Raw genomic sequence first — 115,343 nt, 5'->3', positions numbered from 1 at the left:
ACGTCGCGGCCCGCTTCGACAGCGACGGGGTGCTCATCCTGTCCGAGTTCGCCGGTGCCGCCGACGAACTGAAGCAGGCCGTCATCGTCAACCCGCACGACATCGGCGCGCTGAAGGACAGCATCGAGCGCGCGATCGAGATGCCGCGCCGCGAGCGCTCGACACGCATGCGTGCGCTCCGGAAGCGGGTCCGCGACAACGACGTGGCTCGCTGGTCGCGCTCGTTCCTCGAGGCGCTCGACCGGCACGCTCCGCGGAACGCCCAGCTCGACCCGTCCGCCGTCGACCCGGCGGACCGACACCGTGAGGCGCAGACCGACAACATGTCGATCTTCGACCAGGACGCCCAGTCCGCCAGGGCTGCCGAGGACACCCGGGAGGCACGTGATGACTGAGACCACCACCGACCAGACCGCCATCGACACGGCACTCGAGACGCTCGCGGCTGCGCCGCGACTCATCGTCGCCCTCGACTTCGACGGCACGCTCGCGCCGTTCGCCGACGAGCCGTCGCAGGTCGGCGCCCTGCCGGGCTCGTGGGCAGCGGTCCTGACCCTGCACCGCGCGAAGGACACCGAGGTCGTGCTCGTCTCCGGTCGCCCGCTCGGCAGCCTCGCGGCCGTGTCGCACGCACCGCAGGACATGGCGCTGGTCGGGTCCCACGGCGTCGAGTGGCGCGTGGACGGCCACGACGAGGCCGCCCTGACCGACGACGAGGTCGCCCGGGTCGCCCGGATCGGAGCGGCGCTCGACGAGGTCGGCGCGCGGTACCCGGGCGTCGTCATCGAGCACAAGCCTGCCGGCCACGGCGTGCACACCCGTCGGGTGAGCGCCGAGGTCGCCGCGCAGGCGAACGCCGACGCGAGCCGTGCGGCGCACGAGGCCGACGCCGACGTGCTCGAGCGCGGCGGCAAGGACATCGTCGAGTTCGCCGTCCGGCACGTCACGAAGGGCGACGCGATCGCCCGGCTACGCGAGCTCCACGGCGCCGACGCGGTGTTCTTCGCCGGTGACGACGTCACCGACGAGGACGGCTTCCGTGTGCTCGGGGACGGCGACGTCGGTGTGAAGGTGGGTCCGGGGGAGACCCGTGCCGGGTACCGCATCGCGGACCCGGCGGCCCTGACCGGCGTCCTGAAGCAGCTCGCTCGCCTTCGTGCGACGCGCTGACCAGGGTGATCCGGGCCTCCCAGTCGGGCTCCGGAACATGCGAACGCATGTTGTTGTCCAACTGGTATCCCAAAGCGTCCTAGACTCGCTCCATGCCTGATATCGACGTCAAGCCGCGCAGCCGGGTCGTCACCGACGGGATCGAAGCAACCACCTCGCGTGGCATGCTGCGGGCCGTCGGTATGGGAGACGAGGACTGGAGCAAGCCGCAGATCGGCATCGCGTCCTCGTGGAACGAGATCACGCCCTGCAACCTCTCGCTCGACCGCCTCGCGCAGGGCGCCAAGGAAGGCGTCCACTCCGGCGGTGGCTACCCGCTGCAGTTCGGCACCATCTCGGTCTCGGACGGCATCTCGATGGGCCACGAGGGGATGCACTTCTCGCTCGTCTCGCGCGAGGTCATCGCCGACAGCGTCGAGACCGTCGTCAACGCCGAGCGCCTCGACGGCACCGTCCTGCTCGCCGGCTGCGACAAGTCCCTGCCGGGCATGCTCATGGCCGCCGCGCGCCTCGACCTGGCGAGCGTGTTCCTGTACGCGGGTTCGGTCATGCCGGGCTACGTGAAGCAGGCCGACGGCACGATGAAGGAAGTCACGATCATCGACTCCTTCGAGGGCGTCGGTGCCTGCAAGGCCGGCACCATGTCCGAGGAAGAGCTGAAGAAGATCGAGTGCGCCATCGTCCCGGGCGAGGGTGCCTGCGGTGGCATGTACACGGCCAACACCATGGCGAGCGTGGCCGAGGCCCTCGGCATGTCGCTGCCGGGCTCCGCCGCCCCGCCGAGCGCCGACCGCCGCCGTGACTACTACGCGCACCGCTCCGGCGAGGCCGTGGTGAACATGCTCGAGCACGGGATCACCGCCCGCCAGATCCTGACGAAGGAAGCCTTCGAGAACGCGATCGCCGTGGCGATGGCGCTCGGCGGCTCCACCAACGTCATCCTGCACCTGCTCGCCATCGCCTACGAGGCCGAGGTCGAGCTGTCGCTGGACGACTTCAACCGCATCGGCTCGAAGGTCCCGCACCTGGCCGACATGAAGCCCTTCGGCAAGTACGTCATGGTCGACGTGGACCGCAACGGCGGCATCCCGGTGATCATGAAGGCGCTGCTCGACGCCGGCCTGCTGCACGGCGACTGCCTCACCGTCACGGGCAGGACCGTCGCCGAGAACCTGGCCGAGATCGACCCGCCGGCGCTCGACGGCGAGGTCTTCCGCACGCTCGACAACCCGATCCACGAGACCGGCGGCCTGACCGTCCTGCAGGGGACCTTCGCCCCCGAGGGTGCCGTGGTGAAGACCGCGGGCTTCGACGCCGAGGTGTTCGAGGGCCCCGCGCGGGTGTTCGACCGCGAGCGTGCCGCGATGGACGCCCTCACCGAGGGGAAGATCCAGAAGGGCGACGTCGTCGTCATCCGCTACGAGGGCCCCAAGGGCGGCCCGGGCATGCGCGAGATGCTCGCCATCACCGCAGCCATCAAGGGCGCGGGCCTCGGCAAGGATGTACTACTCTTGACCGACGGACGATTCTCAGGCGGCACAACCGGCCTGTGCATCGGCCACATCGCACCCGAGGCAGTGGACGCAGGTCCAGTTGCCTTCGTGCGCGATGGCGACCGCATCCGTGTCGACATCGCGGCTCGCTCGCTCGACCTACTGGTCGACCCGACCGAGCTGGAGGCCCGCCGTGACGGCTGGGCCCCGCTGCCCCCGCGCTACACCCGCGGAGTCCTCGCGAAGTACGCCAAGCTCGTGAAGTCCGCCGCCCAGGGCGCGGTCACGGGCTAGCGTTCGACACACGCACCATCGCCACCTCTCCAGGCAAGGACCACCTCATGCCCACGGAAGCAACTCCGCTGTCCGCGGCCGCCGGTGCACGCCGGTCGCCGGAGATCCTGACCGGCTCGGGAGCCGTCCTCCGGACGCTCGAGCACCTCGGGATCACCGACGTCTTCGGCCTGCCGGGCGGTGCCATCATCCCGTTCTACGACGAGCTCATGGCGTCGAAGACGATCCGCCACATCCTCGTCCGGCACGAGCAGGGCGCCGGCCACGCCGCCGAGGGCTACGCCTCGTCGTCCGGCAAGGTCGGCGTCGCCATCGCGACGTCCGGCCCCGGTGCGACGAACCTCGTCACGGCCATCGCCGACGCCTACATGGACTCGGTGCCCTTCATCGCGATCACCGGCCAGGTGTTCTCGACGCTGATGGGGACCGACGCGTTCCAGGAAGCCGACATCGTGGGCATCACGATGCCGATCACGAAGCACTCGTTCCTGGTCACCGACCCGGCCGACGTGCCGGCGACCCTGGCCGCGGCGCACCTCATCGCGACGACCGGTCGGCCCGGCCCCGTGCTGGTCGACATCACGAAGGACGCCCAGCAGAAGTCGGCGCCCTACGTCTGGCCGCCCAAGATCGACCTGCCCGGCTACCGACCGGTCACCAAGGCGCACGGCAAGCAGATCACCGCGGCCGCGCAGCTCCTGGCCGAGGCCGAGCGTCCGGTGCTCTACGTGGGCGGTGGCGTGATCCGCTCCCGCGCGACCGCCGAGCTGCTCCGCTTCGCCGAGGCGACGGGTGCGCCCGTCGTGACGACGCTGATGGCGCGCGGTGCCTTCCCGGACTCGCACCCCCAGCACCTCGGCATGCCCGGCATGCACGGCACCGTCCCGGCGGTGCTCGGTCTGCAGGACAGCGACCTCATCATCGCGCTCGGCGCCCGCTTCGACGACCGCGTGACGGGCAAGGCCGACGAGTTCGCGCCGAACGCCAAGGTCGTGCACGTCGACATCGACCCGGCCGAGATCTCGAAGATCCGCTTCGCCGACGTCCCGATCGTGGGCGATGCCCGCGAGGTCCTGGTCGACCTGCTCGACGCGTGGGGCGGCATCGCCGTCGACGACCGCGCCTCGACGGCCGACTGGTGGACGAAGCTCCGCCAGCTCAAGGTCGACTTCCCGCTCGGGTACGCCGAGCCGACCGACGGCCTGCTCGCCCCGCAGGCCATCATCAAGCGCATCGGTGAGCTCTCCGGTCCCGAGGCCGTCTACGCCTCGGGTGTCGGGCAGCACCAGATGTGGTCGGCGCAGTTCATCAAGTACGAACGCCCGAACGCCTGGCTGAACTCCGGCGGCGCGGGCACGATGGGCTACTCCGTCCCCGCGGCGATGGGCGCGAAGGTCGCCCAGCCGGACCGCGTGGTCTGGGCGATCGACGGCGACGGCTGCTTCCAGATGACGAACCAGGAACTCGCGACCTGCGTCATCAACGACATCCCGATCAAGGTCGCGATCATCAACAACTCGTCGCTCGGCATGGTGCGGCAGTGGCAGACGCTGTTCTACGACGGCCGCCACTCGTTCACCGACCTCGAGACCGGCCACGACTCGCGCCGCGTGCCCGACTTCGTGAAGTTGGCGGACGCGTACGGTGCCCTCGGCATCCGCGTCGAGAAGGCCGACGAGGTCGACGCCGCCATCCAGCTCGCTCTCGAGACGAACGACCGCCCCGTGGTGATCGACTTCGTCGTGAGCCGTGACTCGATGGTCTGGCCGATGGTCCCGCAGGGAGTCAGCAACTCGTCCATCGAGTACGCCCAGGCCCTCGCACCCACCTGGGACGACGAGGACGCCGACATGACGGGGGAAACCGCATGAGCCACGTCCTGTCCCTCCTCGTCGAGGACAAGCCCGGTCTGCTGACCCGCGTCGCGGGCCTGTTCGCCCGCCGCGGGTTCAACATCGAGTCGCTCGCCGTCGGCAACACCGAGGTCGACGGCCTCAGCCGGATCACCGTCGTCGTCGACGTCGAGGACCTCCCGCTCGAGCAGGTGACGAAGCAGCTCAACAAGCTCGTCAACGTCATCAAGATCGTCGAACTGGACTTCTCGCAGTCCGTCCAGCGCGAGCACATGCTCGTGAAGGTCCGCGTCGACAACCAGACGCGGTCGGCCGTGCTCGAGGCAGTGAACCTGTTCCGCGCACAGGTCGTCGACGTCGCGAACGACTCGCTCATCGTCGAGGTGACCGGAGACCCCGGCAAGATCCAGGCGATCCTCCGCGTCCTCGAGCCCTACGGCATCAAGGAGCTCGCCCGTGCGGGACTCCTCGGCATGGGCCGCGGACCGAAGAGCATCACCGACCGGGTGCGCTGACCAGCGGTCCGCCACCCCCACAATCCACCAGAACCAAGGAGACACACCCTCGTGACTGACATCGTGTACGACGCCGACGCCGACCTGACGCTCATCCAGGGCAAGAAGGTCGCCGTCATCGGGTACGGCTCGCAGGGCCACGCCCACGCCCTCAACCTCCGTGACTCGGGTGTCGAGGTCAAGATCGGCCTCAAGGAGGGCTCGAAGAGCCGCCAGAAGGCCGAAGAGGCCGGCTTCGAGGTCCTCACCCCGGCCGACGTCACCGCCTGGGCCGACGTCGTCGTCATCCTCGCGCCCGACCAGGTCCAGCGCATCGTCTACGCCGATGACATCCGTCCGAACCTCAAGCCGGGCGCCACGCTCGTCTTCGGCCACGGCTTCAACATCCGCTTCGGCTACATCGAGGCGCCCGAGGGCGTCGACGTGTCGCTCGTCGCCCCGAAGGGCCCGGGTCACACCGTCCGTCGCGAGTACGAGGCCGGCCGTGGCGTCCCCGTGATCGTCGCCGTCGAGGTCGACGCGTCGGGTTCCGCCTGGGACCTCGCCTGGTCGTACTCGAAGGCCATCGGTGGTCTGCGCTCCGGCGGCATCAAGACGACCTTCACCGAGGAGACCGAGACCGACCTGTTCGGCGAGCAGGCCGTCCTGTGCGGTGGCACCTCGCAGCTGATCCAGTACGGCTTCGAGACCCTGGTCGAGGCGGGCTACCAGCCGCAGATCGCGTACTTCGAGGTCCTGCACGAGCTCAAGCTGATCGTCGACCTGATCTGGGAGGGCGGCCTCACCAAGCAGCGCTGGTCGATCTCCGACACCGCCGAGTTCGGTGACTACGTCTCCGGCCCGCGCGTGATCTCGCCCGACGTCAAGGAGAACATGAAGGCGGTGCTCGCGGACATCCAGAACGGTGCCTTCGCGAAGCGCTTCATCGACGACCAGGACGCCGGCGCACCCGAGTTCAAGGCGCTCCGCGCCAAGGGCGAGGGCCACCCGATCGAGGCGACCGGCCGCGAGCTCCGCGCGCTCTTCGCGTGGAAGCAGAACGACGGCGACTACGTGGACGGCTCGGCAGCGCGGTAGTCTTCCGAGGAACACTCGATGACGAGGCGGCGGTGCAGCCCTTGCACCGCCGCCTCGCGACGTGACCCGAACGTTATGCAACAGCTCTTCTCCAGCCCCGACGCCGTTCACCGGCGTCCCGTCGGCGTGCGCCCGGACGATGCGCGACAGCCGTCGTCCGCGGTCCGCACGAGCGGTCAGGGGCGGACCGACCAGCATGGGATGATCATCGGATGGCGGTGACGAAACGAGCGGTCCACATCGGCGCCGGCAAGATCGGGCGCGGGTTCGTGGGCCAGTTCCTCGTGGCGAGCGGCTACGAGCTCACCTTCGTCGACGTCGACGACCGTGTGGTGTCCGCGTTGAACGAAGCCGGACGCTTCGTGGTGCACGAGGTCGGCGAGATGCCGGTCGAGCACCTCGTCTACGGCTTCCGGGCGCTCAGCAGCAAGACCGACCGCGACCGCGTGATCCAGGCGATCGCCGAGGCGGACGTCGTGACGACCGCCGTCGGTGCCCGGACGCTCCCGCTCGTCGCACCGCTCATCGCCGAGGGACTCGCGGCACGTCCGCTCGAGCGCGGCGACGTCACGATCGTGGCGTGCGAGAACGCGTTCAACGCCACCGACTCCCTGCACGCGAGCATCCGGCGTGCGCCGGTGCTCGAGGACCGCGACATCGCCGCGGTCTTCGCGAACTGCGCCATCGACCGCATCGTCCCCGACCAGTCCGGCGTGCTCGGGCAGTCCGGCGGCCTCGACGTCGTGCTCGAGCCCTTCTACGAGTGGGTCATCGAGCGCACGCCGTTCCTCGGCTCCGACGCCGAACCCCCGACGATCGAGGGCGTCACCTGGGTCGACGACCTGCAGCCCTTCGTCGAACGCAAGCTCTACACCGTGAACACCGCGCACGCGACGGCCGCCTACCACGGTTACGTCCGGGGCATCCGGCTCATCCGCGAAGCCCTCGAGGACGACGCCGTCCGTGCCGAGGTCGACGGCGTGCTCGCCGAGACCACCGCGCTGCTCGTCGCGAAGCACGGCTTCGACCCGGAGGAGCACGCACGGTACGTCGCGGCGAACCTGTCTCGCATCGCGAACCCGCACCTCCCCGACACCACCGTGCGCGTCGGACGGAACCCGCTCCGCAAGCTCGGCCGGCGTGAGCGCTTCGTCGGTCCCGCCGCGCAGCTCGCCGAACGCGGGTTGCCGGTCGAGCACCTGCTCGGCGCCGTCCGCGTCGCGCTCGCGTTCGACGACGAGAACGACCCGGAGTCGATCGAGCTGCACGCGCTGCTCCGTTCCGGCGCGACGGCGCATGCGCTCACCGAGATCCTCACCGGCCTGATGGAGAGCCACCCGCTCTTCCCCGCCGTGCGCGAGGTCGTCGCCGAGGTGCTCGCGACGCAGCCCGCCGACGCCTGAACGCGCGTCCCACCGGGAACCCGTGGTCTCCCCGTGCGCCGGTCCCTCGTAGGATCGAGGCATGAACACGGCAGCATCCCCACCCGACGGGTCGGTCGACCCGGACGTGACGAACGCCGTCGACCACGACGACGAGGCGCTCAGCTGGGGTGACGCCGACGACGCCACCCACGTCGACGCCGCGCACAACCCGGTCGCCGTCAAGGACCGTGGCGACCGCGACCCCGAGGCACCGGAGACCTCCGGCGCCCTCGTCGGGTTCGGCGTGTTCGGTGGGCTCTACCTGCTCTACACGGTCGCCTGGCTGCTGACGGCGTCGACCTCGTACGTCTCGGGTGTCGACACCGTCCTGACGGTCTTCGTCGAGGTGCTCCGGTTCCTCGCCATCCTGGCGCCGGCGCTGTGGTTCACGGTGGTGCTGTGGGCCGCCCGCGGCAGCCGGACCCGGACACGACTGCTCTGGATGCTGCTCGGAGCCGTGGTGCTGTTCCCGTGGCCGTTCCTGCTGACGCGGAGCTTCGGGTGACCGCCGCGACGCCGATCGGCCGCCGGTCGCGCGGTCCGGTCGTCGGCCGCATCGCGGTCTGGCTCGTGTTCGCCGTGCTGTTCGCCTACATGACGGTGCAGGCGGTGGGGAACCTCACGCAGATCTCGCAGCGGGTGGACGAGTTCAACGCGTTCCTCGCGACCACCTCCGGTGGCGAGTCGCTGCAGGCGAGCACGCCCTGGCTGTGGCTGGTCCTGGACATCCTGATCGCCCCGGTCGCCTTCGTGGTCGCCCTGGTGATCACGCGTCGTGCGCGGCTCGCGGTCACCCTCGCCGTGTTCGTCCTCGCCTTCGCGGCGGCCGGCGCCCTCTGGCTCGACCTGCAGCTGTTCGTGCCGAGCCTGCTGCAGTTCTAGGCGCGCGCGGTCGTAACGGGCCGCGCACGTCGATAGCATGGTGGGATACCAACCGTCTCTCGTGAGGAAACAGCAGCTGTGTCGAAGCCGGTCGTCCTGATCGCCGAAGAACTCTCGCCCGCCACGGTCGACGCCCTCGGGCCCGACTTCGAGATCCGGAACGTGGACGGCACCGACCGCCCCGCGCTCCTGTCGGCCCTCGCCGACGCGGATGCCGTGCTGGTGCGTTCCGCCACCAAGGTCGATGCCGAGGCGATCGCCGCGGCCCCGAACCTCAAGGTCGTCGCCCGTGCCGGTGTCGGCCTGGACAACGTCGACATCAAGGCGGCGACCACCGCCGGTGTCATGGTGGTGAACGCGCCGACGTCGAACATCATCTCCGCCGCCGAGCTCACCGTCGGGCACATCCTGTCGCTCGCCCGCCACATCCCGGCCGCGCACGCGTCGCTGGCCGCCGGTGCGTGGAAGCGCTCGTCGTACACCGGCGTCGAGCTCTACGAGAAGACCGTCGGCATCATCGGTCTCGGCCGCATCGGCGCGCTCATCACGCAGCGCCTGCAGGCCTTCGGCGTCCAGGTGATCGCGTACGACCCCTACGTCACGACGGCCCGCGCCCAGCAGCTCGGGGTCGAGCTCGTCTCGCTCGACGACCTGCTGCAGCGCGCCGACTTCGTCACGATCCACATGCCGCGAACGCCCGAGACCCTCGGCATGATCTCGGACGACCAGTTCGCGCTCATGAAGCCGACGGCGTTCGTCGTGAACGTCGCCCGCGGCGGCCTGATCGACGAGGACGCCCTGCACCGCGCACTGACCGCGAACACCATCGCGGGTGCCGGCCTCGACGTCTTCGTGTCGGAGCCCCCGAAGGACTCCCCGCTCGTCTCGCTGCCCAACGTCGTCGTCACGCCGCACCTGGGTGCCTCGACGGACGAAGCGCAGGAGAAGGCCGGCGTCTCGGTCGCCAAGTCGGTGCGTCTCGCCCTCGGCGGCGAGCTCGTTCCGGACGCGGTCAACGTCGCCGGCGGCGTCATCGACCCGTACGTCCGCCCCGGCATCCCGCTCGTCGAGAAGCTCGGCCAGGTCTTCACGGCCCTCGCCACGTCGCCGGTCACGAGCATCGACGTCGAGGTCCACGGCGAGCTCGCCGAGTACGACGTCAGCGTGCTCAAGCTCGCGGCGCTCAAGGGCGTCTTTACCGACGTCGTCAGCGACCAGGTCTCCTACGTCAACGCCCCGCTCATCGCGGAGCAGCGCGGTGTCACCGTGCGGCTCATCACCGAGACCGACAGCCCCGAGTACCGCAACGTGCTCACGATCCGCGGCGCCCAGTCCGACGGCCCCGCGATCAGCGTCTCCGGCACGCTCACCGGCCCCAAGCAGGTCGAGAAGCTCGTCGAGATCAACGGCCACGACGTCGAGGTCCCGCTCGACCGGCACCACGTCGTCATGGAGTACGTCGACCGCCCGGGCATCGTCGCGGTCTACGGCAAGGAGTTCGGCGAGGCCGGCATCAACATCGCTGCGATGCAGATCTCGCGCGAAGCCGCCGGCGGACAGGCGCTCAGCGTCCTCACCGTCGACTCGCCGGTGCCCGCCGAGATCCTCGAGCACGTCGGCCGGGCGATCGACGCCTCCTCGCTCCGCGAGATCGACATCACGCTCTGATGGCCGTCCGGACGCTCCAGCTCGCGGTGATCCGCGGGGACGGCATCGGACCAGAGGTGGTCGACGAGGCCCTCAAGGTCCTGCACGCCGTGACCCCGGACGACCTCGTCATCGAGGAGACCCCGTTCTCCCTCGGTGCGACGCGCTACCTCGAGACCGGTGACATCCTCACCGAGGACGACATGTCCGCCATCGCCTCGCACGACGCGATCCTGCTCGGAGCGGTCGGCGGGGATCCCCGCGACCCCCGGCTCGCCGGCGGGATCATCGAGCGTGGGCTCCTGCTGAAGCTGCGCTTCGCGTTCGACCACTACGTCAACCTGCGACCGACCAAGGTCCACGACGCCGTCACGACGCCGCTCGCCGACCCGGGCGCGGTGGACTTCGTCGTCGTGCGCGAGGGCACCGAGGGGCCGTACGTCGGCAACGGCGGCGCCATCCGCACGGGCACGCCGCAGGAGATCGCGACCGAGGTCTCGCTGAACACCGCGTTCGGTGTCGAGCGGGTCGTCCGCTACGCCTTCGACCTGGCGAACCGTCGGGCACGGAAGCACCTCACGCTCGTGCACAAGAGCAACGTCCTGGTGCACGCCGGGGCCCTGTGGCAGCGCACGGTCGCGGCCGTCGGGGCGGAGTTCCCGGACGTCACGGTGGACTACCAGCACGTCGATGCGGTCACCATCCACATGGTGCGGGATCCTGCTAGGTTCGACGTCATCGTCACCGACAACCTCTTCGGCGACATCATCACCGACCTGGCCGGCGCGATCAGCGGCGGCATCGGTCTGGCGGCCTCGGGCAACATCAACCCGGACGGCACCTTCCCCAGCATGTTCGAGCCGGTCCACGGCTCCGCGCCGGACATCGCGGGTCAGCAGAAGGCCGATCCCACGGCCGCCATCCTCTCCGTCGCACTGCTGCTCGACCACATCGGTCGCAGCGACCTCGCGACGGCGGTGACGCGGGCCGTCGAGGCGGACCTGGCAGACCGGGGCACCACGCAGCGTCGCACGGCCGAGATCGGCGACGCCATCGCCGCCGCGGCCACGGCACGCACCACCACCGCCTGAGAAGGAGCCCTCCCCATGAGCACCGACACCGCCTTCGGACTCGAGTTCGCCACCACCCCGTCGGCGGACCGCCGCGCCGCCGCCGAGCGCGAGGAGATCCTCGCCGACCCGGGCTTCGGCAAGCACTTCACGGACCACATGGCCACCGTCGAGTGGACGCTCGACGGTGGTTGGCACGGTGCCTCGGTCCACCCCTACGGCCCGCTCTCGCTCGACCCCAGCGCCAGCGTGCTGCACTACGCGCAGGAGATCTTCGAGGGGCTCAAGGCGTACCGGCACGCGGACGGGTCGGTGTGGTCCTTCCGCCCGGACGCCAACGCCCGTCGGTTCCAGCGGTCGGCCCGTCGGCTGGCGCTGCCGGAACTGCCGGTCGAGGCCTTCGTCGAGTCGATCCGGCAGCTCGTGCAGACCGACGTCGACTGGGTGCCGTCCGCACCCGAGACGAGCCTGTACCTCCGGCCGTTCATGATCGCGACCGAGTCGTTCCTGGGGGTGCGTGCGGCGCAGGCGGTGGGGTACCACTGCATCGCGAGCCCGGCCGGGGCGTACTTCACCTCGGGCCCGAAGCCGGTCTCGATCTGGCTGTCGACCCAGTACGCCCGCGCCGGCAAGGGCGGGACCGGTGCCGCCAAGACCGGTGGCAACTACGCGTCGTCGCTGCTGCCCCAGCAGGAGGCGTACGAGCACGGGTGCCAGCAGGTCATGTTCCTCGACTCGGTCGAGGGCAAGTACCTCGAAGAGCTCGGTGGCATGAACGTCGTGCTCGTGAAGTCCGACGGCACGCTCGTCACGCCGGACTCCGACTCCATCCTCGAGGGCATCACGCGCGACTCGATCCTGCAGTTGGCAGAGGACCGCGGGCTCACGGTCGAGAAGCGTCGCGTGACCCTCGACGAATGGCGTGACGGTGTGGCCGACGGCTCCATCACCGAGGCGTTCGCCTGCGGGACGGCCGCCGTCGTGACCCCGATCGCGGAGCTCCGCGGCGAGGGCTTCACGATCGGTTCGCCGACCGAGGGCGCCGGGGAACTCACGATGTCCCTGCGCGACGAGCTCACCGACATCCAGTACGGCCGTCGTCCCGACCCGCACGGGTGGATGACGAAGCTGACCGACGCGTCCTGATCGACGCTCGGGCGTGGGTAGGGTCGAACGGTGAAGATCGCACGGTTCAGCAGCAAGGGTGAAGACCCCCGGTACGGCATCCTCGACGAGCGGCACCTGGTGGTGCTCGCCGGAGACCCGATGTACCAGGGGTTCGAGACCACGGGGGAGCGCGTCGCACTCGCCGACGCCAAGCTCCTCGCCCCCGTCATCCCGCGGTCGAAGGTCATCGGGGTGGGGCTCAACTACCTCGAGCACGCCTCGGAGATGGACGAGCGCGCCGGCGACGACCCGGTGGTGTTCCTCAAGCCGAACACCTCGGTGATCGGTCCCGACGAACCCATCCGTCTGCCGGCGGACATCGGACGCGTCGACCACGAGGGCGAACTCGCCATCGTGATCGGATCGCTCGCCAAGAACGTCCGGCGCGAGGACTTCGCGAGCGTCGTGCTCGGGTACACGATCGCCAACGACGTGACCGCCCGCGACCTGCAGGCCCGCGACGGCCAGTGGACCCGTTCGAAGGGGTTCGACACCTTCTGCCCGCTCGGCCCCGTGATCGAGACCGAGATCGACCCGTCGGACATCCGCATCGAGACCCGCGTGGACGGCGACCTGCGCCAGGCGGGTTCGACGAACGAGATGGTCCACGACATCCCCTCGCTGGTCGAGTTCGTGTCGTCGATCTGGACCCTGCTGCCCGGCGACGTCATCCTGACCGGCACCCCGGCCGGCGTCGGCCAGATCCGCGACGGCGAGGTGGTCGAGGTCACGATCTCGGGCATCGGCACGCTCAAGAACCCGGTGATCGCGCGCCACTGACCCGGCTCGTCACCACGACGGCCCGTTCCCCCTCGGGGGAGCGGGCCGTTCCGCGTTCGGGGCCGTTCCGCGCGACACGCCCGGGATGCAGCCTGGCTTGGCGCAGCCGTTCGTCCCTGCGTAAAGTAATCACTCGTTGCCACGGCGGCGGAGAACGGAACGGCTGAGACGGTCACTGGGTTTACCCGGGGATCTTGTCCGCCACGGTTCTTCCCCGGGTAGCGGATTCACCAGCCTCTCTGGCGGAGCATCTTCGGGTGTCGAGCGGGGGAGTGCGTCTGGTCCTTGAGAACTCAACAGCGTGCACATTGTCAATGCCAATTTATTGATTGACCTCGTGCCTGGCCTTCCTTCGGGTTGGTCGGGTTTGAGACAATTCCTTTTGGATTGAAGATTGTCAGTAGACAGTCAACAGTCAGAATCAACTCGGTCTGATGCCTTTCGGGGTGTTGGGTCTGTATTTTTTTACGGAGAGTTTGATCCTGGCTCAGGACGAACGCTGGCGGCGTGCTTAACACATGCAAGTCGAACGATGATGCCCAGCTTGCTGGGTGGATTAGTGGCGAACGGGTGAGTAACACGTGAGTAACCTGCCCCTGACTCTGGGATAAGCGTTGGAAACGACGTCTAATACTGGATATGATCACTGGCCGCATGGTCTGGTGGTGGAAAGATTTTTTGGTTGGGGATGGACTCGCGGCCTATCAGCTTGTTGGTGAGGTAATGGCTCACCAAGGCGACGACGGGTAGCCGGCCTGAGAGGGTGACCGGCCACACTGGGACTGAGACACGGCCCAGACTCCTACGGGAGGCAGCAGTGGGGAATATTGCACAATGGGCGAAAGCCTGATGCAGCAACGCCGCGTGAGGGATGACGGCCTTCGGGTTGTAAACCTCTTTTAGTAGGGAAGAAGCGAAAGTGACGGTACCTGCAGAAAAAGCACCGGCTAACTACGTGCCAGCAGCCGCGGTAATACGTAGGGTGCAAGCGTTGTCCGGAATTATTGGGCGTAAAGAGCTCGTAGGCGGTTTGTCGCGTCTGCTGTGAAATCCCGAGGCTCAACCTCGGGCTTGCAGTGGGTACGGGCAGACTAGAGTGCGGTAGGGGAGATTGGAATTCCTGGTGTAGCGGTGGAATGCGCAGATATCAGGAGGAACACCGATGGCGAAGGCAGATCTCTGGGCCGTAACTGACGCTGAGGAGCGAAAGCATGGGGAGCGAACAGGATTAGATACCCTGGTAGTCCATGCCGTAAACGTTGGGCGCTAGATGTAGGGACCTTTCCACGGTTTCTGTGTCGTAGCTAACGCATTAAGCGCCCCGCCTGGGGAGTACGGCCGCAAGGCTAAAACTCAAAGGAATTGACGGGGGCCCGCACAAGCGGCGGAGCATGCGGATTAATTCGATGCAACGCGAAGAACCTTACCAAGGCTTGACATACACCGGAAACGGCCAGAGATGGTCGCCCCCTTGTGGTCGGTGTACAGGTGGTGCATGGTTGTCGTCAGCTCGTGTCGTGAGATGTTGGGTTAAGTCCCGCAACGAGCGCAACCCTCGTTCTATGTTGCCAGCGGGTTATGCCGGGGACTCATAGGAGACTGCCGGGGTCAACTCGGAGGAAGGTGGGGATGACGTCAAATCATCATGCCCCTTATGTCTTGGGCTTCACGCATGCTACAATGGCCGGTACAAAGGGCTGCGATACCGTAAGGTGGAGCGAATCCCAAAAAGCCGGTCTCAGTTCGGATTGAGGTCTGCAACTCGACCTCATGAAGTCGGAGTCGCTAGTAATCGCAGATCAGCAACGCTGCGGTGAATACGTTCCCGGGCCTTGTACACACCGCCCGTCAAGTCATGAAAGTCGGTAACACCCGAAGCCGGTGGCCTAACCCTTGTGGAAGGAGCCGTCGAAGGTGGGATCGGTGATTAGGACTAAGTCGTAACAAGGTAGCCGTACCGGAAGGTGCGGCTGGATCACCTCCTTTCTAAGGAGCATCTGGCCTCGTGTGCCCTTCGGGGTGGGCGTGGTCCAGGCGCCGAGTAACCCGAACGTGGTTGCCGGTAGCTCATGGGTGGAACATTGACAGTGCAGTTGGGAGTGATGCTTCCGACCTCAGTACGCTCTGCTTGCAGGGTTGGGACGGGTCGGGGTGGAGTTGCCTGCTGGTGCACGTTGTTGGGTCCTGAGGGACCAGGCTTCCTGCTGACATGAGAGTGTCTGGTGGGGGTTGGGCCTACGGGTCCTTCGTTGGGCCGCATGAAGCACTGTCATTGGACGGTGGGGAGTGTGGTGCCGATCGTATGTTGAGAACTACACAGTGGACGCGAGCATCTTTGATTCGCGTCATCCAATCGACCGGGCACTTTTGGTGTTCGTGTTGTGGGTGATGACGGATCGCAATTTTAATCTTTGTGGTCAAGTTTCTAAGAGCAAACGGTGGATGCCTTGGCATCTGGAGCCGAAGAAGGACGTAGAAATCTGCGATAAGCCTCGGGGAGCTGATAATCGAGCCCTGATCCGAGGATTTCCGAATGGGGAAACCCCGCTGGGCGCTTTTGTGACCTGGTGACTCCCGCCTGAATATATAGGGCGGGTAGAGGGAACGTGGGGAAGTGAAACATCTCAGTACCCACAGGAAGAGAAAACAACATGTGATTCCGTGAGTAGTGGCGAGCGAAAGCGGATGAGGCTAAACCGATCATGTGTGATAGCCGGCGGGCGTTGCATGGTCGGGGTTGTGGGACACGTCACTCAGTTCTGCCGGACTGGGGCGGTTACAGCGCATCATAGTCGAACCGGTTTGAAAGCCGGGCCGTAGTGGGTGCCAGCCCCGTAGACGAAATGGTGTTATGGCCGGATGTGTATCCCAAGTAGCACGGGGCCCGAGAAATCCCGTGTGAATCTGTCAGGACCACCTGATAAGCCTAAATACTCCCAGATGACCGATAGCGGACAAGTACCGTGAGGGAAAGGTGAAAAGTACCCCGGGAGGGGAGTGAAATAGTACCTGAAACCGTTTGCTTACAAACCGTCGGAGCCTCCTTAGTAGGGGTGACGGCGTGCCTTTTGAAGAATGAGCCTGCGAGTTAGTGATATGTGGCGAGGTTAACCCGTGTGGGGCAGCCGTAGCGAAAGCGAGTCTGAATAGGGCGTTTGAGTCGCATGTTCTAGACCCGAAGCGAAGTGATCTATCCATGGCCAGGTTGAAGCGACGGTAAGACGTCGTGGAGGACCGAACCCACTTCAGTTGAAAATGGAGGGGATGAGCTGTGGATAGGGGTGAAAGGCCAATCAAACTTCGTGATAGCTGGTTCTCTCCGAAATGCATTTAGGTGCAGCGTTGCGTGTTTCTCGCCGGAGGTAGAGCTACTGGATGGCCGATGGGCCTCAACAGGTTACTGACGTCAGCCAAACTCCGAATGCCGGTGAGTGAGAGCGCAGCAGTGAGACGGTGGGGGATAAGCTTCATCGTCGAGAGGGAAACAACCCAGACTACCAACTAAGGTCCCTAAGCGTGTGCTAAGTGGGAAAGGATGTGGAGTTGCATAGACAACCAGGAGGTTGGCTTAGAAGCAGCCACCCTTGAAAGAGTGCGTAATAGCTCACTGGTCAAGTGATTCCGCGCCGACAATGTAACGGGGCTCAAGCACACCACCGAAGTTGTAGATTTCGCACACTAGACAAGCCTTCGTGGTTCAGTCGTGCGGAGTGGTAGGAGAGCGTCGTGTGGCGAGTGAAGCGGCGGAGTGATCCAGCCGTGGACGCTACACGAGTGAGAATGCAGGCATGAGTAGCGAAAGACGGGTGAGAAACCCGTCCTCCGAAAGACCAAGGGTTCCAGGGCCAGGTTAATCCGCCCTGGGTAAGTCGGGACCTAAGGCGAGGCCGACAGGCGTAGTCGATGGACAACGGGTTGATATTCCCGTACCGGCGAACAACCGCCCAAGCTAATCCAGTGGTGCTAAGAGTCCTAACCCGGACGTCCGGATCCCTTCGGGGTGATGGTGGCCGGTCTAACGCTCGACCCCATGCTGGTGCGGTTAGCGTATGAACAGGTGTGACGCAGGAAGGTAGCTGAGCCAGGCGATGGTATCCGTAAGGTGAACCTGGTGTAAGGATGTAGGGCTGACGATAGGCAAATCCGTCGTCTGTGTGCCTGAGATCCGACGCGTACCCGTAAGGGGAAATCAGTGATCCTATGCTGCCGAGAAAAGCATCGACGCGAGGTTGCAGCCGCCCGTACCCGAAACCGACTCAGGTGGTCAGGTAGAGAATACCAAGGAGATCGAGAGAATCGTGGTTAAGGAACTCGGCAAAATGCCCCCGTAACTTCGGGAGAAGGGGGGCCGGACACGTGACCGGATTTACTCCGTGAGCGTTGAAGGCCGCAGAGACCAGTGGGAAGCGACTGTTTACTAAAAACACAGGTCCGTGCGAAGTCGCAAGACGATGTATACGGACTGACGCCTGCCCGGTGCTGGAAGGTTAAGAGGAAGGGTTAGCCTTTGGGCGAAGCTCTGAATTTAAGCCCCAGTAAACGGCGGTGGTAACTATAACCATCCTAAGGTAGCGAAATTCCTTGTCGGGTAAGTTCCGACCTGCACGAATGGCGTAACGACTTCCCAGCTGTCTCAACCGCGAACTCGGCGAAATTGCACTACGAGTAAAGATGCTCGTTACGCGCAGCAGGACGGAAAGACCCCGTGACCTTTACTACAGTTTGGTATTGGTGTTCGGTGTGGCTTGTGTAGGATAGGTGGGAGACTGTGAAGCGGGCACGCTAGTGTTCGTGGAGTCATTGTTGAAATACCACTCTGGTCACTCTGGATGTCTAACGTAGGACCCTGATCGGGTTCATGGACAGTGCCTGATGGGTAGTTTAACTGGGGCGGTTGCCTCCCAAAGAGTAACGGAGGCGCCCAAAGGTTCCCTCAACCTGGTTGGCAATCAGGTGGCGAGTGTAAGTGCACAAGGGAGCTTGACTGTGAGACTGACAGGTCGAGCAGGGACGAAAGTCGGGACTAGTGATCCGGCAGTGGCTTGTGGAAGCGCTGTCGCTCAACGGATAAAAGGTACCTCGGGGATAACAGGCTGATCTTGCCCAAGAGTCCATATCGACGGCATGGTTTGGCACCTCGATGTCGGCTCGTCGCATCCTGGGGCTGGAGTAGGTCCCAAGGGTTGGGCTGTTCGCCCATTAAAGCGGTACGCGAGCTGGGTTTAGAACGTCGTGAGACAGTTCGGTCCCTATCCGCTGCGCGCGTTGGAAATTTGAGAAGATCTATCCCTAGTACGAGAGGACCGGGATGGACGAACCTCTGGTGTGTCAGTTGTTCTGCCAAGGGCACCGCTGATTAGCTACGTTCGGACCGGATAACCGCTGAAAGCATCTAAGCGGGAAGCCGTCTTCGAGATGAGATTTCCATGCACCTTGAGTGTGAGAGGCTCCCAGCAGACTACTGGGTTGATAGGCCGGATGTGGAAGCGGGGACTAACGACCCGTGGAGCTGACCGGTACTAATAAGCCGAAGACTTGATAACACACTGATTTCCGTGCACCTGGTGCACGGGCTCGCGTCCACTTTGTGGTTCCCGACAGACGATCGGGAATCAAACTGAATAAATAGCTCAGCTACAGCTGGGACATGTTTGAGACCGTGGTTCATGGTCGACAGTGTTCCGGTGGTCATAGCGAGAGGGAAACGCCCGGTCACATTCCGAACCCGGAAGCTAAGCCTCTCAGCGCCGATGGTACTGCAAGGGGGACCTTGTGGGAGAGTAGGACGCCGCCGGACTTAACGTAGCAACACCAGGGAACCCCTGACCCATAAGGTCAGGGGTTTTCTGCGTTCACGGGTCGCTCGAGCAGGGCGTGACGGTAGCATTGGCGGGTCATGACTGCGCCATTCACCACTGCTTCCGGGTCCGAGATCCGCGTCCGTTTCTGCCCGAGCCCGACGGGGACCCCGCACGTGGGGCTCATCCGCACGGCGCTCTTCAACTGGGCGTACGCACGCCACACCGGCGGCAAGCTCGTGTTCCGCATCGAGGACACCGACCCCGCGCGGGACAGCGAAGAGTCCTACGCGCAGATCCTCGACGGCCTGCGCTGGCTCCGGCTGGACTGGGACGAGGGCGTCGACGCCGGCGGTGAGCACGGACCGTACCGGCAGTCGGAGCGGACCGCGATCTACGACGACGTCATCGCGAAGCTCAAGGCGTCCGGGCACATCTACGAGTCCTTCGTCACGCCCGAGGAGATGGAGGCCCGCAACAAGGCCGCCGGGCGCGATCCGAAGCAGGGTTACGACAACCACGAGCGGGACCTGTCCGACGACGAGCGTCAGGCGTTCCGCGACCAGGGCCGCGAGCCGGCGCTGCGACTCCGGGTCCCGGACCGTGACCTGAGCTTCGACGACCTCGTCCGTGGCGAGATCACCTTCAAGCAGGGGACGTTCCCGGACTTCGTGGTCGTCCGGCCGAACGGCAAGCCGCTGTACACGTTCACGAACCCGGTGGACGACGCCCTGATGGGCATCACGCACGTCCTGCGCGGCGAGGACCTGCTGTCGTCGACCCCGCGGCAGATCGCCCTGTACGAGGCGCTGTACGAGATCGGGCTCGCACCGGCGATCCCGGTGTTCGGCCACCTGCCGTACGTCATGGGCGAGGGCAACAAGAAGCTCTCGAAGCGCGACCCCGAGGCGAACCTGTTCCACCACCGCGACGCCGGCATGATCCCCGAGGGGCTCGTCAACTACCTGGCGCTGCTCGGGTGGTCGATCGGTGCCGACCGCGACGTCTTCTCGATCGACGAGATGGTGGCGGCGTTCGACGTCACCGACGTCAACCCGAACCCGGCGCGCTTCGACCACAAGAAGGCCGAGGCGATCAACGGCGACCACATCCGGTTGCTCGAGCCGTCGGACTTCCGCTCCCGGCTCCTGCCGTACCTGACCGACCTCGTGGCCGACCCGCCGACCGCGGAGCAGACCGAGGTCCTGACGAAGGCGGCGCCGCTCGTCCAGGAGCGCATGCAGCTGCTCGGTGAGGCCCCGGCGATGCTCGGGTTCCTGTTCACCGCCGACGCCGACCTGGTGGTCGAGGACGACGCACTGGCATCGCTCAAGGGCGACACCGGCGCCGTGCTCACGGCCGGCATCGCGGCGCTCGAGCAGCTCGACGACTGGCGGACCGAGGCGATCGAGGGTGCCCTCCGCACGGCGCTCATCGACGACCTCGGGCTGAAGCCCCGGGTCGCCTTCGGTCCGCTGCGCGTGGGGGTGTCCGGACGCCGGATCAGCCCGCCGCTCTTCGAGTCGATGGAGATCCTCGGCAAGGAGTCCACCCTGACGCGGCTCCGCGCCCTCGCGGCCCGCTGAGCGGCGAACCATGAGCACCGCGGGAAGCGCTGCAGGACCCTCGGACGCGCCGAGTACCCCGGTCGTCCACGACGTCGCGGTCATCGGCGCCGGGCCGGCCGGCTTGAGCGCTGCGCTCAACCTGGTGCGGGCGAAGCGCACGGTGCTCCTCGTCGACGCCAACCGGCCACGCAACGCCGCGACCCTGCGGTCGCACGGCTTCCTGACGCGGGACGGGATATCCCCGCTCGAGCTCCGGAAGCTCGGTCGCGCCGAGGTCGAGGAGTACCCCGAGGCGACGATCGTGCAGGCCGTGGTCGACCTGGTGGCCCCCGACGCCGACGGCTGGCGGCTGCACGGGACCTGGCGCGGTGCGGAGGTGGACGCGCGGGCGCGGACCGTCGTCGTCGCCACGGGACTGCGCGAGGAGTTCCCGGCACTGCCGATGCTCCGTGCGTTCTACGGCACCGCGGTGCACAGCTGCGTCGAGTGCGATGCGTACGAGAAGGCGGGGGAGCCGCTCGCGTTCATCTGCGAGACCGACGACGTCGTGGACCGGGCACTGCTCATCGCGGCTTGGGCCGACGACCTCATCGTCTACACGAACGGTGTCGCGCCGCTCGACGACGCGGGACGAGCCCGGCTGGCGCGTGCCGGTGTCGCGGTCGACGAGCGGGTGATCGAGGACCTCGAGGGCGACCGGACCGGCATGACCGGGGTCCGGCTCGTCGACGGTCACGTGGAGCCGCGGACGGGCGGGTTCGTCCGACCGACGTGGCACGCCGACCTCGACTGGCTGCGCACCGACACGCCCGGCGCGCCGACCGCCCCGGAGCGCGATGCCCACGGACTCCTCGTCGTCGACCGGGTCGGCCGGACGACGGTTCCCGGCCTGTACGCCGTGGGGGACGTGACCCCTCCCGGGCCGGAGCAGCTCATCGTCGCCGCCGGGCACGGTGCCACGACGGCCGCGGCAGTGCACCGAGACCTCGTGGGTGGTCTCGTGGACCTCCGGGATGCTGTACAGTAGTTGATCGTGCCCCGGACAACGGGGACAGAAGGCCAGCAGGTCTTTTGGGGTATGGTGTAATTGGCAACACAGCGGTTTCTGGTACCGTCGTTCTTGGTTCGAGTCCAGGTACCCCAGCACTCGAAGAACAGCCCCCGGGATCCCCGGGGGCTGTTCTCGTCTCCGGATTCGTGCGCCGCCATCGCCTCCATCGGAGATCCACAGGCTCCGGACTGCGCATTCCGAGGTTGCGCGGAACCGCACGATGCTCCGCGCCCGCCCGGGCCGCCCCGGGCCCTGGACCGTCCCCGTACGGGGGCCGAGCACGCTGGCGGAGGTGCACCGGGCCTCCAGGTCGGGTTGCGTGACCCCGCACCCCGCGCGACACGGCTCGTGGGCCGTACCGCGTCGGACGTACCGTCGCAGGACCGGCGCGGGACCCGCGGCGGCCCGCCGACGAGCATCCGAGGTGTCATCGTGACCTCCGCCGACCCGCTGACGACAACCGAGCACTGGACCCACCGAGCCGCGATCCCGCTGGCCGACGACCACTCCGTGCTGGACCGCTGGGACCGTGTGGTCGCGCTCCACGGCGACGCCGCTGCGCTCGCAGGTGACGGCCGTCCCTACACGTTCACCGAGGCGGACCGGGCGGCGCGCGACCTCGCGTCGGCGCTCGGGGCCGAGCTCCGACCCGACGACCACAGTGGTGCGGGTGTCGGCGCCGTGGCCGGTGGCGCGTCGAAGCCGGTCGGCGTCATGGCCGGCCAGACCACCGAGGCCGTCGTCGCGATCCTGGCGCTCGTCCGCGCGGGGCGCACCGTGGTGGTGCTCGACGAGCACTTGCCAGCGGTCCGCCTCGGGCACGTCGCGCAGCTCGCCGGGGTCGACGAGATCGTGGCGGACGCCGCGCGCGCCGACCTGGCGGCGACCGTCGTCGCCGACCGGGACGGCCGGGTGCACGCACTCGACGAGCTGCTCGAACGCCGCGGCGAGACAGCGGGCAGCGAGACTGCCGGCGGCGAGACAGCGGGCAGCGTGACAACCGGCGGCGAGACCGCGGGCAGCGAAACGGAGACGCACACACCGGCCGACGCGCCCGGCGCCCGTCCGGGCGGCCACGACGCGTTCGCGATCGTGTTCACCTCCGGCTCGACGGGCATGCCGAAGGGCGTCGTCCTGACGCACCGGCAGCAGCTCGCGAACGCCGAGCAAGACGCCGTCGCCCTCGGCACCGGACCCGGTGACCGCCTCGGCGTGGTCCTGCCGCTGTCGTTCGCCGCCGGGCTGCTGTTCTCGTTCGACACCCTGCTGAGCGGCGGCAGCGTCGTGCTCCTCGAACCCCGCGAGCTCGGGGTCGAACGCCTGCTCGCACGGTTCGCCGACAACGGTGTGAACGTCCTCGTCTGCACCCCGCACCTGCTGCGCTCGATCGTCGGCTCGCAGACGGCTCCCGGGGCGCAGGCGTCCGGGGCGGGCCCCGCGCTCGGCGGCCTCCGCTTCCTGATGACCACCGGCGAGGCGGTGACCGGTGCCGACATCGCCGCCGCCCGACCGCACCTCGACCCGACGACGCTGCTGCTGAACGCCTTCGGGTCGAGCGAGACCGGCTGCGTGGCGTACTGCCCCGTGGAGCCCGGTACCCCGGTGCCCGAGGGCGTCGTTCCCGCGGGGTGGCCGCTGCCCGGCAAACAGGTGCTCGTGCTGCGCGAGGACGGCAGCCCCGCCGACCCGGGGGAGACCGGCGAACTCGTCATCGTCTCCCAGGGCCTGACCGCCGGGTACTGGGGTGCCCCGGAGAAGACCGCCGAGCGCGCCGGACGCACCGACGACGGCACGCCGACCTGGCACCAGGGCGACCTCGCCCGGATCGAGCCCGACGGCCGGCTCGTGCTGCTCGGACGCTCCGACGACGCCGTCAAGGTCCGCGGGTACCTCGTGGAACCGAGCGAGGTCGAGGCGGCGCTCCGCGCGATCCCCGAGGTGCACGACGCCGTCGTCACCGCGCAGGTCGACCCGCCCGCCGTCACCCGTCTCGTCGCGTACGTCGTCGGCCGTCCGGGCCAGCGCACGCCCGCGCCCGCGGCCCTGCGCCTGGCCCTGCGGGACCGCCTGCCGGAGTACATGGTGCCGGCGTCGATCGTGCCGATGACCGAGCTGCCGCGGAACGAACGCGGCAAGGTCGACCGGGCCGAGCTGCCGGGTGCACCGAGCATCGAGACCGAGATGGTCGAGGGCGAGTACGACCAGTGGGAGCTCGTGGTCGGGCAGATCTGGGCCGAGGTGCTGGGCCTGCGCGGCGTCCACCTCGACGAGGACTTCTCGGCCCTCGGCGGCGACTCGTTGTCGGCGGAGGAGATGCTCGCGCTCGTGCAGAGCCGTCTCGGCATCGACCTGCGCTCGTCGGACGTCCTGCAGCACCCCACGCTCCGGGCGTTCGCCCGCCGGGTGCGGAGCGGCACGACGGCGCTGCCGAGCCACCCCGACGTCGTCAAGGTGTCCGGCGCGCGCGAGTCCGGCCGTCCGCCGGTGTTCTGCTTCGCCGGCGGTGGAGCGCTCGCCCTGACGTTCCTGCCGTTGTCCCGCTACCTGCCCGAGCACGACGTGTACGCGTTCCAGCAGCACGGCCTCGAGCGTCGGGGCATGCCGGACTGGAGCATCCAGGCCGGCGCCCGCCGGTACGTCGCCCTGATGCGCATCGTGCAGCCACGCGGACCGTACCTGCTGGTCGGCCACTCGCTCGGCGGGCTGATCGCGCTCGAGATCGCCCGGCTGCTCACCGAGAGCGGCGAGCAGGTCGAGCACGTCGCGTTGCTGGACACCTACCTGCCGCGGACCGGGGCCGAGGGGGTCCGGCAGCAGTTCGGGCGGCTCGAGCCCCGCGAACACCGCAACCCCGCCGTCCGTGTCGTCAGCCAGCGCCTCACCGGGGCCGTCCGACGGGTCATGCCGTCCGGCATGTCGTGGGGCGAGCACGTCGCGAAGCGCGCGCGGGCCTACAGCGCTGGTGTGCTGCGGCACGGCGGGCAGAAGGACTTCGACGCCTTCTTCGACCAGGCCGAGCTCGTCACCCGGCGGCACCACCCGACGCCGTTCCACGGACGGGCGACGTACGTACTCGCCGATGCGAACCCGGACGCGACCGGCTGGTCCGCGCTGCTGCGCGGGCGGACCGAGACCGTGCGGATCGCGGCCGAGCACAGCTCGCTGCTGCGGGAACCGCACGTGGCCGACCTCGCGACGGCGCTGCGTGCGGCGTTCGCGACCGAGGGCGCGGCCCGGAACTGAGCCGGGTGACGGACGGGAGGCGCGGTGCCAGCTGGCACACCTCCCTCGCAGGCTCGGTCGGCGCGTCCCGCGCAACGTCCCGCGCAACGCCCCGCGCAACGCCCCGCGCAACGCTTCGCGTTGCCGCTCTGCGGGGCGCGCCCGTCCGCCTGCCCCTGCGTCCACGGTACGTGGCCGGCACGCGGTGTTGCGGGTTTCCGTATCCGCAGCCGAGTGTCCGCAATGGACCGCACCGCGCATTGACCGCCTGCCAGCCCGCGACGATGGTTGGACACGCGGGGGAGAGTACCCACTCACCTGCGAAGCCGGCGGCGTCGTACCCGCGTCCCGCTGCTCGACCGACGACGGTCACCGTCGTCGATGCGTCATCCGAGGACGCGCCGCTCGTCACACGAGCCACAACCCGACAGCAACCCTGACCCGACAGGACCGCGCCCATGCCCGCACGTACCGTTCGCCCTGCAGACCCGAGGGTCTCCGTCGTCATCCCGGCGCGGAACGAGGCCCGAAACCTCGAGATCATCCTGCCGAAGCTCCCGCCGGTGTACGAGGTGATCCTGGTCGACGGCAACTCCGTCGACGACACCATCGCCACCGCGCAGCGTGTGATGCCCGACATCCGCGTCGTGCACCAGACCCGCAAGGGCAAGGGCAACGCCCTCGCCTGCGGGTTCGAGGCCGTCACCGGCGACGTCGTCGTCATGTTCGACGCCGACTGCTCCGCCGACCCGGACGAGATCCCGCGCTTCGTGCAGGCGCTCGTCGAGGGCGCCGACGTCGCGAAGGGCACCCGCTACTCGCTCGGCGGCGGCAGCGACGACATCACGATCGTCCGCAACATGGGCAACCGTGGCCTGAACATGCTCTGCAACATCATCCTCGGCACCCGCTACAGCGACCTCTGCTACGGCTACAACGCCTTCTGGGCGGACGTCCTGCCGGAGATCGGCCTGCTGTCCTCCGAGCTGCCGAAGCCGTCCGACGGCTCGATGCTCTGGGGCGACGGGTTCGAGATCGAGACCGTGCTCACCTGCCGCTGGTCGGCCGCCGAGCTCGCGATCACCGAGGTCCCCAGCCACGAGAAGCTCCGCGTGCACGGCTCGAGCAACCTGAACGCCGTGACCGACGGCATCCGGGTGCTGAAGTCGATCATGCACGAGCGTCGTCGCGCAGCGATCGGCCGTTCCGAGGTCCGTCGCGCCGCGATGAGCGTCGTGCCGCCGGCCGAGCAGCTGGCCGCCGCACCGCACGCCGCCGCACCGCACGCCGCCGCACCGCACGTCGCGTCGGCCGCAGCGCACGCCTCGGTCCACGCCGCCGGGCACGCCCCGCACGGCGCCCCCGTCGCCGCCGTGGCCAGCCTCGAGGAGGAAGTCGCGTGACGACCGTCGCGGTCGTCATCTGCGCCTACACCCAGCAGCGCTGGGGCGACCTGCAGGACAGCGTCGAGTCCGCCAAGCGCCAGCCCGAGGCCCCCGAGGTCGTCGTCGTGATCGACCACGAACCCGAGCTCCTCGCCCGCGCCGCGGCGCGCTGGCCCGAGCTCCGCGTCGTCCCGAACACCGAGGACCGCGGCCTGTCCGGCGCCCGCAACACGGGCGTCGCCCTCACCGACGCCGACGTCGTCGCGTTCCTGGACGACGACGCGACGGCCGACCCGGACTGGCTCGGCCACATGCTCACCGCCCTCGAGGACCCGGACGTCGTCGGCGTCGGCGGCCGGGCCACACCGTCCTGGCCCACCGCCACCGGTGCCGGCCCGTACGCCGACGAGCTCCTCTGGATCGTCGGCTGCTCCTACCGCGGCCTGCCCGAGACCCCCGGCGACGTGCGCAACGTCATCGGCTCGAGCATGGCGTTCCGCCGTGACGCGATCATGCTCGCCGGCGGGTTCCGCTCCGGCATCGGCCGCGTCGGCAACCAGCCGCTCGGCTGCGAGGAGACCGAACTCTGCATCCGCATCGCCCAGGCCCGTCCGGGTGCGCGCATCCGCCACGAACCGCGCTCGAACGTCTCGCACCGGGTCTCCCCGGACCGCGTGACGATGCGCTACCTGCGCCGGCGCAGCTACTACGAGGGCATCTCGAAGGCCGTCCTGAGCCGACGCGTCGGCACGGGTGACTCGCTCGCCAGCGAGTCGACGTACCTGACGAAGGTCATCCCCGGAGCGGTGCTGCGCGAACTGCGCCACATCGGTCGTGGCGGTGCCCTGCGTGCCTTCGCGATCGTGCTCTCCGTCGCGTCGACCGTCACGGGCTACGCCGTCGGGCGTGTCCTCGGTGGCGTCGTCGTCCGCACCCCGGCACCCGTCCCGGTCGCACAACCAGTGGGCACGCGGTGACCCGCGCGACCCTGGCGATGGTCATCTCGCCGATCGTGACCGGGCCGCTGTCCCCGACGTGGGACGGCGCCCTGTGGGTCGGCGAGGTGGACCGCGCCGACGTGCACGCGTCCAGCCACCGCGACGTGGTCGCACTCGAGGGCGCCGCGGGCTACCGGCGCGCTCGACTGCTCGTCCGCGACCACGGCGAGCCGCTCGGCTTCGTCGAGGCGGACATCACCGAGCGTCGCCGCATCGGCGGGACGATCGACGTCCGCACCCTCCAGCGCGCGATCCGGCCGATGCCGGTGCCCGAGCGTCGGCCGGCAGCAGGTCTGGTGCTGCCGTCCGTCACCGTGGTGCTCTGCACGGACGGGGCCGCTGGCACCACCATGCGGTCGGTGCTCGCCAACGAGTACCCCGACTTCGACGTCGTGGTCGTCTCGCACGGCGCCGACGACAGCGGCACCGCGACGGTCGAGATCGGCGGTCGGCACGTCACCACGATCGCCGCGCCGACCGGTGGCCTCGCGGCCGCCCGCAACGCCGGACTCCTCGCCGCGAGCGGCGAGGTCGTCGCGTTCGTCGCCGAGGGCGCCGTCGTGGACGGCGACTGGGTCGCCGCGTTGGCCGCCGCGTTCGCCGCGGACCCCGACGTCGCCTGCGTCACCGGGCTCGTCCCCAGCGCCGAACTGCGCACCCCCGCGCAGCGCTGGCACGACGACCGCACCGCGGCCGGCCGAACCGTTCGCCGTCGGGTGTTCCGCCTCGACGACACCGACGACGCGCCCCCGCACCACCCCTTCGCCGCCGCTGCCTACGGCACCGGTGACAACCTCGCCGTGCACCGCGCGACCGCGCTCCGGATCGGCGGCTTCGACACCGCCTTCGGACCGGGCACACGCGTCGGTGCCGGCGACGACCTCGACCTCTTCACACGACTGCTGTTCGCCGGATCCGCGATCGCCGTCGAACCGGCCGCCATCGCGTGGCAGCGATCGGCGGACGACGTCGCGTCGCTCCGCGCCGCTGCAGCCGCGCACGGCCACGGACTCGGAGCCTGGATGACCAAGAACGCCATCGACCGCGAGTCGCTCACCGCATCGGTGGACGCAGCGCCCGAGGCGCTCAGCGCCTTCGCACGACTCGGCCTCGAGCAGGGCGACCGTGCGACGGACATCGCCGGCGACCAGACCGGTGACGCGGATCGCGTGCCCGACGCGGTCGACGCCGAGTTCGCCGCCACCCAGCGGCGGCTGCGCGGGGTCGAGCAGCGCTCGGTCCTGACGGCGCCGTTCCTGGCGCTCGTCGAACGCCTGCGTGGCGGCGGCACGATCGACCGCAACGACCGTGGTCGCCACGAGCTCCGGCACGGCCTGGCCTCGGCCGGTCCCGCCCGCCCGCTCGCGGTGGACGCGATGAGCCCGATCGCACGACTCACCGCAGCGGCGATCGTCGTCCTGACACTCCTCGTCGCCGGGGTCGCCGCGATCGCCGGGCTCCCGGTGCTGCGGGGGAGCGCGATCGGCGTGTACCTGTTCGCGCTGCTCGGCGTCGCACCCCTCCTGCTCGTCCGCCCGATGCCGCTGGCACGCTTCAGCGTCTTCGCGGTCACGGCATCGCTCGTCGGCACGATCGGCATCGGCTACACGATGGCGACGTTCCAGCTCTGGAACCCGACGGTGCCGTTCGTCGGGGTCGTCGTGCTCACCGCCGTCGCCCTCGCGATCGCCGTGCCGCGTGACGTCGCCGAACTGCAGCGCGCCCGCCTCGAGCCGGCCGCCGAGGGCGCCACGGCCCGTCGCTGGACCACCACCAACACCGTCACCGCCGGCTCGGTCGTCGGGCTGCTCGTCATCGTCGTCGTCGCGCTCACGCACATCGGCGACCCGGTGCCGGACGGGCTGTTCGGGTCGCTCGGCCCGGGCCTGGTCATCGGACTGGCGATCGTCGTCGCCGCTGCCGTCGTCGCCCTGGTGCGCGGTCGCGGACTCGCGATCCCGGTCGTCGTGCTCGGCGGGTCGATCCAGCTCGCACAGGCCATCACCTACGGCATGCCCACCGTGATGGCGGCCGCCCGCCACATCGGCGTGCTCGAGTACATCCGCCGCTGGGGTTCGACGAACCCGGCCGCCGACATCTTCCAGACGTGGTCCGGCCTGTTCGCCGGCGGCGCCTGGGTCGCGGACGTCGGCGGGATCGACAACGCGATGACCATCGCCGCGTGGGTCCCCGTCCTGCTGGCCTTCAGCACGACGATCGCCGTCGGGGTCCTGGCCGCCAACTGGCTGCCGGGCAACCGTCGCCCCTGGATCGCCGCGTTCCTGACCGCGATGACCGGCTCGCTCAACACGACGTACTTCTCGCCGCAGTCGGTGGGCATCCTGATGTCCCTGGTGATCCTCGTGCTGGCCGTCGGCCCGCTGCGACGCACCGCGGTGACCGCCGTCGACGGCGTCCGCTCGACGATCCTGCGGGCCCGCCGCGTCGGCCTGTCGCGGATCATCGCCATCACGCTGATCGGCATCGTGCTGGTCGTCACCCACCAGATCTCGCCGTACCTGACGGTCGCCGCACTCGTGACGCTCATCGTGTTCCGACTGCTCCGCCCCTGGTGGCTCCCCGTCGTGGTGCTCGTCCCCGCCGTCGGCTTCGCCCTGCTGAACGACGACATCCTCGGCAAGTTCCTGTCCCTGGGAGCCGTCGGCAAGGTGCTCGACAACGTGCAGCCGCCGTCGCACGACATGACGGTCCTGCCGAAGCCGCTCGTCACACGGCTCGCGTTCGACATCCCCGCGGCAGCCCTCGTGGTCCTCGGCCTCGTCGCCGTGATCACCGTGCTGATGCGCCGCGACCGCGTGCACTGGGGACTGCTGGCCACGGCGGCGAGCCCGATCTCGCTGCTCGTCGCGACGAACTACGGCCAGGAGGGCATCTTCCGCGTCGTGCTGTTCGCGACACCGTGGATCGCGATCCTGGCGGCGGGGCTCCCGATGCCCAGCGGCCGGCTGGCTCCCGTCGGTCGACTCGTCACCCGTGCGGTGCGACCCACGGCGGTCAAGGTCGTCATCGCTGCGGTCGCGGTCGCCGCGATGGTCGGGATCGGCGCGTTCGGTCAGACCGCCCTCGACTGGAACCGCGTCCCGACGCGCAGCCAGTCGGCGGCGACGCAGTTCTACGACGCGACCGCGCCGAAGGGCTCCATGATGCTGCTGACCGGTTCGGCGAACGCCGTCCCGAGCAACACCGGCGCACGCTACTTCGACGTCGGGGCGCTGTCCCGTGAGGTCCTCGGGGCGTACCCGGAGCCGGAGGGCTACGACGCCGAGGCCGACGTGTCCACGATGACCCGCCAGCTCGTCCTGGACTGGCCGGCGACGAAGTACTACGCACTGGTCGCCGAGCCCTTCGGCGCCTACGACGAGCGGTACGGGTACCAGACCGACGCCGACTACCAGGAGCTCGCGGCCGCGATGGCCGACTCGCCCTACTGGCAGCGCGTCTTCGGATCCGGCACCACCGCCGTCTACGAACTGACCCCGGCAGGACTCGCACATGCCACGAACTGAACACCGCACGACCCGGGCCCCCCGGCGGACGTGGCGCACGCGCGCCGCGTCCGCCGCGGCGGTCCTGGGGGTCCTTGCGGTCGTCGCCGTCATCGCCGGACCCGGCGGTGCGATGTCCGCCGACGCACGAGGCCGGAAGACACCGCCGCCGAGCGCCCCGACCAGCACGCCCACGCCCACGCCCACGCCCACGCCGAGCAGCACACCGACGGGTGGCACGGCCGCCGCGAACGCCGACTGCAGCGCCGGTCGGGTCCTCACGATGGTGGCGCACGCCGACGACGACCTGCTGTTCTCCGGTACCGAGCTCCGCGCCGACATCGACGCCGCCAAGTGCGTCCGCTCGGTCATCGTCACCGCCGGTGACGCCGGCAAGCCCGCCTGGTACTGGCAGGCCCGTGAGAACGGGTTGATGGCGTCGTACGCGTCGATCGCCGGTGTCTCCTCGAACTGGACAGCCGGGCAGATCTCGGTCGCCGGCCACACGCTCCGCACGGCGACCCTGGCGACGGCCCCGCGGCTCAGCCTGGTGTTCCTCGAGCTGCCGGACGGCAACATCGACGGCTCCGGCTTCGCGGCCACGGGCGGCGAGAGCCTGGAGAAGCTCTACGAGGGCCAGATCAGCACGATCCACACCGTCACCGGGGCAGCCCAACCGACCTCCTTCTCGCTGACCGACCTCCGCGCGACGTTCTCCGGGCTCGTCACCGGGTACGCGCCGACCGAGATCCACACGCTCGACCACGGCGGCACGTACGGCGACGGCGACCACAGCGACCACCACACCGTCGCGTACCTCGCCGACCAGGCGCAGTCCGCGTACACGGCGACGCACACGTTCACGGGCTACCTCGGGTACCCGATCGCGGACCGCCCGTCGAACCTGAGTTCCGCGCAGACGGCCGCGAAGGCCGCCGCCTTCTTCGCGTACGCCGCGTACGACGGTGAGACCTGCGGTTCCACCTCCGCCTGCGCGTCGCGCCCGGAGGGCTCCTGGCTGAGCCGGCAGTACGCCGTCGGCTCGTCGGCCCAGCCCCCGACGGACCCGCCGACCTCGCAGGGCACCGACGTCACCGCCGGCGCGACCGTCACCGCGAGCGCGGAGAACCCGGCCGACGGCCAGACCGCCGTGAAGGCCGTCGACGGCGTCGTGAGCGGCTACCCGGACGCCCCGACGGCCGAGTGGGCGGCGCCCGGTGGCCGGGCGGGCACGTGGATCCAGCTGAACTGGTCCGCCGGCACGACCCTGCACGAGATCGACCTGGCCGACCGGCCGAACAGCGACGACCAGGTGACCGGCGGCACGCTGACGTTCTCCGACGGCACCAGCGTCGCCGTCCCGTCGCTCGACAACGGGGGAGTCGTGCAGCGCGTCGCGTTCAGCGCCCGACAGGTCACCTGGGTGCGGTTCACGGTCGGTTCCGTGAGCGGCACGACCAGGAACGTCGGCCTCGCCGAGATCCGGGCGTTCCGGCCGGCGGACACCACGCCGACGCCGACGCCGACGCCGACACCGACACCGACGCCCACGCCCACGCCGACGCCGACCCCCACCCCGACGCCGACGCTGTCGGACGTCACCGGTTCGGCCACCCCGACCGCCGCGTGGGACGACCAGTCCACCGGGCAGACCGTCGCGAAGGCCGTCGACGGCGTCGTGTCGGGCTACCCCGACAACCCGACGGCCGAGTGGGTCGCCCCGTGGGGCCGGACGGGGGTGTGGATCCAGCTGGACTGGGCCGCCTCGCAGCACCTCGGTCGGATCGTCCTGCACGACCGCCCGAACAGCTCGGACCAGGTCACCAGCGGCACCCTGACGTTCTCGGACGGCAGCCAGGTCGCGGTCGGCACCCTGCCGAACGGCGGCGACGCCCTGACGGTCGACTTCACCCCGCGTGACGTCACCTGGGTGCGGTTCACGGTGACGGGCGTCTCGAACAGTACGGGCAACGTGGGACTCTCCGAGATCCGCGCGTGGACGACCGGGTGACCGACGAGCAGGGTGACGGCCAGGAGGCCCGCCCCACGTGGTCGGAACACGTCGCCGACGACGCGGCATCCGCCCACGGCGCCCCACCGGCACACGGTCGTGGCCTGTCCCGGCACCGGCCGCCGCGGCGCCCCGGCACCCGCCGGACCGCGCTCGCGGCCGGCGCCCTGCTCGTGGCTGCCGGCATCGTCGCCGGCACCACGACCGCGACCACCACGGCGAACGGTGACGACGTGACCCGCGACGACCCGAGCGGCGTCTCGATGCCGAGCTCCGAGCCCGAGGGGTGGACCCGGGTGTTCGGCGAGGACTTCGCCGACGCCGCCACGAACCGGACCTTCGAGTCCCGGTACTCGGACCGGTTCGTCGCCTACCACGGGTTCGCCGACACCGCGGGCACAGGGCGCTACCAGGCGTCGACCCTGTCGACGCACGACGGCGTGCTCGACGTGCGTCTGCGCACCACGCGCGCCGGGGTGCCGCTGGCGGGCGGTGTCGTGCCGCTCGTCGACGGCGAGTGGGGCGGGCAGACCGCCGGCCGGTACAGCATCCGGATGCGCAGCGACGAGGTCGACGGGTACGGCGTCGCCGTGCTGCTCTGGAGCGACGAGAACCTGTGGTCGGACGGTGAGATCGACTTCCCCGAGGGAGCGCTCGGCGCGCCAGCGTGGCTCAACGTGCACTGCCTGGCCGACCCCGCCGAGAAGTGCATCCACCAGCAGACCGAGGCGTCGCTGAAGGACTGGCACACCTACACGATCGAGTGGACCGCCGACCGGATGTCGTTCCTGGTCGACGACGAGGTCGTCGGCACCACGACGGAGAACATCCCGACCGCTCGGATGCACCTGGTGGTGCAGGCCGGGTCGAACGCCGGGAACCCGCCGGCGGACGCCGCCGGGTCGCTCCTCATCGACTGGATGACGATCGACGTGCCGGCGGACGGTGCCGAGCCGAGCGCGTCGCTGCCGGACGACACCGCGACGACGGTCCCGAACGACTGAGCGGTGCCGACGTCGTCGTCGGCTCAGTCGTCGTGGGTCGTCAGTGCTCCGCGTGCGCCTCGAGCGCCCGGAGCAGCGCCGCGACGTGCCGCTCCCGGCCGTACCGGTCCCGCACCCAGGCGCGGCACCGGTCCGCCAGACCGGGTTCCGTCTCGGCCGCGTGCAGCGCCTCGAGGACCTTGTCGGCCAGCGCGGCGGTCTCGGTGGGGTCGACGGTGAACCGCGTCCACTCCCCGCTGAGGATCTCGGCGGTGCCGCCCGACGCGGCCGCGACGACGGGGCGTCCGGTGGACATCGCCTCGACGACCACGCGGCCGAACCCCTCGGGCTCGACGGAGGGTGCCACCACGACGTCGGCGGCGTGCAGCAGGGGGACGACGTCGTCGCGCTCGGGCACCACGACCACGGACCCCTCGGGCAGCGTGGCGATCGCGCGGTGCACGGCGGGGGCGTCCTGTGGGTACAGCGCACCCGCCAGGACGAGCACCGGAGCCGGGGCGGGCGGTGTTCCGGGCCCCACGAGGACGCGGGCCGACGCGTGGAAGCGACCCCACGCCTCCAGGAGGGCCAGGACGCCCTTCGACCGCGTGAGCCGTCCGTAGTAGAGCACCACGGGGCGGTCCTGGTCGAGGCCGAGCGCAGCGCGTGCTCGGCGCGTGCTGCCCGGCGTGGCGGCGGGGAACGCCGCGGTGTCGACGCCGTTCGGGACCACGTCGACGCGGTCCGGCGGGGCACCGACGGCGGTCCAGGCACGGGCCATCGCCGCCGAGACCGCGAGGTACCGGGTCCGGCCGCCGGCGAACGGGCCGAGCCGACGGTAGTTCGGGGCGTGGTGCAGGTGCACGGCCAGGGGGACGCCGGACACGAAGGACACGACGCGGCCCCACGGCAGGAACTCCGGACGGTTCAGCCACAGGACGTCCGGGCGCGACCGGCGGAGGCGCAGGCCCTCACGGACGAAGCGGAACACGTCCGCCGGGGCGGTCCGGATGCCGAAGCGGTAGTCACGGGCGTGGCGCAGTCGGACACCGAGCCGGTCGAACACCGCACGGCCCTCGTCCGGGTCGCCGTCCGGACCGGCGCGGTGCCACACCTCGACGCCGTGGCCGGCCGCGACGAGCTCGCCGACGTCCTCGACGACGCAGCGTTCGACACCGCCGGTGATGGCGAGTCCGTTGGTGGCGACGACGACACGCAGCGGACGGGGGGTGGAACGGGTCATGCGGATCCTCCGCGAGCGAGTTTCAGGCGGCGGAAGAACCAGGGCAGGCAGGCCGCGACGCCGACGATGCGCACGATGTTCCACGCCAGGTCCTGCGGCGGGAGGAGCGAGGCCGCGGCGACGACGATCGCGATCGCGATGGCGAGCAGCACACGGCGTCGGGGGCCGCGCCACGCACGGCGGTCCGGCAGGGAGGCCTGCTGCAGTGCGGCGAGGATGGCGTAGGCGATGACCGTGGCGATGCCCGCGCCGACGATGCCGGTCAGGGGCACCAGGACCAGGTTCGCCGCGATGTTGACGACGCCGGCGATGGCACCGATGACGCCGACCGTCACGCCGCGGCGCTCGACCAGCAGGAGCCGGCCGGTCGCACCGCTCGCGACCACCGGGAACGCGGTCAGGGCGACCACGAAGACGACGACGGTGAGGGACTCGACCCGGTACGACGCCGGGGCCAGGATCGGCAGCGCCACCGGTGACACGAGGGTGACGGCGACGAGCACGGGGGCGAGGAGCATGTAGAGCTCGTCCCGGGCGTGCATGGCGAGCCGGCGGCGGGCCACGGCGTCGCGGAGGGCGGCGAAGTGCGGCGCCCAGGCCTGGTTCGTGAAGGTCAGCAGCAGGATGACCGCGGAGCCGACGACGTAGGCGATCTGGTAGCGGGCCACCTCGTCGGCACCGAGCAGGCGCTGCACGACGAGCCGGTCACCGGCGTTCAGGACGAAGTACGACAGGCTGCCGAGCGCGATCGGGACGCCGAGCTTGAAGGCCCGGATCGTGGTGCGGTGGTCGAACAGACCGCGGAGGCGCGGCTTCGTGGCGATGATGCCGATGACCATCGCGGCACCCTGCGCCACGACCCCGCCCCACGCGTACGTGGTCGCGTCGGCGTGCACGGCGGCGAGGAGCCCGAGGCCGATGATCGACCCGCCGACGGACGACAGCAGGCTCGTCACGGCGAACACGCGGATGCGGTCCTGGGCGACGAGCAGCGCGAGGGACAGCTGCACGATCGCGGCGGGCCCGGTCCAGAGCACGGCGACCAGCAGCAGGGGGTGCTGGTCGACGAAGCCCGCGGCGTCGCCCCAGAGCGGGATCGACACCAGGGCGAACACGGTGACGGTGACCGCGGTGACCATGCCGACGAACATCAGGCCGCGGGCACGCCGGTCGTCGCCGTCCTCGGCGCGCTGCAGCACCGACGCCTGGTCGATGCCGCAGACGGCCACGACCACCAGGGCCTGGTACAGCGCGATCGCCGAGGCCAGCACGCCGAACTCGGCCGGTGGCATCAGGTGCGCGAGCACGGGGGAGATCAGCGAGCTCACGACGAGCTGCATCGACCAGACGACCACGTAGAGCAGACCGCGGCCGAACAGGACGGACGAGCCGCGTGCGACGGCGATCGAGTCCGTGTCGGTGGACAGTGCGCCGGGGGCCGCCGGCTGCACGGACGCCTCGAGCTCGTCGTCGTCGGGCTGTGCAGCCAGCGCAGCCGCCTCGGCCGCACGCGCTTCGCGTCGGGTCTGGGGGACGGTCACTGTGCCACCACCACCGGCTGGTCGTCGGCGGACGTGCGGAGCCCGAAGGTCGCGTCGACCACGTCGAGCAGGTCGGTGCTCCGGGACGTCGAGAACTTCCGGGCGAACACGTACGGGGTCGACTGGTCAGCAGCCGTGCGACGCTCCAGCACCCGGCCGGCGTCCTCGATCCCGAGCCACGGCGGGCTCTTCTGCTTCGTGCCGTCCCACCCGATCCACCACAGCGGCTGCACCGCGTGGGCGTCCGCGAAGTCCGGGGTGAACGCCGGGGTTAGCAGGACCGACGGCACGAAGGTCTCGTCGCCGATCCACACCCGCTCCCAGAACGCCACCAGGTCGGGGCGCCCGTCGAACACGTCGACGACCCCCTGCGCGTGGTGGCGGGCCAGGACCTTGAGCTGTGAGCCGCCGCCGAACACGACGTCGCGCGGCACCCGGCGGGGGACCGGCAGGCGCAGCATGTGCTTCCGCCACGCCCAGTGCCGGAACCGCACGCGCGACCGACCGCCGTCGCGACCCCACGCGGGGTGCGGGAGCGGCTTCGCCTCGACGAACGACCGCCCGGGGTTCGCGGTCAGGAGCGCCGAGATCTCGTCGGCGTCGGCCAGCGGGTAGTCGCTGCCGGTCAGCAGCGCCACGTGCGTGGCGTCGGTCTGCGCCAGGGCAGCACGGTAGCCGGCGACCTCGGCCGCGACGTTCTCCCACTTCGCCCACCCGGTGCGCATCCGCGGCAGCACGTGCACGCGTTCGGGCAGACCGGCGGTCATCGCCTCGAAGACGTCGTCGTCGGTGCTCGCGTCGCAGTGCAGGAACACCGGGAACGGGTCGAGCGCCGCCACGAGCCGACGGACGTGCGTCGGGTCCTCGTGGGCGAGGACGATGCACGCGAGTGGCGTGGGAGTGATGGCCATGTCCGCGACGCTAAGCGGGCCCGGCAGCACCGACAAGGGAGGTCGGGACCACCTGCGGGGGAACGGCGGTTTCCCGCAGGCGCCTCCCGATCGAGGGGGTGCGAGGGGGATCGCGCGAGGGGGATCGCGTCAGTGGGCGCGGCGGAACTTCGGGCAGTCGCAGAGCGCGCAGTCCGTGCCCGGACGGTAGTGCTCGTGTGCCGCCTGGGCGTGCCCGCACGTGCCGCACGCGGCGTCGTCGGCATCGAGGTGCACCACGACGAGGTCGGACGCGTCGGGGTCCGGAACCAGGTGCAACGTCGGGCGCGGACGCCTGGTCAGGCCGAGCCGGTCCATCGTTCGGGCCAGCGGCATGCGTCCTCCTCGTGTCCGGCGGGGACCGGGGTCGCACCGGCGGGTCGACCGGCGTCTCCCGCGAGTCTAGTGGCGGCAAACCGCAGCCTCCCCGCATCCTCCGAGCATCGCGGTTGACCCCCTGTCGACGCGCGCGGAGCATTGCCACGTCCACCCGACCAGACCGGCCCGACGGGACGAACATGACCGACCACACCACCACCGCGGAACGAGCCCTCACGCTCGACCCCGCGATGCCCTCGCCCGACGCCCCCACCTGGGTCGGAGCTGCCTGGGTCGGCGCCGTCGACCGGTCCGCGGCGCTCGCCGCCGACACCGTGCACCTCGCCGGCGCCGACGGCTTCCGCCGCGCCCGCCTCATGGTGCGCGACGGCCGCGACGTCGCCGGGTTCGTCGACGTGCGCGTCGACGACCGCGGGGCGGTGGACCCGGCCGAGCTGGGACCGGCCCTGCGTCGGTTGCCGGCCCCGGGCCTCCCGGTCGACGCCCCCGCGGACGGCGCACGCGTCTCCGTCGTCATCGGTACCCGCGAGCGCCCCGTGGCGCTCGCGCGCGCCATGCGCTCCGTCCTCGACTCGGCCTACGACGACTTCGAACTGTTCGTCGTCGACAACGCGCCCGTCACCACCGGGACCCGCGACGTCGTGGCCGCGATCGCCGACCCCCGCGTGCACTACGTCCTCGAGGCACGCGCCGGCGTCTCCCGCGCCCGCAACGCCGGCCTCGCCCGCGCCACCGGCGGCATCGTCGCGTTCATCGACGACGACGTCGTCGTCGACCGCCACTGGATGGCCGCCATCGCCGCCGCTTACGAGCGCGACGCCGACGTCTGGTGCGTCACCGGACTCGTCCCGAGCGGCGAGCTCCGCACCCCCACGCAGCGCTTCTTCGACGAGCGGGTCACCTGGGCGCGGAACCTCGAGCGCCGGGTGTACCGCACGTCCGTCCCGCCCGTCGACGAGCCCCTGTTCCCCTTCACCGTCGGCGCGTTCGGCACGGGCGCGAACATGTCCGTGCGCCGCGACGCCGTCCGGCAGCTCGGTGGCTTCGACGTCGCCCTCGGCCCCGGCACCCGTGCCCGAGCCGGTGAGGACCCCGACCTGTTCACCCGCGTCCTGCTCGCCGGTGGAGCGCTCGCCGTGGAACCCTCGGCCGTCGTCTGGCACGAGCACCGCAAGGACCGTGCCGCGTTGCGCTCGCAGGCGATCGGCTACGGCACCGGGCTCGGCGCCTGGGTGACGAAGCTCGTGCTGCGGCCCTCCACGGCGTTCGCGGTGCTGCGGCGTGCGGCCGGCGCGCTCCGCCGGCTCGGTGCGCTCGGGCAGGGTGCCGACGAGCGCCCCGTCGACGCGAGCGGCGGCTGGCCCGTCGACGCCGAGTTCACCGAGGCGACGCGCGGGCTCAAGCGCGCCGAGCTGACGGCCGCGCTGGGCGGGCCGTGGCGGTACGTGGCCGGGCGGCTGACCGCGCGCTGAGGCGCGGGCGCCGGCCCCGGCGAACAGGGTCGCTGCACCCGGTTTGCGACAAGACGGTCGTCGTACGACACGTGTCTTGTCGCTCGTTGCGTGCGCAACGGTTGCGGGCGCATGGGGGCGACATCCTCGACGTCGTACGACAACGCGAGTGTCGTACCGCGTCGGTCGGACCCGACAACGGACGGACGGGAGGCCCGTGGCGACACTGCCACGGGCCTCCCGTCCGTCGGGTGGTGCGACTACGGCCGGAAGCGGCCGGCCTCGACGTCGCGCCAGCGGCGTCGACTGCGGAACCAGGCGGCCGGGCCGGCGGGGAACCCGCGCAGCTCGTGGTACGCCAGGGTCTTCGGGATGCGCGTGGTCGAGGCGTCGTTCGTGACCTCGGTCGCGGCGTCCCGGCGTCCGGCCAGGCGGGAGAGCATCTGCTTCGACTTGACCTTCGCGGCGAGCGGCATCAGGCGGGCGAGGACGGCGACGTGCCGCTTGTCCTTCGCGGCGAGCGCGAACATCAGCGCGGTGAAGCCGACGCCGTTGCCGTGCAGCTGCTTGTGCAGGTCCTCGATGGTCTGGCGGTGCCGGTGGTGCACGACCGCGCGGGGCTCGAAGCCGATCTTCCCACCGCGCCACAGCGTCTCGATGAACATCGCCAGGTCCTCGCCACCACGGGCGGGGGAGCCGGCGCCGAGGGTGTGGTCGAAGCCGCCGACGGCCTCGACCAGGGTGCGACGGTAGGCCATGTTCGCGCCGGCGCCGTACGCGCCGATGCCGTAGACGGCGAAGTGCTTGAGGACTTCGCCGGACGGGGTGACCGCCGAGACGCGGGCGTGCCGCATGGTGCCCTGCACGTCGTCCGGGACGATCGTCACGGGCGAGAAGGTGCGCTCGGCGCTGAACCCGCCGTAGTACGCCTCGTACCAGATCTGCGCCGGGGTGGTGAGCTCGCTCGGCAGGATCACGCCGGTGACGGCGTCCAGGCCGGGCTCGCTGACGAACCGGGACCCGATGGCGCGCAGCCACTGCGGGTCGACGCGCACGTCGTCGTCGGTGAAGGCGATGACGTCGCCGGTCGCCGCGGCGACACCGGCGTTCCGTCCGGCGGACAGGCCGGGGCGGCGTTCCTCGACGAGGCGCACGTTCCGCCCGGCGAGCATCGCGGGCAGGGCGTCGCCGGCGGGGACGCGGACGCGGTTGTCGACGAGGATGACCTCGTGCCGCGGGTAGTCGAGGTGCTCGAGGACGTCGAGCAGTTTGCCGAGGTCCTCGACGCGGTCGACGATCGTGGACACGACGACCGAGATGGTCGGCAGGTCGTCGTCGGACACCGCGGGGACGTCGGCCAGGACGGTCTCCTGCAGCGCCTCGAGGGCGCGGGCCGCGTCTGCGGGGTCGTCGGTGAGCCGTACGTCGAGGGTGCCGGTGGGGTGGCCGCCGCGGTAGCCGATCACCATGGCGGACTCGCCGGTCTCGTCGGCGACGAGACGGGGGAGCGGGGCGTCGAGGTCGACGCCGATGACACGGCGCGGTGCGGGCACGGTGTCGGCGGGGTGGAGGGTGGCCATGTCGTGGACGCTACGTGGGGCCGTGGGTGCGGACAACGGTGCGGGACACCGGTGGCGGGGTTCATGCGGAGTTCCGCAGTGGCGCGCCGGGGTCCCTCGAACGAGGGTGAGCGCTCACCCAGGAAGTCTCCGGGACTTCCAAGGTCACGCTCAGGTCACGGAACCGATGCAACCGGTTGCGGAACCCCTGCGGCGGGCGTAGCTTCCTCCACCAGCAGGCAGCGGCGCCTGCTCCAGGGCAGTGTCGTCGAACCCGATCGATGCCCCCTGGTGATCTCAATGAGGAGACAACGCTGTGAAGACAACACGCTCCAGGGTGCGGTTCGCATCCGTTGCCGGGGTCGCCGTCATCGGCCTCGTGCTCACCGGCTGCTCGAGCGGGAGCTCCGGCGCCGGTTCGGACGACGCCAAGAGCGGCCAGGACAGCCGCGGACCCATCACGTACGTGCAGGGCAAGGACAACTCCAACGTCGTCCGCCCGCTGATCGCGAAGTGGAACAAGGCCCACCCCGACGAGAAGGTCACCTTCAAGGAGCAGTCCGACCAGGCCGACCAGCAGCACGACGACCTCGTGCAGCACTTCCAGGCCAAGGACGCGAACTACGACGTCGTCGACGTGGACGTCGTCTGGACCGCCGAGTTCGCCGCGAAGAGCTGGCTGACGCCGCTGACCGGTGACATGAAGATCGACACCTCGAACCTGCTGCCCGCCACGGTGAAGACCGCGACCTACAACGACACCCTCTACGCCGCCCCGCAGACCTCGGACGGCGCACTGCTCTACTACCGCAAGGACCTCGTCAAGACGCCACCGACCACGTGGAAGGAGATGATGGCCGACTGCCAGATCGCGAAGGACAAGGGCATCGGCTGCTACGCCGGGCAGTTCGCGAAGTACGAGGGCCTGACGGTGAACGCCTCCGAGGCGATCAACGGCTCCGGTGGTTCGGTGCTCGGCAAGAGCGGGGACCCGGACGTCGACACCTCGGACGCCAAGGCCGGCCTGCAGAACCTGGTCGACGCGTTCAAGGACGGGAACATCCCGGCCGAGGCGATCACGTACCAAGAGGAACAGGGCCGCACGGCGTTCGAAGCCGGCAAGCTGCTGTTCCTGCGCAACTGGCCGTACGTCTACAACCTGGCGAAGACCGACGGTTCGAGCAAGGTCAAGGACACGTTCGGCGTCGCCCCCATCCCGGGTGCGGACGGCACCGGCGCCTCGACGCTCGGCGGGCACAACGCCGCGATCAGCGTGTACTCGAAGCACAAGGCGACGGCGCACGACTTCCTCGAGTTCCTCATCTCGAACGACACGCAGAAGTTCTTCGCGACGCAGGGTTCGCTCGCCCCGGTCGTCGGTGACCTCTACACCGACTCCGAGCTGACGGCGAAGCTGCCCTACCTGCCGACGCTGCTCAAGTCGATCGAGTCGGCGGAGCCGCGCCCGGTCACGCCGTTCTACCCGGCGGTGACCAAGGCGATCCAGGACAACACCTACGCGGCGCTCAAGGGATCGAAGTCGGTCGACGAAGCCATGAAGGACATGCAGGACGCCCTCAAGGCGGCGACCAGCAGCTAGCGACTCGCGGCGCACGCCGCATCGGACTGGAGGCACGGTGCCATCCCGGCTCGTGCCTCCAGTCCGCCCCTACTTGCGTTCCGACACCCCCGGCAAGGAGGCCGACACGTGTCAGCAGCAACCGAGATCCCCGCAGCCATCCCAGGCCCGACAGGCACGGAACCGAAGCGCCAACGGCGCAAGGGCGGACTCAACGCCGAGCACGGCCGGTGGGCCGTGTACCTCATCGGCCCGACGATCCTGCTCCTCGCGATCGTCATCGGCTACCCGGTCGTCAGCGCGATCATCCAGTCGTTCCAGCTCGACCAGGGCCTCGACAAGGCCACCGGCCTGTTCGTGCAGGGCGGCTTCGCCGGCATCACGAACTACGCGCACTGGCTCGGCCAGCAGTGCGGCAACGTCACCTGCCCGCCCGGCAGCCTCGGCTCCCAGTTCTGGGTGTCGATGGGCAACACGTTCTTCTTCACGGTCGTCACCGTGGCGTTCGAGACGGCCATCGGCGTGTGGATGGCGATCATCATGAACCGCAACTTCAAGGGCCGCGCGCTCGTCCGTGCCGCGATCCTGGTGCCGTGGGCGATCCCGACGGCCGTCACCGCGAAGCTCTGGTACTTCATCTTCGACGCGAACGGCGTCCTGAACCACGTCCTCGGGCAGCAGATCCTGTGGACGAGCGGCGAGTGGGCGTCCCGGTGGGCGGTCATCATCGCCGACACCTGGAAGACCACGCCGTTCATGGCACTGCTCATCCTGGCCGGGCTGCAGCTGATCCCGGAGGAGGTCTACGAGGCCGGCAAGATGGACGGCGCGTCGACGTTCCAGCGCTTCGTGCTCATCACCCTGCCGCTCATCAAGCCCGCGCTGATGGTCGCGATCCTGTTCCGCGTGCTCGACGCGCTGCGCATGTACGACCTGCCCGCGATCCTCACCGGCGGCGGCGGTGGTTCCGGCAACGCCACCACGACCCTGTCGATCCTGGTCGTCGAACAGATCCGGCAGGGCTTCAACTCCGCGTCGGCCCTGTCGACCATCACCTTCCTGGTGATCTTCATCGTGGCGTTCGTCTTCGTCCGGTTCCTCGGCGCCAACGTCGTGCAGACGCAGGCCGCCCAGCAGAAGGGTGAACTCAAGTGACCCTCGCAGCAGACCGCCCCCGGTCCACCGCAGCAGCACGCGACCGCGCCGTCGACCGCGCCGACGTCCGGGTCCGCCGCGACACCGGCCCCCGGATCCGCACGGCCGTGCAGGCGATCGTCATCGCCGTGTGGTGCCTCCTGCCGTTCTACTGGATGGTGGTGACGAGCTTCCGCGACGTCGGGTTCACGTTCGACGCCACCCCGTGGCCGACGCACGTGACGCTCGACAACTACGCGACGGCGTTCTCCACGTCGCTCGGCAACCACCTCGGGCGGGCGCTCGCCAACAGCCTGCTCATCGGCGGCGTCGTGACGATCATCGCCCTGCTCGTCGGCACCACGGCGGCGTACGCCCTCGCCCGCCTTGAGTTCGGCGGCAAGTCGCTCATCGCCGGCGCGATCCTGGCGGCGTCGATGTTCCCGGGCGTCGCGCTCATCTCCCCGCTGTTCCAGCTCTTCACGGACATCGGGTGGATGGGGACCTACCAGGCGCTCATCCTGCCGAGCATCTCGTTCGTGCTGCCACTGACGGTCTACACGCTCGCGTCGTTCTTCCGCGAGATGCCGTGGGACCTCGAGGAAGCAGCGCGCATCGACGGCTGCACCCGCGTGCAGGCGTTCCGGCGGATCATCCTGCCGCTCGCCGCCCCCGCGGTGTTCACGACGGCGATCCTGGCGTTCATCTCCAGCTGGAACGAGTACCTGATCTCCTCGCAGCTCTCGAGCGACGCGACGCAGCCGGTGACCGTGGCGATCGCCTCGTTCGCCGGGTCGCAGCCGCACCAGGAGCCGTACACGGCGGTCATGGCAGCGGGCACGATCGTCACGATCCCGCTCGTCATCCTGGTCCTCGTCTTCCAGCGACGCATCGTGGCCGGCCTCACCGCCGGTGGCGTGAAGGGCTGACGACCATGGCACAGCGCGGACCCACCCGGCCCACGGCCCGGATCGAAGAGGCGATCGGCTTCGTCGGCATGTTCGGCATCCTGTTCCTCGGCGCCACGGTGTTCTGCGAGGTCACCGGTCGACCGGCACTCGGCTGGGCACTCACCCTGCTGGTGTGCGTGCTCGGGGTCGTGGCGCTCGACCGGTGGCGGGTGCGGGTTCTCCGCCGCCACGCGGTCGTCGACGGGGCCACCGACGGCATCGGTGCCGCTCCTGCCGTCGCCCCGGTCCGCACCGCTCGCGGCGACGACACCCGTCGTCAGCCACGGCCCTCGGCGGACGGTCGGGTGCACCAGCACAGCGGGTGGGACGAGCTCGCACCAGCGGGTCGTCGTGCACCGCACCGGGCGCGCCGGACCGCAGCGGCCGTCGCGCACACCGCCCCCGGCACTGCAGCCGACCGTCCGGCGGGCGTGACACACGGTACGGACGGCTGACGGGCCTCCCGGGTCGCATCGATGGGGATCCAGGAGATCGCGACCGTCACGGGACTGTCGAAGTCCACGGTGTCGCGAGCGCTGCGCGGGATGGAGAACGTGGCGGAGACCACGATCGACGAGGTCCGTCGTGTCGCCGACGAGCTCGGGTACGTCCCGAGCTCGGCGGCGGCCGGCCTCGCCACCGGGCGGCAGCGCGCCGTGGGCGTCGTCGTCCCGGTGATCGACCGGTGGTTCTACGTCAAGGCACTCGGCGGCGTCGACGCGGAACTCCGGCGGGCCGGGTACGACCTCGTGCTCTACAACCTGGGCGGGCCGGGCGGCGACCGCGACCGGGCGTTCCGACGCTCGATGCTGCGGCACCGTGTCGACGCCCTCGTCCTGCTGTCCCTGGTGCTCGACGCGACCGAGCGTGCCGAGCTCGAACTCACCCGGCACCCGATGATCGTCATCGGCGGACTTGCACCGGGCCTGCGGAACATCGGGGTCGACGACCGAGCCGTCACCCGGATCGCGGTCGACCACCTGTGCGGACTCGGACACCGACGGGTCGCCTACGTCGGCGGGCAGGACGAGGCCGGCATGAACGTCGCGGTGCCGCACCTGCGGCGGGACGGGTTCGTCGACGCGATGCGGGCTGCCGGACACGCGGTGCCGGACCGGTGGCTGCTCGACGGGCGGTTCTCGTTCGCTGGCGGGCTGGCGGCGGGGAACGCGCTGTTCGGCGGGAGCGCCGGTGCCGGTGCCGGCACCGGCGCTGGGGCCGGGCCCGATCGCCCGACTGCCGTGTTGTGCGCATCGGACGAGATGGCGCTCGGGGTGCTCCTCGCCGCCGGGCAGGCGGGGCTGTCGGTGCCGGGGGACGTCTCCGTGATCGGGATCGACGGCCACGAGTACGGCGCCACCGTGGGCCTGACGACCGTGGCACAGGACCCGGAGGCGCAGGGGCGGGCAGCGGCGCGGGCAGTGCTCGCCGAGGTCGACGGCGGCGCTGCCGGAGCGATCGTCGCGGCGCCGGCGCACCTGGTGGTGCGGGGGACGACGGCGCCGCCGCCGGGGTGAGGCGGGGCGGGGCGTGGGCGGGATCGACTCGGAACGACGATCCCGATGTCGCACGACAACGGGAACGTCGTTCCGAGTCGGCCCCGGCCCGAGCCCGCCGGGCCACCCGCGGGTAGCGTCGCCCGCATGGAGGTCACGAAGCTCGAACACGCCTGCCAGATCCTGTCGGACGGCGACGTCCGCCTGGTGCTCGACCCGGGCAACTTCACCCGCCCCGTCGACGCGACCGGGGTCGTCGCGGTCGTCGTCACCCACGAACACCCCGACCACGTCACGCCCGAGCAGCTGCACCGGATCCTCGCCGCCAACCCCGACGCCGTCGTGTTCGGCCCCGAGGGCGTCCGTGCGGCGCTCGCCGACTCCGGCATCGCGGTCGAGGTCGTCACCGACGGCGACCACCGCACCGTCGGCCCGTTCGAACTCGACTTCCACGGCACGCGGCACCAGCTCATCCACTCCTCGGTGCCGATCGTCGACAACACCGGCGTGCTCGTGAACGGCACGCTCTTCCATCCCGGCGACTCGTACACCGACCCGGGCGTCCCCGTCGAGGTCCTCGCCGCGCCGGTCGGTGCCCCGTGGCTCAAGGTCGCCGAGATGATGGACTACGTCGCCGCGCTCGCCCCGGCCCGCGCCTACCCGATCCACGAGGCCACGCTCTCCGACGTCGGCTACGGCATGCACACCGGTCGGCTGCGCGAGGCGCTCGCGCCGAGCGGCGTGCTCGAGGTCCTGCGGCCGGGGGAGTCGCTCACGATCTGACCGCGCCGGGCGCGACCGTTCCTGCTCACGAAGTGCGGCTCCGGACGTGCGCGCGGTCGAACGGGAGGCCCGTGGCGGGCCCGCCCCGCGCCTCCCGTCCGCTGGGCGGTCGCGTCCACGGCCGCTCGCCGTATGCCGGGCGCGGCATGGCGGCACACCCGGGCGACACGCCTCGTTTTGGCGCGATGCGCGGCTTGTGCAATACTTGTCGAGTTGTCGGAACGGCCCCATCGTATAGCGGCCTAGTACGCTGCCCTCTCACGGCGGTAACGCGGGTTCGAATCCCGCTGGGGTCACCACAGGTGACATGCTCCGAGTCCGACAACAGCCGCGGCCCCATCGTATAGCGGCCTAGTACGCTGCCCTCTCACGGCGGTAACGCGGGTTCGAATCCCGCTGGGGTCACCAGTACCACGAAACCCCCGACGAGCTCCGGCTCGCCGGGGGTTTCGTCGTCGTGTGCCAGGCTGATCCCGTGTCCAGTGCCGTCCAGCTCATCCGGTCCGCAGCGCTCAGCGACGTCGCGGAGTACGCCTACGCGTCCACCGTGGCGGCCGGGACACGGCTCGTGTTCCTCGCGGGCGCGTGTCCGCTCGACGAGCACGGTGCGACGGTCGCCGTCGGTGACGTGGCCGGGCAGGCCGCGCAGTGCATCGCGAACCTGCGGACGGCGCTCGCAGCCGCCGGCGCGGGGGTCGACGACCTCGTCCAGACGCGGGTGCTCGTCGCGACGACCGAGCAGCAGGACCTCGTCGCCGCCTGGGACGTCGTCCGCGCCGCCATGGGAGACCACGACGTGCCGAGCACACTGCTCGGCGTGACCGTCCTCGGCTACGACGACCAGCTCGTCGAGGTCGAGGCGATCGCCGCCGTCGCCGACTGAGCAGTACGCTGGACGGGTCGTCAGACCCGGCAGTGGGGCCTGCCGGACCCAACCGCGCACGAAGCGCCAACGGTCCCTATCCCGAGAACACCGCACGCGCGGAGACGATCCGGCGTGCTCGGCGATAGGAGTACCGATGACCGATGCGCGACCGCCGCACCTCCGCTGGCGCTTCCTCGCCCTCGTCGCGCTCGGCGGGGCGATCGGGACCGCGATCCGCGCACTGCTCGCCGAGGCGTTCCCCGGCCACGACGGCATCAGCTGGGTGATCCTCGCGATCAACGTCGTCGGCGCCTTCTGTCTCGGGCTCCTGCTCGAGGCGCTCGCGATGCGTGGGCCCGACGTCGAGGGGCGCCGCACGCTCCGGCTGTTCGTCGGCACCGGCGTGCTCGGCGGCTTCACGACGTACAGCACGCTCGCCGACGACACCGCGCAGCTGATCGACGTCGGCCGGTGGGGTGCGGGCAGCGGGTACGCACTGCTGTCCGTCGTCCTCGGGCTCGGCGCCGTCGCCCTCGGGATCTGGATTGCCGGGCGGCTCCGACCACCGTCGACCGGCCTGGACGGAGGCGCGTCGTGAACCCGCTCGACCTGCTGCTCGTCGCCGTCGGCGGGGGAGTCGGAGCAGCGCTCCGGTTCCTGCTCGACGGACTCGTCAAGACGCGGACGTCCCGTTCGCGGACTGCCGGCTTCCCGCTCGGGACCGTGCTCATCAACGTGTCCGGATCGCTCGTCCTCGGCCTGCTCACCGGCCTCGGGCAGGCCGGGACGATCCCGCTCCCGGCGGTCGCGGTGCTCGGGACGGGCATGATGGGTGGGTACACGACGTTCTCGACGGCGAGCGTCGAGACCGTCCAGCTCCTCCGATCCGGCAAGCCCCGGCTCGCCGTCCTGCACGGCCTCGGGATGCTCGTCGTCTCGGTCGGCGCAGCTGCGCTCGGCCTCTGGATCGGAAGGAACTCATGACCTCGGAACGCCCCGGCGAACTCGTCCTCGTCCGTCACGGAGAGACGGAGTGGTCGAAGAGCGGGCAGCACACCGGCCGCACCGACATCCCGCTGACGGACAACGGTGTCGAGCAGGCGAAGCGCGCCGGCCGGTACCTGGCCGACCGCTCGTTCGCGCTGGCCCTGTCGAGTCCGCTGCAGCGTGCGCGCGACACCGCGCACCTGATCGGCGTCGACCCCGAGCTCGACGAGGACCTGTACGAGTGGGACTACGGCGCGTACGAGGGTCTCACCACCCCGCAGATCAAGGTGCTGCGCCACGGGCCGTGGGACCTCTGGACCGACGGAGTGCCCGCCGGTGACACCCCCGGTGAGAACGCCGCCGAGGTCCGGGTCCGCGTCGAGCGCATCCTGAACCGCGCTCGTCCGGTGCTCGCCGAGGGGCAGGACGTCGTGTTCATCGCCCACGGCCACGTGCTGCGTGCCCTCGGCGCCGCGTGGATCCGGCTCGCGCCGCAGGACGGTGCCGTGCTGAAGCTCGGCACCGCATCGGTCAGCGTCCTCGGCTACGAGCACGGCCGCCCGGTCATCGACGCCTGGAACATCCAGCCCCGCGACTGACGCGTCCGTTCTCCCCCCGAACGCGCGCGATGGTCGGTGGAATCGGGCGTACCTGGTCAGAAGGAATGGTCAGGTATGCCCGGAACGACCAGGTACGGCACGGGTCTCCAGGTACTCAGACGGTACGGATCGCGCTCGTGGCGCCGAGGGCACGGCCGCGGCGCCGCTCGATCGCACGCCCCACGAACAACAGCCCGACGCTGACGAGCGCACCGAGGGTGGTCTGCGCCACCCGGTCGAGTGCGAGCAGTTCTGGAGCCTCGGGCAGGCTCAGCCACGACACGGCGAGGGCGAGCGGGGTCAGGAACAGCAGACAGACGGCGTAGTTCCGGGCGACGAAGATCTCCGCGAAGAACTGCCCCACGACGGCGATGACGACGATCCACCACGCCGAAGGCTCGAGCAGCAGGATCCCGACGGCGATCACGGTGCCACCGATCGTGCCGATGAACCGCTGGAACGCCCGGATCACGGTGTGCCGCTGGCGGAGTGCGGGCAGGGTCGACACCACCGCGATGACGGCCCAGTACGGGTGCCCGAGCCAGGGGATGGTCGACGCCACCGCACCGGCGACGAGCGACCCCACGACGTTGAGCGCCACGGTCTCCCACAGCGCGGCCGTGTGGAGGATGCCGAAGCCGCGCTCCTTGAGCGGTGCCAGTGGCCGGAACCGGTGCGGGGCGTGCGGGTGCCACACGTGCCGGATGACGAACCCGGACATCGCGACGAGCCACGCCCACACGACCGAGCAGACGATGATCGTCGCGACGAGCGGGACGTCCGCGGGCTGCAGCGGCACGAGGGCGGAGACCACGAACGCGAACACGGGGAAGATCGGCTGCGCGGGGATCGTCCGCAGGCTCGACAGGGTGCAGACCGCGATGACGAGCACCACGACGAGCCCGGTCGCCTGCAACCAGAGCGGGGAGCCGAGCAGGGCGGCACCGATGCCCGCGAACATGCACAGGGTCTGCAGCGCACCCGCGACGCCGGTGGTGACGGCGCGCTGCCGGTACGGCTCGGTGGCCCCGAAGATCGCGGTGAAGCCGGCGAACATCGCGAACGCGGCGTAGCCCGGCATCCCGAGGGCGATGAGCAGCGCCAGTGGTGCACCGCCCGCGATCGCTGCGCGTGCCGCGCCCTCGAGGTTGATCGTCCGGGTCGAGTGCGCAGGTGTCGTCATGTCCCGACCATCTTCCCACCGCGACGGGTGTCGCGGAGTCGCCACGGGCCTCCCGGTCGACCGTCGCACCACGTGGCGGCCGTGGCCCGCGTTGGTATACCAACCTGGTAGAGTCGGCGGATCGCGCCGCGTCAGCGGTGACCGCAGCGCCGCACCAGCGGCGCCGGACGACGAGAACGAGGGAGTCGAGCTCATGGGTAGGACGCTCGCCGAGAAGGTGTGGGACGACCACGTCGTGGTCAAGGGTGAGGACGGCAACCCGGACCTCCTCTACATCGACCTCCACCTCGTGCACGAGGTCACGAGCCCGCAGGCGTTCGACGGCCTCCGCCAGGCCGGCCGTCCGGTGCGCCGGCTGGACCTGACGATCGCGACCGAGGACCACAACACCCCGACGCTCGCCATCGACCGCCCCATCGCGGACCCGACGAGCCGGATCCAGATCGAGACCCTGCGCCGCAACTGCGAGGAGTTCGGGGTCCGCCTGCACTCGCTCGGCGACAAGGAGCAGGGGATCGTGCACGTGGTCGGCCCGCAACTCGGCCTGACGATGCCCGGCATCACCGTCGTCTGCGGCGACTCGCACACCAGCACCCACGGGGCGTTCGGTGCGATGGCGTTCGGCATCGGCACCTCCGAGGTCGAGCACGTCCTGGCGACGCAGACCCTGCCGCTGAAGCCCTTCAAGACGATGGCGATCACGGTCGAGGGCACGCTGCGTCCGGGTGTGACCGCGAAGGACATCATCCTGGCCGTCATCGCGAAGATCGGCACCGGCGGCGGACAGGGCTACGTGCTCGAGTACCGCGGCTCCGCGATCCGCGCGCTCTCGATGGAGGGCCGGATGACGATCTGCAACATGTCGATCGAGGCCGGAGCCCGCGCCGGCATGGTCGCCCCCGACCAGATCACCTACGACTACGTCCAGGGCCGCGACCACGCCCCGACCGGTTCCGACTGGGACGACGCCGTCGCGTACTGGGACACCCTGGCGACCGACGACGACGCCGTGTTCGACGCCGAGGTCTTCATCGACGCCGACGACCTCGAGCCGTTCGTCACCTGGGGCACGAACCCCGGCCAGGGCGTCTCGCTGTCGGAGAACGTGCCTTCGCCTCTCGACTTCGAAGACCCGAACGACCAGGCCGCTGCGCAGCGGGCCCTCGACTACATGGACATCGCCGCCGGCACCCCGATGAAGGACATCGCCGTCGACGCGGTGTTCATGGGCTCGTGCACGAACTCCCGGATCGAGGACCTGCGGGCCTTCGCGTCGATCATCCAGGGCCGCAAGAAGGCCGACGGCGTCCGGGTCATGGTCGTGCCGGGGTCCGCTCGGGTCCGGCTCGAGGCCGAGGCCGAGGGGCTCGACGTCGTGATCAAGGAGTTCGGCGCCGAGTGGCGGTTCGCCGGGTGCTCGATGTGCCTCGGCATGAACCCCGACCAGCTCGCCCCGGGGGAGCGCTGCGCGAGTACCTCGAACCGCAACTTCGAGGGGCGCCAGGGCAAGGGTGGGCGCACCCACCTGGTGTCGCCGCTCGTCGCCGCCGCCACCGCGATCCGCGGCACGCTGTCCAGCCCGTGGGACCTGGCGACAGACGACGCACTGGCGAACGTGACCGACACAGCGAACACCACCGAGGGGACCTTCTGATGGACAAGATCACCACCGTCACCGGCATCGCCGCCCCGCTCAAGCGGTCGAACGTCGACACCGACCAGATCATCCCCGCGGTCTACCTCAAGCGCGTCACGAAGACCGGCTTCGAGGACGCCCTGTTCTCCGGCTGGCGCCAGGACCCCGACTTCGTGCTGAACCAGCCCGAGTACCAGGGCGCGAAGGTCCTGGTGGCAGGCCCGGACTTCGGCACCGGCTCGTCCCGCGAGCACGCGGTCTGGGCACTGCGTGACTTCGGCTTCGCGGTCGTCATCTCGCCTCGCTTCGCCGACATCTTCAAGGGCAACGCGGGCAAGCAGGGCCTGGTCACCGCGATCGTGACCGAATCGGAAGTCGAGCGGCTCTGGGCCGAGATCGAGCGCAACCCGGGGGTGTCGGCGACCGTGGACCTGGTGGCGCAGCGCGTGTCGCTCGGGGATGTGGACGTCCCCTTCGAGATCGACGCTTACACTCGTTGGCGGTTGATGGAAGGGCTCGACGACATCGGGCTCACCCTCCGTGACGAGACCTCGATCACGGAGTTCGAATCCCGCCGCTCCAGTTGGCGGCCGAAGACATTGCCGGTGAAGTAGTGAACTCTCTCGTACAGGACGCAGCGGCCGCAGGGGCGCGCGTGGGCCTCAAGTCGGACGAGATCGTCATCCGCGGGGGCAAGCCGCTCGTGGGGCGCATCGAGGTCCGCGGGGCGAAGAACCTCGCGACCAAGGCCATGGTGGCGTCGCTGCTCGGTGACACCCCGTCGATCCTCAAGGACGTCCCGGACATCTCCGACGTCAAGGTCGTCCGTGGGCTGCTCGAGGTGCACGGCGTGCGCATCACCGATCCTGCACGAGGCGAGCTCATCCTCGACCCGGCCAACGTCGAGTCGGCGCACTTCGCCGAGATCGACGCCCACGCCGGCTCGAGCCGCATCCCGATCCTGTTCTGCGGCCCGCTGCTGCACAAGCTCGGCGAGGCGTTCATCCCCGACCTCGGTGGCTGCCGCATCGGCGACCGTCCGATCGACTTCCACCTCGACGCGCTCCGAGCCATGGGTGCCGTCGTCGACAAGCAGGTCAACGGCATCCACCTGACGGCTCCGGACGGGCTGAAGGGCGCGTCCATCGAGCTGCCGTACCCGAGCGTCGGCGCGACCGAGCAGGTCCTGTTGTCGTCCGTCCTGGCGACCGGCGTCACGGAGCTGCGGAACGCGGCGATCGAGCCCGAGATCATGGACCTCATCGCGATCCTGCAGAAGATGGGCGCGATCGTGTCCGTCGAGCCGAACCGCGTGATCTTCATCGAGGGAGTCGAGTCGCTGCGCGGCTACACGCACCGTGCGATCAACGACCGCAACGAGGCAGCCAGCTGGGCCTCCGCCGCGCTCGCCACCGACGGCGACATCTTCGTCGAGGGGGCGAACCAGCAGGAGCTCATGACGTTCCTCAACGTCTTCCGCAAGGTCGGCGGCGGTTTCGACGTGCAAGAGGACGGCATCCGGTTCTACCGCGAGCGCGACACCCTCAAGCCCGTCGTCATCGAGACCGACGTGCACCCCGGCTTCATGACCGACTGGCAGCAGCCGCTCGTCGTGGCGCTGACCCAGGCCGAGGGGCAGAGCATCGTGCACGAGACCGTGTACGAGAACCGCTTCGGCTTCACCGACGCGCTGAACGAGATGGGCGCCGACATCGTCGTCCACAAGGAAGGGCTGCCCGGGCACGACCGCCGTGTCGCCCGTCGCCCGTTCGAGCAGGCCGCGGTCATCACCGGTCCGACGACGCTGCACGCGGCGAACGTCCGGGTCCCCGACCTCCGCGGTGGCTTCAGCCACCTCATCGCGGCGCTGACCGCCGACGGCGAGTCCCACATCACCAACGTCGGCATCATCAGCCGCGGCTACGAGCACTTCATCCCGAAGCTGCGGAAGCTGGGCGCCGACTTCGACTTCGCGGGTTAGTCGCGGTGTCGGTTCCGCAGCCGGGTGACGGTCCGTCGCGTCCGGGTGACGGCCCGTCGCGCCAGGGCGATGGCCGGGAGGCCCGTGGTGCGTCCGCCGTGCAGGTCGCGACCGGCCTGCCGGTGCGTGGACGGCGCTGGAAGCGTGGGGAGCTCAACCCCGCGTTCCGCATCGTGGCGTCGGTCGTCATCCCGACGTTCCGGTTCTCGTCGAACTACCACTGGTACGGCCCGAACCGCCTGCCGGCGGACGGTGCCTTCGTGCTCGCCCCGAACCACTTCACGAACATCGATCCGCTGGTCGTGGGCACCGCCGTCTACATCAGTCGGCGGGCCCCACGGTTCCTGGCCAAGGCGTCGCTGTTCAAGGTGCCCGTCTTCGGCAAGCTCATGTCCGGCATGGGCCAGATCCCGGTCGAGCGCTCCGGCCGCACCCGGTTGAGCGACCCGCTCGGCGGCGGGCGGTCGCTCATCGAGCAGGGTGGGGCGATCATCGTCTACCCCGAGGGCACGCTCACCCGCGACCCCGACCTGTGGCCGATGCGCGGCAAGACCGGTGCCGTCCGCATCGCGCTCGAGAACGACGTGCCGTTGATCCCGATGGCCCACTGGGGCACGCAGGGCATCATGGCGCGCTACTCCAACAAGCTCCGCCTGTTCCCGCGGTCGCGCGTGGACGTCATCGTCGGCGACCCCGTCGACCTGTCCGCCTACCGTGGCCGGCCGATCGACCAGCAGATGCTGATCGAGGCAACCGAGCTGCTCATGCAGCGCATCACGTCGCTGCTCGAGCAGCTCCGTGGCGAGCAGGCCCCGAAGACCCGCTGGGACCCGGCGGCGAACAACCAGAAGGAGACCGGCCGGTTTGAGTGACCTCCGCCCGCACGACGATCGTCCCGACCCCGTCGCCGCAGCGCCGGGTGCCTTCGACACCGCCGCGATCCGGGTGGTGATGCAGTCGACCGACAAGCCCCGCGTGGCGGTCATCGGTGCCGGCAGCTGGGGCACCACGTTCGCGAAGGTGCTCGCCGAGGGCGGTGCCTCCACGGTGGTGTGGGCCCGCCGTCCCGAGGTCGCCCGCGAGATCACCGAGACGAAGCGGAACTCCGACTACCTGCCCGGCATCAACCTGCCCCGCACCCTCACGGCGTCGACGTCGCTCGAGCAGGTGCTCGACGGCGCCACCCAGGTGTACGTGTCGGTGCCGTCGCAGACCCTGCGCTCGAACCTCGACGCGATCCGTGAGCTCCTGCCCGCCGGTGTTCCCGTCGTCAGCCTGATGAAGGGCGTCGAGAAGAGCACCGGCCTGCGGATGAGCGAGGTCCTGCTCCAGGGGCTCGGCATCGACCAAGACCGCATCGCCGTCGCGAGCGGACCGAACCTGGCGCTCGAGATCGCCCGCCGGCAGCCGACCGCCGCCGTGGTGTCGTCGTCGAGCGTGGAGACCGCGACCGCCGTGGCAGCCGTCGCGACGAACCCGTACTTCCGGTCGTTCATCAACACCGACGTCATCGGCACCGAGTTCGGCGGCGTGCTGAAGAACCTCATCGCCGTGGCGATCGGCATCGTCGACGGCGTCGGCTACGGCGAGAACACCAAGGCGTCGATCATCACCCGCGGCCTCGCCGAGATGACCGAGTTCGCGGTGTCGCTCGGCGCGCAGCCGTCGACCCTGTCGGGGCTCGCGGGCCTCGGTGACCTCATCGCGACCTGCCAGTCGCCGTTGTCCCGGAACAACACCGCCGGGCGCCTGCTCGGGCAGGGGTACCGGTTCGACGAGGTCGTGCGGCAGATGAACCAGACCGCCGAGGGCCTGGCGTCCGTCGCACCGATCCTCGAGCTCGCCGCCGCGAACGGCGTCGACATGCCCATCGTCAGCCAGGTCGGCGAGGTCCTCGCCGGTAGGCTCGATCCGCGCAACATCGCGCCGCACCTCACCGAGACCGACGAGCCCCAGGGCGAGTGACCGGTCCCGCACCGAGTCACGAAGGGACTCCCGTGCCCACGATCCCCGAGGGAACCGACGTTCCCACGACCACCGTCGCCGTCCTGTTCGGCGGGCGCTCGAGCGAGCACGAGATCAGCTGCGTCACCGCCGGCGGCATCATGGACGTCGTCGACCGCACCGAGTACGAGATCGTCCCGATCGGAATCACGAAGGACGGCGCGTTCACGCTGCAGTCCGACGACCCCTCGCAGTGGGCGATCCGCGACGGCTCCCTGCCGACCGTTCCCGACAACGGCACGCGTGTGGCGTTCCCGACCTCGCCGGCGACGAACGAACTCGTCGTCTCGCACCCGGACGGCTCGGTCACGACCGTCGCCGTCGAGGTGGTGTTCCCGATCCTGCACGGTCCGTTCGGCGAGGACGGCACGATCCAGGGCCTGCTCGAGATCGCCGGTCTGCCGTACGTCGGTGACGGCGTGCTCGCCAGTGCCCTGGCGATGGACAAGCACGTCGCGAAGGCCGTCCTCGAGCACGCCGGACTGCGGGTCGCTCCCTGGACGACCGTGCTCCGCCGCGAGTGGGCGGCCGACCCGGTCGACGTCGCCGAGACGATCGCGGCGCACGGCTGGCCGCTGTTCGTGAAGCCGGCACGCGCCGGGTCGAGCATGGGCGTCTCGCGCGTCGACGGGCCCGACGAGCTCGGCGCCGCGATGGACCTGGCGTTCGAGCACGACTCCAAGGTGATCGTCGAACCCCGGGTCGTCGGCCGCGAGGTCGAGGTCGCCGTGCTCGAGGGCCGTGACGGTGTGCCGCGCACGAGCCTGCCCGGTGAGATCGTCGTGGCCGAGGACGGCTTCTACGACTTCGCGTCGAAGTACCTCGGTGGCGACGAGTCGCTGCTGTGCCCGGCGCCGCTCACCGAGGCGCAGACCGACGAGATCCGGTCGATCGGTGCCCGTGCGTTCGACGCCATCGGTGGCTCGGGGCTGGCCCGGGTCGACTGCTTCCTGACCGACGACGGCTTCGTCGTGAACGAGGTCAACACGATGCCCGGGTTCACCCCGCTGTCGATGTACCCGCGCTGCTGGGCGGCCTCGGGTGTGTCCTACGGCGAGCTGGTCACCGAGCTGATCGAGCTGGGGCGCGCCGCCGTCCGCTGACCGCCGGCGGGCGTCAGCCCTGCACGTCGGACGGGTCCAGGCACTTGTGCCCGTCCTTCGGCAGCGTCGACACCGCCGTCGCGATGTCCTGCAGCACCGCGCTGCCGGTCTTCGACGTGTCCACGACCACCTGCACCGCGGGGGAACGTCCGAACGTCGTGTAGACGATCTGCTTCCCGCGGTCGTCGCGGATCCAGTCGACCGACCCGAGGGAGAAGCACGGCAGGTCGGACACGGTCGGCACGGCCACGCCGCAGTGGTACAGCGCGGCCTCCGGGTCGCCCCAGGCCGCGGTGGACTGCGCGTTCGTGTTCCGCAGGTCGTACGTCGAATCCACGGTCGCGGGCAACCGCACCTGTGCCGCCGCGCACGCCGCTGCGTTCGCGGAAGGTGCCGCGCTCATGCCGACGGCGTTCGTGCACCCGGTCAGCCCTGCCGCGAGGGCGATCACGACCCCCGCGATCGCGAGGGTGCGAGGGGTGCGGCGCGCGGTGTCCATCGCGGTCCAGGCTACCGTTCTCGTGTGGACGCGACGTACGACGCCTGGGCCGGACCGACCGTGGGGGAGCTCGGTGAGCTGGCCGTCCTCGACCGCATCACGAGCCGGCTGCCTGCGGGCTCGCCGCTCCTCGGGCCCGGGGACGACTGTGCCGTCGTCGCCGCCCCCGACGGCCGGTTCGTCGTGACGACGGACATGATGGTGCACGGCCCGGACTTCCGGTGGGCGTGGTCCTCGCCCGAGGACGTCGGCTGGAAGGCCGCTGCCACGAACCTGTCGGACGTCGCGGCGATGGGTGCGGTGCCGAGCGGCCTCGTCATCGCCCTCGCCGCACCGCAGGACACCCCCGTGGCGGTGCTCGAGGGCATCGCGGACGGCTTCCGCCTCGCTGTCGACGCGCTCGCGCCCGGCTGCGGTGTGGTCGGCGGCGACCTCTCCACCTCGGCGACCTTCACGGTGGCGGTGACGGCGTTCGGCGACCTCGGTGGTCGCGCCCCGGTGCTCCGGTCAGGAGCTCGTGTGGGCGACGTCGTGGCGGTGTCCGGCGAACTCGGCCGCGCTGCCCGCGGGCTCGCACGGCTCTTCCGTGACGGCGTGGACGCGCAGGGCGAGCCGGACCGTGCAGCGACGGTGGCGAGCGGTGCGGACGCCGATCCCGACGTCGACCGCCAGCGCCGACCCGTGCCGCCGATCGGCGACGGGCCCCGCGCCGCTGTCGCCGGGGCGACGGCGATGCTGGACCTGTCCGACGGCCTGGCGATCGACGCCGGGCGGCTCGCCCGTGCGAGCCGGGTGACCCTCGAACTCGACGCCGACGCCCCGCTCGACGAGGTCGCCCTGCACGGCGGCGAAGACCACGGCCTGCTCGCGACCTTCCCTGCCGAAGCTGCGCTGCCGGGTGGCTTCCGCCGCATCGGTGTCGTGCGCGACCGCGGTGACGCGGACCTGCTGCGCGCCGGGGCCCCGGTGCCGACGACCGGCTGGGACCCCTACGCCGACTGGGACGGCGCCGCTGGCTGACCCACCCGGCCAGACGGCGGACGGAGGCGACGTGGCGGAGCCGAGCCGGGCCTCCCGGTCAGTGCGCGCGCATCTGTCGACGGAACACGCGTCGATCACCTGGTGTCCTGTCGGAAGATGCGCACGCATCCGATGCGAGCGCATCTTGCGACACGGCACGCGTCGATCGACTCGTGGATCGTCGCGAAACGCGCCCACCCAGCGACGCACACCCACCCACGCCCACGCGGCTCAGCCGGCGGCGGCGACGGCCTCCCACGCCACGGTCTCGCCGTAGCTGCGCTTGCTGAACGGGTCGAGCCCCGCGGGCCACGTCGGTTCGGGGGAACGCTTGCTCCGCTCGACGACGACCACGGCACCGGCGGTCAACCGCGGCACGAGCGTCTCGAGCACCTCGGCGATCTCGTGCTCGGTCACGTCGTACGGCGGGTCGATGAAGACCAGGTCGAACGTGCGCACCGTCCCGCGCAGGTACCCGAGCACCGGCTGCGGCTGCACGTCGATCCGCATCCCGGGGATCCGCAGCTGCACGGCCTTCGCGTTCGCCCGGCACGCCTGCGCCGCGGCCGACGCGCGGTCGACCAGCACGACCTCGACCGCACCGCGCGACGCCGCTTCGAGCCCGAGGGCACCGGTGCCGGCGTAGAGGTCCGCGACGGAGGTGTCGTCGACGAGCCCACGGGCCTCGAGCGACGAGAACAGCGCCTCGCGCACCCGGTCGCTCGTCGGCCGGGTGCCGGACTTCGGCACACGGAGCGTCGTGTTGCCGGCGGCGCCGGCGATGATGCGGGTCATGCAGCCACCGTATCGGCCGGCGGCGTCGTCCACAGGCCGGACGGGAGGCACGTGGCACGTCGGTCGTGCCCGGTACCGTGGTGTCCGTGGTCACCACCGGAACCCCCGCTGCGCCGGCCGCGCCCGACCTCGGTCCGGCGCCCCTCGACGCGCGGCTCGCGAACGTGCTCGGTGGTCGGACCGCGTCCGCGATCCAGAAGGCGTTCGGCCACCGCACGGTGGGGGAGTTCCTCGAGCACGCACCCCGGCGTTACGCCGAGCGCGGGGCCCTGACGGCGCTCGACTCCCTGGCGATCGGTGAGCCGGTCACCATCGTGGCCGAGGTGGTCGACGTCCGCGAACGCACGATGCGTGCCCGCCGCGGATCGATCCTCGAAGCCAAGATCGGCGACGGCAAGGGGCTGCTCACCCTGACGTTCTTCAACCAGGGCTGGCGCACCAAGGACCTGGTGCCCGGTGCCCGCGGTATCTTCTCCGGCAAGGTCAGCGACTACCGCGGTGCCCGCCAGCTCGCCCACCCGGACTACGAGCTCTTCGACCCCGACGACCCCCGCGCCACGGCCGACCCCGGTTCGGACGAAGCGATCCGGTGGTCGCGGCAGCCGATCCCGATCTACCCGGCGACGGCGTCGCTCACCTCGTGGCAGATCGCGAAGTCGATGGGCATCGTGCTCGACACCCTGCCGGACCTGCCCGACCCGGTGCCGGCCTCGGCGCGCAGCCGGCTCGACCTCGTCCCGTTCCGCCGGGCGCTCGAGCTGCTCCACCGCCCCGAGAAGGTCGCGGACTTCAAGCGCGCGCAGGACGCCCTGCGCTACCGCGAGGCGTTCGTGCTGCAGACCGCCCTGGTGCAGCGCCGGATCCGCGCCCGACGCACCGCGGCGACCCCGCGGGTGGCGGTTCCCGGTGGCATCCTCGAGCGCTTCGACGCCACCCTGCCGTTCACCCTGACCGACGACCAGCGTGCCGTCGGTGCCGAGATCGACACCGACATCGCCCGCACCTGGCCGATGCACCGGCTGGTGCAGGGCGAGGTCGGCTCCGGCAAGACCCTCGTGGCCATCCGCGCCATGCTCACGGTGGCGGAGTCCGGTGGGCAGTCCGCCCTCATCGCCCCGACCGAGGTGCTGGCCGCGCAACACCTGCGGTCCATCGTGAAGTTCCTCGGACCGGACCTGGCGGCCGAGCTCCGTCCGGTGATCCTGACCGGGTCGCAGTCCACCGACGAACGCCGACGGGCCCTGCTCGCCGCGGCGTCGGGGAGCTCCCGGCTGGTCGTCGGCACGCACGCGCTGCTCGGCGACCGCGTCGACTTCGCCGAGCTCGGGCTCGTGGTCGTCGACGAGCAGCACCGCTTCGGCGTCGAGCAGCGTGAAGCGCTCCGGACCAAGGGCGCCACCCCGCCGCACGTCCTGGTGCTCACCGCCACCCCGATCCCACGCACCGTCGCGATGACGGTGTTCGGCGACCTCGAGGTCTCGACGATCACCGGGCTGCCCTCCGGCCGTGCCGGCGTCGAGACCTTCACGGTCCCGCTGGCGGAGCACCCCGGGTGGGAGTCCCGCATCTGGTCGCGGATGGCGGAGGAACTCGACAAGGGGCGCCAGGCCTTCGTGGTCTGCCCCGCGATCGACGACGCCCACGCCGAGGACGACGGCGAACCCGCACCCGCCGAATCCGAGGACGACGCCCCGAAGCGCGCCCCGGCGACCGTGCTCGCGACCGCCGAGCGGATGCGCACGATGCCCGTGCTCGACGGCCGGCGGATCGCGGTGCTGCACGGCCGGATGACGGCGGAGGAGAAGGACCGCGTGATGACGTCCTTCGCCGCCGGCGACCTGGACGTCCTCGTCGCGACGACCGTGATCGAGGTCGGTGTCGACGTGCCGAACGCCGCGATGATGGCCGTGCTCGACGCCGATCGCTTCGGTGTCTCCCAACTGCACCAGCTGCGCGGCCGCATCGGCCGCGGGCAGTGGGCGGGCGTCTGCCTGCTCGTCACCACCGCCGAGCTCGAGACCACCTCGCGCGAGCGCGTCGATGCGGTGTCCGCCTCGGACGACGGCTTCGAGCTCGCCCGGGTCGACCTCGAGCTCCGGCGCGAGGGCGACGTGCTCGGCGAGCGGCAGTCGGGCGGCCGGTCGTCGCTCAACCTGCTGCGCGTGGTCGAGCACGCCGACCTCATCGTGGACGCACGTGGCGAAGCCGAACGGGTCCTCGAACCCGATCCCGAGCTCGACGGGTCCCCGGCCCTGCGCGAGGCACTGGCGCGCCGCCTCGACGAGTCCGACGCGGCGTTCCTCGGCAAGAACTGACCCCGGGCCGGACGCCCCGGCCCGGACCGGTATCGTCGCTGCCATGGCGCAGATCGCGGTGGTCCCCGGTTCCTTCGACCCCGTCACGCTCGGGCACCTCGACGTCATCGGACGAGCTGCCGGGCTGTTCGACGAGGTGCACGTGCTCGTGGTGCACAACCCGGACAAGAAGCCCGCGATGTTCGAGGCGGTCGACCGCGTCCGGCTCATCGAGGAGTCACTGGCCGAGGTCGGGACTCCGGGAACGGTCCGGGTCGGGGAGTGGACCTCCGGGCTCCTCGTCGACTACTGCCGGCAGGTCGGGGCGAAGGTGCTCGTCAAGGGGGTGCGGTCGGGCGAGGACGTCGCGTACGAGACCCCGATGGCGATCATGAACCGGCACCTCGCCGACGTCGAGACCGTGTTCCTGCTGCCCGACGCCTCGCGCTCCCACGTGTCGAGCTCGCTCATCCGCCAGGTGTCGACGCTCGGCGGTGACGTCACCCCCTACGTGCCGAAGGCCGTGGCGGCGGCCCTCGCCGCCCGCTGAGCCGCACGCCGAGCCGCACGCCGAGCCGGAGGCACGGCCGCCCGACGCGCGGACACACCCCCGCCTGCCTCGACTCTCGGCTGCGTTCACGCTAGGGTTGACGATCGTGTCTTCCCACGTGAACAGCCCCTACGCCCTGCGCGTGCGCGACCTGGCGCACCGTCCGGGCGAGATGCGCGAGCACTCGCTCGACATCGTGGTGCCGGACGCGCTGGGAGCCGGTGTGATCGCGGTGCGCGAAGGTGCTCCGCTGCGCATCGACCTGCGGCTCGAGGGCCTGCACGAGGGTGTCCTCGTGTCCGGTCACGCCTCAGCCGACGCGACGGGGGAGTGCTCGCGCTGCCTCATCGACATCAGTGAACCCGTCGAGGTCGATTTCGCCGAGCTGTTCGCGTATGATGCCTCGGAGGATTTCGACTTCTTCGTTCGCGATGACCACGTGGACTGCGAACAGGTCGTTCGAGATGCGGTGGTGCTGGCGCTGCCGTTCCAGCCGGTCTGCCGACCGGACTGCCCAGGCCTCGACCCGGTGACGGGCGAGCGACTGGCCGACCTCGATGAGCAGCCCGTTCACGAGACCCTGGACCCGCGCTGGGCAGCCCTGACCGGCATCCAGCTCGAAGCAGCCGAGCGTGCCGCCCACGGCGACACCACCGACACGAAGACCACCGAGGGCGAGGAGCGGGCCGAGGCCGAGTAGGCCCCGACACCGCCAGCCCCCGTACCGACCACCGACCAACCGAAAGAGATTCACCATGGCCGTTCCCAAGCGCAAGCAGTCCCGTGCGAACACGCACGCCCGTCGTTCGCAGTGGAAGGCCACGCCGATCCAGCTCGTCAAGACGATCGAGAACGGTCAGGTCACCTACAGCCTCCCGCACCGCGCGAAGGTCGTCGAGGACTCGGCCGGCACCCCCCTGTACATGGAGTACAAGGGCCGCAAGGTCGCCGACGTCTGATCGGACCGAACGCATGACGACGACGTCCGGCGCCACGGGGTCCCGCCCCGTGGGGCCGGACGTCGTTCGTCTGCAGGGCCAGCTCGGGGTCGACATCGACCTCGAGCTGCTCCAGCTCGCCCTGACGCACCGCTCGTACGCCTACGAGCACGGGGGCATCAAGCACAACGAGCGCCTCGAGTTCCTCGGCGACTCGATCCTCGGCCAGGCCGTGACCGTGAAGCTCTACCGGTCCTTCCCCGAGCTCGACGAGGGTGACCTCGCGAAGCGTCGCGCCAGCCTGGTGTCGACGGTCGCCCTGGCCGAGATCGCCCGGATGATCGGGCTCGGCCAGTACCTGCGCCTCGGCAAGGGCGAGGAACAGACCGGCGGCCGCGACAAGTCGTCGATCCTCGCCGACACCGTCGAGGCCGTCATCGGCGCCACCTACCTGTCCGCGGGCCCCGACCCGGCGACCGACCTGGTGCTCCGCCTGGTCGAGCCGCTGATGATCGACCCGGACCGCTTCGGCGCCGCCATGGACCCGAAGACGAGCCTGCAGGAGCTCGCGGCGAGCCTCTCGCTCGGCAACCCGGCCTACCGCGTCACCGAGACCGGCCCGGACCACGACAAGACCTTCAGCGCGACCGTCGTCCTGCAGGGCGAGGACATCGCGGTCGGCACCGGCTCCAGCAAGAAGGCCGCCGAGATGTCCGCGGCGCTCGACGCCTGGACCCGGCTGTCCGGCCGAGCGGCCTGACCGCGTGCCCGAACTCCCCGAGGTCGAGGTCGTCCGCGCCGGCCTCGAACCCGCGGTCAGCGGCGCTCGGGTGCTGCACGTCGACGTCGTCGACGAGCGAGCGCTCACCCGGCACGACGGCCCGGCCGAGGACTTCGCCGAGCGCCTGACCGGTCGCACCATCGCCGCAGCGGTCCGTCGGGGCAAGTTCCTCTGGATGCCGTTGCAGCCCGAGCACGAGGGCGACCGACCCGAAGCGCTCGTCGCCCACCTCGGCATGAGCGGCCAGATCCTGCTCGGCCGCGGTCGACCGGCGGCGAAGCACCGTCGCATCCTCATCGACGTGCAACCCGTCGGCACGGACCGCGACGGCACCACCGAACCCGCGGTCGAGCTCGAGTTCGTCGACCAGCGCACCTTCGGCTCGATGGCGATCGACGCGATGGTGCCGACGGTGGACGGCGCCCCCGCGGGGTTCGCCGGGCACGTCGACGTGGCGGACCCCGATGCCGTGTGGCGCCGGAGCGTGCCGCAGCAGGTGTCGCACATCGCCCGTGACCCGCTCGACCCCGCGTTCGACGACGACCGCTTCACCGCCGTCGCCCGGAAGCGTTCGAGCGGCATCAAGCGGATCCTGCTCGACCAGGGCGTCGTGAGCGGCATCGGGAACATCTACGCCGACGAGTCCCTCTGGGCCGCGAAGCTGCACTACGACCGACCGGCCGAGCGGCTGACCCGTGCCGACCTCGCACGCCTGCTGCACGAGGTGCGCAGTGTCCTCCGGCGCGCACTCGAGGACGGCGGGACGAGCTTCGATGCCCAGTACGTCAACGTCAACGGGCAGTCCGGGTACTTCTCGCAGCGGCTGAACGTCTACGGCCAGCAGGGGAAGCCCTGCCCCCGCTGCGGCACGACGATCGTGCGCGAGGCCTTCATGAACCGTTCGAGCCACATCTGCCCCGTGTGCCAACCGCGTCCCCGCGCCCGCACGCGTTAGCCTGACGCCCAGCAGCACAGCCCAGCAGCGGCCCCGCCGCAGCACGCGTGAGCACACCCGGAGACCGCATGTACTTGAAGAGCCTGACCATCAAGGGGTTCAAGTCCTTCGCGCAGCCGACGACGTTCGCGTTCGAGCCGGGCGTCACGTGCATCGTCGGCCCGAACGGCTCGGGCAAGTCCAACGTCGTCGACGCCCTGGCCTGGGTGATGGGGGAGCAGGGGGCGAAGACCCTGCGCGGCGGCAAGATGGAGGACGTCATCTTCGCAGGCACCTCGACCCGCGGGCCGCTCGGCCGCGCCCAGGTGCTGCTGACGATCGACAACACCGACGGGCTGCTGCCGATCGACTACTCCGAGGTGACCATCGCGCGCACGCTGTTCCGCAACGGCGGCAGCGAGTACGCCATCAACGGCGAGAACTGCCGGCTGCTCGACGTGCAGGAGCTCCTGAGTGACACCGGCCTCGGCCGCGAGATGCACGTCATCGTCGGGCAGGGGCAGCTCGACAAGGTCCTGCACGCCACCCCGGAGGACCGCCGCGGCTTCATCGAGGAAGCCGCCGGCATCCTGAAGCACCGTCGCCGCAAGGAGAAGACCCTCCGGAAGCTCGACGCGATGCAGACGAACCTGACCCGCCTGTCCGACCTCGCGGGCGAGATCCGACGCCAGCTGAAGCCGCTCGGCCGCCAGGCCGAGGTCGCCCGCAAGGCCCAGTCCGTCGCCGCCGTCGCGCGGGACGCCAAGGCCCGCATCCTCGCCGACGACGTCGTCCGGCTGCGCCGCGAACTGCACGACCACCAAGAGGTCGAGGCAGGCCGCAAGTCCGAGCGAATCGTCCTGACCGAGCGACTCGACCAGACCCGGGTCCGCCAGCAGCACGTCGAGCAGAGCATGGTCGGCGACGACGTCGATCGTGCCCGGACCGTGGTGCACCGCCTGGAGAGCGTGCAGGAGCGCCTGCGCGGGCTGTCCAGCCTGGCGAACCAGCGGCTGATGTTCCTGGCGCAGCAGGCTGACACCCCGCAGCAGGGCCCCTCGATCACCCCGGAGCGCGTCGCCGGTGTCCGTGCCGAGGCCGATCGACTCGCCGCCCGCGCCGACGAGATGCAGGGCGGTTCCGCCGAGACCGCCCGCGCGGTGCAGGCCGCCCGTGACGCCCTCGACGCCCTCGACGAACGCATCGCCGCGCAGGCCGCCCGGGTCTCGCAGCACGACCTCGAGGCGCAGCGGCTGGCGAACGCCGTCGACGTGGCCCGGTCGAAGCGCGGGTCCACGGTGGCGGACCGTGAGCGTCGACAGCGAGCCCTCGCCGAGGCGGGCGAACGCGCCGAGCGTGCGACGGCTGCCCTCGCCGAACTCGGCACCGATCCGTCCGAGGGCGTCGACGACGAAGCCCTCGCCGCCACGCTCCAGGCCGCCCGCGAGCAGCTGGAGACCGCGCAGGCCGCCCGCGACGAGCAGCGCGACCGGCTGCACGCCCTCGAGCGCGAGCGGGACGCCCTCGACGCGCGGGTCGCGGCGCTCGGCATGTCGATCGACGTCCGCGACGGTTCGCAGGCGCTCATCGACGCCGGACGCGCGGGGATCGTCGGGCGTCTGGCCGACGCGCTCACGGTGACGCCCGGGTTCGAGGGCGCCGTCGCCGTCGCGCTCGACGGGCTCGCCGACGCCGTCCTCGCCGACGACCGGTCGGTCGCGCTCGACGCCGTCGACCACGCCCGCTCCGCGGACATCGGTCGCATCGACGTCGTCGTCGCGGACGCCGAGGTCGTCCCCACGGACCTGCCGGACACGCTGCCGGCCGGCGTCCGCCGGGCCCTCGACCTGGTGCAGGGCCCGCCGGCGATCGCCGCGATCCTGCGGAACACCCTGATCGCGGACACTGCCGACGACCAGGGCGCGAACGCGCGCACTCTCGACCTGGAGGCCGTGCTCGCCGCCGCCCCGCAGGCGACGGTCGTCACCCGCTCCGGTGACCTCGTGCGCGCCGTCCGCGTCACCGGCGGCGGGGAGCGCGTGACCTCGCGGATCGAGCTCGTCGCGGAGCGCGACGACGCCGTGACGCGACGCGACGCCATCAGGGCGGACGCCGAGGACGCAGCCACGGGCCTCCAGGCAGCACGCACCGCCGTCGAGGACGCACGCCGCCGTGCGGACGAGGCCGACGCTGCGTCCCGCGCGCACGCGAAGGCGACGGCCGAGTACGACCGGGCCAGCGCCTCGACGCGGGCGAAGGCCGAGAACGCGGCGGCCGAGGTGGAGCGCCTGCGTGCTGCCCTCGCCGAGACCGACGGCGCCGTCGAGGTCGTCGACGCCGCCCTGGCGGAGGCGGAGACGGCGCTCCGCGCGTTCACCGAGCAGGAGCGTCCCGTCGTCGACGCCTCCGAGCGTCCGGGCCTGCAGGACGCACTCGAGGCCGCACGCGCCGCCGAGGTCGAGCAGCGCATCCAGGTGCAGACCGTGCGCGAGCGCGTCCGCGCCGAACGGCACCGTGCCGACCAGCTCGAACGCCAGCTCGAGGCCGAGCGCGCGGCGGCGGAGGAAGCAGCGCGTCGTGCGGTGATCCGCCGCGGGCAGATCGAGACCGCCGAAGCCGTCCTCGCCGACCTGCCGGGCGTGCTGGGCGCCGTCGACCGGTCGCTGGCCGAGGCGCGCGTGCAGCTCGCGACCGAGGAGTCCGAACGGTCGAAGCGCAACACCGAACTGCAGGCGATCCGGAACGAGGAGCGCGAGCTCCGCGACCGGCTGCAGACGATCACCGACGGTGTGCACTCGCTCGAGATGGAGATCTACGAGAAGAAGCTGCACGTGTCGGGCGTGCTCGACCGGGCGCTGAGCGACCTCGGGCTGACCGAGCCCGTGCTCGTCACCGAGTACGGGCCGACCGTGCCGGTGCCGGTCGACGTGCTGGTGGACCCGCGGGTGCTCGCACGGAAGCACCGCGACGCCGAGCGCGCGGCGGCTGCCGCGGCGGGCATCGACGAGCCGGCGGACGGTGACACGGCGCCGGTCAACGAGGCCGCGACAGACACCGTCATCTCCCCGGGCGACGACGACACGGCGGACCTCGACACCAGCCCCGGCGACGACACCGTGGCGCTCGTCGACGCCGAATCGACGTTGCCCGGCGGCCCCGCCCTGCCCGAGTTCGACGTCACCGACGAGGTCGACCCCGACGACGTCGAGACCGTGCCGTACGTCCGCGCCGAGCAGGAGCGCCGCCTGCAGGCCGCCGAACGCGACCTCGGCCGGCTCGGCAAGGTGAACCCGCTCGCGCTCGAGGAGTTCCAGGCGCTGGAGCAGCGGCACGCGTTCCTCGCCGAGCAGCTCGAGGACCTGCAGAAGACCCGCGCCGACCTGATGACGATCATCGACGAGCTCGACACGAAGATGCAGACGATCTTCGAGTCGGCGTTCAACGACACCAAGGACGCCTTCGACGTCATCTTCCCGATCCTGTTCCCGGGCGGCTCCGGCTCGATCAACCTCACCGACCCGACCGACCTGCTCGGCACCGGGATCGACGTGCAGGTGAAGCCCGCCGGCAAGAAGATCGACCGCCTGACGCTGCTGTCCGGCGGCGAGCGGTCCCTTGCCGCAGTGGCGCTGCTCGTCGCGATCTTCACCGCGCGGCCGTCGCCGTTCTACATCATGGACGAGGTCGAGGCCGCCCTCGACGACGCGAACCTCGGCCGCCTGCTGACGGTGTTCGAGCGGCTCCGCGAGTCCTCGCAGCTCATCGTCATCACGCACCAGAAGCGCACGATGGAGATCGCCGACGCCCTGTACGGGGTGTCGATGCGGCAGGACGGCGTGTCCGCCGTCGTCGGGCAGCGGGTGCAGAAGCGCGAGCCCGCCGACGCGGTCGCGTAGCCGTCTGGCTGGCTGGCGGGCCGGTTGGCTGAGACTCGCGCTGAGCGACAGTTCACGCGCTCCGGAGCGCGTGAACTGTCGCCCAGGCCGAGACTCGGCGCGCGCGGCCCGAGACTCGGGGACGGACAGACGGGAGTCACGGTGCCAGCTGGCACCGTGCCTCCCGTCCGTGTTGCCGCCCGTCCAGGGCGTGACGCTTACTCCGCGTCGGCCGCGACCGACTCCTTCGGCTCGCCCGTCGGGGTGAGCCCGCGCTCCTGGCGCTTCTTCGAGACGACCAGCGAGGCGGTCGTCGCGACCGCGATGGTCAGCAGGATGAAGCCCAGCGAGAACCAGATCGGGATCTCGGGCGCCCACTCGATGTGCTCGCCACCGTTGATGAACGGCAGCTCGTTGACGTGCATGGCGTGGAAGACGAGCTTCACACCGATGAAGCCGAGGATGACCGCGAGGCCCTGACCCAGGTAGATCAGACGCTCGAGCAGTCCGGCGATCAGGAAGTACAGCTGCCGCAGGCCAAGCAGCGAGAACGCGTTCGCGGTGAACACGATGAAGGCGTCCTGGGTCAGCCCGAAGATCGCGGGGATCGAGTCGAGCGCGAACAGCACGTCGGTCAGACCGATCGCGACCATGACGAGCAGCATCGGGGTGAACAGGCGCTTGCCGTCGACCTTGGTGGTCAGGCGGTCGCCGTCGTAGTGGTCCGACGTCGGGATGATGCGCTTCAGGATGCGGATCAGGCGGGAGTCGCCCTCGTCGCCACCGTGGTCGTTGCCGCTGCGCGCCTGCGACCACGCGAGCCAGAACAGCAGCGCACCGAACAGGTAGAACACCCACGAGAAGTTCTCGATGATCGTGACGCCGAGGGCGATGAAGATGCCTCGGGCGACGAGGGCGATCGCGACGCCGACCAGCAGGACCTTCTGCTGGAACTCCTTCGGCACGGCGAAGCTCGTCATGATGATGAGGAAGACGAACAGGTTGTCGACCGACAACGCCTTCTCGGTGAGCCACCCGGCGAAGTACTCACCGCCGGCCTGTCCGCCGCCGAAGACCAGGATGCCGAAGCCGAACAGGATCGCGAGTCCGATGTAGAACACGGACCAGAACGCGGATTCGCGGATGTGCGGCACGTGCGGGGTACGCACGTGCGAGTAGAAGTCGAACACCAGCAGGGCGAGGATGCCTGCGATGGTGAGGAGCCAGACGAAGAGTGGGACGTCCACGGTTTCCTTCAGGTAGGCGACGTACGAGTGCGTGTCGTGTGACGGCACGTGGGTACGCCGAGGCCTGAAGGTCTCTTCCGCCGTGTCGCACCGGAACCGGTGCTGCACGACCGGCGCCCCGGGTCCGGATCGTTCCGGGCCGTACTGACGGGGTCACCGAGAGGGAATACTCCCCTTCGTGAGACCGAGCATACCGGGCACAGCGGACATGCGCCGCGCTCTAAGCTGGGAGCATGGCGAGTTCCTGGTCACTGTCCTCACGGCTGCGCGGCCTCTTCCAGCGCAAGACGATCGACGAGACCACGTGGGAGGACCTCGAGACCGCGCTGATCGGCGCCGACTTCGGTCCGGACATCTCCGAGGCGATCATCGAGGACCTGCACGCGCGCGTCGACCGGTACGGCACGACCGACCCGGCCGACCTGCAGCGCATGCTGCGCGAGGTGCTCGAGGAACGGCTGTCGAAGCTCGACACCACGCTCAAGCTCAGCGCGCGGCCCGCCGTCGTGCTCGTCGTCGGGGTGAACGGGGTCGGCAAGACCACGACGATCGGCAAGTTCGCCAAGTTCCTGAAGACCTACGACCGCACGGTCCTCGTCGGAGCGGCCGACACCTTCCGTGCTGCCGCGGTCGAGCAGGTCGCGACCTGGGCCGAGCGCGCCGGCGTCGACGTCGTCCGCCCCTCGCAGCCCGGTCAGGACCCGGCCTCGGTGGCGTACCAGACCGTCGAGAAGGCGATCCGCGACAACACCGAGATCGTCGTCATCGACACCGCCGGCCGCCTGCACACGAAGGCGGGCCTGATGGACGAGCTGACGAAGATCAAGCGCGTCGTCGAGAAGCAGACCGAGATCAGCGAGGTGCTGCTCGTCCTCGACGCCACCACCGGGCAGAACGGCCTGGCCCAGGCGCAGGCGTTCATCGAGGGCGCCGGGGTCACCGGCCTCGTCATCACCAAGCTCGACGGCTCGGCGAAGGCCGGGTTCGTGCTCAGCGTGCAGGAGAAGACGGGCATCCCGATCAAGCTGATCGGGCAGGGTGAGGGCATCAACGACCTGACCGGTTTCACCCCGCACGTGTTCGTGCAGAACCTCGTCGGCTGATTCCGGGTACTGTCTCCGCAGTACAGGGATCGTCCAGGTACACCGGAAGGAGCCCCTCAATGCCAGCTCTCCTGATCATCGCGATCATCGTCGGCCTCGTCCTGCTCTTCAGCGGCATCTTCGTCGGTGCGCTGAAGTTCCTGCTGTGGGTCGGGATCGTCCTCATCATCCTGGCCGTCATCGGCTGGCTCCTCAGGAGCATCCGCGGTCGCGCATAGCGCTCGCATCGCCCTGAACGGGCGGATGGACGAACGGGAGGCACGGTGCCAGCTGGCACCGTGCCTCCCGTCTGTCCGTGCCCGAGTCTCGGGCCGCGCGCGCCGAGTCTCGGCCTGGGCGACACTTCTCGCGCTCCGGAGCGCGAGAACTGTCGCTGAGCGCGAAACTCGCGCAGCACCGCGCGAGACTCAGACCGCCTGGCGACCCGGCGCCGCGTCGAGCAGGTGCGACAGGTGCTCGGGAACCGAGCCGCCACGCGCGACCGTGGCGCGCGCCCACAGGCGTCCGGCGCGGTACGACGACCGGACGAGCGGGCCGGCGAGCACCCCGGCGAAGCCCATCTCCTCGGCGACCTCACGCAGCGCGACGAACTCCTCCGGCTTGACCCAGCGCGCCACCGGCAGGTGCCGCGGCGACGGGCGGAGGTACTGCGTCAACGTGATGATGTCCGTGCCGGCGTCGAACAAGCGCTGCAGGGCGTCCTCGATCTCGATGCGCTCCTCGCCCATGCCGAGGATCAGGTTCGACTTCGTGACGAGCCCGGCGTCGCGGCCCTGCGTGATGACGTCGAGGGAGCGCTCGAACGTGAACGCCGGTCGGATCCGCTTGAAGATCCGCGGCACGGTCTCGACGTTGTGGGCGAAGACCTCGGGGCGGGCGTCGAACACCTGGCCGAGCTGGTCCGGGCGGCCGTTGAAGTCCGGCACCAGGATCTCGACGCCGGTGCCGGGGGAGTGCTCGTGGATCTGGCGGATGGTCTCGGCGTAGAGCCAGGAGCCGCCGTCGGGCAGGTCGTCGCGGGCGACTCCGGTCACCGTGGCGTACTTCAGGCCCATCGACACGACCGAGTCGGCGACCCGGCGGGGCTCGTCGCGGTCGAGCGGCTCGGGCTTGCCGGTGTCGATCTGGCAGAAGTCGCACCGGCGGGTGCACTGCGAGCCGCCGATCAGGAACGTTGCCTCGCGGTCCTCCCAGCACTCGAAGATGTTCGGGCAGCCGGCCTCCTGGCAGACGGTGTGCAGCTGCTTGTCCTTGACCAGGGCGGACAGCTCGCGGAACTCCGGGCCCTGGGTGGCACGGGTCTTGATCCACCCGGGCTTCGTCTCGATCGGGGTCTCGGCGTTGCGGGCCTCGACGCGGAGCATCCGGCGGCCTTCGGGGGCGAGGGTCATACGAGGGTCTCCTGTCGTGCGGGCGCGGTACTGGACGCTGTGCTGGTGGCTGCGGTGTCGGGGGTGGTGATGCTGATCCGGCGGCCGGTGCGCATGCCGTGCTCGGCAGCGCGGATGCGGTCGACCACGGTGTCGGCGAGGTCGGCGACCGTGACGGAGCGCCCGGCGGCGGCGCTCAGTGTCGTCACGCCGGCGTCGGCGATACCGCACGGCACGATCGCGGCGTAGGCGTCGAGCGCGTTGTCGCAGTTGATCGCGATGCCGTGGGTCGTCACGCCCTCGGCGACGTGCAGGCCGATGGCGCCGAGCTTGGCGGGCGGTGCGCCGGTCGTCGGCGCCGACCCGGTCGTCGGCGCCGACCCGGTCGTCCAGGCGCCGCTCCGGCCGTCGATGCGCCGCGCGTCCACCCCGACGGTCGCCGCCGCGTCGATGATGACCTGCTCGAGGTCGCGCACCCACGCCACGACGTCGATCGGAACGGCCAGTCGGACGATCGGGTAGGCGACGAGCTGCCCGGGGCCGTGCCAGGTGATGCGTCCGCCGCGGTCCACGTCGATCACCGGGGCACCGTTCGTCGGCAGGTCGGCCGGCTCGGTGCGTCGGCCGGCGGTGTACACGGACGGGTGCTCGCACAGCACGAGGGCCCCGGGGGAGCGGCCGGCGACGACGTCGGCGTGGAGGTCCCGCTGCAGTGCGAGTCCCTCGGCGTAGTCGAGCAGCCCGGCAGGCCGCACGATCTCGAGTTCCGGCATGCGAGCGAGCCTACGACGGTTTCTGGACGGAGTACAACAACGCGCTCGACCTTGACCTGAACCGTGGTTGAGGGCTTCGGATGGCGGACATGGACATCCGCCAGGCACAGCTCGCCACCCGCTCGCTCGACGACACCGCCCGGTTCTGGGAGCGGCTCGGTTGCCCGGTCGACCGCACCGACGGAGTCGTCGAGGTCGTGGTGGGGTCGACGCGGCTCCTGTTCCGGGAACTGCCGGAGATGACCGGTGCGCTGCACCTCGCGATCACGATCCCGGCGGGCACCTTCGACGTGGCTGCCGCGTGGATCGCCGGGATCGCGACGGTCCTGGTCGACGCCGACGGCCGTGACGAGTTCGACGGACCGCCGAACTGGAACTCGCGATCGGTGTACTTCGAGGGTCCGGACCAGCAGCTGCTCGAGCTGATCGAGCGGCGGGACCTCGCCGCTGGTGCAGGTGCGGCCCGTGCCAGTGCCGGTGTGTCCACCGGCCCGCTGCCGCTCGTCTCCGTCAGCGAGGTCGGCATCGCCGTGCCCGACGTCCTCGGTGCCGTCGAGACACTGCGCCGCGCCGGACTGAAGCCCTACGCCAACCCACCAGGCGAGGGCTTCGCCGCGGTCGGCGACGTCGACGGTCTCGTCATCCTGGTGTCGCCGGAGCGGCGGTGGTTCCCGACCGCTGACCGCCTGCCGTCGACCGCGCCGGTGGTCCTCGACGTCGGGCTGGACACCCCGGTCGAGCTCACGCCTGGCGTGCTGCTGCGCTGACCGACCGGGACCCGCGCTCCGAGCCTTGTAGAATCGACGGATCATGGCGCAATTCGGTTCACTCTCCGATCGGCTGACCGAGACCTTCCGCAATCTGCGGAGCAAGGGTCGGCTGACTCCGTCCGACGTCGACGGCACCGTCCGCGAGATCCGGCGGGCGCTCCTCGACGCCGACGTCGCGCTCGAGGTCGTCAAGGCGTTCACCGCTTCCGTGCGCGAGCGTGCCCTCTCCGACGAGGTCAACCGCGCGCTGAACCCGGCGCAGCAGGTCGTCCAGATCGTCAACGAGGAACTCGTCGGCATCCTGGGCGGGCAGCAGCGTCGCCTCGAGTTCGCGAAGAAGCCGCCGACGGTCATCATGCTCGCGGGTCTGCAGGGTGCCGGTAAGACCACCCTCGCCGGCAAGCTCGGCAAGTGGCTCAAGAAGGACGGCCACACCCCCATGCTCGTCGCGGCGGACCTCCAGCGTCCGAACGCCGTGCAGCAGCTGCAGGTCGTCGGCGAACAGGCCGGCGTCCACGTCTTCGCGCCGGAGCCCGGCAACGGCGTCGGTGACCCGGTCAAGGTCGCCAAGAACGCCATCAAGGCCGCGGTCGACCAGCAGTACGACACCGTCATCGTGGACACCGCCGGTCGTCTCGGTGTCGATGCCGAGCTGATGAAGCAGGCCGCGAACATCCGCAAGGCCGTCGACCCCGACGAGGTCCTGTTCGTCATCGACGCGATGATCGGTCAGGACGCCGTCGTCACGGCCCGCGCGTTCCAGGAAGGCGTCGACTTCACCGGTGTCGTGCTGTCGAAGCTCGACGGCGACGCCCGCGGTGGTGCGGCGCTCTCGGTGGCCAGCGTCACGGGCCGCCCGATCATGTTCGCCTCCACGGGTGAGGGCCTCGACGACTTCGAGCCGTTCCACCCGGACCGCATGGCGAGCCGCATCCTCGACCTCGGCGACATCATGTCGCTCATCGAGCAGGCCCAGTCGGCCTTCGACGAGGACGAAGCCCGCGCGGTCGCCGAGAAGATCGCGTCCGACTCGTTCACGCTGAACGACTTCCTGCAGCAGATGCAGCAGCTCCGCAAGGCCGGCTCGATCAAGGGCATGCTCGGCATGCTCCCGGGTGCCAAGGGCATGCGCGAGGCGCTCGACAACTTCGACGAGCGCGAGATCGTCCGCACCGAGGCGATCATCCAGTCGATGACGCCGAAGGAGCGCGAACTCCCGAAGCTCCTCAACGGCTCGCGCCGACTCCGCATCGCCAAGGGTGCCGGCTCCACGGTCACCGAGGTCAACGCCCTCGTGAACCGGTTCGAGCAGGCCGCGAAGATGATGAAGACCGTCGCCCGTGGTGGCGTGCCGCAGATGCCGGGCATGGGGCCGATCCCGGGCATGCACGGCGGCAAGAAGCAGCAGCAGGGCGGCAAGAAGAAGTCGAAGGTCGGCAACCCGGCCAAGCGCGCAGCGATCGCCGCCGGTACCGCTGCCGCTCCGCAGCAGGCGCCGAAGGGCTCCGGCCTCGGCCTCGGCGGTGCCGCCAAGGGCGGCAAGGCGCCGACCGAGGAAGAGCTCGCGAGCCTGCAGAAGTTCCTGGGGCGCTAGTCGCGACCGCTGACGGACGGGAGGCCCGGTGCCAGCTGGCACCGGGCCTCCCGTCCGTCTGCGCGCACGTCGCGACGTTCCTTCCCAGAACGGGCGCGATGGCAAGCGGAATCGGGCGTACCGGGTCGGAAGTGACGACCCGGTACGCCCGATCCGACCAGCTCCGCGGAACGGCCCGGGGTCACAGCGACTCGCGGAACTCCGTGACCAGGTGGCGGACGACCTCGCGCAGGTCACCGCCGTGCTCCTGCGCGACCCGCAGCTGCCGCTGGTACGACGCCCCGTTCGCGATCATCGTGTCGAGGTGGTGCAACTCCTGCTGGCAGCCGAGCCGCTCGGCCACCGGGTCGAGCCGCTGCACCAGGTCGTGCACCTCGTCGGTCACGAGCCGCTCGTCGCCGGCGGCGTTCGTGATGATCTCGGCCTCCATGCCGTAGCGGGCGGCGCGCCACTTGTTCTCGCGGATGAACCACGGCTGCATCGTCGGCAGGGTCTCGCCGGCGTCGAGCCGGTCGGACATCGCGGTGACCAGGCACTGCACGAGCGCGGTGACGGCGCCGACCTCGTGCAGGGTCGAGATGCCGTCGGACACGCGGTTCTCGAGCGTGCCCCACTTCGGTGAGGGGCGGATGTCCCACCGCAGGTCCTTCACGCTGTCGATGACGCCGGTGTGCGTGAGGTCGCCCACGACCTCTTCGAAGTTCGCCCAGGCACCGAGCGCGGGCGGCAGGCCACCGGTCGGCAGCTGCTGGAACATGAGGGCCCGGTTCGAGGCGTACCCGGTGTCGATGCCGGCCCAGAACGGGCTCGACGCGGTGAAGGCCTGCAGGTGCGGGACGTACGCGAGCATCGCGCCGAGGATCGGCAGGGCCTTGTCGCGGTCGTCGATGCCGACGTGCACGTGCACACCCCAGATGAGCATCTGACGACCCCACCAGCGCGTCCGGTCGATCAGTGTCGTGTAGTGCTCACTGTCCGGGGTGATCTCCTGCTGGTCCCAGACGGCGAACGGATGCGTGCCGGAGCACATGACCTGGGCGTCGAGCGGTTCGGCGGCGTCGATGACCTCGCCGATGATGCCGGACAGCTCGCTCGTGGCGTCGCTGACCCGCGAGTGCACGCTGGAGACGACCTCGACGGTGTTCGTCAGGAGTTCCTCGGTCACCCGCTCGCGATCGCCGAGTCGTTCGTGCACGGCCGCGATCACGGCAGGGGCACGGGGCGTGAGGTCTCCGGTCGACAGATCGACCAGCGGGAGTTCCCACTCGACGCCGATGGTCGACGGAGGGGACTCGGTGAAGCGGATGTCCATGCTGTACATCCTGCCCGGAAGGTTGTCGGACACGCACAACGACGGCGGCTTCTGGTCGTGCGGATCCGATTCACAGTAGTTCCACACCGGGCGTACCGTTGATATGTACAGAGCAGGAAGAGGTACGCATGCAGTTGGTCGTGCGCGGCACGTCCGCACCACTCGTCGGTGAACTCGACGTCCCGGTCTCGAAGTACCATGCGCACCGCGCGCTGGTGCTCGCGTCGCTGGCGAAGGGGACGAGCATCGTCTCCGGCATCAGCGCCACCCGCCAGGTCGAGTGGACCGTCGGCACGCTCCGTGCCCTCGGCGTCGACGTGAAGCGTCGCGGGGACGAGTACCACGTCACCGGGCTCGGCGGCCGGTACGAGGCCACCGACGTCGTCGACCACGGGTCCCGCGGCGCCGACGGCATCCTGAACATGGGGTCCTCCGGCACCACGCTCTACTTCATGACGGGTCTTGCGTCGCTCGCCGACAAGCCGATGACGCTCGTCGGCATGAAGTACTTCCAGCGCCGGCCCATCAAGGCACTGCTGACCTCGCTGACCCAGATGGGTATCGAGCTCGAGGCGACGAACGACTGCCCGCCCGTCACCGTCCAGCCGAAGCGCCCCCGCGGCGGTGACGTCACGATCGCCGGCACCCTGTCGCAGTGGGTCTCCGGCCTGCTGCTGGTGGCCCCGTTCGCCGAGCAGGAGACCCGGATCCACATCACCGGCGGCCGGCTCAACGAGCAGCCCTACGTCGAACTGACCGTCCGGATGATGCGACAGTTCGGCCTGACGGTCGAGGTCTCCGACGACTGGCTCGAGTACCGGATCCCGGCGAACCAGCAGGCCACCCCGCACGACTACGTCATCCCGCCGGACATCGGCTCCGCCGCGTTCGGCATCGCCGCGGCCGGCATCCGCGAGTCGAACCTGCTCCTGCGCGGCATGACGGCCTTCACCACCGCCGAGACCGACCACCCGGAGAGCGAGTTCCTCGACCTCGCGACGGCGATGGGCGTCCCGATGCGGATCGACGAGGAGACCGGGTTCGTGCGCATCGAGCACGACGGCTCCCCGCTGCGACCGCTCGACATCGACTGCCAGCCGATCCCCGACCTGCTGCCGGTCCTGTCGACCATGGCCACGTTCGCCGAGGGCACCACCCGGCTCTGGAACGTCGCCCACATCCGGTTGAAGGAGTCCGACCGCGTCGCCGCGATGCTGCAGCTCAACCGCATGGGCGGCCGGGCCGAGCAGGGTGCGGACGAGCTCCGCGTCACCGGCGTCGGGGCCGAGGGGCTCCACGGCGCGCAGATGTCGTCGTTCAACGACCACCGCGTGCTCATGTCGCTCGCCGTCGCCGCCTCGAAGGCGCGCGGCACCTCGGGGCTGACCTACCCGCGGGCCTACCGGATCTCGTACCCGACGTTCCTCGAGGCGATGAACTCCGTCGGCCTCGACATGGAGGTCGGCGACGCCCTCGCCGCGCAGATCGCTCGCGACGACCGGGCCGACGCGGCCGAGGCCGCCGAGATCGCCGACGCCCGCACCGACCTCGGCGAGCGCACCGACGGCGAGCGCACCGACGGCGAGCGCACCGACGGGGAGCGCACCGACGGGGAGCACACTGACAACGAGCAGCAGCCGTTCGCGCCCACGACCCCGGAGCCGCTCGCGCTCGCCGGTGTCGACGCCGACCCCCTCGTGCTGAGCGAGAAGGTCCGCGCGCTCGCGACGACCGATCCCGACGGCCTCGCGGTCATCGAGGTCGGCGGCGCAGCACCCGTGAACACCACGTGGCGGGAACTGCAGGGCGAGGCCGACAAGGTCTCCGCGCTCCTGCTCGAGCTCGGGGTCCGCACGGGCGAGTCGGTCGCCATGCAGCTGCCGAACTGGCGCGAGTTCGTCTCCATCACCCTCGGGGCGATCCAGATCGGGGCCGTCGCGACGCCGATCATGCCGGTGTTCGGTCCGCGCGAGACGACGATGACGCTCGCCCGGTCCCGCGCCCGCGTGGTGTTCCTGCCGAACGTGTTCCGCAAGCGCCGGCCCGCGCTCGAGCTCCTCGACGTCATCGACGAGGCGAAGGCCCAGCAGCGCCGGCTGTCGGTCGAGCACGTCATCGTGCTCCGGTCCGAGGCGCGCGGCCAGGTCGACGCCCCGACCAACCAGCCGCCGCTGCCGGCCGACGCCCTGGACCGGGTGGCCACGAGCGACTGGCACTGGCGCTACTTCGACAACGCCCTCGACGCCGTGCACGTGGACGTCGACGAGATCACCTCGCGCGCGCCGGGCCCCGACGACGTCTGCCAGCTGCTGTTCACGAGCGGCACGACGGGGGAGCCGAAGGGCGTGCAGCACCCGCACCGCACCCTCGGTCTGGCCACGGCCATGCACGTCGCGCAGTCCGGTCTGACGAGCGCGGACCGGATCTACATCCCGTCGCCGCTCGCGCACCAGACCGGGTTCCTGTACGGCATGCTGCTGGCGTTCCGGCTCGGTGCGCCGCAGGTCATCCAGCCGGTGTGGGACGGCACCGTGGCGCTCGAGCAGGCGTTCGGCGTCGCGAAGGCGTCGTTCGTGCAGTGCGCGACCCCGTTCCTGACCGACCTCGTGGACCTGGTCGAAGCCGGTGCCGCCCAGCCCGAGTCGCTGCGGATCTTCGTGCCGACCGGTGCCGCCGTGCCGCGGGCCCTCGCCCAGCGGGCCGCGACGGTGCTCGGTACGGCCATCCTCGGCGCGTTCGGCACGAGCGAGACCTGCCTCGGCGCCCTGTCCAGCCCGAGCGACGACCCGGCGGCAGCGTACGGGCACGACGGTCGTGCGCTGCCGGGCATCCGGATCCGGATCGTCGACGACGAGGGCCACGAGCTCCCCGCCGACACCGAGGGCAACTTCGAGCTGCACTCGCCGACGATGTTCGACGGGTACCTCGACCGCCAGGACCTGACCGACGACGTCTTCACCGAGGACGGCTGGTACAAGACCGGCGACCTGGCGAAGGTCGACGCGAACGGCTTCCTGTCGATCACCGGCCGGATCAAGGACGTCATCAACCGCGGCGGCGAGAAGATCCCGGTCGTCGAGATCGAGAACCTGCTCTACCAGCACCCCCTGGTCACCGACGTGGCGATCGTCGCGATGCCGGACGCCCGACTCGGTGAGCGTGCCTGCGCGTTCGTCGTGCCGGCTGCCGGTGCCGAGCGGCTCGACTTCGCGGCGATGCAGCAGGCGCTCGACAAGGCGGGCGTGAGCAAGTACTACTGGCCGGAGCGGCTCGAGTACATCGACGAACTGCCGCGCAACGCCGTCGGCAAGGTCCAGAAGAACGTCCTGCGCGAGCAGGCGGCTGCGCTCGTCGCGACGAAGGAGAACTGAGAGATGACGATGGTCACGGAGCCGGACACCGAGACGGCCTTCCAGCAGCTCAAGGCCGAGGTCACCGAGTGGGTCCGGGGCCGTGGTGAGGAGTGGGCCGACGAGATCGAGCGCACCGGCCGGGTCACCCCGGAGCTGTTCCAGGAGCTCAAGGACAACGGGTGGCTCTCGCTCGCGGCGCCGACCGAGCTCGGCGGACGGGCCATCCCGTTCTCGCGCTACCTCGAGATCATGGAGATCGTCTCGCGTTCGCACGCGTCGATCCGGATGCTCGTGCACGTCATCAACGGCACCTGGCGCGCGATGGCCCCCTACGCGACGCCGGAGCAGATCGAGCAGGTCGTCAAGCCGAGCGTCGCGGGTGACAAGCTCGTCGCGTTCACCCTGACCGAGGCCACGGCCGGCACCGGCGCGGACATCCGCACCACCGTCCGCCGCGAGGGCGACACCTACGTCATGAACGGTGAGAAGCACCTCATCACGTTCGGCGTGCAGGCCGACTACTGGCTCATCGCGGCCCGCCTCGAGGGCACCAGCGGTCAGGACGGTACGGTCGCGTTCCTCATGCCGAACAACGGGCTGCCGGGTGCCGAGGTGATCGACGACTCCGACACCATGGGCATCCGCGGTACCGACCACGCCATCCTGCGCTTCACCGACGTGCCCGTGCCGGCCAGTGCGCTGCTCGGTGCCGAGGGCCAGGGGCTCGAGGTCGCGCTCGGCGGCTTCCTGCTGCCGAGTCGCGTGTCCGTCGCGATGAGCGCCGTCGGCCTGGCCGAGCGTGCGAACGAGCTCGCCGTCGAGTACGCGAACAAGCGGGAGACGTTCGGCAAGCAGCTCTCCAGCCGCCAGGCGATCCAGTTCTACCTGGCCGAGAACTACGCCGACATCGCCGCAGCCCGCGCCCTGGTGCTCGAGGCCGCCCGCGCCTACGAAGAGGACCGCCCCGACGCGGGCACGCTGTCCAGCGCCTCGAAGATGGTCGCGGTCGACATGCTCGCCCGCGTCACCGACAAGGCCCTGCAGGTGCACGGCGGCCAGGGCTACTGGAAGCGCAACGCGATCGAGCGCGTCTACCGCGACGCGCGCGCGCAGCGCTTCGAAGAGGGCACCAACGAGATCCAGAAGCTGGTCGTCGGCCGCGCCGTCGTCACCGGCAAGGCCGGGTTCTAGACCACCACCACCCACCGGACGGGAGGCCCGTGGCGGGCCCGCCACGGGCCTCCCGTCCCTCCCCACGCACGTAGAGGACCGCAGTGACCGACACCACCAACGCACCCATCGCACTGATCACGGGCGCTTCGCGCGGCATCGGCCGCCTGCTCGCGCAGAAGCTCGGCCAGCGCGGCGTGACCGTCGTGGTCACGTACAAGGGCAACGCCGACCTGGCCGAGGAGTCGCTCGCCGACGTCAAGGCCGCCGGCGGCGACGGGATCACCGCGCAGGTCGACATCGAGCAGCCGGAGTCGATCGACGCCCTGTTCGATCTGGTGCGCGACACCTACGGTCGCCTCGACTACTTCGTCGCGAACGCCGCTGCCAGCGCGTTCAAGCCGGTCAAGGAACTGAAGCTGCACCACCTGGACCGCAGCTACGCCACCAACGCCCGCTCGTTCGTGCTCGGGGCGCAGCGTGCCGCCGAGCTGATGGACCACGGTGGGCGCATCGTCGTCGTGACCTCGTACGGATCGCTCCGCGCGTTCCCGACCTACGCCGCGCTCGGCGCCGCGAAGGCCATGAGCGAGTCGTACATGAAGTACATGGCGGTCGAGTTCGGTCCGCGCCAGATCACCGTGAACGCCGTCAACGGTGGCCTGATCGACACCGACTCGCTCGAGTACTTCTACACGAAGGTCCCCGGCCAGGCGCCGATCGACTCGGTGTTCGAGAAGCTCCCGCTGCAGCGCCCCGGCACCGCCGACGACATGGCCGACGCGGTGGACTTCCTGCTGTCCGACAAGGCCGGCTACATCACCGGCCAGGTGCTGTCGGTCGACGGCGGCCTGACCGTGATCGCACCGCCGTTCTGGGCGGACACGACGTCGCCGCTGCGCGACGCGGTGCTCCCTCCGGCAGAGTAGGGGCATGAGCACCGTCGCCATGCCCGAGCTCGCCGTCGTCTCCTCGCCGTGGACACTCGGCCCCCTGACCCTGCCCAACCGGGTGGTCATGGGGTCGATGCACACCGGACTCGAGGTGCACGACGACGGTGGAGCCGGCATGGCGGCGTTCTACCGCGAACGTGCCGCCGGCGGCGCCGCCTGCATCATCACCGGCGGCATCGCGGTGAACGACGAGGCCCGGGGCGGCCCCGACTTCGCCGTGTTCGGTGTCGGGGGAGCGGACGAGCGGTTCCGCACGGCGGTCGACGCCGTGCACGAGGAGGGCTCCACGATCCTCGCGCAGCTGTTCCACGCCGGGCGGTACGCGCTCGCCGCGGGGATGGTCGACCGGCACGGGGACCCCCAGCGCGTGGTGGCACCGTCTGCCCTGCCCTGGGCGGCCGCGCGCGGCGTGGTGCCGACCGAGCTGACGCCGACCGAGATCGAGCGCACCATCGAGGACTTCGCCGCTGCGGCCCGGTCCGCGCGCGACATCGGGTTCGACGGCGTCGAGATCATGGCGTCCGAGGGGTACCTCATCAACCAGTTCCAGTCGCCGCTGACGAACCTGCGTGACGACGAGTGGGGCGGTTCGCCGGAGCGTCGACGGCGGTTCACGGTGTCGGTCGTCGAGGCCGTCCGTGCAGCGGTGCCCGACCTGGCCGTGACGATCCGGCTCTCCGGCGCCGACCTGATGCCCGGTTCGTCGACCGAGGACGACGTCGACGCCCTGGTGCAGGACCTGCTGCCGCTCGGGCTCGACGGCATCTCGGTCGGGATCGGCTGGCACGAGTCCCGCACCCCGACCGTGCAGGCCGCCGTGCCGCACGGTGCCTGGCTCGCCTACGCCGCGCGCATCGCCGGAGTCGTGCGCGCCTCGTCGTACCCCGACGTCCGGGTGATCGCGTCGAACCGGATGACCGACCTGCGCGACGGTGAGACCGTCCTCGCCGACGGAGCCATCGACGCCGTCGCGCTCGCCCGACCGTTCCTCGCCGACCCCGCGCTCGTGAACCGGTCGCTCGCGGGCCGGTTCGCCCTGGTGAACACGTGCATCGGCTGCAACCAGGCGTGCCTCGACCGCTCGATCATCGGAGCACCGGTGTCCTGCCTGGTGAACCCGCGCGCCGCCCGCGAGGTCGCGTTCCCGGCGCGTCCGACCAGCGACCCGAAGCGCGTCGACGTCGTCGGCGGGGGACCGGCCGGTCTCGCCGCAGCCGTCGACGCCGCCCGACGCGGCCACCACGTCACCGTGTGGGAGGCCGCCGACCGGCTCGGCGGCCAGTTCGGCCTCGCCGCGCTCGTGCCCGGCAAGGAGGACTACGCCGCCACCGTGCGGGCTGCCCGTGCCGAACTCGACGAGCGGGGAGCCACGGTGCACCTCGGCCGCCCGGCGACGCCCGCGGACCTCGCCGACAGCGACGCCGTGGTGCTCGCCGCCGGGGTGGTCCCGCGCGACGTCGACGTCCCCGGTGCAGACCTGCCGCACGTCCTGTCGTACGAGCGGGCGCTGCGCGGGGGCGTGCCGGCCGGCTCCGTCGCGATCATCGGTGGCGGCGGCATCGGCGTCGACACCGCAGCGTTCCTGACCGAGTCGCCGGACGAGTCGGTCCGCGCCACCGAGTTCGCGGCGCGCTGGGACCTCGACGTCTCCGAGGAGCTCGTCGGCGACGTGCCCCAGCGGCTGCCCGCGGCGTCGCGCCCGATCCGGCCGGGCTCCGACGTCACCGTGCTCCGCCGATCGGGCAAGTTCGGGCAGGGCGTCGGGATCACCTCGCGCTGGGTCGCCATCGGTCGCCTCCGTGACGCCGGGGTGCGCATGGTCGGTGGCGTGCAGGAGTACCTGCGCATCGAGCCCGGTGTCCTCTGGATCCGCGACGAGCACGGCGAGGAGCGTGCGATCCCGGCGGACACCGTCGTGGTCTGCGCCGGGCAGGAACGCGCGATCGACACCGACGGTGACGTGCCTGACGGACTCGTGACGGTCCTCCAGGCCGCCGGTGTGCCGTTCGCCGTCGTCGGCGGCGCACGCGACGCACGGAGCGTGGACGCGGTCCGCGCGACGTCCGAGGCCCTCGAAGCGGTCCGGCGACTCGCGCCGTAGCGCGTCGGCTCGCATCGCGGCCCGGAATCTGTAAGAATGAACGGTCGAATCGCCGCAGCTCGACCCTCTATCCAGCTGTGAGCGATCTCTCTCGAGCTTTCACCGTGTGTGCCCCCACGCCCGCGGTTCCAGTTCAACCACAACGTAAGCAAACAGGAGCAATTGTGGCTGTCAAGATCCGTCTGAAGCGTCTCGGTAAGATCCGTGCGCCCTACTACCGCATCGTCGTCGCCGACTCGCGCACCAAGCGCGATGGTCGTGTCCTCGAGGAGATCGGTCAGTACCACCCGACCGAGGAGCCCTCGGTCATCAAGATCGAGTCCGAGCGTGCGCTCTACTGGCTCGGCGTCGGCGCGCAGCCGACCGAGCAGGTCGCGGCCCTCCTCAAGCTGACCGGCGACTGGGCCAAGTTCAAGGGCGAGAAGGACACCGCGTCCAAGGTCAAGGTCGCCGAGCCGAAGCAGGCCTTCCAGGTCGACTCCTCGAAGAAGGCCGTCCTCAAGCCGAAGTCGGAGAAGACGGCTCCCGCCGCCAAGACCGACGACGCCGAGACCGCCGACGAGACGACCGAGGCGTAGTCCTTGCTCGAATCCGCGCTGACGCACCTCGTCAAGGGGATCGTCGATCACCCTGACGACGTGCGCGTCGCCAGCTCCACCTCCCCGCGGGGCGAGGTCCTCGAGGTGCGCGTGCACCCCGAGGACCTCGGCCGCGTGATCGGACGTGCCGGGCGGACCGCCAAGGCACTCCGCACCCTCGTCTCGGCCCTGGCCGACGGCAAGCGTGTGCGGGTCGACGTGGTCGACACCGATTCCTAGGGAGACGACCCAGCTCCGGGTGGGTCGAATCACGAAGGCACACGGGCTCAAGGGCGGCATCAAGCTCGAGCTCTACACCGACGACCCGGATCGTCGGTTCACCCCCGGTGCCACGTTCACGCTCCAGGTCCCCGACGACTCACCGTGGTCGGGCAAGACCCTCGAGCTGGACGAGCTCCGCTGGTACAACGGTCACCCCGTCGCGTTCTTCGCCGGGATCGACGACCGCACCGGCGCCGAGTCGCTCGCCCGGATCATCCTCTGGGTCGAGCAGGACGCCGACGCCGAGACCGGCGAGGACGACGCCTGGTACGACCACCAGCTGGTCGGGCTGAAGGTGCTGCGTGACGGCGTCGAGGTCGGTACCGTGGCGCGGGTGGACCACATGCCGGCGCAGGACCTGCTCGCGGTCGACACCCCGTCGCGCGGCGAGGTCCTCGTGCCGTTCGTCGCGGCGATCGTGCCCGCGGTCGACATCGCGTCCGGCACCGTCACGGTCACGCCGCCGCAGGGCCTGTTCGAGGACCCCGAGGACACATCGCGTCCCGAGACGGTCACGGACTAGCTGCCGTGCGGATCGACATCGTCACGATCTTCCCGGAGTTCTTCTCCGTGCTCGACGTGTCCCTGCTGGGCAAGGCCCGCTCCGGCGGTCTGCTCGACCTGCACGTGCACGACCTGCGGTCGTGGACCACCGACCGGCACCGCACCGTCGACGACACCCCGTACGGCGGTGGCGCCGGCATGGTGATGAAGCCGGAACCCTGGGCGCAGGCGCTCGAGGCGCTCTTCCGCCCCGACGGCTCGTCGACCCTGGTGGTCCCGACGCCGGCCGGCACGCCCTTCACGCAGTCGATCGCTCGGTCGCTCGCGTCGACGTCGGAGCACCTCGTGTTCGCCTGCGGGCGGTACGAGGGCATCGATGCCCGCGTCTTCGAGTGGGCGTCGTCACGCGCCACCGTCGTGGAGCTCTCGCTCGGCGACTACGTGCTGAACGGCGGCGAGGTCGCCGCGATGGCGATGATCGAGGCGGTCGGACGACTCGTGCCCGGCGTCGTCGGCAACCCCGAGTCGCTCGTCGAGGAGTCCCACGAGGACGGCCTGCTCGAGTACCCCTCCTACACCAAGCCCGCGTCGTGGCGCGGCCTCGACGTCCCCGACGTCCTGCTCAGCGGGCACCACGCCCGCGTCGGTGCGTGGCGGCACGAGCAGCAGCTGGAGCGGACGCGGCGCGTCCGTCCGGACCTGCTGCCCGACGCGTAGCGCCTTCCTGCTCCTGCTCCTGCCCCCCCCCGAGACTCGGGCTGAGCGACAGTTCTCGCGGTCGCGATCGCGAGAACTGTCGCTGGGCATGAGACTCGGCTCCGCCGTTTCGGACTGGAGGCGCGGGGCGGGCCCGCACCGCGCCTCCAGTCCGTCAGGCGGTCGGGTCGGCGCGCTGGGCGCGACGCAGCGTCAGGACCTCGGGTCCGTGCTCGGTGACCGCCACCGTGTGCTCGACGTGCGCAGCACGTGAGCCGTCGACGCTCCGGAGCGTCCAGCCGTCATCGTCCTGGTACAGCTCGTCGGTGCCCTGCATGAGCCACGGCTCGATCGCGACCACCAGGCCCGGCCGGAGCTTCAGGCCGCGACCCGGACGTCCGTCGTTCGGCACGTGCGGGTCGCCGTGCATCGTGTGACCGACACCGTGCCCGCCGAACTGCAGGTTGACGCCGTAGCCCGCCTGCTTCGCCACGTGCCCGATCGCGTGCGAGACGTCGCCGAGCTTGTTGCCCGGAGCAGCCTGCGCGATGCCGGCGGCCAGGGCGCGCTCGACGGTCGAGATGAGGGCCTGGTCCTCGTCGCGAGGCGTCCCGACCTGCACCGACACAGCGGAGTCCGCCACCCAGCCGTCGACGCTCGCGGCGAAGTCGAGGCTGACGAGGTCGCCGTCCTGCAGCACGTGGTCGAACGGCAGACCGTGCAGTGCGGCGTCGTTCACCGAGGTGCACAGGTTCTTGCCGAACGGCGACCTGCCGAACGAGGGGTGGTAGTCGACGTAGCAGCTCTCGGCACCCCGGTCGGCGATCATCCGCGCGGCGACGCGGTCGAGCTCGAGCAGGTTCACGCCGACGTCGACCGTGACGAGCAGTTCGTCGAGGACGTCGGCCACGAACCGACCGGCGACACGCAGGCCGTCGAGTTCCGTGGGGGTGCGCAGTTCGATCATGGGTCCATCCTCGCTGTTTTGCCCCCGGCGTTCCGTGTGGCAGTATGGACCGCTGTGCCCTGGCTGGACTCTGCCACGGGGGAGTCGCCGACACCGGGCACGCACCACCACTTCATCAGACATCGATCCGCGGCGACCCGTGTGCGTCCGCAGAGAGTAGAACAGCCATGAGCCAGCTCCTCGACAACGTCGACGCAGCATCGCTGCGGACCGACGTCCCGGACTTCCGCGCCGGTGACACCATCAAGGTGCACGTGAACATCGTGGAAGGCACGCGCTCGCGTGTCCAGGTCTTCCAGGGTGTCGTCATCGGTCGCCAGGGCCACGGCATCGGCGAGACCTTCAAGGTCCGCAAGGTGAGCTTCCAGGTCGGCGTCGAGCGCTGGTTCCCGGTGCACTCGCCGATCATCGACCACATCGAGATCGTCACCAAGGGTGACGTCCGTCGCGCGAAGCTCTACTACCTGCGCGAACTGCGCGGCAAGGCGGCCCGCCGCAAGATCAAGGAGAAGCGCGACGCCTGATCGCCTTCGCAGTGAGCGTCCGCGAGCCGGACGCCGCTGCTGGCCCCTCGCCGATGTACGGTTGTGCATCGACGGGGGGCTTTCCCTTTGCGCCCGCTGAACCCGGGCGGGCACGGTGTGAACGAGAGCGGAAATGACGGACACGACTGAGGAATCCGGGCGCAGGCCCCGGCCCGAGAAGCAGCGCAACGGGATCCTCACATTCCTCCGCGACCTCGTCATCATCTTCATCGCGGCGCTGCTCGTGTCGTTCTTGGTCAAGACGTTCCTGATCCGCTCGTTCTACATCCCGTCGGCGTCGATGGAGAACACGCTGCAGATCAACGACCGCGTGATCGTCAACGAACTCGTCCCGGGTGTCGTGGCGCTGAAACGCGGCGACGTCGTCGTGTTCAAGGACCCGGGTGGATGGCTCGCCGGGTCCGAGGTGCCGAGCGTCACGCCGGACACCCAGCCCGCCAAGGCGATCGACTGGGTCCTGACGCAGATCGGCCTCGGGACGGGTGACAGTGACGACCACCTCATCAAGCGCGTGATCGGTCTGCCGGGGGACAAGGTCTCCTGCTGCAACGACCTCGGGCAGATGTCCGTGAACGGCGTCCCGATCAAGGAGCCGTACCTCAAGCTGCCGGCCGGCGCTCCCGCCTCGGCGACCGACTTCTCCGTCACCGTGCCGAAGGGCACCATCTGGGTGATGGGCGACAACCGCAACGACTCCAAGGACTCCCGCTACAACGGGGACACGCCATCGAAGGGGTTCGTGCCGTTGTCCGACGTGACCGGCCGGGCCTTCGTGATCTCCTGGCCGACGAGCCGCTGGACGTGGCTCGACGACCACCCCGAGGTGTTCGCCGGGGTGGAGGAGCGCGACCAGTGACCGCCGTCCGCCCCTCCCTCCGCGTCGAGAAGCGGCTGCTGGCCGAAGGCCGTGTCACGGTCATCGGGATGGACGAGGTCGGACGCGGTGCGATCGCCGGTCCCGTCGGCGTGGGCGTCGCGGCCGTGACGATCGACGTCGGGCGGGTCCCGCAAGGTCTGGCCGACTCGAAGCTGCTGTCCGCCACCCGCCGGACGGACCTGGTCCCCGTCGTCACCCGGTGGGCGCGCACCGCCGTCGGCATGGCGTCCGCCGAGTACGTCGACCGGCAGGGGATCGTCCCGGCGCTCGGAGCTGCAGGGGCGCAGGCGCTCGAGTCCCTGGTCGCCGGTGGCCTGTCGCTCGACGGCGCAGTGGTCGTGCTGGACGGTTCGTTCGACTGGCTGACCCGTGCCGTCCCCGCGTCGCTCCGTCCGACGACGGACCCGCTCGAGGTCGTCGTGCAGGTCAAGGCCGACCGGGACTGCGCCTCGGTCGCCGCGGCGTCGATCGTGGCGAAGGTCGCGCGGGACGCCATGATGATCGCAGCCCACGACGAGGCGCCCCACTACGCCTGGGCGTCGAACAAGGGCTACGGCTCGACCGCGCACTACGACGCCATCCGCGCGGTCGGGGCGCACGCACTGCACCGGAAGTCGTGGTTGCACCAGGCGTCGAGCGTGTCACTGGACGGCTTCGACGCGCTCGTCAGCTGACGCGCTGCGGTCGCCCGTGCCCGGCGGTGGCCCGTCCGCTCTGCCCCGGCGGCGGCTCGTGAGGTTCCGAAATCTCGGCATCTCGGCGCACGCCCGGTGCCGCCGCAGACCCTCGGCAGCGCGCACGCGGCGTGTTGTGGAACCTCGGTGAGCTCGTAGAGGAGCGGCCGGCCTCGGGTGCGTTCGGCCCTCACGTTCGCGGCGCTGGGGCGCATGGCTGAGGGGTGGTCGCGCACTGGTGCGGCTGCCGCCGTAGACTGTGGGCGCAATGGATGAGGACGAATTCGACGACTACGACCGCGAGGTCGAGCTGGCCCTGTACCGCGAGTACCGCGACGTCGTGTCGCAGTTCCGCTACGTGGTCGAGACCGAGCGGCGTTTCTACCTGGCGAACGAGGTCGAACTCGTGCGCCGGGACACCGAACACGATTTCTACTTCGAACTGACGATGAACGACGTCTGGGTGTGGGACGTCTACCGTTCCGACCGGTTCGTGAAGGGCGTCCGCGTCCTCACGTTCAAGGACGTGAATGTCGAAGAACTGACATCGCGAGAACTCGAACTGCCGAAGGAACTCGCACTCGACGAGTGATCGTCAATTCCGGTGCATTCGGTGAATCGCCGGTGATCAGTGACGTGCCGGAATTCCACGCGCTATTCTGGTCGGGATTTCCCGTCCAATGAACAGGAGCCGCGCATGGCACAGAAGGTCACCGTCCAGCTCGTCGACGACCTCGACGATTCCCCCATCACCACCGGTGAAGGTCGCACGGTCGAATTCGGTTTCGACGGCTCGTCGTACGAGATCGACCTGACGAACGACAACGTCGACAAGTTCCGCGAAGCGATCTCCGACTACATCGCCGCAGCGCGCAAGGTCTCCGGTCGTCGCACCGGCAGCACAGCCCCGAAGTCGGCCCCCAAGCGTGGCAACTCCGAAGAGCTCGGCAAGATCCGCGAGTGGGCGAAGGAGAACGGCTACGAGGTCTCGACCCGTGGTCGTATCTCGACCCAGGTGCAGGAAGCGTACGCAGCCGCACACTGAGCCGCTGTCGACGAAGGACCCGGGTGATCGTGATCACCCGGGTCCTTCGTCATTCCTCCCCAAGGGCGATCGTCGTCGTCTGATTCCACAGAGCCGTCGTCGGCGCCCACCCACGCTGCCGTTCCCGCGATCGTTGCCGTGGAGGCAATGACATGGAACAGAAGCTGCACGATCGCCCCGGACGAACACTCCGGAACGGCCGCCTGGGGCGGTTCGGCGAGGACCAGGCCGTGGCGTGGTTGCACGAACGGGGATTCCGGGTCCTCGAGCGGAATTGGCGGTGTGCCCGGGGCGAGATCGACATCGTCGCGTGGGATTCCTGCACGCTTGCTTTCATCGAGGTGAAGACGCGATCGGGTACGACGACGGGGCATCCGTTCGAGGCGATCACGGCGACGAAGCTCAAGCGGATGCGACGACTCGTGGCCGAGTGGTTCGACGCCCATCCGGAGGTGTCGGCACGCGCGATCCGCATCGACGTCGTCGCGGTCCACGTCGACGGTCCCCGGACGGCCGTGCACCACGTGGCGGGTGTGCTGTGACCGGCATCGGGCGTGCTGCGGCCGTCGCCCTGCTCGGCGTGACCGGGCGCCGGATCGAGGTCGAGGCCCACCTGACCAGCCAGCTGCCCGCCTTCAGCATCATCGGACTGCCGGACACCTCGCTCGGCGAGGCGCGTGAGCGGGTCCGTGCCGCCGCTGCGAACGCCGGGTGTCCGTTGCCGGCTCGCCGGATCACGGTGAACCTGACGCCCGCGGCGATCCCGAAACGGGGTTCCGGGTTCGACCTGGCGATCGCGATGGCCGTGCTCGCCGGCGCCGGACTCGCACCCGACGTCAGTGAGCGGATCGTCTACATCGGGGAGCTCGGTCTGGATGGTCGGGTCCGGCCGGTCGCGGGGGTCATCCCGATGCTGCTCGCGGCCCGCGACGCCGGGGCCGACCGGGTCGTGCTGCCGATCGGCAACCTGCCCGAGGCCCGCGTGGTCGACGGCGTGCGCACCACCGGGGTCGACTCCCTCCGTGCGGCCGCGATCGACGCCGGCGCGCTGTTGCCGCCGGTCGAGGTCGACGCGGTGCTGCCGGTGCCGGTGCCCTCGGTCCAACGCCCGGTGGCCGAACTGTCGGACGTCGTCGGGAACCCGATCGGGGTCCGTGCCGTCGTCGCCGCGGCGGCCGGAGGACACCACGCGCTCCTGCTCGGTCCGCCCGGTGCCGGCAAGACGATGCTCGCCGAGCGCCTGCCCGGACTCCTGCCCGACCTCGACGACGCGACCGCGCTCGAGGTCGCCGCCGTCCGGTCCGTCGCCGGACTCGGACCGGCGTCGTGGAGCACGAAGCCCCCGTGGGAGGCCCCGCACCACTCCGCGTCGGCGATCTCCCTGATCGGCGGCGGCTCCGGTGTGCTGCGACCCGGAGCAGTGTCGCGTGCGACCGGCGGCATCCTGTTCCTCGACGACACGAGGGAGCGCAAAAGGCGACATCCCACAGATGGAAGGCCCACCTCATGTCGAGTCCCCGCACCAACCGCGACTACCCCAAGACCCCCCGATCCACGACCGGGCTCCTGGCCTGGGGGATCACCGCCTTCGCCCTCGCGGGTGCGGTCGCCGGGTTCGCCCTTGCCGCGCACATCTACGAGCCGCCGTCGGGCCTGCCCGCGATCGAGCGGTGCGTGAACGACGACTACAACGACGGCAGCCAGGACCGATGCTGGACCGAAACCACAGACAGCAAGGTCCTCGTCATCGACAGCAACGACAAGGTGGTCAGTGACGCTCGCTAGGCTCCGGGGCATGAAGCGCGCCGTCCTCTACTGCCGCGTCTCGCGGTCCACCGAGGAGTCCGTCTCGATCGACCGCCAGGAACACGAGCTCCGGACGGTCGCCGAGGCTGCCGGGTGGCCCGTGGTTGCCGTTTTTACGGATGACGGGCTATCGGGACGCAAGGATCGCGCGAAGGCGGACCGGGCGCTCGCCATGCTCGAGGACGGCGAGGCAGACGTGCTGCTCGTGTGGGAGATGTCGCGGTGGTCGCGCATGGGCTTGTCCGCCGTGGCGAAGCTGGTCGGCGTGCTTGGAGCTCGGGACGGGGCACTGTTCGTCGCCCACAAGGAGGGCTTGCGGTCCGACCAGCCCGCGTTCGGGATCATGGCGGCCGTCATCGCGGAAGTCGCTGCGATGGAAGCCGAGGGCACGCGGGACCGCATCAAGTCGATGCGGTCCCACGTGCTCGGCCAGACCGAACCCGGCGAGATGCGATGGCTCGGCGGCTCTGCGCCCTTCGGCTACCGGGCCGAGGCCCGACCCGGTGGTGGCAAGCGGCTCGTGATCGACGAGGACGAAGCCCCGGCCGCACGGACCGCGGCACGCATGTTCACCACCGGTTCGAGTCTCACCGAGGTGACCACCTGGCTTCAGGGACAGGGAGTGGCGACACCGCAGTCCCCGGCACGCCGGGCACGCCAGACCGGGCAACCGGTCGACGGGCTCGACGCCGGCATGTGGCGCCTGACCACAGTCCGCAAGCTGTTCCTGTCGCCCACGCTCCTGGGGCGGACTACGCGGAGGGTTCAAGTCGGGCAGCGAGCCGACGGCAGTCCGATCGAGGAGTACCGCGTGGTCACCGACGCCGCCGGACTGCCGATCCAACGGTGGGAGCCGGTGATCGACCCCGGCACCTGGGCCGCCATCCAAGCGTCGATCGTCAAGCGTGGACCCAACTCGCCCAAGAAGGCGGCCAGCTGGCTCAGCGGACTGCTGTTCTGCGGGCTGTGCGGCTCGGTGCTCTACGCGAACCACCGGAAGGACAGGGCCCTCGGCACGTTCCGCTGCGCCAACAAGGCCGTGCCGTCGCAGAAGTGCCCCGGGGTCTCGATCGCACGAGGTGCACTCGAGGCGTACATGGAAGGCCTGATCCTCGACGCCATCGGGGGACTCGACGAGCTCCGCGTGAGCGAGCGAGTCGAGGGTGCAGACGCCAGCGAGCTCGAGGCCGTGGCCCACGCGATCGGGGATCTTCAGGCAGCGCTCGCCGAGGACGGCGCCGACTACGCCGTGCTGCTGCCCAAGCTCGACGCCAGCAAGGCCCGACGCCGCGAGCTCCTCGAGGCGCCCGGACGAGTCGTGCGGACGCGAGTCGCCACAGGCCGAACCCTGGCCGAGGCCTGGACCGTTGGCGGCGTTCGAGAGCGCCAAGTCCTCATCGCCGGCATGCTCCACGGAGTCGAGGTGGCCCGTCCGCTCGGCTCACGTCGACCGATCGAGGAGCGGCTAACGGTGTTCTGGCACGACCCGATCGCCGAGGACGACGACTGACGGGAGGAGGCCGGCCAGAACCCCCTTGCGCTGCTGCCGCACGGGGGCGTAGGCTGGATATGATGAGTTCTACGCCCTAGGACTTGCCTCGCTAATCCTAGGTCCTGAGACGGGCGCACAGCGTCGGGCTAGTCCGCGGCGAGCGCGGCCTCGAGATGGGCAGCGGCGGCACGCATGGTCCTCATGATCGCCGTGTGCTCGGCCTCGGCCTCCACATACGCGGCCCGCACTGCCTGCCGTCGCGTATCCGAGAACGCCGTGAACGTCGGGTCATTGACCTGGCCCTTCGCCCGCTCGGTTGTGTCCTCGCGGGGCGCGGGAGAATGGCCAGTGGTCCACTGCGCCTCGCGGGCCTCCCTCAGGGAATGCTCGAGCCTGAGGAAGGTCGCGGCCACGGTGTCGGCCACGGTCATCGCATCCGCCACGGGGTGACTCGGTCAGCCCAGCCACGCTCAAGCATCAGGCGGTACCGGAACTCCGCCGGGCTCAGCGGTTCGGGGTTGGTCGACCAGACCATCTCGGCGGGGTCGGGCTCGGTGTTGTCGTCGGTCATGCTTGCTCCTCCAGAGCTCGGTTGGCCGCTCGGCGTGCTCGCTTCGCGGCGTTGTCAGCCTCGCGTGTCGCGGGGTCGGCCCGACGGGCGCGGGCGTACTCCCGCTGCGCGATCAGGCAGGGCTCACAGCGGCAGCCATGGCTGTACTTCGACTTCGTGCCGTGCTGGGCCGTCGCCCGGGTGCCGTGGCGCTGCGCGTCAGCCGCGTTCTCGGCGTAGGTGCCGTACGCCAGGTTCGCCGCCACGTTGTGGAGCGGGTCACCGTCCAGGTGCCGCACCAGCGGATAGCCTCTGGGGTTGGTGTGAAACGCCTCGGCTACCAGCTGGTGAACTTTCCGGTACCGGCCTTCGATCGAGACGCGGAGGTAGTCTCCGTCACTGTCCAGCCACTGCTTCAGATCCTGTGGCGGGTGGTAGGTCGGCAGTACCGAGCCGGTGAAGCGGACGCGGCCCTCACTGCTGACAACGTATCCGCGGGCATCCGCAACCGGCCTCCAGACTTCCAAGGGAAGATCCGGCGAAGGCTGCACGGGCGGGTTGTCCCGCATCCGCCGGACAAGGGACGCAGCCCAGCGCGCATGATTGCACGGCTCACACGCGCGCTCGCCGCGGTCCAGGTGGGCCTGGTACCCGGTGGCGCCCATCGTCCCGCATCGGGGGTCCCAGGTCGGGTCGGGCCGGTCGTCGGCCTTGAGCTCCGCGCTCACAGCTCGACCTCGTAATCCCGGGCGGCTCGACGCGGGCGGCGGGACTGGGCCTCGGCCTGCTGGAGGAGTCGGACGATGCGGGCCCGAGTCTTGGGCCTTACGGCTTGGTCCAGTCGGAGGCGAAGATCGGCGGCAGACGGGGTTCGGTTGGGGTTCGGCACGGTCAGATTCCTTCGTTCGTGGGGGTGTTCGGGGACTCAGCAAGGCGCTGGGCATCGCAGGGGTTGCAGTAGATGCCGACACCGTCGAGCGAGGCCGGCCTGATCGGGAAACTGTCCACCGGGTGGACTTCGCCACACCGCTTACAGGCCTTGGCTCCTGACGGCCATTTGGCGAGCTGCGCATCGCGGACCTCCTCTGGCGAGCGCGCAGCGAACCGCTGCCGTCGCTGGGCGCGGCGTCGATGATCCATCTCCCGCCGGTGGTCGATCCGCTTCCGGATCACGTCAGCGTGCCAGTCGGACGGCGCCGTCTCGAGGAGCTCGGTGAGCTGTCCGATCGCCGACGGCAGGGAGTTCCGATATGCCGCCACCCGGCGATCGTTCTCCTTCTTGCGGCGCCAGGCCTTCCGCTCAGCGCGCGTTGGCGTCGGGTAGTTAGGGGCGCTCATCGGAGGTTCCCAGCGATGCCGAGGATGAGCAGGCCGAGGCTGAGTGCACCCGCGGCAGCCAAATTGAGGGTGATGCCGGAGCGGATATCGGCGAAGAGATGCTTCATTTGGTCGGTCCAAACGTAGAGAAAGCCCCTACCCAAGCCGCCCGTCTCTACTCAGGCAGCCCGGATAGGGGCGGTTGGTTCGGCGCCAGTCTGCGGGTAGAGAACCGCTGACGCCTTACGGGCCACCCGCAGGTGGGCCGTTGGTACTGGGGGAGCTGGATTCAGCTCGGGGAGTTGGCCTGCTCGCGGAGTGTGAGATTGCGGGCCTTGTTGCGCTGGCGATAGCGCGCCATCTGTTCACGGCGGGCCTTTCGGCCGGCGGGAGTCTTCCGATAGTCACGGACGCGGGCGCGGACACAGACCGCGCAGCGCGACGTGTGCCCATTCCGAGTCATCGCGTCGAGCGGGTACTCGTCCAGCGACTTCAGCTCGTTGCAGCCGGGGCAGACCTTTGAGTCAGTCATTCGGTTGCTCCCTTCCGGATCGAGGCCTTGATGCTGGCCACATGCGATGACGTGCCCACCTTCCGGGTCGACGCGGCTGCGGCATCCTTTGAGATCCGGCGAAGCGTCGACAGCAGGGAGACATATGCCGCGAGCGTGCGGGTCGGCAGCCCGCCCTTTTCGTCAAGCTCAGCGGCGACGGAGCGCGCGAGCTGGACGGTGCCGGCGTGTGTCGGCAGGGCCAGCACGGGATCGGCTGCGAGCGTGACCTCGAGGGCCTTCATGTGGACCCCCGCGGGGGTGCGTGTGCGTGTCATGATGCTCCCTAGCAGTGGTCGAATGCGGTCTGTGGAGTGGGCAAAAAGTGGGCGAGCGAGATGTTCATTTACCCGGACTTCTGAACCGACGCCGCCGGCTACAGGATGGAAGGCGCCCTACCCCTGGGAGGCGGACCACTCGCGATCGGTCGGCTGTCCAGGCTGTTGACCAGCGCACCGACGACCGCGAGTGATCCATGTGCTCGAGCACCGCGAGAGGAGGCGCGGCACTCGAGCACGTCTGAGGGGCACCAGCTCGACAAGATCAGCCAGGCAAACTCGATCCGAAGACCGAGGCAGGAGATGCAAGCCGAGCCCGTCGAGCTGGTGCGTGTCGTCGACCGTGAGGGACCTAACCTCCGCCGACTGTGTGCCGCCCGGTGACCAACCAGCGCACACACTCAACGCTCGGACGAAAGGGCCGAGGGCTGAGCTGGCGCCCGGCCAGGCGATGAGACCTGACCAGGCTGTCGCGGTAGCTGCCGCGACTCAGCAGTGCGTGAGGCTTACGCCGCCGCGGTGTTGACCACGGTGATGGCCTCGGGGATCGTGACGTCGGTTGCGAAACGACCCTCGACGCGGGCGCGCACCTGGTTGGTGCTGAAGCCGGTGATGGCATCCCACGCGACCTGGATGCCTTCCTTGTCCGTCGAGATGTTCGCAGCACCCTGGCCGATGACCAGTGCCTTGCCTGCCGGGACATCCGGGCTCGCGAGCGTCGGGACGCCCCAGAGACCGTAGTTCTCACCGCCCATGAAGGCGTTGCCACCCAGGTACTGGCCGTTGGCGTCCTTCGAGAGACGCACCGAGTCGTACGTGGCCTGGTCGATCACGATGGCGCTGGCCTGGTAGCCGAGCGACTCGATCTTCGACTTGCCGAGGAACAGCGAATCGGCGGCCGAACCGCTGTAGGCCTGAGACTGGACACCGCTCGTGGCCAGGATCTTGGCCACGGCGAGCGAGGTCACCTTCCGCAGAACCCCGTTGCGGAGCTCGTTGGTGAGGAACGCCTCCAGATCCGCGGAATCGGACAGGAGGAACTTGTCCACCATCTCCGACAGAGTCGCCACGACGTCCAGGTGGTTCTGGACCTCGGCCACCGTGTAGGTGGAGACAGGCTTTTCGGCACCGGGCGCGACGACCGCTGCGTTGTGCGTGCGAACCGTCTGGGTCAGGTGGCTGTAGTTGCGGGTGTCGCGGACGCGGACCTCGAGGAGCGACAGCAGGCCGAGGCCGGCTTCACCCTTCGGGATCGGCTTGGTGTCCAGGGCGACCGGCTGGGTAGCGCTGCCACCCGCGACGAGCGCTTTGATACCGGCGCCAACCATTCGCTGGGCCGTGGCCTTGACCGAGGCGGGGGTGATGAATCCGCTCGCCGACTTGACACCGATGACGTTGCCGTCGATGTCGATGGTCTCGCCGGTACCGCCGGTGTGGAAGCCGGCCATCACGGCTGCGTTCTTCTCGCCGCGCTCGATGGCAGCCTTGATCTCCACCACTCGGGCGTTGCCCTTCTCGAGCTCGGCGGTCTCAGCCGCCGAGAGGTCGCGGCCGGTGCTGGTGACATCGGCGATGAGACTTGCGAGACGGGACTTGATGAGCGTGAGCTCCTGCTTGGGACCGTTCATGGTTGTGAATTCCTTCGTGTAGAACACTGATTGCGGGCGGTCACCCGCTGGAGTGGCCTACGGATGGTCTGGAAGTACGGACCCTTGGTGCATGCCCCTCCTGGGACTCGGGCTGGCCTTCGACCTACCGGTGTCCGTGATCGACCTCTGCCTCTCCTGAGGCCTCGGGTCGCGGACGCGGCGATGCACCGACCGGGCGGGTTCGCGCGGTCGGGCAAGATTGGGGATGGGCCGTTGCGGGCCCGGCGTTGGTGGCGAGTGGTTATAGCTCCGCCGTCGTCTGACAAAGTGCCTCGTCAGGTAACAACCTGAGTGCCCGGGTGCCTCCCGAGGGCCTATACGAGGCCCCACAGAGGCCCTTCGCGGGGTATGAGAGGCTCGTTCGGACCCGTTTTGCCGCAGCCACACAGCAGGTCACCTGTGTGTTTGCTGGGGAGTAGCCGCTCAGCGTGCTAATTTCTGGGAGTCATCTGTGAGAAAAGCGCGACACGCCGTAAATCGAGGGTTTGAACCCGCCGAGCGGTGGCGATGGCCCCATCGCCAGACCTCGCGGAGAGCCTTTCGAGCTCTCGCGGGTCCAACTGAGGCTCCCCGGGCTGCCGGCAGTGGGCCAGTCAGGCTCTGCATCGGTCGCGGGGCGTGCCCTCGGTCAAGAGCGATAGTAACACGGGTTGTCAAGCCCGTATCCTCATAACGCACTTTCTCTCCTGGGAGTCCGCTGGAAGTGCTCCGCGAGGTGATCTCAGCCCTCAAGTGGCCCTGCTCGCCTGCCCGTGTGGCGCCGTCGCGGAGGTCGATCCAGTCGCGGGAGTCGAGTGGATCGAGCATGCCGTGCAGGCCGGGTGGCTCGGACAGTTCGGGCGGGTTCGGCGCTTGCGCCTTGAGGCCCCGTGCAGGGCCACTGGGCGGGCGCCGAGGTTAAGGGCTACCTTGCGGGATACATCAACTGAGGAGCAATCATGGCTACCAGCAACCGCGAGTTTCGCAGCGGCAGCATTCACGCGGGACTCGACGAACTCAAGGAGCGGCTCGGTGGCAGCCTGCTTCAGCAAGAACCGGACATCCGGATCGAGTACGACAACCCTCGGGACTTCAGTGCTGACAGCTCAGCGCATGTGTTCGTCACCTATGACTACGTCATCCCGCGAAGTGACGCCGACGAGCTGCTGAAGCGCGCGATCTGATTCGGTACGGCGGCCGAGTCACGTGACGCGCTACGGTACGAGTACACCAACTGAGGAGCTCTCATGGCATCAAGCAATCGCGACTACAACGACGGCATCATCGTCCGAGGTCTCGCCGAGATCAAGGTCGGCAATCGACAGATCAAAGAAGAGGTCATCGCGGTCGACGTCCGCTACGACAACCCGGCAGAGCCTGCTGGTCCTGGCTACGCGCACGTCACCGTCACTCGCGAGCACCTGATCCTCAAGGAAGATGCCGACAAGCTGCTTCGGGATGCGCTCACGACTTGATGGCGTTGCTCGCTACAGATCGCGGAGCTCGGCAGACAGCTCACTGATCCGATCGCGGAGCAGGCGCAGCCGGCAGGCGTCGTGGTGCTGCTCCGGGAGGTCGGTGCCAAAGGTCTGAGCGATCATGTGCTCCAGGTCGCGGGCCTCACGCCGGAGCGGGGCCAACTCGTCGGTGAGCACCTTGCGGTCGAGTTCGGCGCCGAGGTCGCTGGTCGGTGCGAAGCGGTCGCGGGTTCGGGAGCCGCGCAGCTCGGTCTGCCATCTACCGCTCAGGGCAACGGCGCGCTTGGCGGCTTCGGAGCGGTCTCCTCGGTGGCGGTAGGACGACGCGGAGTGCTCGGGCACGAGGGCCGGCAGGGTGGCCACGTCGTCGGGGACGCGGATGCCGACGAAGCCTCGGACGCCGCGGCGCTTGGCCTCTCGGAAGCCTCGCGTGCGCAGCAGGTCGAACAGTTCGCGGGACGTGAATGGTCGGGCGGTGTCCGGGAGGGCGGCTGCGGCCACTCGGTAGATGGCGGTGCGGGGGGCCCACGCTTCGGGCTCGAGGTCGAAGATCCTGTCGAGTCCGTCGAGGACGGGTGCGTTGGTGGCTGGCATGGTGCTCCTGAACTGCCGTGCGGGTGGGTGATCGGTGGGTGGTGCAGTCATGTTCAGGAGTTTTGCAGCTTCATGTCAGGTCAAGGCCTGGGGGGCACTTAGGACAAGTCTCACATCCGCGCCGTTCCGGGGATCAGCGATCCGGGGGGGCAGAAGGGACAACGGGTTCGGGCCGGTCCGATGCCCGGAACGACGGGTGCCGCAGGGGTGGGGGGCACTTTGGACAAGGTTTCTCAACTAAAAGGAAACAGTGGGCCGATTTCTGCCCCACACGCCCCGGCTGCCTATCACATCGGCTTAAACAAGCCGATCGGGGCCGGGGCAAGTTCTGCCCCAAACCTGCCCCAGGGCCCTCGAAAGTGCCCCGTGGGTATCACACGTACCGGCCTGGTACTACGTCTGTGTCGCTTTTTGGTGTAGCTTGACGAAGCACCGGAGTTCCCCCGTGCGGTGCTCGACGCGCTCCGCCAGCCGCTCGAGTCCGGTCGGATCACCATCCACCGGGCTGCGGGCGCCGCCGAGTTCCCGGCGCGGTGCCAGGTCGTGCTCGCTGCCAACCCCTGCCCGTGCGGCAACGCCGGCGGAGCGCACGGGCAGCCGTGTGAGTGTCCGCCGAGTGCGGTCCGGCGCTACCTCGGGCGGATGTCCGGACCGCTGCTCGACCGGATGGACATCCGGGTGCTCGTGCCCCGGGTGACGACCGGGAAGATGCGTGGTGCCGACGGGAGCACGCCGACGACGGCCGAGGCCCGCGCCGGAGTCGCCGCGGCCCGCGCTCGGATGGCCGAACGCCTCCGGGGCACCGGGTGGACGAAGAACGCCGAGGTCACCGGAGCCTGGCTGCGGGCGGACGGTCGGATCGAACCGGGTTCGACCACCGAGCTCGACCGGGCGCTCGACCTCGGCACCCTGACGATGCGGGGCTGGGACCGGGTGATGCGGCTCGCGTGGACCCTCGCCGACCTCGAAGCGGTCGACCGTCCGAGCGGAGCACACGTCCGGGGTGCCCTCGCCCTGCGGAGCGCGCTGTGAGCGGCGTGGGGCCCGGGCACGGCAGCGGCAACGAACTGCTCGCCGCGATCCGGCGGCTCCTCGCGACAGACGGAGCGTCGGATCCCGTCGAGACCGCTGCCCGCGTGGCGTGGTCCGTGATCGTGGAGCCGGGGGACTCCGTCGCCGGTGAACTCATGGCGGCCCTCGGGGCGGAGCGCGCCCTGGGCTCGGTCCTGCTCGCGGCCGACGGTGCGTTCGACGAGCTGCTCGAGGGCTGCGGGGAAGCGGGTGTGCCCGGTGCGGAGGACCCCGATGCGTTCGCCGGTGTCCTGCACACGGCCATCGACCGGTGGCGACCGCGCTTGGTCCGGTCCGACGTGGCCGACGTCGTCGCCTCGGCCGAAGCCGTCGGGGCACGACTGCTCGTGCCCGGGTCCGCTGGGTGGCCGACGGCGATCGACGACCTCGGCCCCCACGCACCGCTCGTGCTCTGGACGCGCAGCGCCACGGCGGGTGTCGGCGACGGGGCACCCGCCCTGGCCGTGGTCGGGTCGCGGGCGAACACCGTCGCGGGGGCCGAAGCAGCCGCCGAGATCACCTCGGCCGCCGCGGACGCCGGCTGCACGATCATCAGCGGCGGCGCCTACGGGATCGACGCGGTCGCACACCGGGTGGCGATCGCCGCGGGGGCCACGACGGTCGCGGTCCTGGCCGGGGGGATCGACCAGCTCTACCCCGCCGGCAACGTCCAGCTGCTCCACAACGTCGCTCGGCAGGGCGCCCTGGTGGCGGAGTCGGCGCCGGGCACCCGGCCGACCCGGTGGCGCTTCCTGGCGCGGAACCGGTTGATCGCCGCCCTCGCCGATGCCGCTGTCGTCGTGGAGGCCGGTGCGCGGTCCGGTGCGCTCAACACCGCGCACCACGCCGGGCAGCTCGGTCGCCCGGTGTTCGCCGTCCCGGGGGCGTTCGCGTCCTCGGCGTCGGTCGGGTGCCACCGACTCGTGGCGCAGGGCCGGGCACAGCTCGTCGTGCACCCGGGAGACCCGGTCGCCGCGATGCGTCCCGTGGCCGCATCCGGCGTGTCCGCTGTGGCGGACGAACCCCTCGTGTCGGTCCAGCGCGATCCCGAGGTCGTCCGGGTCCTCGACGCGCTCGGCCGTCGTGCCCTACCGGAGGCCGAGATCGCTCGACGCTCCGGGCTGTCCGGAGCCGAGGTGGCGGATGCCCTCGCGCTCGCGCAACTGCAGGGGCTCGTGGCGCACAGCAGCGGCGGGTGGGGCCGCGCATGACGTCGGCCAGCCGTACGCTGACGACGTGGCGGACCGAGCAGAGCAGAAGGACGAGCGACTCGTGGCAGCCGTCGACTCGTTCCTCGGGCACGCTCGACACGCCAGGGGACTCAGCGAACAGACGCTCCGCGCGTACGCGAACGACCTCGACCAGTTCGTCGGGTTCGCCGCGCGACGCGGCGTCGTCGGCGTCGACGGGGTCGACCTCGAACTCCTCCGTGACTGGTTGTGGGAAGCCGACCAGCGGGGGCTCGCACGGTCGACGATCGCCCGCCGGTCGTCGTCGGTGCGGGCGTTCACCCGGTGGGCGAGCGAGACCGGGGTGACCGCGATGGACGCCGGTGTGCGGCTCCGTGCGCCGAAGGGCGGCTCGCACCTGCCGCGGGTGGTGTCAGCCGACCAGGTCCGTGGGTTGCTCGACGGCCTCGCGGCCCGTGCGGCGACCGACGATCCCGGGGCGCTGCGGGACCTGGCGCTCGTGGAGCTGCTGTACGCCGCGGCCATCCGGGTGAGCGAGCTCGTCGGCATCGACGTCGCCGACGTCGATCGCGGGCGGCTCACGGTCCGCGTGCTCGGCAAGGGCGGGAAGGAGCGGGTCGTGCCGTTCGGCGTCCCGGCCCGTGACGCACTCGAGGGGTGGACGTCACGGGGGCGTCCGACCCTCGCGGCGCGGGCCGACGTACCGAGCACAGCACTGTTCCTCGGCGACCAGGGTGGCCGGCTCGGGGTGCGCAGTGCGTACCGCGTGGTGGCTCGCCTGCTCGGGGACCTTCCCGGCGAAGGGCCGAGCGGACCGCACACCTTCCGGCACACCGCGGCGACGCACCTGCTCGACGGGGGAGCGGACCTGCGGGCGGTCCAGGAACTGCTCGGGCACGCGAGCCTCGGGACGACGCAGATCTACACGCACGTGTCCTCGGCACGGCTGCGCGAGGTCTACCGGACCGCTCACCCGCGCGCCTGACGGCGCGACCGCCGGACCGCCCCCCTGCGTCATCGCCGGGCCGGTGCCGAACGCCCGGGCGACCGTAGGACCGGCGGCACGCGAGCACCGGCGTGGAGTTACGACGCGCCGCGACGCGCACGACCGGCTCGACCCGCCTGACCCGCCTGACGCGCCTGACGCTCGCCGACGCACCCGGCCAGCCAGCGGGCCGGCGCACGTCGCAGGTCGCCCACCGCTCGTCGCCGACGCTCACCCCGGCCAGGCGGACTCCGGCAACAGCACGGGCCACTCGGCCGGGGGAAGGTACGACGTCGGGTCCACGTAGCGGCCGTCGACCCGCGCGCCGAGGTGCAGACACGGTGCCGAGGCCGGGCAGTGCCCCACGGACACCCGGCCGACCGGATCACCCTGTCGGACGTCGTCCCCGGCGGCGACGAGCGGCTGCACCGAGTCGAGGGTGCTGACGAGCCCGCCGCCGTGGTCGACCGTCACGACGCTCCTGCCGCCGACCGGTCCGGCGAACGCCACCGTGCCGTCGTCGACCGCCGCCGCAGTCGTGCCGAGCGGCGCCGGGACGTCGATCCCGCGGTGGCCGGCGGCGTAGTCGTCGGACGGCGGCTCCCACCCGCGCTCGACCACCCGCGTGCCGGTCGGCCAGACCCACGGCTCGGCAGCACGAGCCGCCGCCGTGCGCTCTCGCTGGTCGCGCTGCGCTTCTGGCGCGGGCACCGGTGTGGACGACGATGTGGGAGACCCCCCGGGCATCCCGAGCAGCAGCACCAGCAGCACCAGCACCAGCGAGACGACCGGGGGGAGCCGAGTGCCGGAGCCGGGGAACAGGAGCATGCCGCCACTCTGTCCGCCACGGACCGGCCACACGACCGAGGTGAGGCGGTCCGTGGAGGGCGAGGCGGGCCTCCCGGCCTGTGGAGGGACGAGGCGACCGCAACGAACGACGTCCTCGATGTCGCACGACATCGACGGTGTCGTTCCGAGTCGAGGCGACACCCCCGACCCGACCCGACCCGACCGCCCCGCCACCGGACGCACCCGGTTATGACCACATGCGCCACGAGGAGTACAGTCGGGGCCGCTCCGGACCACGCAACGCCGCACGGACGGCGAACGAGCCGACCGCCGGGGCACCGTGCCCACAGCAGCACGGCCGGCAGAACCCAGGAGCATCGTGTCCAACACAGCCACCGGGCACGGCGAGGACCGTGCGTTCAAGGGGAAGGTCACCGCGTTCGCCATCGCAGCAGCGGTGGGCGGTTTCCTCTTCGGCTTCGACTCGTCGGTCATCAACGGCGCCGTCGAGGCCATCAAGGGCGAGTTCGGCCTGTCCGAGGCGGCGAGCGGCTTCGCGGTCGCGTCCGCGCTCATCGGCTGTGCGTTCGGCGCCTACTTCGCCGGTCGACTCGCTGACCGCTGGGGTCGCACCCGGGTGATGTTCTGGGCCGCCGTGCTGTTCCTGGTGAGCTCGATCGGCTCCGGCTTCGCGTTCGCCACGTGGGACTTCGTCCTGTGGCGTCTCGTCGGCGGCCTCGGCATCGGTACGGCCTCGGTCATCGCGCCGGCGTACATCTCCGAGGTCTCGCCGAAGGCGATCCGCGGGCGCCTGGCGTCGTTCCAGCAGCTCGCCATCACGCTCGGTATCTTCGCCGCGCTGCTCTCCGACCAGTTCTTCGCCGTCACCGCCGGTGGCGCCTCCGAGGTCGTCCTCGGCCTGCCGGCCTGGCGCTGGATGTTCCTGGTCGGCGTGATCCCGTCGGTGGTCTACGGCATCCTGGCGATCACGCTGCCGGAGTCGCCGCGGTACCTGCTCGCCAAGGGGCGGACGGAGGACGCCCGCGCGGTCATGACGAAGATCGTCCCGCGCGACACGGTGAACACGAGCCTGGAGGAGATCCAGGACGGCATCAAGAAGGAAGCCAACGAGAAGAAGGGCTCCATCCGGGGCAACCGCTTCGGCCTGCAGCCCATCGTCTGGGTCGGGATCATCCTGGCCGTGCTGCAGCAGTTCGTCGGCATCAACGTGATCTTCTACTACTCGACGACGCTCTGGCAGGCGGTCGGGTTCAAGGAGAGCGACTCCTTCCTCATCTCCACGATCACGTCGGTGGTCAACGTCGCGGTCACGTTCATCGCGATCTTCCTGGTCGACAAGGTCGGTCGGAAGCCGCTGCTCGTCACCGGTTCCGCCGGCATGTTCGTGTCGCTGGCGATGGTCGCGATCGCGTTCTCGCAGTCGACGATCGTGGACGGCAACCCGAGCCTGCCCGGCTCGTGGGGTGTCATCGCCCTCATCTTCGCGAACCTGTTCGTCGTGTCGTTCGGTGCGACGTGGGGTCCGCTCATGTGGGTGCTGCTCGGCGAGATGTTCCCGAACCGCATCCGCGCCACGGCGCTCGGCATCGGTTCGGCCGCCAACTGGGTCGCGAACTTCATCGTCACGATCACCTTCCCGGTGCTGTCCGGCTTCAACCTGACGGTCACGTACGGCATCTACGCGCTGTTCGCGCTGATCTCGTTCTTCTTCGTCATCGCGAAGATCCCCGAGACCAAGGGCCGCTCGCTCGAGGAGATGGGCATCTCCGCAGAGGGCGACACGGTGAACGCGAAGGCGTGATGAGTCGCGTCTGACACACCCAGAACACCGGACAGGAGGCCCGGATCACGTCAGCCGGTCGGCGCGCGTGATCCGGGCCTCCTGTCTGCTAGCATTTCTCCAGCAGTGCGCTGATGCGCGCTGACTTCGCGTGTCCACAGGGTCGTCAACGGTTCGCCGTCTCCGACCCGGCACCCGACCACCGGTCCCGCTCTCACGAGCGGGCGGTCGCGTGCCAGGGCACCAGGGATCACGACCTCCGGTCGTGCTCGACACAACCGCAACAGGGGCACAGCACAGCTGTGCGCCGAGAACACAGAAGGAGGACGGCACATGGCCGTCGTCACCATCCGCCAGCTGCTCGACAGCGGCGTCCACTTCGGACACCAGACCCGTCGGTGGAACCCGAAGGTGAAGCGCTTCATCCTCGCCGAGCGCTCGGGCATCCACATCATCGACCTGCAGCAGTCGCTGGCCTTCATCGACCGCGCGTACGACTTCGTCAAGGAGACGGTCGCGCACGGTGGCACGATCCTCTTCGTGGGCACCAAGAAGCAGGCGCAGGGCTCCATCGCCGAGCAGGCGACCCGCGTCGGCCAGCCGTACGTCAACCAGCGTTGGCTCGGCGGTCTGCTCACGAACTTCCAGACGGTCTCCAAGCGCCTCGCGCGCATGAAGGAGCTCGAGGAGATCGACTTCGACGACACGACGAAGGGCTTCACCAAGAAGGAGCTCCTCATCAAGAAGCGCGAGCTGGACAAGCTCCACAAGACCCTCGGTGGTATCCGCAACCTCACGCGGACCCCGAGCGCGCTCTGGATCGTCGACACCAAGAAGGAGCACCTCGCCGTCGACGAGGCGCAGAAGCTCGGTATCCCGATCATCGGCATCCTCGACACCAACTGCGACCCCGACGAGATCACGTACCCGATCCCGGGCAACGACGACGCGATCCGCTCCGTCGGTCTCCTGACCCGCATCGTCGCCGACGCCGCGGCCGAGGGCCTGAAGACCCGCCACAACGGTGGCGACGACGAAGAGGCCGCAGAGCCCCTCGCCGAGTGGGAGCAGGAGCTCCTCGGTGGCGACGCCGCGACGCCGTCCGCCGACGCCGCTCCCGAGGGCGCGACCGTCGAGGAGAACAACGCTGACGCGCAGGTCGCCGCGAAGGAGATCGGCGAGCCGATCGCCGACGACGCGAAGAACGCGGAGCCGACGGCCGAGGCCGAGGCAGCCGCGGAGACCACCCCCGCCGAGTGACCCGTCGCAGGCGCCGGACCCGATCGGGTCCGGCGCCTGCGTCACCACTCTCCACACACGTACCGTCCAGAAAGGACAGTCAATGGCAAACTTCACCGCTGCTGACGTGAAGAAGCTCCGCGAGGACCTCGGCGCCGGCATGATGGACGCGAAGAACGCGCTCGTCGAGGCCGACGGCGACTACGACAAGGCCGTCGAGCTGCTCCGCATCAAGGGTGCGAAGGCCGTCGCCAAGCGCGACGACCGTGCCACCTCCGAGGGCGTCGTCGTCGCGAGCTCCGAGAACGGCGCCGCCACGGTCGTCGAGCTCGCGAGCGAGACCGACTTCGTCGCGAAGAACGAGAAGTTCACGACGCTGGCCGACAAGGTGCTCGGGGCCGTCGCGGCCGCCGGTGCAGCTGACGTCGCCGCCGCGAACGCCGCCCCCGTCGACGGCAAGACCGTCCTCGAGGTCGTCAACGAGTCGGCCGCCGCACTGGGCGAGAAGCTCGAGGTCCGCACGGTTCGCCGTGTCGAGGGCTCCGCCTTCGAGATCTACCTGCACAAGACCAGCCAGGACCTGCCGCCGCAGATCGCCGTCGTCATCGCGTACGAGGGTGACAACGCTGCCGAGGCCCGCTCGATCGCCCAGCACGTCGCGTTCGCGAACCCGACGTACCTGACCCGCGACGAGGTCCCGGCCGACGAGATCGCCAAGGAGCGTGCGACCGTCGAGGCGATCACGCGCGAGGAGGGCAAGCCCGAGGCTGCGCTCCCGAAGATCGTCGAGGGTCGGGTGAACGCCTACATCAAGCAGGTGTCGCTCCTCGACCAGGACTACGCGAAGGACAACAAGATCTCCGTCGCGAAGGCCGCCGAGAACGCCGGCATCACGATCCAGGGCTTCGCCCGCGTCAAGGTCGGCGCGTAACGAACCCGTGACGGGGTCAGGAACCAACCAGGTTCCTGGCCCCGTTTTTCGCGCCTCCGGGCGCGACACACACGCGACACATCCGCGAGTACATTTCCACGAGACCACGACGAAGGGTGCGATCAGATGACCGACGAGAAGACCGGACGACGCCGCGTACTGCTGAAGCTGTCGGGAGAGGCCTTCGGGGCCGGATCGCTCGGCGTGAACCCCGACGTGATCGGGGCCATCGCCAAGGAGATCGCCGTCGCTGCGCGCGAGGTCGAGATCGCGATCGTCGTCGGCGGGGGCAACTTCTTCCGCGGCGCCGAGCTCTCGCAGCGCGGCATGGACCGCGGCCGCGCCGACTACATGGGCATGCTCGGCACCGTGATGAACGCGCTCGCACTGCAGGACTTCCTCGAGCAGGCCGGGGCCGCGACACGCGTGCAGTCGGCCATCGCGATGACCCAGGTCGCCGAGCCGTACATCCCGCGGCGCGCCGAGCGGCACCTCGAGAAGGGTCGCGTCGTCATCTTCGGCGCCGGCGCCGGTCTGCCGTACTTCTCGACCGACACGGTGGCTGCGCAGCGAGCACTCGAGATCAAGGCCGACGAGGTCCTCGTCGCCAAGAACGGTGTCGACGGCGTGTACACGGCGGACCCGAAGAAGGACGCCACGGCCGAGAAGCTGCACCACGTGACCTACCAGGACGCGCTCCTGAAGGGCCTGAAGGTCGTCGACGCCACCGCGTTCTCGCTCTGCATGGACAACGGCATGCCGATGCACGTCTTCGGCATGGAGGGTGACGGCAACGTCCAGGCCGCCATCCGTGGCGAGCGCATCGGCACCGTGGTCAGCAACTGACCCGCACCGCTGACTAGACTCGACGCCAGTACCGAAGGAGTAACACCGTGATCAGTGATGTCCTGACCGAAGCCACCGAGAAGATGGCGAAGGCTGTCGAGGTCGCCAAGGACGACTTCTCGACCGTCCGCACCGGCCGCATCAACGCGGCGCTCTTCCAGAAGATCCCGGTCGAGTACTACGGCACGCCGACGCCGCTCGCGCAGCTCGCGTCGCTGCAGACGCCCGAGGCCCGCACGCTCATCGTGACGCCGTACGACAAGACGGCGCTCAAGGAGATCGAGCGCGCCATCGCGACGTTCCCGAACCTCGGCGCCAGCCCGACGAACGACGGCGACATCGTCCGCGTGACGATCCCGGAGCTCACCAAGGACCGCCGCAAGGAGTTCGTCAAGCTCGTGCGGACGAAGGGCGAGGACCACAAGGTCGTCATCCGGAACATCCGCCGCAAGGCCAAGGACGACCTCGACGCACTCAAGGGTGAGATCTCGGACGACGAGATCTCGCGCGGTGACAAGGACCTCGAGGCCCTGACGAAGAAGCACGTCGACCAGATCGACGAGTCGCTGAAGAAGAAGGAAGCCGAACTCCTCGAGGTCTGATGCGCCGCCCGGACCAGGGCGGTGAACGCCCCACAGCAGAGCACGGACCCGACCAGACCGGGCCCGTGAAGAAGGGGCTCCGCCAGGACTTCGATGCGCGTGCCCGAGCGGCCCGCACCGATTTCGAGGCGCAGCTCCGGCAGCGCAAGGCCGACTTCGGTGCGCGCAACGAGGCCCTGACCGCGCGGACCGGGCGCAACCTGCCGGCGGCGATCGGCATCGCGCTCGCGTTCGCCGTGGTCATGCTCGGCACGCTCCTCATCTGGCCGCCGTCGTTCATGGTCGTGGCGGCGTTCCTGCTCGGCGTGGGCGTCTACGAGCTCACGAGCGCCATGCGCTTCGCGGGCCGGGACGTCCCGCGGATCCCGAGCGTCGCCGTCGCGATCGCGATCGTGCCGGCGGCGTTCCTGCTCGGGCAGGTCGCGGCACTCTTCACGCTGCTCGGTGGCATCGTCCTGATCAGCCTCTGGCGTGTGGTCGAGGTCGCGCTCTCGCGGCAGAAGCCGTCGGCGGGCGACGTGTTCCGCGACGTCACGAACGGCCTGTTCGTGCAGGCCTACATCTCGTTGCTCGGCGCCTGTGTCGTCCTGCTCTCCGCGCAGTCGCAGGGCAACCTCTGGGTGATCGGTTTCATCCTCGTCGTCGTCGCTGTCGACACCGGTGCCTACGCCACCGGGTTGAACCTCGGCAAGCACCCGATGGCGCCGCGGATCAGCCCGAAGAAGACCTGGGAGGGCTTCGCCGGATCGGTCGCAGCGAGCATCATCGTCGGCATCCTGGTCGCCTGGCTCATGCTCGGCCTGCCCTGGTGGACCGGCGTCGTCCTCGGCGTCCTGATCTCCGGGTCGGCGACCCTGGGTGACCTCACCGAGTCGATGATCAAGCGCGACCTCGGCATCAAGGACATCTCGTCCTTCCTGCCCGGGCACGGCGGACTGCTCGACCGCATCGACAGCATCCTGCCGTCGGCTGCCGTCGCCTACGTGCTGTACCTGATCGTCAACCACTGACCGACCTCGATCGACCTCGTCGGCCCACCCTGAGCGCCGCCCTCAGCGCGTCCAGGTTGTGCCACGGGTCGGGACTGGCAGAATGACGCCGTGGCCACCACCTTCCCGACCGCAGCCCGCTCCGCCCTCGGATACGACGTCGACGAAGTCGAGCGTTTCCTCGAGGACGCCCGTCGTGCCTACTCCGCCGACGACAGCGCCCCCGGCATCGAGGCTGCGAAGATCCGCGCCACCGCGTTCTCGATGCGCAAGGGCGGCTACTCGACCTCGCACGTCGACGCAGCGCTGGAGCGCCTCGAGGACGCCTTCGCGGCCCGGGAGCGCGAGCGGGAGATCGGCGACGCCGGACAGAAGGCCTGGTACGCCGAAGCCCGCACGAAGGCCTCCGACGTCGTGGCCCGCCTCGAGCGCCCGGACGGACAGCGGTTCAACCGGGTGAGCGTTCTCGGCACCGGGTACCACCCGAAGGACGTCGACGCGTTCGCGGCCCGCCTCGGTGGCTACTTCCGCGAGGGCAAGCCGCTGAGCCTCACCGAGGTGCGGTCGATCGTGTTCCGCCCGAAGCACGGCGGCTACCGCGAGGGCCAGGTGGACGCGCTGCTCGACGCCGTCGTCGAGGTCATGCTCGCCGTCCGCTGACGACGCGCTGCACCCAGGTGCTTCGCTTTCCGTGATCGTTCCGTTACCCTGGTCCTACTCATGGGCAGGCACACGGCAGACCACAGCTCCGACCGCGATCCCCGCGAGCACCTCAGCCTCCAGGCTTCGGGTGAGCGCCGCGCGGCACTGAACCGAACCCGTACGGCGGACACCTCGGTGCTCCAGGCGAACCCGCAGGTCCTGCCGGAGACCGGTCCCGTCGCGACGCCGAAGTCCGTCGCAGCGAACCGCGTGTCCGACGAACGCGTCGCCGCGTTCGCGCACGAGGCCCCCGCGGCCCGGGTGGACCCTCGTGCCGCGAAGCAGCAGAACGCGACGGCGGTCCAGCGCACCGCGACGGCGCAGCAGCCGAGCCGTGGCGCAGCCGCCGCGGTCAACGCCTTCGCACGGAAGCGTTCTTCGGTTCCCGCGTTCTCGTTCGTCGGGGTCTTCCTCTTCGTCGGGGCGTCGCTCTTCAACCCGCTCCAGGCCGACGTCGCGCAGGCCGCGGTCGACACCCCGGTGCTCGTGAAGACGCCGCAGGCCCCGCAGCAGTACACCGCGCACGGCACCTACGGCGACGCCGCTGCCGACCGCGACGGCTACGGCGTGACCGTGCCGGCCCCCAAGGTCGTCAAGCCCGTCGTCGAGGAAGAAGCCGACGACGCCACCACCGACGAGACGACCGACGCCGCCGCGACCGAGACCGAGAGCGTCTCCGCCGCGAACACGCTGGCCGCCGTGGCCGCGACGCCCGACGCGGGCAGCGCGCAGGCGATCGCCCTGCGGCTCGTCACGGCCCGGGGCTGGGGCACCGACCAGTACAACTGCCTCGTCTCGCTGTGGAACAAGGAGTCCGGCTGGCGGGTGAACGCCTACAACCCCAGCGGTGCGTACGGCATCCCGCAGGCACTGCCGGGCAGCAAGATGTCGTCTGCAGGTGCCGACTGGCAGACCAACCCGGAGACCCAGATCACGTGGGGTCTCAACTACATCGCCGGTGTCTACGGCACGCCCTGCGGCGCCTGGGGCCACAGCCAGGCGAACAACTGGTACTGATCGGCAGTTGGGGTGCCGCGCAGCAACCGGCCGCGGCGTCCCCGTGGTCGCGACGTCGAGCCTGACGAGGACACCGGCCTCGACCGGCTGATGAGCTCGTGGAAGCGCACCGAGATGCGTCGCGGGCGGGAGTACCTCGTCCAGCCCGTCTCCGCGGCGTCGGCGCAGAAGGAGTACGTCTGCCCCGGGTGCGGCGGAGCGGTCCTGCCGGGCACCGCCCACGTGGTGGTCTGGCGGTCCGACGGGGTCCTCGGCGACGCTGCTGACCTGGCATCACGCCGACACTGGCACAACCACTGCTGGAGCATCGCATGACCGACGACGACGGCGAGATCCGCTCTGCCACGCAGCTGCCTGCCCGCCGCACCGACGTCGAGCTCGTCACCGACGACCACCTCACCCTGGTCGGCGAACTGGCCGAACCGGAGACCCGCCCGGCTCGCGGCACGATCGTCACGCTGCACCCGCTGCCGACCGCGCACGGCTTCATGGACTCGCACGTCCTCAAGAAGGCCGCCGCGCGTCTGCCGGCCCTGGCGGACATCGCGGTCCTGCGCTTCAACTTCCGGTCGGTGACGTCGCCACGCGGCACGTCCGAGGGCGTGTTCGGCGAGGGCGTCTCCGAGGGCTTCGACCTGCGAGCCGCCGTTGCCGAGGTGGTCGACCGTGGTCTGCCGACGCCGTGGTTGGTCGGGTGGTCCTTCGGCACCGAGGTGATCCTCAAGCACGCCCTCGAGCACGTCGATGCCGGCACCGTGGCCGGCGTGGTCCTGCTTTCGCCGCCGCTGCACCGCACCACGGAGGACGAGCTCGCGCGCTGGGCAGCCGTGGACGTCCCGGTGGTGGCCCTGGTGCCCGAGCACGACGACTTCCTGCAGCCCGACGAAGCGCTCGCCCGGTTCGCCATCGCCCCGAACGTCCGGGTCGTCCCGATCGAGGGCGCGAAGCACCTGTGGGTGGGGGAGCGGTACGTCCGGATCGTCCTCGACGCCGTCGCCGACCTCGTCGTGCCGGGCAGCACGCCGCTGCCGACGCACTGGCCGGTCTGACGGCACTCGCCGGTCTGACGCACGGTGCGTGCCCACCTCGGTGCGGTGGGCCGACCGGGAGGCGCGACCCGCGCCTCCTGGTCGGCTCGCGTCAGCGTTCGCTCGCGTCCACTGCGTCGTCGGCTGCTCCGGCCGCGGTGCCGGGTGCGGTCCCGAGTAGGCCGGTCGCGTGCGTGAGCACGCCGCGCAGGTTCTCCAGGTAGCCCGCCACGGCCTCGCGCTCGGTGCGGATCGCCGACAGTCGGTCCTCGGCCTCGGCGGTGATGGCAGCCGTGCGCTCCTCGGCATCCGAGACCATCCGGTGCACGCGGTCCTGGGCATCGGCGACGATGGTGCGCGCGTGCTCCTGCGCCTCGGCGGTGCTGGTGCGCTCGAGGTCGTCGGCTTCCTGCTGGAGCCGTTCGGCGCGCTCACGGGCCTCGGTGGCACGGCGCGTGGCCTCGGCGAGCTGCAGGTTCGCCTCGTCGAGGTACTTCTGCGTCTCGGTGACGGTCTCGTGGTGCTTCTGCAGGTAGTCCTGCTCGGCGTCGTCCCGGCGTGAGGCGAGCTCGGACTCGAGCGTCGTGCGGGCCTCGTCGCGCTCGCGGGCGACCTCGGCGCGGGCCTCGTCACGTTCCTTGGCCAGGTCGGCGCGGGCCGTGTCGATCTCCTGACGGAGGGCGGTGCGCTCGGACTCGAGCGTGTCGAGCTCGGCGGAGCGGCGGTCGGCGATCTCGGTGTCGACCTCGGCGTGCTCGCGTTCGCGGCGGGCGGCGAGCGCGTTCTCGTGCTCGCGGTCCGCGCGTTCGGCGGCGGCGTCGGCCTCGGCGCGCTCCCGCTCGATGCGGGTGTCGTGCTCCTCGAGCTCGCGTGCGATGCGGTCGGCGGTCTCCTGCACGAGCCGCTCGTTCTCGACGCGCGTCTGTTCCTCGTCGACGCGCAGCTGCGCACGCAACGCCTCGGCCTCCTGCGCCAGGGCGGTGCGCGCCGAGGCGAGCTCCCGGTCCCACTCGGCACGGGCTGCGGCGAGTTCCTCGTCCACGACCCTGCGGCGGTCGGCGAACTCGCCGTCGATCTCGGCGCGGCGTCGGTCGACCTCGGCCTGCAGCTCGGCGCGGCCGGTCTCGATCGCCAGGGCGTGTGCCTGCTGCTGCTCGTCGCGCTCCCGGTGCCACGCAGCACGCCCCTCGGCGACCTCGCGCTCGAGTGCCTGACGGCGGGTGGACTCCTCGTGGGCGAGGTCCTCGACCCGGCGGGCGTGGTCGGCCTCGAACACCGAGCGGCGGTGCTCGGTCTCGCGGTCGAGGTCGGCCGCGGCGGTGCGGGAGTCGGCCGACTCGCGCTGGGCGATCTCGCGCAGCTCGGCGACCTCGTGCTCGACCTGGGCGCGCAGGGCGTTCGTCTCGCGGATGGCGACGGAGCGGACCTCGGCGGCCTCGGTCACCGCGGCACCCCGGATGGCGGCGGCCTCGTTGCGGGCGTCCTGGGTCAGCAGGCCGGCTTCGGCACGGGCACGCTCGACGGTGTCGGCGGCCTCGGCACGAGCACGGGTGAGTTCGTTGGTGGAGCGGGTGCGCGCGTCCTCGAGGGTGTCGCGGGCTTCT

Annotated in this window: 104 protein-coding genes, 3 tRNA genes, 3 rRNA genes and 1 pseudogene (2 of these 111 only partly in view); 88 read left to right on the top strand and 23 right to left on the bottom strand. The window is 70.2% G+C overall.

The window, feature by feature from the left end; translation table 11 throughout:
* The 25 genes from otsA to DEJ14_RS11670 all read left to right on the top strand — a co-directional run.
* Positions 1-395 carry the 3' end of an alpha,alpha-trehalose-phosphate synthase (UDP-forming) gene (otsA, locus tag DEJ14_RS11790; protein ID WP_111085943.1) on the top strand. 1,198 nt of this gene lie to the left of the window's left edge, so 395 of the gene's 1,593 nt are visible here — the last part of the coding sequence; the start codon falls outside the window, past its left edge; its stop codon occupies positions 393-395.
* Entirely contained in the window at positions 388-1,170 is a 783-nt protein-coding gene (otsB, locus tag DEJ14_RS11785; protein WP_111085942.1) for a trehalose-phosphatase, read from the top strand. The genes otsA and otsB overlap by 8 nt, the downstream gene beginning before the upstream one ends.
* Positions 1,171-1,262: 92 nt before the next feature.
* Positions 1,263-2,957 carry a dihydroxy-acid dehydratase gene (gene ilvD / locus DEJ14_RS11780; protein WP_111085941.1) on the top strand — a complete coding sequence of 565 codons (1,695 nt, stop codon included), beginning with the start codon at positions 1,263-1,265 and terminating at the stop codon, positions 2,955-2,957.
* Positions 2,958-3,004: 47 nt separating this feature from the next.
* Positions 3,005-4,828: an acetolactate synthase large subunit gene (locus DEJ14_RS11775; protein ID WP_111085940.1), complete on the top strand. Its 1,824-nt coding sequence runs from the start codon at positions 3,005-3,007 to the stop codon at positions 4,826-4,828.
* Positions 4,825-5,325, top strand: coding sequence for an acetolactate synthase small subunit (gene ilvN, locus DEJ14_RS11770; protein ID WP_022907763.1), 501 nt, complete (start codon positions 4,825-4,827; stop codon positions 5,323-5,325). The genes DEJ14_RS11775 and ilvN overlap by 4 nt, the downstream gene beginning before the upstream one ends.
* Positions 5,326-5,376: 51 nt before the next feature.
* Positions 5,377-6,402: a ketol-acid reductoisomerase gene (gene ilvC, locus DEJ14_RS11765; RefSeq protein WP_111085939.1), complete on the top strand. Its 1,026-nt coding sequence runs from the start codon at positions 5,377-5,379 to the stop codon at positions 6,400-6,402.
* 212 nt (positions 6,403-6,614) lie between these two features.
* On the top strand, positions 6,615-7,805 hold the full coding sequence (locus DEJ14_RS11760; RefSeq protein ID WP_111085938.1) for a mannitol-1-phosphate 5-dehydrogenase: 1,191 nt from the start codon (positions 6,615-6,617) through the stop codon (positions 7,803-7,805).
* A gap of 61 nt (positions 7,806-7,866) precedes the next feature.
* Positions 7,867-8,331 carry a hypothetical protein gene (locus DEJ14_RS11755; RefSeq protein WP_111085937.1) on the top strand — a complete coding sequence of 155 codons (465 nt, stop codon included), beginning with the start codon at positions 7,867-7,869 and terminating at the stop codon, positions 8,329-8,331.
* A complete protein-coding gene (locus tag DEJ14_RS11750; protein ID WP_111085936.1) occupies positions 8,328-8,708 on the top strand; it encodes a hypothetical protein in 381 nt (126 codons plus the stop codon). The genes DEJ14_RS11755 and DEJ14_RS11750 overlap by 4 nt, the downstream gene beginning before the upstream one ends.
* Positions 8,709-8,786: 78 nt before the next feature.
* Positions 8,787-10,376, top strand: a complete 1,590-nt coding sequence (gene serA, locus DEJ14_RS11745) for a phosphoglycerate dehydrogenase (protein ID WP_111085935.1) — start codon at positions 8,787-8,789, stop codon at positions 10,374-10,376.
* Positions 10,376-11,446, top strand: a complete 1,071-nt coding sequence (locus DEJ14_RS11740; protein ID WP_111085934.1) for a 3-isopropylmalate dehydrogenase — start codon at positions 10,376-10,378, stop codon at positions 11,444-11,446. Before serA ends, DEJ14_RS11740 begins: the two co-directional genes overlap by 1 nt.
* A 15-nt stretch (positions 11,447-11,461) precedes the next feature.
* Positions 11,462-12,571 carry a branched-chain amino acid aminotransferase gene (locus DEJ14_RS11735; protein WP_111085933.1) on the top strand — a complete coding sequence of 370 codons (1,110 nt, stop codon included), beginning with the start codon at positions 11,462-11,464 and terminating at the stop codon, positions 12,569-12,571.
* A gap of 30 nt (positions 12,572-12,601) precedes the next feature.
* The gene (locus DEJ14_RS11730; protein WP_111085932.1) at positions 12,602-13,372 is read left to right on the top strand and encodes a fumarylacetoacetate hydrolase family protein; all 771 of its coding nucleotides are present in this window, start codon (positions 12,602-12,604) and stop codon (positions 13,370-13,372) included.
* A gap of 464 nt (positions 13,373-13,836) precedes the next feature.
* Positions 13,837-15,358: ribosomal RNA gene (locus tag DEJ14_RS11725) — 16S ribosomal RNA — on the top strand.
* A gap of 429 nt (positions 15,359-15,787) precedes the next feature.
* Positions 15,788-18,915: ribosomal RNA gene (locus tag DEJ14_RS11720) — 23S ribosomal RNA — on the top strand.
* 137 nt (positions 18,916-19,052) lie between these two features.
* A 5S ribosomal RNA gene (rrf, locus tag DEJ14_RS11715) occupies positions 19,053-19,169 on the top strand.
* The 16S, 23S and 5S rRNA genes sit together here, the layout of an rRNA operon.
* A 99-nt stretch (positions 19,170-19,268) precedes the next feature.
* Positions 19,269-20,756, top strand: coding sequence for a glutamate--tRNA ligase (gene gltX, locus DEJ14_RS11710; protein ID WP_111086024.1), 1,488 nt, complete (start codon positions 19,269-19,271; stop codon positions 20,754-20,756).
* A 10-nt stretch (positions 20,757-20,766) separates the two neighbouring features.
* Positions 20,767-21,765, top strand: a complete 999-nt coding sequence (locus tag DEJ14_RS11705; protein ID WP_111086025.1) for an NAD(P)/FAD-dependent oxidoreductase — start codon at positions 20,767-20,769, stop codon at positions 21,763-21,765.
* Positions 21,766-21,810: 45 nt separating this feature from the next.
* Positions 21,811-21,882, top strand: a tRNA-Gln gene (locus tag DEJ14_RS11700).
* A 339-nt stretch (positions 21,883-22,221) separates the two neighbouring features.
* Complete coding sequence (locus tag DEJ14_RS11695) at positions 22,222-25,032, top strand: alpha/beta fold hydrolase (RefSeq protein WP_181437581.1); 2,811 nt, start codon at positions 22,222-22,224, stop codon at positions 25,030-25,032.
* A 437-nt stretch (positions 25,033-25,469) separates the two neighbouring features.
* The gene (locus tag DEJ14_RS11690) at positions 25,470-26,414 is read left to right on the top strand and encodes a glycosyltransferase family 2 protein (RefSeq protein ID WP_111086027.1); all 945 of its coding nucleotides are present in this window, start codon (positions 25,470-25,472) and stop codon (positions 26,412-26,414) included.
* Positions 26,411-27,373, top strand: a complete 963-nt coding sequence (locus DEJ14_RS11685; RefSeq protein WP_111086028.1) for a glycosyltransferase family 2 protein — start codon at positions 26,411-26,413, stop codon at positions 27,371-27,373. The genes DEJ14_RS11690 and DEJ14_RS11685 overlap by 4 nt, the downstream gene beginning before the upstream one ends.
* Entirely contained in the window at positions 27,370-30,921 is a 3,552-nt protein-coding gene (locus tag DEJ14_RS11680; RefSeq protein WP_111086029.1) for a glycosyltransferase, read from the top strand. Before DEJ14_RS11685 ends, DEJ14_RS11680 begins: the two co-directional genes overlap by 4 nt.
* Complete coding sequence (locus tag DEJ14_RS11675) at positions 30,908-32,911, top strand: DUF7402 domain-containing protein (protein ID WP_111086030.1); 2,004 nt, start codon at positions 30,908-30,910, stop codon at positions 32,909-32,911. Before DEJ14_RS11680 ends, DEJ14_RS11675 begins: the two co-directional genes overlap by 14 nt.
* On the top strand, positions 32,896-33,915 hold the full coding sequence (locus tag DEJ14_RS11670) for a glycoside hydrolase family 16 protein (protein ID WP_111086031.1): 1,020 nt from the start codon (positions 32,896-32,898) through the stop codon (positions 33,913-33,915). Before DEJ14_RS11675 ends, DEJ14_RS11670 begins: the two co-directional genes overlap by 16 nt.
* Positions 33,916-33,955: 40 nt before the next feature.
* On the opposite strand, the gene DEJ14_RS11665 is transcribed toward DEJ14_RS11670, so the two are convergent.
* The 4 genes from DEJ14_RS11665 to DEJ14_RS11650 all read right to left on the bottom strand — a co-directional run bounded on the left by DEJ14_RS11665 (position 33,956) and on the right by DEJ14_RS11650 (position 37,943).
* Entirely contained in the window at positions 33,956-35,137 is a 1,182-nt protein-coding gene (locus tag DEJ14_RS11665; RefSeq protein ID WP_111086032.1) for a glycosyltransferase family 4 protein, read from the bottom strand.
* The gene (locus DEJ14_RS11660) at positions 35,134-36,678 is read right to left on the bottom strand and encodes a lipopolysaccharide biosynthesis protein (RefSeq protein ID WP_111086033.1); all 1,545 of its coding nucleotides are present in this window, start codon (positions 36,676-36,678) and stop codon (positions 35,134-35,136) included. The genes DEJ14_RS11665 and DEJ14_RS11660 overlap by 4 nt, the downstream gene beginning before the upstream one ends.
* Positions 36,675-37,589, bottom strand: coding sequence for a beta-1,6-N-acetylglucosaminyltransferase (locus DEJ14_RS11655; protein ID WP_111086034.1), 915 nt, complete (start codon positions 37,587-37,589; stop codon positions 36,675-36,677). Before DEJ14_RS11655 ends, DEJ14_RS11660 begins: the two co-directional genes overlap by 4 nt.
* A gap of 129 nt (positions 37,590-37,718) precedes the next feature.
* Positions 37,719-37,943 carry a hypothetical protein gene (locus tag DEJ14_RS11650; RefSeq protein ID WP_146249787.1) on the bottom strand — a complete coding sequence of 75 codons (225 nt, stop codon included), beginning with the start codon at positions 37,941-37,943 and terminating at the stop codon, positions 37,719-37,721.
* Between the two features lie 182 nt (positions 37,944-38,125).
* Between DEJ14_RS11650 and DEJ14_RS11645 the strand changes: the two genes are divergently transcribed.
* Positions 38,126-39,418, top strand: coding sequence for a glycosyltransferase family 2 protein (locus tag DEJ14_RS11645; protein WP_111086036.1), 1,293 nt, complete (start codon positions 38,126-38,128; stop codon positions 39,416-39,418).
* A 239-nt stretch (positions 39,419-39,657) separates the two neighbouring features.
* On the opposite strand, the gene DEJ14_RS11640 is transcribed toward DEJ14_RS11645, so the two are convergent.
* Positions 39,658-40,977 carry a glycosyltransferase gene (locus tag DEJ14_RS11640; protein WP_111086037.1) on the bottom strand — a complete coding sequence of 440 codons (1,320 nt, stop codon included), beginning with the start codon at positions 40,975-40,977 and terminating at the stop codon, positions 39,658-39,660.
* A gap of 295 nt (positions 40,978-41,272) precedes the next feature.
* Here DEJ14_RS11640 and DEJ14_RS11635 point away from each other — a divergent pair, with 295 nt between their 5' ends.
* The 12 genes from DEJ14_RS11635 to DEJ14_RS11580 all read left to right on the top strand — a co-directional run bounded on the left by DEJ14_RS11635 (position 41,273) and on the right by DEJ14_RS11580 (position 49,349).
* Positions 41,273-42,556, top strand: coding sequence for an ABC transporter substrate-binding protein (locus DEJ14_RS11635; RefSeq protein ID WP_111086038.1), 1,284 nt, complete (start codon positions 41,273-41,275; stop codon positions 42,554-42,556).
* A 108-nt stretch (positions 42,557-42,664) separates the two neighbouring features.
* Positions 42,665-43,690, top strand: a complete 1,026-nt coding sequence (locus DEJ14_RS11630; RefSeq protein WP_111086039.1) for a carbohydrate ABC transporter permease — start codon at positions 42,665-42,667, stop codon at positions 43,688-43,690.
* On the top strand, positions 43,687-44,598 hold the full coding sequence (locus DEJ14_RS11625; RefSeq protein WP_111086040.1) for a carbohydrate ABC transporter permease: 912 nt from the start codon (positions 43,687-43,689) through the stop codon (positions 44,596-44,598). Before DEJ14_RS11630 ends, DEJ14_RS11625 begins: the two co-directional genes overlap by 4 nt.
* Before the next feature lie 5 nt (positions 44,599-44,603).
* Positions 44,604-45,074, top strand: coding sequence for a hypothetical protein (locus DEJ14_RS11620; protein ID WP_181437582.1), 471 nt, complete (start codon positions 44,604-44,606; stop codon positions 45,072-45,074).
* A 21-nt stretch (positions 45,075-45,095) separates the two neighbouring features.
* Positions 45,096-46,136: a LacI family DNA-binding transcriptional regulator gene (locus tag DEJ14_RS11615; protein WP_111086041.1), complete on the top strand. Its 1,041-nt coding sequence runs from the start codon at positions 45,096-45,098 to the stop codon at positions 46,134-46,136.
* Positions 46,137-46,262: 126 nt separating this feature from the next.
* Positions 46,263-46,898, top strand: a complete 636-nt coding sequence (locus DEJ14_RS11610; protein WP_111086042.1) for an MBL fold metallo-hydrolase — start codon at positions 46,263-46,265, stop codon at positions 46,896-46,898.
* 223 nt (positions 46,899-47,121) lie between these two features.
* Positions 47,122-47,197: transfer RNA gene (locus DEJ14_RS11605), tRNA-Glu, on the top strand.
* A gap of 33 nt (positions 47,198-47,230) precedes the next feature.
* A tRNA-Glu gene (locus tag DEJ14_RS11600) sits at positions 47,231-47,306 on the top strand.
* Positions 47,307-47,373: 67 nt separating this feature from the next.
* On the top strand, positions 47,374-47,781 hold the full coding sequence (locus tag DEJ14_RS11595) for a RidA family protein (RefSeq protein ID WP_111086043.1): 408 nt from the start codon (positions 47,374-47,376) through the stop codon (positions 47,779-47,781).
* A 136-nt stretch (positions 47,782-47,917) separates the two neighbouring features.
* Complete coding sequence (locus tag DEJ14_RS11590; RefSeq protein ID WP_111086044.1) at positions 47,918-48,361, top strand: fluoride efflux transporter FluC; 444 nt, start codon at positions 47,918-47,920, stop codon at positions 48,359-48,361.
* Entirely contained in the window at positions 48,358-48,747 is a 390-nt protein-coding gene (gene crcB / locus DEJ14_RS11585) for a fluoride efflux transporter CrcB (protein WP_111086045.1), read from the top strand. The genes DEJ14_RS11590 and crcB overlap by 4 nt, the downstream gene beginning before the upstream one ends.
* On the top strand, positions 48,744-49,349 hold the full coding sequence (locus tag DEJ14_RS11580; protein WP_111086046.1) for a histidine phosphatase family protein: 606 nt from the start codon (positions 48,744-48,746) through the stop codon (positions 49,347-49,349). Before crcB ends, DEJ14_RS11580 begins: the two co-directional genes overlap by 4 nt.
* A gap of 115 nt (positions 49,350-49,464) precedes the next feature.
* Here the strand turns inward: DEJ14_RS11580 and DEJ14_RS11575 are convergent, their stop codons facing one another.
* Positions 49,465-50,532 carry an FUSC family protein gene (locus tag DEJ14_RS11575; RefSeq protein ID WP_181437583.1) on the bottom strand — a complete coding sequence of 356 codons (1,068 nt, stop codon included), beginning with the start codon at positions 50,530-50,532 and terminating at the stop codon, positions 49,465-49,467.
* Positions 50,533-50,725: 193 nt separating this feature from the next.
* On the opposite strand from DEJ14_RS11575, the gene leuC reads away from it, so the two are divergent.
* The 6 genes from leuC (at position 50,726) to DEJ14_RS11545 (ending at position 57,256) form a co-directional block, all read left to right on the top strand.
* Positions 50,726-52,186, top strand: a complete 1,461-nt coding sequence (leuC, locus tag DEJ14_RS11570; RefSeq protein ID WP_111086048.1) for a 3-isopropylmalate dehydratase large subunit — start codon at positions 50,726-50,728, stop codon at positions 52,184-52,186.
* The gene (gene leuD / locus DEJ14_RS11565; RefSeq protein WP_111086049.1) at positions 52,186-52,782 is read left to right on the top strand and encodes a 3-isopropylmalate dehydratase small subunit; all 597 of its coding nucleotides are present in this window, start codon (positions 52,186-52,188) and stop codon (positions 52,780-52,782) included. The genes leuC and leuD overlap by 1 nt, the downstream gene beginning before the upstream one ends.
* Positions 52,782-54,149 (top strand): UDP-N-acetylglucosamine 1-carboxyvinyltransferase, encoded by a 1,368-nt coding sequence (gene murA / locus DEJ14_RS11560; protein WP_111086050.1) that lies wholly within the window; start codon positions 52,782-52,784, stop codon positions 54,147-54,149. Before leuD ends, murA begins: the two co-directional genes overlap by 1 nt.
* A gap of 98 nt (positions 54,150-54,247) precedes the next feature.
* The gene (locus DEJ14_RS11555) at positions 54,248-55,021 is read left to right on the top strand and encodes a lysophospholipid acyltransferase family protein (protein WP_111086096.1); all 774 of its coding nucleotides are present in this window, start codon (positions 54,248-54,250) and stop codon (positions 55,019-55,021) included.
* 79 nt (positions 55,022-55,100) lie between these two features.
* Positions 55,101-56,114 carry an NAD(P)H-dependent glycerol-3-phosphate dehydrogenase gene (locus DEJ14_RS11550; protein WP_111086095.1) on the top strand — a complete coding sequence of 338 codons (1,014 nt, stop codon included), beginning with the start codon at positions 55,101-55,103 and terminating at the stop codon, positions 56,112-56,114.
* Positions 56,115-56,146: 32 nt separating this feature from the next.
* Positions 56,147-57,256: a D-alanine--D-alanine ligase family protein gene (locus DEJ14_RS11545; protein WP_284179159.1), complete on the top strand. Its 1,110-nt coding sequence runs from the start codon at positions 56,147-56,149 to the stop codon at positions 57,254-57,256.
* 13 nt (positions 57,257-57,269) lie between these two features.
* Here DEJ14_RS11545 and DEJ14_RS11540 read toward each other — a convergent pair whose 3' ends face one another.
* A complete protein-coding gene (locus DEJ14_RS11540) occupies positions 57,270-57,755 on the bottom strand; it encodes a DUF3515 family protein (RefSeq protein ID WP_111086051.1) in 486 nt (161 codons plus the stop codon).
* Positions 57,756-57,779: 24 nt separating this feature from the next.
* Here DEJ14_RS11540 and thiL point away from each other — a divergent pair, with 24 nt between their 5' ends.
* Positions 57,780-58,775: a thiamine-phosphate kinase gene (gene thiL / locus DEJ14_RS11535; RefSeq protein WP_111086052.1), complete on the top strand. Its 996-nt coding sequence runs from the start codon at positions 57,780-57,782 to the stop codon at positions 58,773-58,775.
* A gap of 231 nt (positions 58,776-59,006) precedes the next feature.
* On the opposite strand, the gene DEJ14_RS11530 is transcribed toward thiL, so the two are convergent.
* The gene (locus tag DEJ14_RS11530; protein WP_111086098.1) at positions 59,007-59,570 is read right to left on the bottom strand and encodes an RsmD family RNA methyltransferase; all 564 of its coding nucleotides are present in this window, start codon (positions 59,568-59,570) and stop codon (positions 59,007-59,009) included.
* 86 nt (positions 59,571-59,656) lie between these two features.
* Between DEJ14_RS11530 and DEJ14_RS11525 the strand changes: the two genes are divergently transcribed.
* From DEJ14_RS11525 to DEJ14_RS11495, 7 genes are all read left to right on the top strand, one after another.
* Positions 59,657-61,885 (top strand): ATP-dependent DNA helicase RecG, encoded by a 2,229-nt coding sequence (locus tag DEJ14_RS11525; protein ID WP_111086099.1) that lies wholly within the window; start codon positions 59,657-59,659, stop codon positions 61,883-61,885.
* Positions 61,886-61,928: 43 nt separating this feature from the next.
* Complete coding sequence (gene coaD / locus DEJ14_RS11520; RefSeq protein ID WP_111086053.1) at positions 61,929-62,414, top strand: pantetheine-phosphate adenylyltransferase; 486 nt, start codon at positions 61,929-61,931, stop codon at positions 62,412-62,414.
* A 118-nt stretch (positions 62,415-62,532) separates the two neighbouring features.
* Positions 62,533-63,114, top strand: a complete 582-nt coding sequence (locus tag DEJ14_RS11515; protein ID WP_111086054.1) for a YceD family protein — start codon at positions 62,533-62,535, stop codon at positions 63,112-63,114.
* A 55-nt stretch (positions 63,115-63,169) separates the two neighbouring features.
* A complete protein-coding gene (gene rpmF / locus DEJ14_RS11510; protein WP_017888273.1) occupies positions 63,170-63,373 on the top strand; it encodes a 50S ribosomal protein L32 in 204 nt (67 codons plus the stop codon).
* A gap of 13 nt (positions 63,374-63,386) precedes the next feature.
* The gene (gene rnc / locus DEJ14_RS11505) at positions 63,387-64,112 is read left to right on the top strand and encodes a ribonuclease III (protein WP_258373317.1); all 726 of its coding nucleotides are present in this window, start codon (positions 63,387-63,389) and stop codon (positions 64,110-64,112) included.
* A gap of 4 nt (positions 64,113-64,116) precedes the next feature.
* On the top strand, positions 64,117-65,088 hold the full coding sequence (mutM, locus tag DEJ14_RS11500; protein ID WP_111086055.1) for a bifunctional DNA-formamidopyrimidine glycosylase/DNA-(apurinic or apyrimidinic site) lyase: 972 nt from the start codon (positions 64,117-64,119) through the stop codon (positions 65,086-65,088).
* A 68-nt stretch (positions 65,089-65,156) separates the two neighbouring features.
* A complete protein-coding gene (locus DEJ14_RS11495; protein WP_111086056.1) occupies positions 65,157-68,963 on the top strand; it encodes an AAA family ATPase in 3,807 nt (1,268 codons plus the stop codon).
* A 197-nt stretch (positions 68,964-69,160) separates the two neighbouring features.
* Here the strand turns inward: DEJ14_RS11495 and DEJ14_RS11490 are convergent, their stop codons facing one another.
* Positions 69,161-70,189 (bottom strand): TerC family protein, encoded by a 1,029-nt coding sequence (locus tag DEJ14_RS11490; RefSeq protein WP_111086101.1) that lies wholly within the window; start codon positions 70,187-70,189, stop codon positions 69,161-69,163.
* Between the two features lie 233 nt (positions 70,190-70,422).
* On the opposite strand from DEJ14_RS11490, the gene ftsY reads away from it, so the two are divergent.
* Entirely contained in the window at positions 70,423-71,292 is an 870-nt protein-coding gene (gene ftsY / locus DEJ14_RS11485; protein WP_111086057.1) for a signal recognition particle-docking protein FtsY, read from the top strand.
* A 59-nt stretch (positions 71,293-71,351) separates the two neighbouring features.
* Positions 71,352-71,510, top strand: coding sequence for a DUF4175 domain-containing protein (locus tag DEJ14_RS11480; RefSeq protein ID WP_139199230.1), 159 nt, complete (start codon positions 71,352-71,354; stop codon positions 71,508-71,510).
* A 189-nt stretch (positions 71,511-71,699) separates the two neighbouring features.
* Here the strand turns inward: DEJ14_RS11480 and lipA are convergent, their stop codons facing one another.
* Both lipA and lipB read right to left on the bottom strand, forming a co-directional pair.
* Positions 71,700-72,683, bottom strand: coding sequence for a lipoyl synthase (gene lipA / locus DEJ14_RS11475; protein ID WP_111086058.1), 984 nt, complete (start codon positions 72,681-72,683; stop codon positions 71,700-71,702).
* Complete coding sequence (lipB, locus tag DEJ14_RS11470; protein ID WP_111086059.1) at positions 72,680-73,435, bottom strand: lipoyl(octanoyl) transferase LipB; 756 nt, start codon at positions 73,433-73,435, stop codon at positions 72,680-72,682. The genes lipA and lipB overlap by 4 nt, the downstream gene beginning before the upstream one ends.
* An 89-nt stretch (positions 73,436-73,524) precedes the next feature.
* On the opposite strand from lipB, the gene DEJ14_RS11465 reads away from it, so the two are divergent.
* Positions 73,525-74,202, top strand: coding sequence for a VOC family protein (locus DEJ14_RS11465; protein ID WP_146249788.1), 678 nt, complete (start codon positions 73,525-73,527; stop codon positions 74,200-74,202).
* Positions 74,203-74,245: 43 nt separating this feature from the next.
* Positions 74,246-75,799, top strand: a complete 1,554-nt coding sequence (gene ffh, locus DEJ14_RS11460) for a signal recognition particle protein (RefSeq protein WP_111086061.1) — start codon at positions 74,246-74,248, stop codon at positions 75,797-75,799.
* 181 nt (positions 75,800-75,980) lie between these two features.
* Here the strand turns inward: ffh and DEJ14_RS11455 are convergent, their stop codons facing one another.
* Positions 75,981-77,120 (bottom strand): glutamate--cysteine ligase, encoded by a 1,140-nt coding sequence (locus tag DEJ14_RS11455; protein ID WP_181437584.1) that lies wholly within the window; start codon positions 77,118-77,120, stop codon positions 75,981-75,983.
* Between the two features lie 119 nt (positions 77,121-77,239).
* On the opposite strand from DEJ14_RS11455, the gene aroA reads away from it, so the two are divergent.
* The 8 genes from aroA (at position 77,240) to trmD (ending at position 86,769) form a co-directional block, all read left to right on the top strand.
* The gene (gene aroA, locus DEJ14_RS11450; protein ID WP_111086063.1) at positions 77,240-80,482 is read left to right on the top strand and encodes a 3-phosphoshikimate 1-carboxyvinyltransferase; all 3,243 of its coding nucleotides are present in this window, start codon (positions 77,240-77,242) and stop codon (positions 80,480-80,482) included.
* Positions 80,483-80,485: 3 nt separating this feature from the next.
* The gene (locus DEJ14_RS11445) at positions 80,486-81,655 is read left to right on the top strand and encodes an acyl-CoA dehydrogenase family protein (RefSeq protein ID WP_111086064.1); all 1,170 of its coding nucleotides are present in this window, start codon (positions 80,486-80,488) and stop codon (positions 81,653-81,655) included.
* 83 nt (positions 81,656-81,738) lie between these two features.
* On the top strand, positions 81,739-82,563 hold the full coding sequence (locus DEJ14_RS11440) for an SDR family oxidoreductase (RefSeq protein ID WP_111086065.1): 825 nt from the start codon (positions 81,739-81,741) through the stop codon (positions 82,561-82,563).
* A 4-nt stretch (positions 82,564-82,567) separates the two neighbouring features.
* A complete protein-coding gene (locus tag DEJ14_RS11435) occupies positions 82,568-84,688 on the top strand; it encodes an oxidoreductase (protein WP_258373318.1) in 2,121 nt (706 codons plus the stop codon).
* Between the two features lie 164 nt (positions 84,689-84,852).
* On the top strand, positions 84,853-85,266 hold the full coding sequence (gene rpsP, locus DEJ14_RS11430) for a 30S ribosomal protein S16 (RefSeq protein ID WP_111086066.1): 414 nt from the start codon (positions 84,853-84,855) through the stop codon (positions 85,264-85,266).
* Positions 85,267-85,269: 3 nt separating this feature from the next.
* Positions 85,270-85,506 carry an RNA-binding protein gene (locus tag DEJ14_RS11425; RefSeq protein ID WP_111086067.1) on the top strand — a complete coding sequence of 79 codons (237 nt, stop codon included), beginning with the start codon at positions 85,270-85,272 and terminating at the stop codon, positions 85,504-85,506.
* Positions 85,507-85,525: 19 nt separating this feature from the next.
* The gene (rimM, locus tag DEJ14_RS11420; protein ID WP_181437585.1) at positions 85,526-86,071 is read left to right on the top strand and encodes a ribosome maturation factor RimM; all 546 of its coding nucleotides are present in this window, start codon (positions 85,526-85,528) and stop codon (positions 86,069-86,071) included.
* A gap of 5 nt (positions 86,072-86,076) precedes the next feature.
* Positions 86,077-86,769, top strand: coding sequence for a tRNA (guanosine(37)-N1)-methyltransferase TrmD (trmD, locus tag DEJ14_RS11415; protein WP_110863975.1), 693 nt, complete (start codon positions 86,077-86,079; stop codon positions 86,767-86,769).
* A gap of 154 nt (positions 86,770-86,923) precedes the next feature.
* Here the strand turns inward: trmD and map are convergent, their stop codons facing one another.
* The gene (gene map / locus DEJ14_RS11410) at positions 86,924-87,715 is read right to left on the bottom strand and encodes a type I methionyl aminopeptidase (protein ID WP_111086068.1); all 792 of its coding nucleotides are present in this window, start codon (positions 87,713-87,715) and stop codon (positions 86,924-86,926) included.
* Positions 87,716-87,882: 167 nt separating this feature from the next.
* Here map and rplS point away from each other — a divergent pair, with 167 nt between their 5' ends.
* The 8 genes from rplS (at position 87,883) to DEJ14_RS11370 (ending at position 94,172) form a co-directional block, all read left to right on the top strand.
* A complete protein-coding gene (gene rplS / locus DEJ14_RS11405) occupies positions 87,883-88,239 on the top strand; it encodes a 50S ribosomal protein L19 (protein WP_111086069.1) in 357 nt (118 codons plus the stop codon).
* Positions 88,240-88,372: 133 nt separating this feature from the next.
* Positions 88,373-89,116, top strand: coding sequence for a signal peptidase I (lepB, locus tag DEJ14_RS11400; RefSeq protein WP_111086070.1), 744 nt, complete (start codon positions 88,373-88,375; stop codon positions 89,114-89,116).
* A complete protein-coding gene (gene rnhB / locus DEJ14_RS11395; RefSeq protein WP_111086071.1) occupies positions 89,113-89,811 on the top strand; it encodes a ribonuclease HII in 699 nt (232 codons plus the stop codon). Before lepB ends, rnhB begins: the two co-directional genes overlap by 4 nt.
* 268 nt (positions 89,812-90,079) lie before the next feature.
* Positions 90,080-90,403 carry a DUF2469 family protein gene (locus DEJ14_RS11390; RefSeq protein WP_111086072.1) on the top strand — a complete coding sequence of 108 codons (324 nt, stop codon included), beginning with the start codon at positions 90,080-90,082 and terminating at the stop codon, positions 90,401-90,403.
* A 105-nt stretch (positions 90,404-90,508) separates the two neighbouring features.
* Entirely contained in the window at positions 90,509-90,856 is a 348-nt protein-coding gene (locus DEJ14_RS11385) for a histone-like nucleoid-structuring protein Lsr2 (RefSeq protein ID WP_111086073.1), read from the top strand.
* Positions 90,857-91,008: 152 nt separating this feature from the next.
* Positions 91,009-91,398, top strand: a complete 390-nt coding sequence (locus tag DEJ14_RS11380) for a YraN family protein (protein WP_111086074.1) — start codon at positions 91,009-91,011, stop codon at positions 91,396-91,398.
* Positions 91,395-92,534 carry an ATP-binding protein gene (locus DEJ14_RS11375; protein ID WP_258373320.1) on the top strand — a complete coding sequence of 380 codons (1,140 nt, stop codon included), beginning with the start codon at positions 91,395-91,397 and terminating at the stop codon, positions 92,532-92,534. Before DEJ14_RS11380 ends, DEJ14_RS11375 begins: the two co-directional genes overlap by 4 nt.
* A gap of 117 nt (positions 92,535-92,651) precedes the next feature.
* Positions 92,652-94,172 carry a recombinase family protein gene (locus tag DEJ14_RS11370; RefSeq protein WP_111086075.1) on the top strand — a complete coding sequence of 507 codons (1,521 nt, stop codon included), beginning with the start codon at positions 92,652-92,654 and terminating at the stop codon, positions 94,170-94,172.
* A 128-nt stretch (positions 94,173-94,300) separates the two neighbouring features.
* Here DEJ14_RS11370 and DEJ14_RS11365 read toward each other — a convergent pair whose 3' ends face one another.
* The 7 genes from DEJ14_RS11365 to DEJ14_RS11335 all read right to left on the bottom strand — a co-directional run bounded on the left by DEJ14_RS11365 (position 94,301) and on the right by DEJ14_RS11335 (position 98,504).
* A complete protein-coding gene (locus DEJ14_RS11365; protein WP_111086076.1) occupies positions 94,301-94,597 on the bottom strand; it encodes a DUF7169 domain-containing protein in 297 nt (98 codons plus the stop codon).
* Entirely contained in the window at positions 94,582-94,725 is a 144-nt protein-coding gene (locus tag DEJ14_RS11360) for a hypothetical protein (protein WP_181437586.1), read from the bottom strand. The genes DEJ14_RS11365 and DEJ14_RS11360 overlap by 16 nt, the downstream gene beginning before the upstream one ends.
* Positions 94,722-95,432 (bottom strand): NUMOD4 motif-containing HNH endonuclease, encoded by a 711-nt coding sequence (locus DEJ14_RS11355; protein WP_220036447.1) that lies wholly within the window; start codon positions 95,430-95,432, stop codon positions 94,722-94,724. The genes DEJ14_RS11360 and DEJ14_RS11355 overlap by 4 nt, the downstream gene beginning before the upstream one ends.
* 163 nt (positions 95,433-95,595) lie before the next feature.
* On the bottom strand, positions 95,596-96,042 hold the full coding sequence (locus tag DEJ14_RS11350; RefSeq protein ID WP_146249790.1) for a hypothetical protein: 447 nt from the start codon (positions 96,040-96,042) through the stop codon (positions 95,596-95,598).
* 268 nt (positions 96,043-96,310) lie between these two features.
* Positions 96,311-96,553 carry a hypothetical protein gene (locus DEJ14_RS11345; RefSeq protein ID WP_146249791.1) on the bottom strand — a complete coding sequence of 81 codons (243 nt, stop codon included), beginning with the start codon at positions 96,551-96,553 and terminating at the stop codon, positions 96,311-96,313.
* Entirely contained in the window at positions 96,550-96,816 is a 267-nt protein-coding gene (locus DEJ14_RS11340) for a hypothetical protein (protein WP_146249792.1), read from the bottom strand. The genes DEJ14_RS11345 and DEJ14_RS11340 overlap by 4 nt, the downstream gene beginning before the upstream one ends.
* Positions 96,817-97,355: 539 nt before the next feature.
* A complete protein-coding gene (locus tag DEJ14_RS11335; protein WP_146249793.1) occupies positions 97,356-98,504 on the bottom strand; it encodes a phage major capsid protein in 1,149 nt (382 codons plus the stop codon).
* 932 nt (positions 98,505-99,436) lie between these two features.
* Here DEJ14_RS11335 and DEJ14_RS11330 point away from each other — a divergent pair.
* The gene (locus DEJ14_RS11330) at positions 99,437-99,661 is read left to right on the top strand and encodes a hypothetical protein (protein ID WP_111086080.1); all 225 of its coding nucleotides are present in this window, start codon (positions 99,437-99,439) and stop codon (positions 99,659-99,661) included.
* A 63-nt stretch (positions 99,662-99,724) separates the two neighbouring features.
* A complete protein-coding gene (locus DEJ14_RS11325) occupies positions 99,725-99,952 on the top strand; it encodes a hypothetical protein (protein ID WP_111086081.1) in 228 nt (75 codons plus the stop codon).
* Positions 99,953-99,964: 12 nt separating this feature from the next.
* On the opposite strand, the gene DEJ14_RS11320 is transcribed toward DEJ14_RS11325, so the two are convergent.
* On the bottom strand, positions 99,965-100,549 hold the full coding sequence (locus tag DEJ14_RS11320) for a hypothetical protein (RefSeq protein WP_111086082.1): 585 nt from the start codon (positions 100,547-100,549) through the stop codon (positions 99,965-99,967).
* Positions 100,550-100,981: 432 nt separating this feature from the next.
* On the opposite strand from DEJ14_RS11320, the pseudogene DEJ14_RS11315 reads away from it, so the two are divergent.
* From DEJ14_RS11315 to DEJ14_RS11300, 4 genes and pseudogenes are all read left to right on the top strand, one after another.
* A pseudogene (locus DEJ14_RS11315) lies at positions 100,982-101,242 on the top strand (ATP-binding protein); the annotation flags it as partial.
* The gene (locus DEJ14_RS11310; protein ID WP_349775268.1) at positions 101,216-101,581 is read left to right on the top strand and encodes a magnesium chelatase subunit ChlI family protein; all 366 of its coding nucleotides are present in this window, start codon (positions 101,216-101,218) and stop codon (positions 101,579-101,581) included. The pseudogene DEJ14_RS11315 and the gene DEJ14_RS11310, both read left to right, overlap by 27 nt.
* Positions 101,578-102,831 carry a DNA-processing protein DprA gene (dprA, locus tag DEJ14_RS11305; RefSeq protein WP_111086083.1) on the top strand — a complete coding sequence of 418 codons (1,254 nt, stop codon included), beginning with the start codon at positions 101,578-101,580 and terminating at the stop codon, positions 102,829-102,831. The genes DEJ14_RS11310 and dprA overlap by 4 nt, the downstream gene beginning before the upstream one ends.
* A gap of 25 nt (positions 102,832-102,856) precedes the next feature.
* On the top strand, positions 102,857-103,795 hold the full coding sequence (locus DEJ14_RS11300; protein WP_258373321.1) for a tyrosine recombinase XerC: 939 nt from the start codon (positions 102,857-102,859) through the stop codon (positions 103,793-103,795).
* Positions 103,796-104,026: 231 nt separating this feature from the next.
* On the opposite strand, the gene DEJ14_RS11295 is transcribed toward DEJ14_RS11300, so the two are convergent.
* Complete coding sequence (locus tag DEJ14_RS11295; RefSeq protein ID WP_181437587.1) at positions 104,027-104,623, bottom strand: M23 family metallopeptidase; 597 nt, start codon at positions 104,621-104,623, stop codon at positions 104,027-104,029.
* A 340-nt stretch (positions 104,624-104,963) separates the two neighbouring features.
* On the opposite strand from DEJ14_RS11295, the gene DEJ14_RS11290 reads away from it, so the two are divergent.
* The 10 genes from DEJ14_RS11290 to DEJ14_RS11245 all read left to right on the top strand — a co-directional run bounded on the left by DEJ14_RS11290 (position 104,964) and on the right by DEJ14_RS11245 (position 113,760).
* The gene (locus tag DEJ14_RS11290; protein ID WP_111086085.1) at positions 104,964-106,406 is read left to right on the top strand and encodes a sugar porter family MFS transporter; all 1,443 of its coding nucleotides are present in this window, start codon (positions 104,964-104,966) and stop codon (positions 106,404-106,406) included.
* Positions 106,407-106,718: 312 nt separating this feature from the next.
* Complete coding sequence (gene rpsB / locus DEJ14_RS11285) at positions 106,719-107,645, top strand: 30S ribosomal protein S2 (protein ID WP_111086086.1); 927 nt, start codon at positions 106,719-106,721, stop codon at positions 107,643-107,645.
* Between the two features lie 82 nt (positions 107,646-107,727).
* Positions 107,728-108,555, top strand: coding sequence for a translation elongation factor Ts (tsf, locus tag DEJ14_RS11280; protein WP_111086087.1), 828 nt, complete (start codon positions 107,728-107,730; stop codon positions 108,553-108,555).
* A 126-nt stretch (positions 108,556-108,681) separates the two neighbouring features.
* A complete protein-coding gene (gene pyrH / locus DEJ14_RS11275; RefSeq protein ID WP_111086088.1) occupies positions 108,682-109,401 on the top strand; it encodes a UMP kinase in 720 nt (239 codons plus the stop codon).
* Positions 109,402-109,448: 47 nt separating this feature from the next.
* Positions 109,449-110,003 carry a ribosome recycling factor gene (frr, locus tag DEJ14_RS11270; protein WP_111086089.1) on the top strand — a complete coding sequence of 185 codons (555 nt, stop codon included), beginning with the start codon at positions 109,449-109,451 and terminating at the stop codon, positions 110,001-110,003.
* Between the two features lie 65 nt (positions 110,004-110,068).
* The gene (locus tag DEJ14_RS11265) at positions 110,069-111,013 is read left to right on the top strand and encodes a phosphatidate cytidylyltransferase (protein ID WP_111086106.1); all 945 of its coding nucleotides are present in this window, start codon (positions 110,069-110,071) and stop codon (positions 111,011-111,013) included.
* Between the two features lie 90 nt (positions 111,014-111,103).
* Complete coding sequence (locus tag DEJ14_RS11260; protein ID WP_111086090.1) at positions 111,104-111,652, top strand: DivIVA domain-containing protein; 549 nt, start codon at positions 111,104-111,106, stop codon at positions 111,650-111,652.
* A gap of 60 nt (positions 111,653-111,712) precedes the next feature.
* The gene (locus DEJ14_RS11255; protein WP_258373322.1) at positions 111,713-112,711 is read left to right on the top strand and encodes an aggregation-promoting factor C-terminal-like domain-containing protein; all 999 of its coding nucleotides are present in this window, start codon (positions 111,713-111,715) and stop codon (positions 112,709-112,711) included.
* Between the two features lie 12 nt (positions 112,712-112,723).
* Entirely contained in the window at positions 112,724-113,026 is a 303-nt protein-coding gene (locus DEJ14_RS11250; protein ID WP_258373323.1) for an Rv1322 family protein, read from the top strand.
* Positions 113,023-113,760 (top strand): alpha/beta hydrolase, encoded by a 738-nt coding sequence (locus DEJ14_RS11245; protein ID WP_111086091.1) that lies wholly within the window; start codon positions 113,023-113,025, stop codon positions 113,758-113,760. Before DEJ14_RS11250 ends, DEJ14_RS11245 begins: the two co-directional genes overlap by 4 nt.
* 91 nt (positions 113,761-113,851) lie before the next feature.
* Here DEJ14_RS11245 and DEJ14_RS11240 read toward each other — a convergent pair whose 3' ends face one another.
* Positions 113,852-115,343: the 3' portion of a coiled-coil domain-containing protein gene (locus DEJ14_RS11240; RefSeq protein ID WP_111086092.1), read on the bottom strand. Its footprint extends 347 nt past the window's final position; only the last 1,492 of its 1,839 coding nucleotides appear in the window; the start codon falls outside the window, past its right edge; the stop codon is at positions 113,852-113,854.

Origin of the sequence: Curtobacterium sp. MCJR17_020, from assembly GCF_003234365.2 — a bacterium.
Taxonomy (GTDB): domain Bacteria; phylum Actinomycetota; class Actinomycetes; order Actinomycetales; family Microbacteriaceae; genus Curtobacterium.
This window is presented reverse-complemented; position numbering and strand designations above follow the sequence as displayed.

Coding starts and splice junctions, on each gene's coding strand:
- otsB (WP_111085942.1), top strand. CDS start 388: ATGACTGAGACCACCACCGACCAGACCGCCATCGACACGGCACTCGAG.
- ilvD (WP_111085941.1), top strand. CDS start 1,263: ATGCCTGATATCGACGTCAAGCCGCGCAGCCGGGTCGTCACCGACGGG.
- DEJ14_RS11775 (WP_111085940.1), top strand. CDS start 3,005: ATGCCCACGGAAGCAACTCCGCTGTCCGCGGCCGCCGGTGCACGCCGG.
- ilvN (WP_022907763.1), top strand. CDS start 4,825: ATGAGCCACGTCCTGTCCCTCCTCGTCGAGGACAAGCCCGGTCTGCTG.
- DEJ14_RS11760 (WP_111085938.1), top strand. CDS start 6,615: ATGGCGGTGACGAAACGAGCGGTCCACATCGGCGCCGGCAAGATCGGG.
- DEJ14_RS11755 (WP_111085937.1), top strand. CDS start 7,867: ATGAACACGGCAGCATCCCCACCCGACGGGTCGGTCGACCCGGACGTG.
- DEJ14_RS11740 (WP_111085934.1), top strand. CDS start 10,376: ATGGCCGTCCGGACGCTCCAGCTCGCGGTGATCCGCGGGGACGGCATC.
- DEJ14_RS11735 (WP_111085933.1), top strand. CDS start 11,462: ATGAGCACCGACACCGCCTTCGGACTCGAGTTCGCCACCACCCCGTCG.
- gltX (WP_111086024.1), top strand. CDS start 19,269: ATGACTGCGCCATTCACCACTGCTTCCGGGTCCGAGATCCGCGTCCGT.
- DEJ14_RS11705 (WP_111086025.1), top strand. CDS start 20,767: ATGAGCACCGCGGGAAGCGCTGCAGGACCCTCGGACGCGCCGAGTACC.
- DEJ14_RS11690 (WP_111086027.1), top strand. CDS start 25,470: ATGCCCGCACGTACCGTTCGCCCTGCAGACCCGAGGGTCTCCGTCGTC.
- DEJ14_RS11675 (WP_111086030.1), top strand. CDS start 30,908: ATGCCACGAACTGAACACCGCACGACCCGGGCCCCCCGGCGGACGTGG.
- DEJ14_RS11665 (WP_111086032.1), bottom strand. CDS start 35,137: ATGACCCGTTCCACCCCCCGTCCGCTGCGTGTCGTCGTCGCCACCAAC.
- DEJ14_RS11655 (WP_111086034.1), bottom strand. CDS start 37,589: ATGGCCATCACTCCCACGCCACTCGCGTGCATCGTCCTCGCCCACGAG.
- DEJ14_RS11650 (WP_146249787.1), bottom strand. CDS start 37,943: ATGCCGCTGGCCCGAACGATGGACCGGCTCGGCCTGACCAGGCGTCCG.
- DEJ14_RS11645 (WP_111086036.1), top strand. CDS start 38,126: ATGACCGACCACACCACCACCGCGGAACGAGCCCTCACGCTCGACCCC.
- DEJ14_RS11640 (WP_111086037.1), bottom strand. CDS start 40,977: ATGGCCACCCTCCACCCCGCCGACACCGTGCCCGCACCGCGCCGTGTC.
- DEJ14_RS11620 (WP_181437582.1), top strand. CDS start 44,604: ATGGCACAGCGCGGACCCACCCGGCCCACGGCCCGGATCGAAGAGGCG.
- DEJ14_RS11615 (WP_111086041.1), top strand. CDS start 45,096: ATGGGGATCCAGGAGATCGCGACCGTCACGGGACTGTCGAAGTCCACG.
- DEJ14_RS11610 (WP_111086042.1), top strand. CDS start 46,263: ATGGAGGTCACGAAGCTCGAACACGCCTGCCAGATCCTGTCGGACGGC.
- DEJ14_RS11590 (WP_111086044.1), top strand. CDS start 47,918: ATGACCGATGCGCGACCGCCGCACCTCCGCTGGCGCTTCCTCGCCCTC.
- DEJ14_RS11580 (WP_111086046.1), top strand. CDS start 48,744: ATGACCTCGGAACGCCCCGGCGAACTCGTCCTCGTCCGTCACGGAGAG.
- DEJ14_RS11575 (WP_181437583.1), bottom strand. CDS start 50,532: ATGACGACACCTGCGCACTCGACCCGGACGATCAACCTCGAGGGCGCG.
- leuC (WP_111086048.1), top strand. CDS start 50,726: ATGGGTAGGACGCTCGCCGAGAAGGTGTGGGACGACCACGTCGTGGTC.
- leuD (WP_111086049.1), top strand. CDS start 52,186: ATGGACAAGATCACCACCGTCACCGGCATCGCCGCCCCGCTCAAGCGG.
- DEJ14_RS11550 (WP_111086095.1), top strand. CDS start 55,101: ATGCAGTCGACCGACAAGCCCCGCGTGGCGGTCATCGGTGCCGGCAGC.
- DEJ14_RS11540 (WP_111086051.1), bottom strand. CDS start 57,755: ATGGACACCGCGCGCCGCACCCCTCGCACCCTCGCGATCGCGGGGGTC.
- DEJ14_RS11530 (WP_111086098.1), bottom strand. CDS start 59,570: ATGACCCGCATCATCGCCGGCGCCGCCGGCAACACGACGCTCCGTGTG.
- coaD (WP_111086053.1), top strand. CDS start 61,929: ATGGCGCAGATCGCGGTGGTCCCCGGTTCCTTCGACCCCGTCACGCTC.
- rpmF (WP_017888273.1), top strand. CDS start 63,170: ATGGCCGTTCCCAAGCGCAAGCAGTCCCGTGCGAACACGCACGCCCGT.
- rnc (WP_258373317.1), top strand. CDS start 63,387: ATGACGACGACGTCCGGCGCCACGGGGTCCCGCCCCGTGGGGCCGGAC.
- DEJ14_RS11495 (WP_111086056.1), top strand. CDS start 65,157: ATGTACTTGAAGAGCCTGACCATCAAGGGGTTCAAGTCCTTCGCGCAG.
- ftsY (WP_111086057.1), top strand. CDS start 70,423: ATGGCGAGTTCCTGGTCACTGTCCTCACGGCTGCGCGGCCTCTTCCAG.
- DEJ14_RS11480 (WP_139199230.1), top strand. CDS start 71,352: ATGCCAGCTCTCCTGATCATCGCGATCATCGTCGGCCTCGTCCTGCTC.
- lipA (WP_111086058.1), bottom strand. CDS start 72,683: ATGACCCTCGCCCCCGAAGGCCGCCGGATGCTCCGCGTCGAGGCCCGC.
- lipB (WP_111086059.1), bottom strand. CDS start 73,435: ATGCCGGAACTCGAGATCGTGCGGCCTGCCGGGCTGCTCGACTACGCC.
- DEJ14_RS11465 (WP_146249788.1), top strand. CDS start 73,525: ATGGACATCCGCCAGGCACAGCTCGCCACCCGCTCGCTCGACGACACC.
- ffh (WP_111086061.1), top strand. CDS start 74,246: ATGGCGCAATTCGGTTCACTCTCCGATCGGCTGACCGAGACCTTCCGC.
- DEJ14_RS11455 (WP_181437584.1), bottom strand. CDS start 77,120: ATGTACAGCATGGACATCCGCTTCACCGAGTCCCCTCCGTCGACCATC.
- aroA (WP_111086063.1), top strand. CDS start 77,240: ATGCAGTTGGTCGTGCGCGGCACGTCCGCACCACTCGTCGGTGAACTC.
- DEJ14_RS11445 (WP_111086064.1), top strand. CDS start 80,486: ATGACGATGGTCACGGAGCCGGACACCGAGACGGCCTTCCAGCAGCTC.
- DEJ14_RS11435 (WP_258373318.1), top strand. CDS start 82,568: ATGAGCACCGTCGCCATGCCCGAGCTCGCCGTCGTCTCCTCGCCGTGG.
- map (WP_111086068.1), bottom strand. CDS start 87,715: ATGATCGAACTGCGCACCCCCACGGAACTCGACGGCCTGCGTGTCGCC.
- rplS (WP_111086069.1), top strand. CDS start 87,883: ATGAGCCAGCTCCTCGACAACGTCGACGCAGCATCGCTGCGGACCGAC.
- lepB (WP_111086070.1), top strand. CDS start 88,373: ATGACGGACACGACTGAGGAATCCGGGCGCAGGCCCCGGCCCGAGAAG.
- DEJ14_RS11390 (WP_111086072.1), top strand. CDS start 90,080: ATGGATGAGGACGAATTCGACGACTACGACCGCGAGGTCGAGCTGGCC.
- DEJ14_RS11385 (WP_111086073.1), top strand. CDS start 90,509: ATGGCACAGAAGGTCACCGTCCAGCTCGTCGACGACCTCGACGATTCC.
- DEJ14_RS11380 (WP_111086074.1), top strand. CDS start 91,009: ATGGAACAGAAGCTGCACGATCGCCCCGGACGAACACTCCGGAACGGC.
- DEJ14_RS11370 (WP_111086075.1), top strand. CDS start 92,652: ATGAAGCGCGCCGTCCTCTACTGCCGCGTCTCGCGGTCCACCGAGGAG.
- DEJ14_RS11360 (WP_181437586.1), bottom strand. CDS start 94,725: ATGACCGACGACAACACCGAGCCCGACCCCGCCGAGATGGTCTGGTCG.
- DEJ14_RS11350 (WP_146249790.1), bottom strand. CDS start 96,042: ATGAGCGCCCCTAACTACCCGACGCCAACGCGCGCTGAGCGGAAGGCC.
- DEJ14_RS11345 (WP_146249791.1), bottom strand. CDS start 96,553: ATGACTGACTCAAAGGTCTGCCCCGGCTGCAACGAGCTGAAGTCGCTG.
- DEJ14_RS11340 (WP_146249792.1), bottom strand. CDS start 96,816: ATGAAGGCCCTCGAGGTCACGCTCGCAGCCGATCCCGTGCTGGCCCTG.
- DEJ14_RS11330 (WP_111086080.1), top strand. CDS start 99,437: ATGGCTACCAGCAACCGCGAGTTTCGCAGCGGCAGCATTCACGCGGGA.
- DEJ14_RS11325 (WP_111086081.1), top strand. CDS start 99,725: ATGGCATCAAGCAATCGCGACTACAACGACGGCATCATCGTCCGAGGT.
- DEJ14_RS11320 (WP_111086082.1), bottom strand. CDS start 100,549: ATGCCAGCCACCAACGCACCCGTCCTCGACGGACTCGACAGGATCTTC.
- DEJ14_RS11310 (WP_349775268.1), top strand. CDS start 101,216: ATGGACATCCGGGTGCTCGTGCCCCGGGTGACGACCGGGAAGATGCGT.
- DEJ14_RS11295 (WP_181437587.1), bottom strand. CDS start 104,623: ATGCTCCTGTTCCCCGGCTCCGGCACTCGGCTCCCCCCGGTCGTCTCG.
- rpsB (WP_111086086.1), top strand. CDS start 106,719: ATGGCCGTCGTCACCATCCGCCAGCTGCTCGACAGCGGCGTCCACTTC.
- tsf (WP_111086087.1), top strand. CDS start 107,728: ATGGCAAACTTCACCGCTGCTGACGTGAAGAAGCTCCGCGAGGACCTC.
- pyrH (WP_111086088.1), top strand. CDS start 108,682: ATGACCGACGAGAAGACCGGACGACGCCGCGTACTGCTGAAGCTGTCG.
- DEJ14_RS11255 (WP_258373322.1), top strand. CDS start 111,713: ATGGGCAGGCACACGGCAGACCACAGCTCCGACCGCGATCCCCGCGAG.
- DEJ14_RS11245 (WP_111086091.1), top strand. CDS start 113,023: ATGACCGACGACGACGGCGAGATCCGCTCTGCCACGCAGCTGCCTGCC.